77 protein-coding genes, 6 tRNA genes and 3 rRNA genes (1 of these 86 running past the window's edge) are annotated in these 95,937 nt (G+C 35.0%); 60 read left to right on the top strand and 26 right to left on the bottom strand.

Going from position 1 to position 95,937, the window contains the following annotated elements; genetic code table 11:
• Nucleotides 1-165 precede the first annotated feature (165 nt).
• The 3 genes from ompA to AC5LWZ_RS12000 all read right to left on the bottom strand — a co-directional run bounded on the left by ompA (nt 166) and on the right by AC5LWZ_RS12000 (nt 3,227).
• A complete protein-coding gene (gene ompA, locus AC5LWZ_RS12010; RefSeq protein WP_493463776.1) occupies nt 166-1,263 on the bottom strand; it encodes a porin OmpA in 1,098 nt (365 codons plus the stop codon).
• A gap of 186 nt (nt 1,264-1,449) precedes the next feature.
• Nucleotides 1,450-2,358, bottom strand: coding sequence for a recombination-associated protein RdgC (locus AC5LWZ_RS12005; protein WP_493463775.1), 909 nt, complete (start codon nt 2,356-2,358; stop codon nt 1,450-1,452).
• Nucleotides 2,359-2,477: 119 nt separating this feature from the next.
• Complete coding sequence (locus AC5LWZ_RS12000) at nt 2,478-3,227, bottom strand: MipA/OmpV family protein (protein ID WP_493463774.1); 750 nt, start codon at nt 3,225-3,227, stop codon at nt 2,478-2,480.
• Between the two features lie 167 nt (nt 3,228-3,394).
• On the opposite strand from AC5LWZ_RS12000, the gene AC5LWZ_RS11995 reads away from it, so the two are divergent.
• From AC5LWZ_RS11995 to AC5LWZ_RS11985, 3 genes are all read left to right on the top strand, one after another.
• Nucleotides 3,395-4,804, top strand: a complete 1,410-nt coding sequence (locus tag AC5LWZ_RS11995; RefSeq protein ID WP_086356644.1) for an aspartate aminotransferase family protein — start codon at nt 3,395-3,397, stop codon at nt 4,802-4,804.
• A gap of 73 nt (nt 4,805-4,877) precedes the next feature.
• The gene (locus tag AC5LWZ_RS11990) at nt 4,878-5,927 is read left to right on the top strand and encodes a GNAT family N-acetyltransferase (RefSeq protein WP_110447022.1); all 1,050 of its coding nucleotides are present in this window, start codon (nt 4,878-4,880) and stop codon (nt 5,925-5,927) included.
• On the top strand, nt 5,924-6,796 hold the full coding sequence (locus AC5LWZ_RS11985) for an arginase family protein (RefSeq protein ID WP_198221178.1): 873 nt from the start codon (nt 5,924-5,926) through the stop codon (nt 6,794-6,796). The genes AC5LWZ_RS11990 and AC5LWZ_RS11985 overlap by 4 nt, the downstream gene beginning before the upstream one ends.
• Nucleotides 6,797-6,853: 57 nt before the next feature.
• On the opposite strand, the gene AC5LWZ_RS11980 is transcribed toward AC5LWZ_RS11985, so the two are convergent.
• From AC5LWZ_RS11980 to AC5LWZ_RS11965, 4 genes are read right to left on the bottom strand one after another with little or no spacing between them, the layout of a single operon-like run.
• Nucleotides 6,854-7,252 (bottom strand): DMT family transporter, encoded by a 399-nt coding sequence (locus AC5LWZ_RS11980; RefSeq protein WP_110447024.1) that lies wholly within the window; start codon nt 7,250-7,252, stop codon nt 6,854-6,856.
• A gap of 1 nt (nt 7,253) precedes the next feature.
• On the bottom strand, nt 7,254-7,610 hold the full coding sequence (locus tag AC5LWZ_RS11975; RefSeq protein WP_034901884.1) for a DMT family transporter: 357 nt from the start codon (nt 7,608-7,610) through the stop codon (nt 7,254-7,256).
• A complete protein-coding gene (locus tag AC5LWZ_RS11970; protein ID WP_034901882.1) occupies nt 7,610-8,443 on the bottom strand; it encodes an alpha/beta hydrolase in 834 nt (277 codons plus the stop codon). Before AC5LWZ_RS11970 ends, AC5LWZ_RS11975 begins: the two co-directional genes overlap by 1 nt.
• Before the next feature lie 10 nt (nt 8,444-8,453).
• Nucleotides 8,454-9,182: an MtnX-like HAD-IB family phosphatase gene (locus tag AC5LWZ_RS11965; RefSeq protein WP_493463773.1), complete on the bottom strand. Its 729-nt coding sequence runs from the start codon at nt 9,180-9,182 to the stop codon at nt 8,454-8,456.
• A 161-nt stretch (nt 9,183-9,343) separates the two neighbouring features.
• On the opposite strand from AC5LWZ_RS11965, the gene AC5LWZ_RS11960 reads away from it, so the two are divergent.
• The 4 genes from AC5LWZ_RS11960 to purL all read left to right on the top strand — a co-directional run bounded on the left by AC5LWZ_RS11960 (nt 9,344) and on the right by purL (nt 17,571).
• A complete protein-coding gene (locus AC5LWZ_RS11960; protein ID WP_065614669.1) occupies nt 9,344-10,072 on the top strand; it encodes a winged helix-turn-helix domain-containing protein in 729 nt (242 codons plus the stop codon).
• Entirely contained in the window at nt 10,069-11,412 is a 1,344-nt protein-coding gene (locus AC5LWZ_RS11955) for an ATP-binding protein (protein WP_294892798.1), read from the top strand. The genes AC5LWZ_RS11960 and AC5LWZ_RS11955 overlap by 4 nt, the downstream gene beginning before the upstream one ends.
• Nucleotides 11,413-11,619: 207 nt before the next feature.
• Nucleotides 11,620-13,296 (top strand): glutamine--tRNA ligase, encoded by a 1,677-nt coding sequence (gene glnS, locus AC5LWZ_RS11950; protein WP_294892796.1) that lies wholly within the window; start codon nt 11,620-11,622, stop codon nt 13,294-13,296.
• A gap of 372 nt (nt 13,297-13,668) precedes the next feature.
• A complete protein-coding gene (gene purL, locus AC5LWZ_RS11945) occupies nt 13,669-17,571 on the top strand; it encodes a phosphoribosylformylglycinamidine synthase (protein ID WP_294892795.1) in 3,903 nt (1,300 codons plus the stop codon).
• Nucleotides 17,572-17,631: 60 nt separating this feature from the next.
• Here purL and AC5LWZ_RS11940 read toward each other — a convergent pair whose 3' ends face one another.
• Nucleotides 17,632-18,711 (bottom strand): 3-deoxy-7-phosphoheptulonate synthase, encoded by a 1,080-nt coding sequence (locus tag AC5LWZ_RS11940; protein ID WP_110447029.1) that lies wholly within the window; start codon nt 18,709-18,711, stop codon nt 17,632-17,634.
• Between the two features lie 258 nt (nt 18,712-18,969).
• Nucleotides 18,970-20,049: a 3-dehydroquinate synthase gene (gene aroB, locus AC5LWZ_RS11935; protein ID WP_110447030.1), complete on the bottom strand. Its 1,080-nt coding sequence runs from the start codon at nt 20,047-20,049 to the stop codon at nt 18,970-18,972.
• A 113-nt stretch (nt 20,050-20,162) separates the two neighbouring features.
• Here aroB and AC5LWZ_RS11930 point away from each other — a divergent pair, with 113 nt between their 5' ends.
• The gene (locus tag AC5LWZ_RS11930; RefSeq protein ID WP_366940001.1) at nt 20,163-21,770 is read left to right on the top strand and encodes an NAD+ synthase; all 1,608 of its coding nucleotides are present in this window, start codon (nt 20,163-20,165) and stop codon (nt 21,768-21,770) included.
• A gap of 23 nt (nt 21,771-21,793) precedes the next feature.
• Nucleotides 21,794-22,132 (top strand): nitrogen regulatory protein P-II, encoded by a 339-nt coding sequence (gene glnB, locus AC5LWZ_RS11925; RefSeq protein WP_065577823.1) that lies wholly within the window; start codon nt 21,794-21,796, stop codon nt 22,130-22,132.
• Here glnB and AC5LWZ_RS11920 read toward each other — a convergent pair.
• Nucleotides 22,125-22,766: a hypothetical protein gene (locus tag AC5LWZ_RS11920; protein WP_198201627.1), complete on the bottom strand. Its 642-nt coding sequence runs from the start codon at nt 22,764-22,766 to the stop codon at nt 22,125-22,127. The two genes, glnB and AC5LWZ_RS11920, sit on opposite strands and share 8 nt — an antisense overlap.
• 337 nt (nt 22,767-23,103) lie before the next feature.
• Here AC5LWZ_RS11920 and AC5LWZ_RS11915 point away from each other — a divergent pair, with 337 nt between their 5' ends.
• On the top strand, nt 23,104-23,721 hold the full coding sequence (locus AC5LWZ_RS11915; RefSeq protein ID WP_198201626.1) for a TfoX/Sxy family DNA transformation protein: 618 nt from the start codon (nt 23,104-23,106) through the stop codon (nt 23,719-23,721).
• A gap of 98 nt (nt 23,722-23,819) precedes the next feature.
• Here the strand turns inward: AC5LWZ_RS11915 and rhlB are convergent, their stop codons facing one another.
• Entirely contained in the window at nt 23,820-25,046 is a 1,227-nt protein-coding gene (gene rhlB, locus AC5LWZ_RS11910) for an ATP-dependent RNA helicase RhlB (RefSeq protein WP_294913184.1), read from the bottom strand.
• A 153-nt stretch (nt 25,047-25,199) separates the two neighbouring features.
• Here rhlB and trxA point away from each other — a divergent pair, with 153 nt between their 5' ends.
• The 5 genes from trxA to nrdG all read left to right on the top strand — a co-directional run bounded on the left by trxA (nt 25,200) and on the right by nrdG (nt 31,696).
• Nucleotides 25,200-25,526: a thioredoxin TrxA gene (gene trxA, locus AC5LWZ_RS11905; RefSeq protein WP_493463772.1), complete on the top strand. Its 327-nt coding sequence runs from the start codon at nt 25,200-25,202 to the stop codon at nt 25,524-25,526.
• Nucleotides 25,527-25,851: 325 nt separating this feature from the next.
• Entirely contained in the window at nt 25,852-27,114 is a 1,263-nt protein-coding gene (gene rho, locus AC5LWZ_RS11900) for a transcription termination factor Rho (RefSeq protein ID WP_065577819.1), read from the top strand.
• Nucleotides 27,115-27,287: 173 nt separating this feature from the next.
• Nucleotides 27,288-28,703, top strand: a complete 1,416-nt coding sequence (gene gnd / locus AC5LWZ_RS11895) for an NADP-dependent phosphogluconate dehydrogenase (protein WP_493463771.1) — start codon at nt 27,288-27,290, stop codon at nt 28,701-28,703.
• A gap of 375 nt (nt 28,704-29,078) precedes the next feature.
• Complete coding sequence (nrdD, locus tag AC5LWZ_RS11890; protein ID WP_493463770.1) at nt 29,079-31,214, top strand: anaerobic ribonucleoside-triphosphate reductase; 2,136 nt, start codon at nt 29,079-29,081, stop codon at nt 31,212-31,214.
• A 17-nt stretch (nt 31,215-31,231) separates the two neighbouring features.
• Nucleotides 31,232-31,696 (top strand): anaerobic ribonucleoside-triphosphate reductase-activating protein, encoded by a 465-nt coding sequence (gene nrdG, locus AC5LWZ_RS11885; protein WP_086359305.1) that lies wholly within the window; start codon nt 31,232-31,234, stop codon nt 31,694-31,696.
• 2 nt (nt 31,697-31,698) lie between these two features.
• On the opposite strand, the gene can is transcribed toward nrdG, so the two are convergent.
• The 4 genes from can to AC5LWZ_RS11865 all read right to left on the bottom strand — a co-directional run bounded on the left by can (nt 31,699) and on the right by AC5LWZ_RS11865 (nt 34,877).
• Nucleotides 31,699-32,358, bottom strand: a complete 660-nt coding sequence (gene can, locus AC5LWZ_RS11880; RefSeq protein ID WP_086321232.1) for a carbonate dehydratase — start codon at nt 32,356-32,358, stop codon at nt 31,699-31,701.
• 56 nt (nt 32,359-32,414) lie between these two features.
• Complete coding sequence (locus AC5LWZ_RS11875; protein ID WP_110447038.1) at nt 32,415-33,473, bottom strand: FAD-binding protein; 1,059 nt, start codon at nt 33,471-33,473, stop codon at nt 32,415-32,417.
• 154 nt (nt 33,474-33,627) lie between these two features.
• Nucleotides 33,628-34,662: a CobW family GTP-binding protein gene (locus AC5LWZ_RS11870; protein WP_294913188.1), complete on the bottom strand. Its 1,035-nt coding sequence runs from the start codon at nt 34,660-34,662 to the stop codon at nt 33,628-33,630.
• A 17-nt stretch (nt 34,663-34,679) separates the two neighbouring features.
• Nucleotides 34,680-34,877, bottom strand: coding sequence for a YbdD/YjiX family protein (locus AC5LWZ_RS11865; RefSeq protein WP_034883017.1), 198 nt, complete (start codon nt 34,875-34,877; stop codon nt 34,680-34,682).
• Between the two features lie 305 nt (nt 34,878-35,182).
• Here AC5LWZ_RS11865 and murA point away from each other — a divergent pair, with 305 nt between their 5' ends.
• The 14 genes from murA to AC5LWZ_RS11795 all read left to right on the top strand — a co-directional run bounded on the left by murA (nt 35,183) and on the right by AC5LWZ_RS11795 (nt 47,027).
• Nucleotides 35,183-36,436: a UDP-N-acetylglucosamine 1-carboxyvinyltransferase gene (murA, locus tag AC5LWZ_RS11860; RefSeq protein WP_198247655.1), complete on the top strand. Its 1,254-nt coding sequence runs from the start codon at nt 35,183-35,185 to the stop codon at nt 36,434-36,436.
• Nucleotides 36,437-36,489: 53 nt separating this feature from the next.
• Entirely contained in the window at nt 36,490-37,065 is a 576-nt protein-coding gene (locus tag AC5LWZ_RS11855; protein WP_110447041.1) for a DJ-1 family glyoxalase III, read from the top strand.
• Between the two features lie 11 nt (nt 37,066-37,076).
• Complete coding sequence (locus tag AC5LWZ_RS11850; RefSeq protein WP_086364378.1) at nt 37,077-37,973, top strand: cation diffusion facilitator family transporter; 897 nt, start codon at nt 37,077-37,079, stop codon at nt 37,971-37,973.
• A gap of 93 nt (nt 37,974-38,066) precedes the next feature.
• A complete protein-coding gene (gene pfkA / locus AC5LWZ_RS11845; RefSeq protein ID WP_110447042.1) occupies nt 38,067-39,029 on the top strand; it encodes a 6-phosphofructokinase in 963 nt (320 codons plus the stop codon).
• Between the two features lie 168 nt (nt 39,030-39,197).
• Nucleotides 39,198-39,449 carry a GNAT family N-acetyltransferase gene (locus AC5LWZ_RS11840; RefSeq protein WP_110447043.1) on the top strand — a complete coding sequence of 84 codons (252 nt, stop codon included), beginning with the start codon at nt 39,198-39,200 and terminating at the stop codon, nt 39,447-39,449.
• A gap of 151 nt (nt 39,450-39,600) precedes the next feature.
• Nucleotides 39,601-40,671, top strand: a complete 1,071-nt coding sequence (locus AC5LWZ_RS11835; RefSeq protein ID WP_493463769.1) for an acyltransferase family protein — start codon at nt 39,601-39,603, stop codon at nt 40,669-40,671.
• 532 nt (nt 40,672-41,203) lie between these two features.
• Nucleotides 41,204-42,741, top strand: a 16S ribosomal RNA gene (locus AC5LWZ_RS11830).
• Nucleotides 42,742-42,796: 55 nt separating this feature from the next.
• Nucleotides 42,797-42,873 (top strand) — tRNA-Ile (locus AC5LWZ_RS11825).
• A 53-nt stretch (nt 42,874-42,926) separates the two neighbouring features.
• A tRNA-Ala gene (locus tag AC5LWZ_RS11820) sits at nt 42,927-43,002 on the top strand.
• A 210-nt stretch (nt 43,003-43,212) separates the two neighbouring features.
• Nucleotides 43,213-46,110, top strand: a 23S ribosomal RNA gene (locus AC5LWZ_RS11815).
• A gap of 134 nt (nt 46,111-46,244) precedes the next feature.
• Nucleotides 46,245-46,360: ribosomal RNA gene (gene rrf / locus AC5LWZ_RS11810) — 5S ribosomal RNA — on the top strand.
• Together the 16S, 23S and 5S rRNA genes with 4 tRNA genes alongside form the textbook arrangement of a ribosomal RNA operon.
• Nucleotides 46,361-46,393: 33 nt before the next feature.
• Nucleotides 46,394-46,470 (top strand) — tRNA-Asp (locus tag AC5LWZ_RS11805).
• A gap of 8 nt (nt 46,471-46,478) precedes the next feature.
• Nucleotides 46,479-46,554: transfer RNA gene (locus tag AC5LWZ_RS11800), tRNA-Trp, on the top strand.
• A 134-nt stretch (nt 46,555-46,688) separates the two neighbouring features.
• Nucleotides 46,689-47,027, top strand: a complete 339-nt coding sequence (locus AC5LWZ_RS11795) for a MaoP family protein (protein ID WP_110447051.1) — start codon at nt 46,689-46,691, stop codon at nt 47,025-47,027.
• A gap of 4 nt (nt 47,028-47,031) precedes the next feature.
• Here the strand turns inward: AC5LWZ_RS11795 and AC5LWZ_RS11790 are convergent, their stop codons facing one another.
• The 3 genes from AC5LWZ_RS11790 to znuC all read right to left on the bottom strand — a co-directional run bounded on the left by AC5LWZ_RS11790 (nt 47,032) and on the right by znuC (nt 50,246).
• Complete coding sequence (locus AC5LWZ_RS11790) at nt 47,032-48,555, bottom strand: YifB family Mg chelatase-like AAA ATPase (protein ID WP_493463768.1); 1,524 nt, start codon at nt 48,553-48,555, stop codon at nt 47,032-47,034.
• A gap of 120 nt (nt 48,556-48,675) precedes the next feature.
• The gene (gene znuB, locus AC5LWZ_RS11785) at nt 48,676-49,476 is read right to left on the bottom strand and encodes a zinc ABC transporter permease subunit ZnuB (RefSeq protein ID WP_110447053.1); all 801 of its coding nucleotides are present in this window, start codon (nt 49,474-49,476) and stop codon (nt 48,676-48,678) included.
• Nucleotides 49,476-50,246 carry a zinc ABC transporter ATP-binding protein ZnuC gene (gene znuC / locus AC5LWZ_RS11780; RefSeq protein ID WP_110447054.1) on the bottom strand — a complete coding sequence of 257 codons (771 nt, stop codon included), beginning with the start codon at nt 50,244-50,246 and terminating at the stop codon, nt 49,476-49,478. Before znuC ends, znuB begins: the two co-directional genes overlap by 1 nt.
• Before the next feature lie 94 nt (nt 50,247-50,340).
• On the opposite strand from znuC, the gene znuA reads away from it, so the two are divergent.
• From znuA to murJ, 13 genes are all read left to right on the top strand, one after another.
• Complete coding sequence (gene znuA, locus AC5LWZ_RS11775) at nt 50,341-51,285, top strand: zinc ABC transporter substrate-binding protein ZnuA (protein WP_493463767.1); 945 nt, start codon at nt 50,341-50,343, stop codon at nt 51,283-51,285.
• Nucleotides 51,286-51,313: 28 nt separating this feature from the next.
• Complete coding sequence (mepM, locus tag AC5LWZ_RS11770) at nt 51,314-52,675, top strand: murein DD-endopeptidase MepM (protein WP_294911017.1); 1,362 nt, start codon at nt 51,314-51,316, stop codon at nt 52,673-52,675.
• 123 nt (nt 52,676-52,798) lie between these two features.
• Entirely contained in the window at nt 52,799-55,123 is a 2,325-nt protein-coding gene (mrcB, locus tag AC5LWZ_RS11765) for a bifunctional glycosyl transferase/transpeptidase (RefSeq protein WP_493463766.1), read from the top strand.
• Between the two features lie 13 nt (nt 55,124-55,136).
• Complete coding sequence (mutM, locus tag AC5LWZ_RS11760; RefSeq protein WP_294892562.1) at nt 55,137-55,946, top strand: bifunctional DNA-formamidopyrimidine glycosylase/DNA-(apurinic or apyrimidinic site) lyase; 810 nt, start codon at nt 55,137-55,139, stop codon at nt 55,944-55,946.
• 400 nt (nt 55,947-56,346) lie between these two features.
• A complete protein-coding gene (gene tolB / locus AC5LWZ_RS11755; protein ID WP_493464212.1) occupies nt 56,347-57,642 on the top strand; it encodes a Tol-Pal system beta propeller repeat protein TolB in 1,296 nt (431 codons plus the stop codon).
• A gap of 164 nt (nt 57,643-57,806) precedes the next feature.
• Nucleotides 57,807-58,280: a peptidoglycan-associated lipoprotein Pal gene (gene pal / locus AC5LWZ_RS11750; RefSeq protein WP_294892560.1), complete on the top strand. Its 474-nt coding sequence runs from the start codon at nt 57,807-57,809 to the stop codon at nt 58,278-58,280.
• Between the two features lie 68 nt (nt 58,281-58,348).
• Nucleotides 58,349-59,080, top strand: a complete 732-nt coding sequence (ybgF, locus tag AC5LWZ_RS11745) for a tol-pal system protein YbgF (RefSeq protein WP_294892559.1) — start codon at nt 58,349-58,351, stop codon at nt 59,078-59,080.
• A 135-nt stretch (nt 59,081-59,215) separates the two neighbouring features.
• Nucleotides 59,216-59,291: transfer RNA gene (locus tag AC5LWZ_RS11740), tRNA-Lys, on the top strand.
• A 334-nt stretch (nt 59,292-59,625) separates the two neighbouring features.
• Nucleotides 59,626-61,743: a TonB-dependent receptor gene (locus tag AC5LWZ_RS11735; RefSeq protein ID WP_493463765.1), complete on the top strand. Its 2,118-nt coding sequence runs from the start codon at nt 59,626-59,628 to the stop codon at nt 61,741-61,743.
• Nucleotides 61,744-62,268: 525 nt separating this feature from the next.
• Nucleotides 62,269-64,533: an aconitate hydratase gene (locus AC5LWZ_RS11730; protein WP_493463764.1), complete on the top strand. Its 2,265-nt coding sequence runs from the start codon at nt 62,269-62,271 to the stop codon at nt 64,531-64,533.
• 21 nt (nt 64,534-64,554) lie between these two features.
• Nucleotides 64,555-65,817 (top strand): NADP-dependent isocitrate dehydrogenase, encoded by a 1,263-nt coding sequence (gene icd, locus AC5LWZ_RS11725; RefSeq protein WP_493463763.1) that lies wholly within the window; start codon nt 64,555-64,557, stop codon nt 65,815-65,817.
• 19 nt (nt 65,818-65,836) lie between these two features.
• A complete protein-coding gene (locus AC5LWZ_RS11720; RefSeq protein ID WP_086362290.1) occupies nt 65,837-67,192 on the top strand; it encodes a citrate synthase in 1,356 nt (451 codons plus the stop codon).
• A 138-nt stretch (nt 67,193-67,330) separates the two neighbouring features.
• Entirely contained in the window at nt 67,331-68,869 is a 1,539-nt protein-coding gene (murJ, locus tag AC5LWZ_RS11715; protein WP_493463762.1) for a murein biosynthesis integral membrane protein MurJ, read from the top strand.
• A 1,047-nt stretch (nt 68,870-69,916) separates the two neighbouring features.
• Here the strand turns inward: murJ and dusC are convergent.
• The 6 genes from dusC to AC5LWZ_RS11685 form a co-directional block, all read right to left on the bottom strand.
• The gene (gene dusC, locus AC5LWZ_RS11710; protein ID WP_493463761.1) at nt 69,917-70,867 is read right to left on the bottom strand and encodes a tRNA dihydrouridine(16) synthase DusC; all 951 of its coding nucleotides are present in this window, start codon (nt 70,865-70,867) and stop codon (nt 69,917-69,919) included.
• Nucleotides 70,858-71,637, bottom strand: coding sequence for a molybdopterin-synthase adenylyltransferase MoeB (locus tag AC5LWZ_RS11705; RefSeq protein WP_110447067.1), 780 nt, complete (start codon nt 71,635-71,637; stop codon nt 70,858-70,860). The genes dusC and AC5LWZ_RS11705 overlap by 10 nt, the downstream gene beginning before the upstream one ends.
• A gap of 79 nt (nt 71,638-71,716) precedes the next feature.
• Nucleotides 71,717-73,036, bottom strand: coding sequence for an amidohydrolase (locus tag AC5LWZ_RS11700; protein ID WP_110447068.1), 1,320 nt, complete (start codon nt 73,034-73,036; stop codon nt 71,717-71,719).
• A gap of 21 nt (nt 73,037-73,057) precedes the next feature.
• Nucleotides 73,058-73,507, bottom strand: coding sequence for a hypothetical protein (locus AC5LWZ_RS11695; protein WP_065577773.1), 450 nt, complete (start codon nt 73,505-73,507; stop codon nt 73,058-73,060).
• Nucleotides 73,508-73,517: 10 nt separating this feature from the next.
• Nucleotides 73,518-74,294: a DUF3100 domain-containing protein gene (locus AC5LWZ_RS11690; RefSeq protein ID WP_086354316.1), complete on the bottom strand. Its 777-nt coding sequence runs from the start codon at nt 74,292-74,294 to the stop codon at nt 73,518-73,520.
• A 45-nt stretch (nt 74,295-74,339) separates the two neighbouring features.
• A complete protein-coding gene (locus AC5LWZ_RS11685; RefSeq protein ID WP_086359842.1) occupies nt 74,340-74,885 on the bottom strand; it encodes a cysteine hydrolase family protein in 546 nt (181 codons plus the stop codon).
• Nucleotides 74,886-75,170: 285 nt separating this feature from the next.
• Between AC5LWZ_RS11685 and aspS the strand changes: the two genes are divergently transcribed.
• From aspS to AC5LWZ_RS11660, 5 genes are all read left to right on the top strand, one after another.
• Nucleotides 75,171-76,928, top strand: coding sequence for an aspartate--tRNA ligase (gene aspS, locus AC5LWZ_RS11680; RefSeq protein ID WP_493463760.1), 1,758 nt, complete (start codon nt 75,171-75,173; stop codon nt 76,926-76,928).
• Between the two features lie 10 nt (nt 76,929-76,938).
• On the top strand, nt 76,939-77,406 hold the full coding sequence (gene nudB / locus AC5LWZ_RS11675) for a dihydroneopterin triphosphate diphosphatase (RefSeq protein ID WP_110447071.1): 468 nt from the start codon (nt 76,939-76,941) through the stop codon (nt 77,404-77,406).
• The gene (locus AC5LWZ_RS11670) at nt 77,403-77,819 is read left to right on the top strand and encodes a hypothetical protein (protein WP_086359542.1); all 417 of its coding nucleotides are present in this window, start codon (nt 77,403-77,405) and stop codon (nt 77,817-77,819) included. Before nudB ends, AC5LWZ_RS11670 begins: the two co-directional genes overlap by 4 nt.
• A 56-nt stretch (nt 77,820-77,875) precedes the next feature.
• Nucleotides 77,876-79,339 carry a 4-hydroxy-3-polyprenylbenzoate decarboxylase gene (gene ubiD, locus AC5LWZ_RS11665; RefSeq protein WP_493463759.1) on the top strand — a complete coding sequence of 488 codons (1,464 nt, stop codon included), beginning with the start codon at nt 77,876-77,878 and terminating at the stop codon, nt 79,337-79,339.
• Nucleotides 79,340-79,454: 115 nt separating this feature from the next.
• Entirely contained in the window at nt 79,455-80,525 is a 1,071-nt protein-coding gene (locus tag AC5LWZ_RS11660; protein ID WP_110447073.1) for an SEL1-like repeat protein, read from the top strand.
• 11 nt (nt 80,526-80,536) lie between these two features.
• Here the strand turns inward: AC5LWZ_RS11660 and ppc are convergent, their stop codons facing one another.
• Nucleotides 80,537-83,179 carry a phosphoenolpyruvate carboxylase gene (gene ppc, locus AC5LWZ_RS11655; protein WP_493463758.1) on the bottom strand — a complete coding sequence of 881 codons (2,643 nt, stop codon included), beginning with the start codon at nt 83,177-83,179 and terminating at the stop codon, nt 80,537-80,539.
• A 328-nt stretch (nt 83,180-83,507) separates the two neighbouring features.
• Between ppc and AC5LWZ_RS11650 the strand changes: the two genes are divergently transcribed.
• From AC5LWZ_RS11650 to AC5LWZ_RS11595, 12 genes are all read left to right on the top strand, one after another.
• Complete coding sequence (locus AC5LWZ_RS11650) at nt 83,508-83,999, top strand: NADH-quinone oxidoreductase subunit J family protein (protein ID WP_493463757.1); 492 nt, start codon at nt 83,508-83,510, stop codon at nt 83,997-83,999.
• Nucleotide 84,000: 1 nt separating this feature from the next.
• Entirely contained in the window at nt 84,001-84,303 is a 303-nt protein-coding gene (nuoK, locus tag AC5LWZ_RS11645) for an NADH-quinone oxidoreductase subunit NuoK (protein ID WP_065577763.1), read from the top strand.
• Complete coding sequence (locus AC5LWZ_RS11640) at nt 84,300-86,147, top strand: NADH-quinone oxidoreductase subunit 5 family protein (RefSeq protein WP_493463756.1); 1,848 nt, start codon at nt 84,300-84,302, stop codon at nt 86,145-86,147. The genes nuoK and AC5LWZ_RS11640 overlap by 4 nt, the downstream gene beginning before the upstream one ends.
• Nucleotides 86,148-86,163: 16 nt before the next feature.
• Nucleotides 86,164-87,708, top strand: coding sequence for a complex I subunit 4 family protein (locus AC5LWZ_RS11635; RefSeq protein WP_493463755.1), 1,545 nt, complete (start codon nt 86,164-86,166; stop codon nt 87,706-87,708).
• A gap of 6 nt (nt 87,709-87,714) precedes the next feature.
• Nucleotides 87,715-89,430, top strand: coding sequence for an NADH-quinone oxidoreductase subunit N (locus tag AC5LWZ_RS11630; RefSeq protein WP_493463754.1), 1,716 nt, complete (start codon nt 87,715-87,717; stop codon nt 89,428-89,430).
• Between the two features lie 181 nt (nt 89,431-89,611).
• Nucleotides 89,612-89,944, top strand: a complete 333-nt coding sequence (gene yajC / locus AC5LWZ_RS11625) for a preprotein translocase subunit YajC (protein WP_086359534.1) — start codon at nt 89,612-89,614, stop codon at nt 89,942-89,944.
• A gap of 58 nt (nt 89,945-90,002) precedes the next feature.
• Complete coding sequence (gene secD / locus AC5LWZ_RS11620; RefSeq protein ID WP_198201022.1) at nt 90,003-91,859, top strand: protein translocase subunit SecD; 1,857 nt, start codon at nt 90,003-90,005, stop codon at nt 91,857-91,859.
• 15 nt (nt 91,860-91,874) lie between these two features.
• The gene (secF, locus tag AC5LWZ_RS11615; protein WP_065650862.1) at nt 91,875-92,870 is read left to right on the top strand and encodes a protein translocase subunit SecF; all 996 of its coding nucleotides are present in this window, start codon (nt 91,875-91,877) and stop codon (nt 92,868-92,870) included.
• Nucleotides 92,871-92,993: 123 nt separating this feature from the next.
• Nucleotides 92,994-93,069 (top strand) — tRNA-Ala (locus AC5LWZ_RS11610).
• Nucleotides 93,070-93,252: 183 nt separating this feature from the next.
• Nucleotides 93,253-93,504, top strand: a complete 252-nt coding sequence (locus tag AC5LWZ_RS11605) for an integrase arm-type DNA-binding domain-containing protein (protein WP_493463753.1) — start codon at nt 93,253-93,255, stop codon at nt 93,502-93,504.
• Between the two features lie 173 nt (nt 93,505-93,677).
• Complete coding sequence (locus AC5LWZ_RS11600) at nt 93,678-93,995, top strand: phage integrase central domain-containing protein (RefSeq protein WP_493464211.1); 318 nt, start codon at nt 93,678-93,680, stop codon at nt 93,993-93,995.
• A gap of 25 nt (nt 93,996-94,020) precedes the next feature.
• On the top strand, nt 94,021-94,803 hold the full coding sequence (locus AC5LWZ_RS11595; protein ID WP_493463752.1) for a primase-like DNA-binding domain-containing protein: 783 nt from the start codon (nt 94,021-94,023) through the stop codon (nt 94,801-94,803).
• Nucleotides 94,804-94,971: 168 nt separating this feature from the next.
• Here the strand turns inward: AC5LWZ_RS11595 and AC5LWZ_RS11590 are convergent, their stop codons facing one another.
• Nucleotides 94,972-95,592 (bottom strand): NADPH-dependent F420 reductase, encoded by a 621-nt coding sequence (locus AC5LWZ_RS11590; protein ID WP_110447082.1) that lies wholly within the window; start codon nt 95,590-95,592, stop codon nt 94,972-94,974.
• A 100-nt stretch (nt 95,593-95,692) separates the two neighbouring features.
• Between AC5LWZ_RS11590 and AC5LWZ_RS11585 the strand changes: the two genes are divergently transcribed.
• On the top strand, nt 95,693-95,937 hold the 5' end (the start) of the coding sequence (locus AC5LWZ_RS11585) for a LysR family transcriptional regulator (protein ID WP_370548235.1). It continues 652 nt past the right edge of the window; the window shows 245 of its 897 coding nt (coding positions 1-245); it begins with the start codon at nt 95,693-95,695; its stop codon lies off the right edge, out of view.

Raw genomic sequence — 95,937 nt, 5'->3', positions numbered from 1 at the left:
GGCTACTCCTTTAACTAGGATACTAACAATATTTTGTTGATTATAATCTTTTTTGTGGATAATTTATAGCTTAAAAGCAAGATATAATTTATTAATTAACAAAAGGTATAAATAAAAAACCCAGCTTTAAGCTGGGTTTTAACAGATATCATTAATCAACAATTATTATTTTGTTTGATCAATTACTTGAACTTCTTGAACGTTACGAGCTTTAACTTCAATTTCAACACGACGATCTGGTGCTAAACATGCTTTTAAGTCAGCGCCACGAAGTGCATTACATTTAGTACCAGTAACTGGTTGTGATTTACCCATACCTCGTGAAGTGATAATTTCAGCTGGTACACCTTTTTGTACTAAGTAGTTTAATACAGTGTGAGCACGACGTTCTGATAGTTTTTGGTTGTAGTTATCAGAACCAATACGGTCAGTATGACCAATTACTACGATAGCACTTTCAGATGGATTAATTTTAACAAGTGTTGCTAATAAGTTATCAAGTGCTTGGCGACCTTCTGCTTTTAAGTCAGCTTTTGCATAAGCAAATAACACATCTTCATTTAACACATAACGGTTTACTTCAGTTTTGATTTCAACTGGAGCGGCAACCGCTGGTGAACCTAAACGGTAAGTGATACCTAAGCTCACAGTACCTGCATCTGGAGATGCACCGGTTTTAGTATGAATATGTTGAACATATTGATATTCTAAACGAGTTGAGAAGTTTTCGTCAAAACGATAATCAAGGCCTAAAGCATAAACAGGCGATAAATCAGTTTTTGTACCGTTACCAAGTTTGCTCTTAGTTCTAACATCACCACCATTTTTCCATTTAGCAATAGTTACCATTCCACCCGCGCGACCATAGATATCTAAATCGTCAGAGATAAATGATAATGGGTAGCTTAGTTTACCAGTTAAAGAAACGCCTTGAGCTGAAACTTTGCTATTACCAGCTTTGCTACGATCATTTAAGTCAGTTCTTTTATATTTTGCAGAACCTAACCAGTCATAACCTAATTCAAATGCTAAGTAAGGATTAGATTGGAAACCTAAGAATGCACCGCCAGCAATATTACTGCGATTAGATGTTTTGATGCTGACATCATCAAAAGCACGAACTTTTTTTGCATCTAATTTATAAAGTTCTGACCAACCTAATTTAGCACCTGTATAAAAAGTGTTGTCTTCATATGCTGCATTAGCGGCAGTAGCGGTTAAACTTGCGACTGCAATTGCTAGAGCTAGAGTAGTTTTTTTCATTTTTTGCCTCAACTTATTTGTTGTTATAGACGTTGTTTAATTTGATTTTATTGTTTAAATTTACTTCTTAAATACATATTACTAATAATTATGTTACACATAATCTAGTCTTAATTATAGCACATAAATTGCGCAAAGCTAGATAGAATAATTTTACGCTTTAAAAATTAAATAGTTTTAATTGCATTAATTAATTTTATTAATTGTAATATATAAATCATTTATAGAGTTAGATAATGTATTGGCCATAATGTAAAAATCCGCTTCGAGTCGTTTATCAAACTCATCAGAACCAATATCTTCATTTTCGTCCATTATAATAGAATCAAATTTTACTTTTTTCAATGTAAAGTCTGGGTTAATAATAAAATTGGTACCACGTTCATCAATAATTTTAAGTTTGGTTACCCATTTACCGGAATCTAAGTGAACTAACATTTCGTCACTAGTGATATCTTGTTTTTTGCAGTTAATAATTCCATTACCTTCTAGTGGATCTTTTAATTCAGCTTCATCACCTAATATAAAAGGAGGAAAATTTAACTTTTCTTTAACCCAATTGGTCATTATCTTTTCAAGTGGTTTATCGATTGATAATGGGGTTAATGCTAAAGATCCAAGCTCTTTACGTAAAATTGCTAAAATATCTTCAGCTAGTTTAAAACTACTACAATCAATAATAATTCTTCTATTTTCAGTATCGATCCATAACCAATAATGGTTATATTTACTAAATGCTCTAGGCATTAAATCGAACATCACTTCATCTTTTAATGTGGCTTTTTCATTTTTGCTGAGCTTTCGACTTAATGCTTTCTCTTGTTTGTCAATTTTATCAATTAGTGCTTGTTTAATTACTGGCGCTGGTAATATTTTAGTTTCTTTTTTAATCCGTAACAGTAAATGTCCTTGCATATCAATAATGAAATCATCTAAGTTATTATCATTATAAGGCGATACCCATCCCATCTTAGTGGTATCTAAATTACCGCACGGCGAAAATGAAGCCGATTTAAGCGCTTGTTCAATAGTTTGTTTATTAAGTAAATTGTCATTATTAAGTTGGTAAATAATTGCGTTTTTAAACCAAAGCATAGTGTTATATTTCCAAATATTTGCTTTACGGAGTTTATTTTATCATAACGATTTATAATAAAAATTTCATAGACGATGATATATTATCGCCTTAGTAATAAGATTTGATAAGAAATTCTTTAAAATTTATAAGATACACCCATATAAATAGATGTTACCGCACTCTCACCAACCATTGGGCTATCGGCTGCATCACCTGTTAGTTTATCAATATGGACTCCACCAAAGGTTGCAATATTATCTGTTAACGAATATTGAGCCGCAATTTCAAAGTAAGGCGTAAAAGAGCTATCAGCATTGAAATAACCTAAGCCTGAACGTGCAGATTCTTTGTGCGAGATTCCATAATAATAGTCATTATGTTTATGATTTGCCCAATTTATACCGATAGTTGGTGCAACAATCAAATTATTTTCAATATAAGGCACAGTATAATCAGCATTAACTAAAATACTATTACTATTATCAAGGATATCAGCGCCAATACTACTAGAAAAAATACCCCAATTGGTATTAAAGGAATATTCAATATCCGCTAGTAGGGTTGAGTGGCGACTATCGAGCTGTTTTAGTTTATGATTATCAGAATCGTGGGGTTTAAATTCATTAGCTAAATAGCGAGCGCCAAAGGATAGACTTTGGTTATCATCATTGAGGGCATAAACCCCAGCAGAAAGATCATCAATAAAAAACGAGCCATTGTCATAATCAATGTGTGGTATAGGATAGTAGTTTGAACTATAACTTTTATATGGTGAAGTTGACCAACCTAAACCGATTCCCAATGAGGTAGATTCTGCTGATACAATTTGCGTATATCCTAGAGAACACATTGATAATAGCGAAATTATACAGCTTATTCTTTTCATTTTAATACCTATTCATAGTGATATGGTTTACGAGAGCTATTGTGATTTCTTTATCTCAAGTCTGTCGTCACAAAATCTATACAGTAATTGTACATTGTTACAATCACTTTTCTCTGATAATAATGCCACATTTTGTCATATTTGAATATGGATTAGTGAGATAAATTATGAGTAAACCAACTAAAGAAATGATTAACAGTCGCCCTGACGACGCAGTATTATTAGCTGATGAAGCAAAATATTGCTCATTTGGCGATACTGTGCATTACGTTGAACCACCAAAGATTTTTGATGGCTGTGAAGGTAGCTACATGTATGATAAAGAAGGTAAAGCTTTTCTTGATTTACAAATGTGGTACTCAGCTTGTAACTTTGGTTATGCCAATGAGCGTCTAAATAACGTACTTAAAAAACAAATCGATACTTTACCTCAATGTGCGAGTCAGTATCTTCATCCAACTAAAATTGAACTAGCAAAAACTATTGCTCAAGGTATGGAAAAACGATTTGGTTACCAAGGCCGTGTGCATTTTAATGTTGGTGGTTCACAATGTATTGAAGATTCATTAAAAGTAGTTCGTAATGCGACTGGTGGTAAATCTTTAATGTTTGCTTTCCAAGGTGGCTACCATGGTCGTACTCTTGGTGCATCATCAATTACTTCAAGTTATCGTTATCGCCGTCGTTATGGTCATTTTGGTGATCGTGCTATGTTTGTTCCTTTCCCATATCCATTCCGTCGCCCTAAAGGAATGACTTCAGAAGAGTATGGTGAACATTTAGTTGCTGAATTTGCTCGTTTATTTGAAACAGAATATCACGGTGTTTGGGATCCTAAAGTAGGTCAAGCTGAATATGCTGCTTTCTATGCCGAACCTTTACAAGCAACAGGCGGTTATATTGTCCCTCCTCGTAACTACTTTAAAGGTTTGAAAAAAGTTTTAGATCAATATGGTATTTTATTAGTCGTTGATGAAATCCAAATGGGCTTTTATCGTACTGGTAAACTATGGTCAATCGAACACTTTGATGTTAAACCTGATGTAGTGGTATTTGCCAAAGCATTAACTAATGGTTTAAATCCACTAGGTGGGTTATGGGCTCGTGAAGAGTTAATTAATCCTGAAGTATTTCCTGTTGGTTCAACACATTCAACTTTTGCTTCAAATCCATTAGGTACTGCGGTTGGCTTAGAAGTATTAAAAATGACTTCAGAAACCGATTACGAAAAAATGGTGATGGAAAGTGGTGCATACTTCCTTGAAGGATTAAAAACACTTGAGAAGAAACATAAAGAAATTGGTGAGGTTGATGGCTTAGGTCTTGCACTACGTGCTGAGATTTGTACCGATGACGGTTTTACAGCTAATAAAGCATTAGTTGATAAAATGGTTGATATTGGTATGTCAGGTGATCTTGACTGGAAAGGTAATAAAATGGGCTTGGTGCTTGATATTGGTGGTTATTATAAAAATGTTATCACTTTTGCTCCTTCATTACATATTACTCGTCAAGAAATCGATCAAGGTATTGAATTACTTGACCAATTAATTACTCGAGCTAAAAAAGAACTTTAAGTCTTAAAGCAAAATAATCCCGCTAATATGTGTTAGCGGGATTCTAGTTATACCCGATCCTTTATAGAAAGTTATGCGATATATCAATCAACTAGAACCAAATGAACTAATCAATAATTTTATTTCTCATCCACCACAGGAATTTACGAGCTGGATGAGTGAAGATGGTGTACCTGCTTTTTCTGCTAAGTTTGATTTGCTCACAACTGCCGATGATGATTTTAAAAATAAAGTTCATAAATTACCTTTTTATAGCAAATGGCGACATTGGTTACAACCAAAAACATGTTTTGTCGGAACGACAGTTTCAGAATACAGTTTGTTAACTGATAAAGTGAATGCACAGCAATTAGCTGATAATGTTAAAACAGCGTATGCAAAGAAATATCCTTTTACTATTGTGAAAGATTTACCTTCCGATTCGCCTTTACTAAGTAAGCAGGATAATCAATATTCTAAACAGGTTATTGGGTCATTAAAAGATAACGGTTTTATTGAAGTTGAAGGACAAGCTTTAGCGTGGGTTCCAATCGATTTCGAATCGATAAATGACTTTTTGGCAAAATTATCATATAGCCGTCGTAAGAATTTAAGAAGAAAGCTGAAATCTCGTGAAAAATTAGAGATTAATATCTTACAAACTGGTGATGACTATTTTTTTGATGACGCCAATCTTGATTTATATTATCAGCTTTATCTTAATGTATATGAACAAAGTGAAATACATTTTGATTTATTAACCAAACCATTTTTTATCCAATTACTGCAAAGTAAAGCAGCAAATGGGCGTATTTTTACTTATCACTATAATGGCCAATTAATTGGTTATAACATCTGTTTTGTGGTGAATAATGTTCTAATTGATAAGTATATTGGTATGGTTTATCCACTGGCACGGGAGTTGAATCTCTATTTTGTTAGCTGGTTTGTTAATCTTGAATATGCATTACAACAGAAACTAAGTAGTTATGTCGCAGGTTGGACAGATCCCGAAGTTAAAGCTTCGTTAGGTGCTAGTTTTACTTTAACCAAACATCTAGTTTATATTCGAAATCCTCTGTTAAGACTAATTTTACGTAAATTAATAGGCCATTTTGAAACCGATAAGGAGAAAGTAGCATGACATTGCCGGTTATCCTTAATTTTGATCAAAGCGTAGGTGAAATTAATGACGCTAAAACGATTGATTTCACGCAGTGGCAAGATGTAATTCGCTTTGGTTGTAATGAAAAAAATTTCCAAAAATTTAAAATGCAATTACAACAATCATTACCAGAAAACTATGGCACAGTGTTGATGGGGAGCGGTGATTATCATCATATTTCGCTATTACTAATTGAGCAACTTGCTAAGCAATATTCAGCAGATAATCCAATTGAAGTGATTATTTTTGATAATCATCCAGACAATATGCGTTATCTATTTGGTGTTCACTGTGGCTCATGGGTGAGCTATGTAGCAAGTTTACCGTTCGTAAGTCATGTTCATGTGTTAGGCATAACTTCTAATGATATTGGATTATGGCATTTTTGGGAAAATAGATGGTCACCGCTATTTCATAAAAAATTGACTTATTGGAGCTTAGATGTCAATGTTTCTTGGGCGAAAAAAATTGGCTTGAATCAAGCTTTTCGTCATTTTGATTCGCCTGATGATTTGATTACCCAGTTTCTATCTGAACAATATCGTAATACTAAACCAATATATTTATCGATAGATAAAGACGTATTAAGTGAAGAGGTTATTCATACTAATTGGGATCAAGGAAAACTGCAAACTTATCACTTATTGGATACTATTTCCTCAATTAAACCACGAATTATTGGTAGTGATATCACTGGTGAATTATCAATATGGCAACCGAAAAGTTGGTTTAAACGATTGCTTAGTTCATTAGATAAACAACCAGAAATATCCTTAGAGAACTTAAATGGTTGGCAACAAGAACAATATCAACTCAATTTAACATTATTAAACGCTTTAAAAGCCTAGTATTATTAATCTATTATTCTTTTAATAAAATACAGCTAGGCTTGACTTTAGTTTTGATTAATAACTGTTATGACTGTTTTTGTTGGTTAGTTTACTTTCCGCCAATGCCAGAAACATAATTCCTGAAACAATCAATATTGTTCCAATTAACTTAAATAACGTTATTGGTTCATTAAATAACCAAACTGATGCAATCATTACCGTGACGACTTCGAAATGAGATGCCGCAAAAGCTGGTCCGACAGGCGCTTTTTTTAATAAAGTCATCCAAGTGAAGAAAGTAAAAATATAACCTGCAATTGATACATAGATCCAATGGCCAGAAAAAACCCTAATAATCCATTCAACACTCATCGCAAGAGGTTGTGCATGCTCAGCAGCCAATTTGAAGCTGCACTGGGCAATGGTATCAAACATTAATAATACGGTAAAACCAATCAAATAAAACTTAGCCATATTAAGACATTCCCACAAAAATAACACCAGCAGTTATTAATAACATACCAATAATGCGATAAAGAGTGAGTAATTCTTTGAAAAGAATTCGACCAACTAACATAATAGTAATAATATTAAATGAGGCCAGTAATACTCCTTGAGATAGTGGCACTAAAGTTAAAAAGGCTAGCCACAATAAAAATTCAGCAATGTAAGATGCTATTCCTACCCAAATCCAATGATTTTTAGCCAAATCCAACCAGTAATACCAACCATCTCGATTGGTCGGTGATATTGCAGCATATTTAAAGGCAACTTGTCCTAAAGTATCAAAACAGATATTACTAACCCAAAGAAAAATAACTAAGGATGACATTATGCTTGATTTCCTTCTACAATATGATTAAAGAATGAAGCACATTCTTTAATCACTTCTCGGCGTTGGCTATCAATGGTAATTAAATGATAACTATCATTTAATACGATTAACTGTTTTGGGCCGGAAACGTGTTTTTCAACTAATTTTGCATTTGTTTCAATATTGGCAATGTCATCATTGCCTGAATGCATAATTAAACACGGTGAGGTAACTTTAGGTAACTCCTGACGCATATGTTTAGCCAATAACTGCATTTCAGCTAAAGCTGGGAAAGGGTTACCTGCCAGTCCTGCAGAGGCGGCGTCACCACTTAACATGCTTTCAGACACAACAGCCCGAATCCGCTCATCCTTAAGGCCATAAGGTGGTTTTTCAATAAAAGATACTTTTTGAAAAATACCAAGTTTTTTGAAATAGACTAATAAAAAGAAGAATTTTTTAGCCCAAAATGGCATGCTCCAGCCATCATAAGAAAAAGTAGGTGCTAAAACACCAACACCTTTCACTTGATTGGGACGATCGGCAGCTAATTTTAACGCTAATAATGCGCCCATAGATAAACCTGCGACAAACAGATTATCAACATGTTGAGCTAAATAATCAGCACCATCTTGAACACTTTTATACCAATCTTGCCAAGTTGTTTTACATAGATCTGCTTCTGTACCACAGTGACCAGCTAACTGTATTGCATACACAGTAAATCCAGCTTTATGTAAACCATTGGCTAAAATACGCATTTCATTTGGTGTACCAGTTAAACCGTGAATTAATAGCACACCATTTTTATTACCAGGTAAAAAATAAGATAAATCTTCAATTGTACTCATTATTATTCCTTTATTTTACCGCCATGACTGGAATTAGTGTTTGTTGCATCTGTTTTAATGCTGCGGTTACATCAGCAAAACTCTCAATAGCACTGTGTTTAATATTGTTTTTTTCGCAATAATTAATCAACTTATCTTTGGCGAAAACAAGATCGACATGATGAGAAACGCAAAAATCGGACGTACCATCACCAACATACAGTATCTGAGGAAAATGTTGCTGTTGTTTAACATGATTGCATTTGCAGTTACCGCTTTGTTTAATACAATTTTTATTGGCAAATGGGAACTCCAGGCGCCAACTTCGTTGATTATTATGCATTAACTTATTGGCATAAATAGGTAAATTCTCAATACTATGGTGTTTTAACACAAACTGAATAGCATAATCTAAGCCGTCACTAACTACATGAACTGGAATATGATTTTTTTCAGTGTAATCAATAAATTCTTTAAAATTATCATCAATTTCAATTTTTGCTAATGCTTGATTGAGTTCCTCTAGGCTAGCATCCATTAATGCAATCTGTTTACTCATACATTCTTGAGAGCCGATTTTGCCACTAACCCATAACTCTTCAAGTTCATCACAACCATCTTGACCAAATTGACTAAGTAAAGTATCAGTAACATCTTTAACACTAATTGTGCCATCAAAATCACATAAAATAATAGGGTTTTGGTGGTGAGTATAAGATGGCTGAAAAAGATGATTAGTAATTGATGAAAAAGTATTCATAGTTAACGAAAAAATTGCTTAGTTATAGATATTGGCGCCAATTCTCTCATATAGCGGTCGTAAACTTTGTAGGCTCTTTGTATATCTTTTGTAACGAGGCTTCATTTACCTGTATAATAAGGTATTTTGAAGTACACATTATACGGTAAAGAGAGCCGAAAATGAGTGAACGTATATTAATCATCGAAGATGATGAAAGATTAGCCAATTTAATCCAAGTTTATTTAATCCGTCAGGGGTATATGGTTGATTGGCATAATAGTGGTGCAGGTGCCGAAGAAAAAATACAACAGATCAATCCTGATTTAGTTATTTTAGATGTCATGCTGCCAGAAAAATCTGGATTTGATATATGTCGAGATATACGTTCGTGGTTTACAAACTATATTCTGATTATGACCGCGAGTGAAGACAATATTGATGAAATTGTTGGTTTAGAGTTAGGTGCAGATGATTATCTAGCTAAACCTATAGAACCGCGGTTATTACTTGCTCGTATTCGTGCATTGTTGCGACGAAAACAGATCGAAACCGATAAAGAAAGCTATAAGGAACTAATAACTTCATTTAACAATAATACTCTGGTCTTTGATAATTTGGTTATTGATGGTGAAAATCGAAGAGTGTTATTAGATGGGCAAGATATCGATTTGACTACGGCAGAATTTGATTTACTTTGGTTATTAGCAAATAACGCCGGTAAGATTTTATCGCGAGACGATATATTTTCTCAAGTAAGAGGTATTGATTTTGATGGTAGCGATCGTTCTATTGATGCGCGCATTTCTCGATTACGGCGCAAATTACTAGATGATCCTGACAACTCATCACGGATCAAAACCGTGCGTGGAAAAGGCTATTTATTTATGCGTGAAGGGGAAAATCATTGAAACAATTATTAGCTAAACCGCTATTCTTCAATCGCCGCATCGTCTTTTACCTTGTTATTTTGCTTTCGTTACAATGTATTATTGCTTATGGTGCATTATTGGTGTTTGACTCATTACCTTCGTCTTTAACTGATATGCCCGATGATCATCTTATTTTTCGTGAATCACAACGCGGAACTGTCAACTTAATTCGTAAACACATTGATGAAAATAAGCAACGTCCATTGCAAGAAGTAGTGAATGAATTGCAGCCTTCTTTTGGTTATCCAATAAAAGTTTTACCAGAACAGACTATCTTGTCTCATTCCGTTGAAAAAGAGTTAGAAAAACTCGGTTTTGCTTATGATGGTGATGACGAGGTTGTCTATATTGATTTAAAGGATGGACATCTATTGCAACTAGGTCCGATTTTAATGCGAGATATATTAGAATCGAATACTATGTCGTTGAGTGTATTTCTTATTATTTGGGCCTTGTTTAGTGCCATTATCTTTTTTATTTTAATCTATTTTGCTTTTAGTGCCGTTTGGAAAGATTTGGTTAATATTCGCCAAACCGCAGAGCAATTGGGACAAGGAAATTTAAAAGCGCGTACTGAAAATGTAAAAGGTTGGTTATTTAAACCGTTAGCTAATGTACTTAATAACATGGGGACTCAGATAGAACATTTAGTTAGTACCAACCAAACGATTTCACATGCGATGGCTCATGAACTACGTACGCCACTTGCACGGATGCGATTTGAGTTAAGTATGCTTGAAGAGTCCAGCGATGAGCATGAAAAAGCATTACTGCAAAAAGGAATGAGCGATGATATTAATGAACTTGAAACGCTGATAAATGCCAGTTTGAATTATTTCAAAATGCAGCAGAGTAATATCGAATTAAATCTTACTAATGTATCGTTGAAAGAATGGGGCGAAAAAGTTTGTCAATCATTAGCACTATTTAAACCAAAAGGGTTTGAATTAATTTGTAATAGCCAAAATGTCGAAGCTAAAATTGATACTAATTTGGCTGAAACCATGGTCAAAAATTTACTACTCAATGCGTTTAAATATGCTGCACATAAAGCGGTGTTGAATATCACAAAACAGGATCATCGAGTGATTTTAGAGATTGATGATGATGGGACTGGTATTCCTTTTGATGCTCGTGAAAAAATTTTTATGCCTTTTGCTCGACTTGATACTAGCCGCACACGTTCAACCGGCGGATATGGGTTAGGCCTTGCTTATGTAAAATTAATGGCTGAATTTCATGACGGTAAAGCATTTGTGGTGACTAGTCCATTAGGGGGTGCTAGATTTGTGGTTTCGATAAAATCAGGTGAAGAATAATCAAGCTAGATTTAATAAAATTTAATCAAAAATTATTAAGAAAGATATAGATTTAAATAACAATATTTTTTCAGATAACTTAAAACTCTCGTTTTTAACGTTTCGAAAAAACAAAAAATTTGCTATATTCTTTGATCAAAATGATAAAAGTGAAAAATCTCATTTCTAAATTGGTCATGAGTAAACATATATAATTAGAGGTTTTTTATGAGCGGTGTATTACCGACAGAGAACGAAACTCGTCCAACTAACTTTATACGTCAAATTATTGATGCAGATCTTGCGGCAGGAAAATATAAAACAACCCATACTCGTTTTCCGCCTGAGCCTAATGGTTATCTACATATTGGTCATGCAAAATCTATCTGTTTAAATTTCGGGATTGCGCAAGATTATCAGGGTAAATGTAATTTACGCTTTGATGATACCAATCCTGCCAAAGAAGATATTGAATACGTTGAATCTATAAAAGAAGATGTTCGTTGGTTAGGATTCCAATGGGATGGTGAAATCTGTTACTCATCTGACTATTTTGACCGTTTATATGAATATGCAATTGAACTGATTAATAAAGGTCTTGCTTATGTTGATGAGTTGTCTGCTGATGAAATCCGCGAATATCGTGGAACATTAACACAAGCAGGTAAAAATAGCCCTTATCGTGATCGAAGCATTGAAGAAAACCTAGCATTATTTATCCAAATGAAGGAAGGTAAATTTGCTGAAGGTAAAGCCTGCTTAAGAGCAAAAATTGATATGGCATCACCATTTATTGTTATGCGTGATCCCGTATTATATCGTATAAAATTTGCTGAGCATCACCAAACAGGCAATAAATGGTGTATTTACCCAATGTATGATTTTACACATTGTATCTCGGATGCTATTGAAAATATAACTCATTCACTTTGTACACTTGAGTTTCAAGATAATCGTCGTTTGTACGATTGGGTTTTAGATAATATTACTATTGAAGCAAGACCACATCAGTATGAGTTTTCGAGACTAAATCTTGAATATGCTATTACTTCTAAACGAAAATTAACCCAGTTAGTTTCTGAACAAATTGTTGACGGTTGGAATGACCCTCGGATGCCTACCGTATCGGGTTTGCGTCGCCGTGGTTATACACCGGCATCAATTCGTGAATTTTGTCGTCGAATTGGTGTAACTAAACAAGAAAATACGGTTGAAATGAGTACACTTGAGTTCTGTATTCGTGAAGATCTTAATGAAAATGCGCCACGAGCAATGGCGGTACTTGATCCTGTTAAAGTTGTCATTGAAAACTTTTCGGAAACACTTGATGAAGTACTTAGCATGCCAAATCACCCTAATCGCCCAGAATTAGGTCATCGAGAAGTGACATTCACGCGTGAAATTTATATTGATCGAGCTGATTTTAGGGAAGAAGCAAATAAAAATTATAAGCGTTTAGTATTAGGTAAAGAAGTTCGTTTGCGTAATGCTTATGTGATACGAGCAGAGCGTGTTGAAAAAGATGTGGACGGTAATATTCAAACTATTTATTGTAGTTATGATCCTGCTACATTAAATAAAAATCCTGAAGATGGACGTAAAGTTAAAGGCGTTATTCACTGGGTGTCAGCTAAATTTGCAAAGCCAGCTGAAATTCGTCTTTATGATCGGCTATTTAATACTCCAAATCCAGGTAGTGCAGAGGACTTTTTATCAACTATCAATCCAAATTCATTAATTATTAAACATGGGTTTGTTGAGCCTAGTTTGCAAAAAGCTGAAGCAGAACACGCTTATCAATTTGAACGTGAAGGTTATTTTTGTCTTGATAGTAAATATGCCACTGAAGATAATTTAGTATTTAATCGAACAGTGGGATTAAGAGACAGTTGGAACGAAGCTTAATCATAATCAATACGCCAACTTTGGTTGGCGTATTGATTTAATCCACTCTACTTAATATTTTTATTGATATCATCGTCAGAAGCTTAGTTTGGCTTACTTTTGCAGTATGAATATAATCCTCAATAATAATGATTACTAACAGATTGTAATTAAAAATTTTCTTAATTTGATAATAAACATTAAAGATTTATTTTAAAAAATTGTAGTGTTTTAAATAATCATAAAAAGCCGAATTGAACATTAAAAAACCCCTTTCCTCAAAATTCTTTAATTACATTATATTATGATTTTTAAGATAGCCTCTTTGTTCAGTTTATTTTATAATGTTGTTCTATTTTTTTCCTATTTTGGCTTAAAAAGAGTACTCTTAGCATGAAAATTTTAGCTGGTTCTTCTGCTCTATCTGCATTTCGTATTAATAAAATTTTATCCTCTTGTCGTGAACAATCTATCCCTATAACAAATATTGAAGCCCAATACATTCACTTTATTGATTTAAGTGATGAATTAACTGTTCAACAACAATTAACCTTAGATAAGTTGTTACAATATGGTCCCAAAAGTGCGCAAATAAATGTCGAAGATAAAACCAGTAAAATACTCTTTTTAGTTACTCCACGCGAAGGTACTATTTCGCCATGGTCATCTAAAGCTACTGATATTGCACATAATTGTGGATTATCAAAAATCCATCGAATAGAACGAGGTATTGCTTATTATGTGCAAGCTAGTTCTCTGTTAACTGATTGTCAAAAAAATACTTTTTTAGGATTGATACATGACCGAATGATGGAGACCGTATTAAACAGTTTTGAGCAAGCAGAACAATTATTTAAGGCTGACCAACCCAAACCAGTAACAATTATTGATTTGTTAGGACAAGGTCGTCAAGCATTAGAGGAAGCTAATCTAAAATTAGGTTTGGCTTTAGCACCAGATGAAATTGACTATTTGGTTGAGAATTTTCAAAAATTAAACCGTAATCCGACTGACATTGAGCTTTATATGTTTGGTCAAGCAAACTCTGAACATTGTCGTCATAAAATATTTAATGCTGATTGGATTATTGATGGTGTTAAACAACCAAAATCATTATTTAAAATGATCAAAAATACTTTTGAACATACGCCTGATTATGTGTCATCCGCTTATAAGGATAATGCCGCTGTTATGGATGGTTCGAAAGTTGGACGATTCTTTGCTGATTATGATAGTCGAAGTTATGATTATCATCAGGAATATGCTGATATTTTAATGAAGGTGGAAACCCATAATCACCCAACGGCAATATCACCTTGGCCAGGTGCGGCAACCGGTAGTGGCGGTGAAATTCGAGATGAAGGAGCGACAGGAAAAGGAGCTAAACCAAAAGCAGGATTAGTTGGTTTTTCTGTTTCGAACTTACGAATTCCAAATTTTGAACAGCCTTGGGAACAAGATTTTGGTAAACCCGATCGAATTGTTAGTGCGTTTGACATTATGATGGATGGGCCCTTAGGTGGTGCAGCATTTAATAATGAATTTGGTCGTCCAGCTTTACTTGGTTATTTTCGTACTTATGAAGAGAAAGTAAACAGTTATAACGGCGATGAAGTCAGAGGATACCACAAACCGATTATGTTAGCTGGTGGTATGGGCAATATTCGTCGTGAACATATTCAAAAAGGTGAATTTCCTATCGGCTCTAAATTAATTGTATTAGGTGGGCCTGCCATGAATATTGGTTTAGGTGGTGGTGCTGCCTCATCTATGACATCAGGACAATCAGATGCAGATCTTGATTTTGCTTCAGTTCAACGTGATAACCCAGAAATGGAGCGTCGTTGCCAAGAAGTAATAGATCGTTGTTGGCAACTTGGTGATAAAAACCCAATTTTATTTATTCATGATGTTGGTGCTGGTGGTTTGTCCAATGCGATGCCTGAACTAGTTAGTGATGGTGGTTGTGGCGGTCAATTTGAATTGCGCAAAATATTAAGTGACGAACCAGGTATGTCACCGTTAGAAATTTGGTGTAATGAATCACAAGAGCGCTATGTACTGGCTATTCATCCAGAAAGCTTAGAATTGTTTGATGAACTTTGTAAGCGTGAACGTACACCTTATGCAGTAATTGGTGAAGCTACAATTAATAAAGCAGTCGTGTTACATGATGAACATTTTAATAATAATCCAATAGATTTACCGTTAGATGTGCTATTGGGTAAAACGCCAAAAATGTTACGAGATGTTAAAACTAGCCAAGCACAAGGTGATCATTTTTCAACATCCGATATCAATTTATATGATGCGGTAAAACGAGTATTACATTTGCCAGTTGTGGCGGAAAAAACTTTCTTAATTACCATTGGTGATCGTTCGGTAACAGGTATGGTTGCTCGTGATCAGATGGTAGGACCTTGGCAAGTGCCGGTTGCCGATTGCGCAGTGACAACAGCAAGTTTAGACAGTTATTACGGTGAAGCCATGTCAATGGGAGAACGAGCTCCTGTTGCCCTGCTTAATTTTGCGGCATCAGCTAGATTAGCGGTTGGTGAAGCAATTACCAATATTGCTGCGACAAATATTGGCGACATAAAACGTATTAAGCTTTCCGCTAACTGGATGGCTGCAGCTGGTCATCCTGGTGAAGATGCTGGTCTTTATCAAGCCGTTAAAGCCATTGGTGAAGAGTTATGTCCTGCTTTAGGATTAGCCATTCCGGTTGGTAAAGACTCCATGTCAATGAAAACAACATGGCAACAAGATGGTGAACAAAAAACGGTAACTTCACCGTTATCATTGGTGATTTCCGCATTTGCTCGAGTTGAAGATGTGCGTAAAACAGTTACCCCACAACTTTGTACAAATGAGGATAATCTATTACTATTTATTGATTTATCTCGAGGTCATCAAGCATTAGGCGCAACAGCATTAGCACAAGTTTATCGTCATCTAGGACAAAGAACAGCTGATGTTCATGATGCTAAAGAATTAGCCGCTTTTTATCAGGCTATCCAAAGTTTAGTTGCGCAAAATACCTTACTTGCTTACCACGACCGTTCTGATGGTGGTTTATTGATAACCTTAGCAGAAATGGCATTTGCAGGACATTGTGGTATAGATATTGATATTAATTCACTTGGTAGCGATGTTATTGCCTCACTATTTAATGAAGAACTCGGCGCAGTTATTCAAATTCGTAATAGTGATTTAGAAAAAGTCATGACATGCTTTAAGCAGTTTGGTTTATCTCAAGCGATTCATACATTAGGAATAGCTAAAACAGGACAGCAATTTATTATTCGTAATAATAGCGCTGTGGTGTATAGCGAATCGCGATTGACATTAAGAACATGGTGGGCAGAAACCACTTGGCAGATGCAACGCTTACGTGATAACCCACAATGTGCAGATCAAGAACACCAAGCTAAGCAAAATGATGAAGATCCAGGTTTAAGTGTTCATCTTACTTTTGATATTGCGCAAGATATTGCTGCACCTTACATAGTCAAAGGCGTGAAGCCTAAGGTTGCAGTTTTACGTGAACAAGGTGTCAATTCACATGTTGAAATGGCAGCAGCATTTGCTCGAGCAGGTTTTGAGTCAATTGATGTTCATATGACGGATTTATTATCAGGTCAAGTGACTTTGAATCAATTTAATACTTTAGTTGCTTGTGGCGGTTTTTCTTATGGCGATGTATTAGGGGCCGGTGAAGGTTGGGCTAAGTCTATTTTATTTAATGAACAGGTTCGTCATGAGTTTGAGCAATTCTTCCAGCGCAATGATACTTTATCGTTAGGTGTTTGTAATGGCTGCCAGATGATGTCGAATTTAAAAGAACTGATACCTGGTGCTGAGTTATGGCCTCGTTTTGTTCGTAATGTATCGGAACGTTTTGAGGCTCGATTTAGTCTAGTTCAAATTCAGTCTAGCCCTTCATTACTTTTTACTGATATGGCTGGATCGCATATGCCGATTGCTGTTTCACATGGTGAAGGTCAAGTTGAAACCTATGATTTAGCGCATTTAACTAATTTAGAAAATTCAGGTTTGGTTGCCGCACGTTATATTAACCACTTTGGTCAAGTGACAGAAGTGTATCCTGCTAATCCAAATGGATCGCCAAACGGTATTACTGCGGTAACATCTAATGATGGGCGTGCAACAATCATGATGCCACATCCTGAACGAGTATTTAGAACCGTAACCAACTCATGGCATCCTGATAATTGGGGAGAAGATAGCCCGTGGATGCGAATTTTCCGTAATGCACGTAAACAACTCGGTTAAAAAAAATTCGCCGACCATTGGTCGGCGAATTTACTTACTGTTATAGAAAATAGGCTAAATTTAGATAGTCTGCTTTTGTCGACTAAGTAGTGGTTTAGCTAAATCACTATCCATTCTTCGCAATAATTGCTCAGTCGTTTCAAAGTTAATACAAGCATCAGTAACGGATACTCCATATTTGAAATTTTCTTTTGGTTGTTCAGATGATTGATTACCTTCAAATAAATTACTCTCTATCATTACTCCAATAATTGAGTTATTGCCTTGCTTAATTTGCTCAATAATCGAGTCTGCAACGATAGGTTGATTGCGGTAATCTTTGTTGGAATTAGCATGACTACAATCTATCATTAAGTTAGGGACTAATTTAGCCTTATCCATTTGCTGTTCACATAAAGCAACATTTTCAGCATCATAATTAGGTGTTTTTCCGCCTCTTAGAATCACGTGACCGTGCGGATTACCTAAAGTTTGTAATACTGTAACTTGCCCTTTTTGATTAATACCAACAAATCGATGCGCCATTGAAGCTGATTTCATTGCATTAATTGCTACGTCTAAACTTCCATCTGTACCATTTTTGAAACCAACAGGCATTGATAGTCCAGAAGCCATTTCTCGATGGGTTTGTGATTCAGTTGTTCTCGCTCCAATAGCTGACCAGCTAATTAAATCACCAATGTATTGCGGTGTGTTTGGATCTAATGCTTCTGTTGCAATTGGTAATCCAATCTTAGTGATATCAAGTAACAATTTACGTGCTTTTTTTAAGCCATGTTCAATATCAAACGAGCTATCCATATGCGGGTCATTAATCATACCTTTCCAACCAACAGTAGTTCTTGGTTTTTCAAAATAAACTCGCATAACAATAAATAAGTTATCTTTCACTTCATCAGAAAGTTTTTTTAGTTTATGTGCATATTCAATAGCTGCATCAGGATCATGAATAGAACAAGGACCACAAACTATAAGTAATCGGTGATCTCGACGTTCTAAAATATCAACAATGGTTTGTCGGGATGAAGCAATTTGATTTTCTAATTCAGATGATAATGGATAAAGTTTTTTTATTTCTTCTGGTGTGATTAACATATGCTCATCTCTGATTCGAACATTATTTAGTGTGTCTTTTAACATTTGGTTTTCCTTGTTAAAATCATTCATATTTTTATATGTAAAATATTAATTACATAAACAGGCAATATGTAAACACAAAATTACGGAATAGTAAATAAAAAATTAACATATTGTTAGATTAATTGATGGCATGTAAATTAATGTTTACAAGAATTCATGATTAAACTTGCATGAATGTAAATAAATATATACGGATGCGGTGAGAGAATTGTATGCATCCGTATATTGAATATGGCAGGTTATGTAAAAAAGAAGAATTTAAATAGATGAGATTGCTTCTAATATCAATTGTTTATCTACAACATCAATGACTTCAACTGCACCTATTTTAGTTGGTAAGACCAATCTAATTTGTCCTGACAGAACTTTTTTATCTCGTAGCATATGTGGAATATAGGATTCAATTGTCATTTGTTCCGGTCTTTTAACTGGTAGTTTAGCTTTAATTAATAAATTTTTTATTCGTTGAATATCTTTATCTGTTAACTTACCAAGTAATTTAGCTGTTTGTGCCGCCATTAACATACCAACACTAACTGCTTCACCATGTAACCAATTACCATAGCCGAGTTCCGCTTCAATAGCGTGACCATAAGTATGACCAAGATTCAAAATAGCGCGCATGTCTTGTTCTGTTTCATCGGCAGCAACGACTTGTGCTTTTAGTTTACAGCAGTGATAAATACAATAACTCAAGGCATCTACATCTAAATTAAGTAGATCATCGATATGTGTTTCTAACCAATTAAAAAACTCAGAATCCATAATGATGCCATATTTAATTACTTCGGCCAAACCGGCTGAAAGCTCTCGTGGTGGCAGAGTTTTAAGACAATTAATATCAATGACAACAGCTTGTGGTTGATAAAATGCACCAATCATATTTTTACCAAGAGGATGATTAATAGCTGTTTTTCCTCCAACGGATGAATCTACTTGTGATAATAATGTTGTTGGTACTTGTATAAATTTAATTCCTCGTTGATAAGCTGAAGCAGCAAAACCAGCGACATCACCAATAACACCTCCACCTAACGCTATAAGGATGCTATTTCGAGTATGATTGTTGGCAAGTAGAGCGGTTAGAATTTGATTCCATGTTTCCATGGTTTTATATTGTTCACCATCAGGGACTATAACAAAATCTGTTTTTATCCCATGAGCTTCAAACATATCTATCAAATGCTGTAGATAAAGCGGAGCAATTGTGTCATTTGTGGCAATAAGTACTCGCTGGCCGCTGTGTAGTTTGAAATGTTCGAATTGACTAAGTAAGTTTTCGCCAATAGTAATAGGGTAACTGCGATTTTCTAATGCTACATTTAGGATCTTTTGCATAATTATTTCCCAACAAGTTTATGCCAATTTAATATTGCATGTTAACGATAAAAAAGTGGCAGCGCAACTTAGAATCATTTAAACTTACTGCCAATTTTTATCTGTAATGTTGAATTTATATGTCCTTATCTTTCGTATTAGCACAAAAAAATTGGCGTGTAGGTGATATTGAAGGTAATACTCAGCAAATCATTGAATTGATGCAACGCCATTCATCTCATGATCTTATTATTTTCTCTGAACTTGCAATTTGTGGTTATCCTCCAGAAGATCTAATTTATCGTGATGACTTTAAAAATCGTTGCCAACAAGCGCTATCGGCCATCAAACAAGCTAGTCGACAATGTGGAGTAATTGTTGGTCATCCTCATTGGCAAAATGGTTTGGTTTATAACTCATTGTCACTATTTTTCGATGGACAACAATTAGCGTGTTATCACAAACAGCAATTACCTAATTATGATGTATTTGATGAAAAACGCTATTTTGCTGCTGGTGAGCAAACTTGTGTGGTTGATTTTAAAGGTAAAAAAGTTGGCTTATTAATCTGTGAAGATCTTTGGCAATGTGAACCGATTGATCGAATTGCAGCAAACAGTGCCGACTTGGTTATTTCGATTAATGCTTCACCGTATGCTTATGAAAAACCGCAGTATCGTCAAGAACTTATTAAACAACATGCAGTAAGAACCGGATTACCAATTGTGTATGTGAATCAAATTGGTGGTCAAGATGAGCTTGTTTTTGATGGTAGTTCATTTGTCTGTAACGAGAAGGGTGATATCGTCCATCGATTAAATTCGTTTGAAGAGCAAATTTCTATTTTTCTGCTCAATGATAATTATAAACCAATACCTAGCCTTAAAGACGATCCATTAGCGGCTGTTTATGATGCGTTAGTACTTGCAACGCGTGATTATATTACTAAAAATGGTTTCCAAGGTGCGGTATTAGGGTTATCAGGTGGTATTGATTCAGCGTTAACTTTAGCTATTGCGGTTGATGCGTTGGGTAAAGATAAAGTACAGGCTGTTATGATGCCATTTCGTTATACGGCTGATATTAGTATCGCTGATGCAAAGGAAGAGGCGGAAATATTGGGGGTTGAATTTGATATTATTTCAATTGAACCGATGTTTGATGCCTTTATGACCTCTTTAACACCGATGTTTTTAGGTACAGCAAAAGATACTACCGAAGAAAACTTACAAGCACGTTGTCGGGGTGTTATTTTAATGGCTTTGTCAAATAAACGTCGTAGGCTAGTATTAACAACAGGTAATAAAAGTGAAATGTCTGTCGGATATGCAACACTTTATGGTGATATGGCTGGTGGTTTTGATGTACTTAAAGATGTACCTAAAACTATGGTATTTGCATTGTCTAAATATCGAAATAGTCGCTCTTATGTTATTCCAGAACGTGTGATTACTCGCCCGCCATCAGCTGAGCTTGCTCCAGATCAAAAAGATGAAGATAGCTTACCACCTTATGATATTTTAGATGGAATATTAAAGGGTTATGTTGAACAGGATTTTTCGATTGAACAACTAGTTGCACAAGGTTATGATGAAGAGACAATAAGACGTGTTATTAGATTAGTTGATATTAATGAATATAAAAGACGACAATCAGCAGTAGGTCCAAAAATTACTGCTCGTAACTTTGGTAAAGGCAGACGCTATCCAATTACTTCTGCTTTTGGATTTAAGAATTGGTAATCTCGAATTAAGGGTAAAGAGATATGAAAAAAATTGAGGCAATCATCAAACCTTTTAAATTAGATGATATTCGAGAAGCACTCGCTGATCAAGGTATTACAGGTATGACAGTGACTGAAGTGAAAGGTTTTGGCCGTCAAAAAGGACATACTGAACTTTATCGTGGTGCAGAATATATGGTTGATTTTTTACCTAAAGTAAAAATAGAACTTGTTGTACCTGATGATATTTTAGAAACCTGTATTGAAACTATCATGAAAACAGCGCAAACAGGTAAAATTGGTGATGGTAAAATATTCGTTTATAACGTAGAACAGGTGATTCGTATTCGTACTGGCGAGATGGATGAATCGGCTATTTAATAACTTTATTTGCATAAATATCAGGGCGTTCTTGCTTAAGTAGATTATTAGTAACAACGCCTTGAATTGAACAAATCAAAAGATGCATATTCTCACCTTTTTCAATTAATAATAATTTTTCAGTTGTATTTGGTGCGGGAATTGTTTTTACACCAACAACAGAGCCGGTATTTTTATGCCAAACTTGAATATCATCATTAATACTTCGAATTTTTGGATTAGCGATATAGAGTAGGTTATCTTCCATATTTTTCCATTCTAAAAAATCTAAGCTATCGCGGATTTGGTTGATATCATTTTCAATAATGAAACCCCAAAAATAATATTTCCCCATTTTTTTTAAATCCATAGCACTATCATAGTAACCAATAAGCTTAAGATTTTTATATGCGATAGGGCTTTGAAAATAGATGAAGTTTTTTGTCGGATCACTACGGTTTTCAACCGGAATATAGGCTTGGTTCTGATTAAAAGTTTCAACGTTAGTGTGATTTTTTAGCTCATCTTTGTAATCATATACATGTTTAAAAAAATCAGGATTACAAGATGTTAATGCTTCTATCAGAGCTAATTTGTCGGCTGATGCGGTTGATGCAAGAAACAAAAACAGTAATATAAAAACGTTTTTAAACATGTTGATTCATCTTGACAAAAATATCTACCATTAAATTAACTATTATTGATTGTATAATTATTACAACATAATAACAATGTAAAAACAGCTTTTCTTTTTTAAAGAAATATTAAGAGATGCTGCAAATTTAAACGATTAAAAAAGTCATAATTTTTTAGAACAAAAAAATATAATTAATCAAGTATAAATATTATTAATGTTCATTTATGGAAGGCAGATCCCATATTTATCAATTTATATCAAATAATCATTTAAATATCAAAGAAATTGCTATAGTTTAACATAAAAACACTCCCACTAAAATTACTTAAACGAGTAAGTTAAAAAGGAACTTATTATGCGTAGAAAATTAGCGGAAAAAATAAAACAAGAGTTTTCTGGTTTTAAAGACGTTTCGATAAGATCGTTTTTTGGCGGATTTAGTCTTAATAGTGAGTCAACTATGTTTGGGTGGGTTGATCAAAAAAATTTTTATTTAAGAGCTCATCCTAATTATCGATCTCTTTTTATTGATCTAGGGATGAAGCCTCTTAATTTAGTTTTTGATGGTTCAAATAAATTACTTGATTATTATAAAGTTGGTGACGATCTGTTGACAGATCGTAAGAAGTTACATGATATTGTGAAAATAGTTATTGAGTATGCTAAACAAGATCAAAACGAAAAATTAGCAAAAACACAAAATCGTTTAAAAGCATTACCGAATATGACGGTATCCTTAGAAAAACTAATGATAAGTGTTGATATTACTGATATTCAGAGCTTTAAAAGAATAGGTTATTTGGAAACTTATTACCGAATTAAGCATAAGAATCCGAAACTTTCACTTAATATTTTATTTGGGTTATATGGCGCATTATCTGGCCAACATATGGCATTATTATCTCAAGAATTAAAAAAAGAAATAAAATTAGCTTATCAGGAGTTTTTGCAAACTAAGCAACATATTGATTAGTTGTCTGTTTATCTTATAAGTTCAATACCATCATTAAAGTTATTAACTTAATGATGGTAATGAGTTAACTCTTATTTAAGCAGATAGCAGCTACCTTGTTATGATGGCTTTCTACGAGTTGTTCTTTTGAAAGGTCTTGGTGTCGGTAGATCTGTAAGTAATGCTTGAGGATCATATTGACTAACCGGAATAGCGTGATCAATTGCTTTTTCAATAGCTGGTAGGTTTTGAGAGTAACGCTCACAAGCTAATGAAATTGAATAACCTTCAGCTCCAGCACGGCCAGTACGACCAATTCGATGTCGATAATCATCACAATCATCAGGCAGATCATAATTAAAAACGTGAGTTACATTTGGAATATGTAAACCTCGTGCAGCAACATCCGTTGCAACTAATATATCAAGATCACCTTGAGTGAATTTATCAAGAATAGATAAACGTTTTTTTTGTGCTATATCACCCGTCAATAAGCCGACACGATGACCGTCAGCCACTAAATGGCGCCAAATTTTCTCACAAGCAACTTTAGTATTTGCAAATACAATACAGCGATCTGGCCATTCTTCTTCAATTAACGTTTGTAGTAAAGCTAATTTATCCTCATTTGATGGGAAAAATAGTTCTTCTTTAATTCTATGACCAATTTTTTGTTCAGGTTCAACTTCAATATATTGTGGTTCATTCATATATTCAAAAGCAAGCTCACGAACATTATGAGTTAAAGTTGCAGAAAATAACATAGTGAGGCGTTTTTTAGGTGATGTCATATGTTTAAATATCCAACGAATATCACGGATAAAACCTAAATCAAACATACGATCTGCTTCATCAAGAACGGCAACCTGAATTGCCTCTAAGTTAATATAATCTTGTTTTGCATAATCAATTAGTCGACCAGTGGTAGCAATTAATATATCAACACCAGCAGACAACATTTTTAATTGTTTATCATAACCATCACCTCCATAAGCTAAACCTAATTTGAGGCCAGTTTGTTCTGAAAGCGTTTGTGCATCATGATAAATTTGTACCACTAATTCACGTGTTGGTGCAATAATGATAGCTCGTGGCTGATTCGGCTTATGATCGGCTAATGGATCATTATTCAATAAATGATTAAATGTTGAAGCCAAAAACGCAATCGTTTTACCCGTACCAGTTTGTCCTTGTCCTGCAATGTCAATTCCTTTTGAGGTTAATGGTAATGTTTGTTCTTGAATTGGGGTACAGTAAACGAAACCTTTTTTCTCCAATGCTTTTATAACTAATGGATGCAGGGGAAATTGATTGAAAGTTGTTTTTGTAAGATATGATTGAATCATTATTGTTTAAAGTATAATTATCAGAATTCGGCAATTGTAACATACTAAATATAACAACTTAACTAATAATTATATCCTATTATAATAATTACTAGCAGTAGATATGAAAATATCCTAATATAATTTCAGATAAATTCCTTAGGAGATAATTAAATGAGTCATAGCATTATTTCACTTTCTGAAGCTACATTTGATAATACAATTAACGAATCAACAAAACCTGTATTAGTTGATTTTTGGGCTGAATGGTGTGGACCTTGTAAAATGGTTGCCCCTATTTTAGAGGAAATCGCTCAAGAGTATGGTGATAAAATTATTATTGCTAAATTAAACGTAGAACAAAATCCAAATATAGCGCCAAAATTTGGTATTCGTGGTATTCCAACATTATTAATTTTTAAAAATGGTGAAGTAGTAGCTACTCAAGTGGGTGCATTATCAAAAGCACAACTTAAAGCATTTATCGATCCACAACTTTAATTTGTTCAATAAATATAAATAATAAGCGTTTATAATGGCGCTTATTATTTTTATTTCCATAAAATATAATTAAAAATATAGACAGCCTTATAATTTTAGTGTAAATTGCTAAAATTCTTACAGAAACCCCTTTCAGCAATTCATTGTTTTTCTTGATAAAGTGGTGAAATTCAATATCCAATCGCGTAATTATCATCAAAAGCTAAGTAATAATTAATTTTATACATTGCTAGAAAGAGAAATTTTTAGAAGTAAATGAAAGAAATATACAACAAAAGCAGTAATTGCAAACATATCAATTTTATCCTCAAGAATTTTTAAAAATATGAATTTAACTGAATTAAAAAACACATCTGTTGCCGAGCTTGTAGCGCTTGGTGAGAAAAAAATGGGGCTTGAAAATCTTGCTCGTCTTAGAAAACAAGATATTATCTTTGCAATCTTAAAACAGCATGCTAAAAGTGGTGAAGATATTTTTGGCGACGGTGTTCTAGAGATTTTGCAAGATGGTTTTGGCTTTTTGCGTTCTGCTGATAGTTCTTATTTAGCAGGGCCTGATGATATATATGTTTCACCAAGTCAAATTAGGCGCTTTAATTTAAGAACTGGCGATACTATAGCCGGTAAAATTAGACCGCCAAAAGAAGGCGAGCGTTATTTTGCTTTATTAAAAGTAAATGAAGTTAACCACGATAAACCTGAAGATGCTCGCAATAAGATCCTTTTTGAAAACTTAACTCCTCTACATCCAAATTCTCGCTTACGTATGGAACGTGGCAATGGCTCAACCGAAGATATTACTGCAAGAGTACTTGATTTAGCCTCTCCAATCGGTAAAGGTCAACGTGGTTTGATTGTTGCGCCACCTAAAGCGGGTAAAACCATGTTACTACAAAACATTGCTCAAAGTTTAGCGGTTAATCACCCTGAGTGTGAATTAGTCGTATTGATGATCGATGAGCGACCAGAAGAAGTGACTGAAATGCAACGCCTAGTTAAAGGTGAGGTCGTGGCTTCAACGTTTGATGAACCAGCGGCAAGACATGTTCAAGTTGCCGAAATGGTAATAGAACGTGCAAAACGTTTGGTTGAGCACAAAAAAGATGTCATTATTTTATTAGACTCAATTACTCGTTTAGCGCGTGCATACAATACTGTTATTCCATCATCAGGCAAAGTATTAACTGGTGGTGTTGATGCTAATGCCTTACATCGTCCTAAGCGCTTTTTCGGTGCTGCACGTAATGTGGAAGAAGGTGGTAGTTTAACCATTATAGCGACGGCTCTAATTGATACAGGTTCTAAAATGGATGAAGTTATTTACGAAGAATTTAAAGGTACTGGTAATATGGAAGTACATTTATCGCGTAAAATTGCTGAACGCCGTGTATTTCCTGCTATTGACTTTAATCGCTCAGGTACTCGTAAAGAAGATTTAATGACTTCTCCAGACGAATTACAAAAAATGTGGATTTTACGTAAAATTCTCAATCCAATGGGCGAAATTGACGCAATGGAGTTCTTAATCGATAAACTTGCCATGACTAAAACCAATGATGAGTTTTTTGAAATGATGAAACGCTCATAATTTGCTTTGTTTAAAGTAATTTCATTAAAGTTATGAAAAAAAGCCGTATTAAGTATTGATACGGCTTTTTTTATGGCAGAATGTAATCTAATTATGACTAAATAATTGTGTTAACGTAGTAATATCAAACCTTATAAGGTTATAAAGATTAAATCAAGTAAAGGAGCCAAATTATGTCTAAACAACAAATCGGTGTCATCGGAATGGCCGTTATGGGGCGAAACCTAGCACTGAATATTGAAAGTCGTGGATTTTCAGTATCAATCTACAATCGCTCTAGAGACAAAACAGAAGAGGTTATAGCAGAACATTCTGATAAACGATTGGTTCCTTATTATAGTATTGAAGATTTTGTTAATTCTTTAGAAAAACCTCGCCGTATCTTAATTATGGTGCAAGCAGGTAAAGGCACCGATGCTGTCATTGATGAACTCAGACCCTTGTTAGATAAAGGTGATATTATTATTGATGGTGGTAATGCTTATTTTGAGGATACAATTCGTCGTAATAAAATGTTATCTGATGAAGGCTTTAATTTTATCGGAACAGGTGTTTCAGGTGGTGAAGAAGGCGCACTAAAAGGGCCATCAATTATGCCTGGCGGTCAAAAAGAAGCTTATGAACTTGTTGCACCAATTTTAGAAAAAATTGCAGCAAAAGCAAATGGGGAACCTTGTGTAGCTTATATAGGTCCTGATGGAGCCGGACATTATGTTAAAATGGCTCACAACGGTATTGAATATGGTGATATGCAACTAATCGCTGAAAGCTATAGTGTGTTAAAACATGTAGGTGGATTAACTAATGATGAACTTTCTGACGTTTTTTCTGATTGGAATAAAGGCGAGTTAGATAGTTATTTAACCGAAATTACCGCAGATATCTTTAAATATAAAGATGAAAATGGCGATTATTTGGTTGATAAGATTCTGGATGCGGCAGGCAATAAAGGTACTGGCAAATGGACAAGCCAAAGCGCATTAGATTTAGGTGAACCATTATCTTTAATTACTGAATCAGTATTTGCACGTTATATTTCAGCGATTAAAGATCAACGTGTTGCAGCATCAAAAGTACTAAAAGGGCCTAGTAAAGAGGAATTTAGAGGGGATAAGCAAGCGTTAATTGAAAAAGTTCGTAAAGCGCTTTATATGGGAAAAATTATCTCTTACGCACAAGGGTTTGCTCAATTAAAGGCTGCATCAGAACATTATAACTGGCAACTAAATTATGGCGAAATTGCTAAGATTTTTAGAGCAGGTTGTATTATTCGCGCACAATTTTTACAAAAAATTACTGATGCTTATAGTGAAAATAATAATATTGATAACTTACTTTTAGCGCCATATTTTTCTAAAACCGTTGAAGCCTATCAACAATCATTGCGTGATGTAATCTGTTTAGCTGTTTCGCAAGGTATTGCTGTTCCTACACTGTCAGCTGCAATCGCATATTATGACAGTTATCGTTCAGCAGTATTGCCCGCTAATTTGATTCAAGCCCAACGAGATTATTTTGGTGCGCACACTTATAAACGAATCGATAAAGAGGGTGTGTTCCATACTGATTGGTTAAATATTGAATCTTAATTTTGATAAATATCTATACTTTTTCTTATATAAGAGTGCAAAATTAATTTGCACTCTAACAAAATTTATTCACCTTTTATATCCTATTTATCCAAATTTTTTTAATGCTATTCACCGGAAGACTTGTGATTATTGGCGTTTGCTTTGTCAAGTAAATTATTTTTTTAAAAAACTAGAAAAACACAATATATGGCGTATAATTCAAACATATTTACTACATATAGTGTTTTCTAAAGCGATGTGAAAATCCGAGTTTATATCCAAAAGCCTCATATTTTAATAAAAAATCAATAGTTTTGAATAAGTACATTAACTATTAAGGTCGATAAAAACTCATGCTAAGCGCTAACTATTAATGAATATTGAGGAGTATATATGCCCGTAGTAATCAAACGTGATGGTTGTCAGACTGCATTTAATGAGACTCGTATTAAGGATGCTATTATAAGAGCAGCTGTTGCGGCTAATGTTAATGATCCAGATTATTGTGCAGCGGTGGCTCGCGTAGTGACTAATCAAATGATGGATCGTGAAAGTGTGGATATTAATGAAATTCAAAATGTTGTTGAAAATCAACTAATGTCAGGCCCTTATAAAAAATTAGCGAGAACCTATATTGAATATCGACATGATCGTGATCGTGCTCGTGAAGAGCGTAGCCGTTTAAATCAAGATATTCGTGGGCTAATAGAACAAAGTAATGTCGCTATTTTGAATGAAAATGCGAATAAAGATAGTAAAGTTATTCCCACTCAACGTGATTTATTAGCAGGTATTGTTGCTCGACATTATGCGAAACAATATTTATTACCAAAGGATATTTCGCGCGCGCATGATTGTGGTGAAATACATTATCATGACCTTGATTATGCCCCATTTTTCCCAATGTTTAACTGTATGCTAATTGATTTAGATGGCATGTTAACTAATGGTTTTAAAATGGGTAATGCTGAAATTGAACCGCCAAAATCTATTGCAACAGCAACAGCAGTAACAGCTCAAATTATTGCGCAAGTTGCTAGTCATATTTATGGTGGCACCACCATTAATCGTATTGATGAAATTTTAGCAAAATTTGTCACTATTAGTTATCAAAAACATAAGCAAGTTGCTGAAGAATGGAATATCCCAAATCCAGAGGCTTATGCAGAAAGTCGTACCCAAAAAGAGTGTTATGATGCATTTCAATCTCTAGAATATGAAGTAAATACTTTACATACTGCTAATGGACAAACTCCATTTGTTACATTTGGGTTTGGTTTAGGAACAAGTTGGGAATCACGGTTAATTCAAGAATCAATTTTAAAAGTGCGTATAAAAGGGTTAGGTAAAAATCATAAAACTGCGGTATTCCCTAAATTAGTGTTTGCCATTAAAGATGGTATTAATCACAAACAAGGTGATGCTAATTATGATATTAAACAGTTAGCGTTAGAGTGTGCAAGTAAACGTATGTATCCAGATATTTTAAACTACGATAAAGTTGTTGAAGTAACTGGATCATTTAAAACGCCAATGGGATGTCGTAGCTTTTTAGGTGTTTATGAAGAAGATGGTCAACAAATTCATGATGGACGGAATAATTTAGGTGTCATTAGCCTTAACTTACCTCGTATTGCCATTGAAGCTAAAGGTGATGAAACTCGTTTCTGGGAAATTTTAGACAAACGTTTAACACTTTGTAAAAAGGCATTGATGACTCGTATTGCTCGTCTCGATGGTGTCAAAGCTCGTGTTGCTCCTATTTTATATATGGAAGGTGCTTGTGGTGTTCGCTTAAAAGAAGATGACAATGTTTCTGAAATCTTTAAAAATAGCCGTGCATCAATTTCTTTAGGTTATATTGGTCTGCATGAAACTTTAAATGCACTTTATGGTAACCAAACTCATCCATTCGATAGTGAAACCTTACGTAATAAAGGTGTAGCAATCGTTGAACATTTAGCTAAAGCGGTTGAGCAATGGAAAAAAGAGACTGGTTATGGATTTAGTTTATATAGTACACCGAGTGAAAACTTATGCGATCGATTCTGTCGTTTAGATACTTCTGAATTTGGTATTATTCCTGGAGTAACAGATAAAGGTTACTATACTAACAGTTTCCACCTTGATGTTGAGAAAAAAGTAAATCCATATGAAAAAATCGAATTTGAAAAACCTTATCCAGCAGTAGCAAGCGGTGGTTTTATTTGTTATGGCGAATATCCTAACATGATTAATAATGTTAAAGCATTAGAAGATGTTTGGGACTACAGCTATACGCGTGTACCTTATTATGGTACCAATACGCCAATTGACGAATGTTATGAATGTGGTTATACCGGTGAATTTTCATGTACTAGCAAAGGTTTTGTTTGTCCTAGCTGTGGTAATCATGATTCAGCTAAAGTTTCTGTTACTCGTCGTGTTTGTGGATATTTAGGCAGTCCCGATGCTCGTCCATTTAATGCAGGTAAACAAGAAGAAGTCAAACGCCGAGTTAAACATTTAGATAATGGGCAAATAGGCTAATAAATTATTTTATCATTATGAATTATCATCGTTATTATCCTGTTGATGTGGTTAATGGTGAAGGGACTCGTTGTGCACTTTTTGTTGCAGGCTGTATACATCAATGTCCTGGCTGTTATAACAAAAGCACATGGGGAATAAACTCTGGTAAGCCATTTACACAATCACTTGAAGATCAAATTATTAAAGATTTACAAGATACTGAAATAAAACGCCAAGGATTATCGCTTTCTGGTGGTGATCCTTTGCACCCACAAAATGTCCCTGCCATTTTAAAACTGGTCAAACGAGTAAAAAATGAGTGTGATAATAAAGATATTTGGTTATGGACAGGCTATAAGCTTGATGAATTAACCGATGCTCAACAAGCTGTAGTTCCCTATATAGATGTTTTGATTGATGGAAAATTTGTGCAAGAACTGGCTGATCCCAAACTATTATGGCGAGGCAGCAGTAATCAAATTATCCATCGATTTAAGTAAAATTATTGTGATTTATGCAAATTTAACAGATAAGAAATTGCTTCTCGATAATTGATTTCAAGGTTTTCACTACTTGATGATGTAATATGTAAGTCAGTAATCTTGCCATTATCAATCCCATAAACCCAACCATGTAAATTAACTTTTTTGCCTCTTTGCCATGCGGATTGAATAACGGTTGAATGTCCTAGATTATAAACTTGTTCAATAACATTAAGCTCACATAAAATATCTAAACGAATATCGGCAGGAAACTCACCGATTAAAGAACTATAACGGAACCATAAGTCGCGAATATGTAGTAACCAATTGTTAATTAGACCTAGATCGGGGTTTTCGACTGCAGCTTTAATTCCACCACAACCTAAGTGTCCACAAATGATAATATCTTCTATCTCAAGTACATCAACGGCATATTGCACGACAGATAAACAGTTAAGATCGGTATGGATAACCAAATTACCAACATTACGGTGAACAAATAATTCTCCGGGTTTTAATTTAATCAATTTTTCAGCGGGCACTCGACTATCAGAACAGCCAATCCATAAAAATTTTGGGTTCTGAGCAACGGCAAGCTGTTTAAAAAAATCAGGATCTTCTTGTTCTATTTTTTCTGACCATTCGTGATTAAAGCGAATAAGATCGCTAACATCAAACATAATGTCTATTCCTTGTTATATTTCATTGTTAGAAACATTTGCTAATTTTGTATTAACTAAATTGTTTTTATATGCTGAATTTTACTTTTCATTATTAACTTTCGCCATATTGGCGTAGTAAGAATTTTTGCTTTAATAATTTTGCTATATAGTTTAAAGCGTAAAGGCATTGTTTTTTGATAATAATGTTTATTAGGTTTTGCTACGCCACTATTTAATATTTTGCTAAGAATTTCAGCGCTATCAAGTGCATAACTGATACCTTCTAGCGAGCTAGCACTAATAAAACCAGCTGCTTCACCAATTAAAAATATATTTTCATTACCAGTATAAAAATCTCGGAATCTATTTGGGTAAACAACAAGACACTTTTCGGTTTTTAAAGGTTCGCCAAAAATAAAACCTTGTTGAGCTAATTTTTCTTTTAATAACTCGAAATGTTGATTGGCTGTCTTTTTAGGGAAGGCTCCACCAAAAATGAAATGTTTATTTTTGGAAATGCTCCACGCATAACAATTTGTGGTTTTATTATCAAAAATACAAGAATAAAAAGGAATTTTATGGTTGTCTGTAAACCATTGTTGGATAGCAACATATTGTCTAATAGAATGATTAGGATAGCGCATACGTCGAACAACTGAATTTGCGCCATCAGCTCCAACTACATATCTAGCGGTAATCTTATGTTCAATTTTATTTTCATCAATATAAGTGACTTGATATCCATCAATGACTCTTCTGATTTCTTTGCATAGCGTATCATGTAACACATTGACACTATTTGGTATAAGCGACTTTAACCATAGGTCGAATTTATGTCGATCAAAACTGACATAACTGCGTTGATAATTACGGATAAGTTTCGTTTGCAGATCGATGGTTTTTACGCTGAAAATTTGCGGATCAGTTAATATATCCAATGGTAAATTTAGCTTTTGTCTTACAAACGCTTTTTGTGCATCATTAGCCAATAAGCCACCACATGGTTTTTGAAAACCTTCATCACCAGCTTGATGTTTTTTATCTAATGCAATGATCTTAAAAGATGGGCTAAGTAACCGAGCGAGCGTGCTACCGGCAGGTCCAAGTCCAATGATGGCAATATCGTAATCCATATTCTTGTGTTATCTGTTTTATTTGGTTGAAAGCTGACCATTTTACCATATTCGATAAAAAGGCGGTTAATAGTAAAATCGAAGATTTAGTCGATTTTACTAAAAAATTTTGAGGAAAGGGGTTTTTTAGTCGATTTTAATTAATTGTGATCAGTTAATTTGCTACCGTCTGTAAAAATTCCTTATTTAATTCATCAAATGGTAAAGTTCGACTAATCACAACTAAGCGAGATATTTTTTCGGAAGCTTGTTGCCATGGAGAACCGTAATCAAAACCGACAATTTTATGGACTCCTTGAACAATGAGCCTTTGGTTATTGTCTTTAATTGCAAGTATCCCTTTATAGCGCAGCATATCATTACCGTATTTATCAACTAGATTTTCCATAAATGAGCCAATCTTTTTAAGATCAAGTTCTCCAGCTTCAAAAAGATAGGAACAGATATCATCATTCCAGGATGAGGTTTGATATGGAATTATTTTAAAATTAGTTTCTAACTGTTTGGACGGATTAACAATAAAAAAACCTTTATTAAGAACTAATTCCTCATCTAAATCAAAAGCATGGATATCTAACCATTGTGATTTTGCAATTTTACCATTAATCGCTTGATAGATAGTTGCTTTACTATTAATTTTCTGAATGCGATTTAGAATTTCAATTTGTTGTTGTTCGGTGATGCAGTCGGTTTTAGATAAAATAATACGATCGGCAAAACCAATTTGAGAAACAGCAACTCGATGTTCATTTAAATGTTGCAAAATATGTTGAGAATCAACAATCGTAATAATTGCATCAAGTCTAATTGTTTCTCTAATTAGCTCATCAATAAAAAAAGTTTGAATAATAGGTGCCGGGTCGGCAAGCCCTGTGGTTTCGATAATAAGTCTATCAAATTGCAATTTTCCAGCTTGTCTTTCTGCGTGCAATTGATGGAGAGCTTTGGTCAGTTCACCTTGTACAGTGCAACAAATGCAACCATTGGTCATTTCAACAATTTGAATATCCTGATTCGGTGTAAGTAAGTTGCTATCAAGATTTACTGGACCAAATTCATTTTCAATAATCATTATTTTTTCATTGTGATTATTTTCAAGCAGGTAATTGATGAGTGTTGTTTTTCCTGAACCGAGAAATCCAGTTAATAAGGTGACTGGTAATAAGGAAGTACTAATATCTTGTGTCATAAACTATTCCTTTCTATTTAACAACACTTAAAGCCACCTTTGCCGCTATAACGAGCATCTTGTCGTTCTTTAAAAAACTCTTCATAAGTCATAGGAGTTTGTTCTGGATGAGTTAGTTTCATATGTTGTACATACGTATCGTAATCGGGAATTCCAACCATTAGTTTGGCGGCTTGACCTAAATATTTTCCAGCTTTAGCGATTGAGTCAAACATATTTATCTCTTTTTATTAAATAAAGCAGTTAAGATTATTTTATTTTTTAATTAATTGATCTTTTCAAAAATATCAATCTCACTATAAATGCCGATGTGAAGTGAGTCAATCTCCGATTAACAATAATTTTAATCTAATTTATTAAATAAAATTTAGGATAAATAAAAGAGATATATCAAATAATTGAAATCGTGTTGAGTTGCTTTAGTAAAGATAAATTAGTGATTATATTTTGGTAAAATTCATTTATCTATTGATAAATAACTTCTATAATAACGGCCATTTAAAATGAATAAGAGTTAACAATGGAAAAGTTTCACGTTACTGGCCCTACTTCTTTAAATGGGGAAGTTGTCATTTCTGGCGCTAAAAATGCTGCGCTACCTATTTTATTTGCTGCAATTTTGGCTGAAAAGCCAGTTGAGTTGCAAAATGTTCCCAAATTAAAAGATATCGATACAACACTCGAATTGCTTGCGCAATTAGGCGTGAAATACCAACGTAACGGTTCTATTCATCTTGATGCTGGCGAAATTGACAATTATTGTGCACCTTATGAACTTGTCAAAACCATGCGTGCATCAATTTGGGCTTTAGGTCCACTGGTTGCTCGATTTGGACAAGGGCAAGTTTCATTACCGGGTGGATGTGCTATAGGTGCAAGACCTGTAGATTTGCATATTACTGGTTTACAACAGTTAGGTGCGACAATCACTTTAGATGAAGGATATGTTAAAGCAACAGTTAATGGTCGTTTAAAAGGTGCTCACATTGTTATGGATAAGGTGAGTGTTGGGGCGACAGTAACAATTATGTGTGCAGCAACCTTAGCTGAAGGTAAAACTATAATAGAAAATGCAGCTTGTGAGCCTGAAATTGTTGATACCGCAAAATTCTTAAATATGCTGGGCGCTAAAATTACCGGTGTTGGTACTATGCGTATTGAAATTGAAGGTGTTACTAGTCTTGGTGGTGGCGTACACGAGGTTGTTTCTGATCGTATTGAAACAGGAACATTTTTGGTTGCAGCTGCTATTTCAAGAGGTAAAATAACTTGTCGTAAAACTGATCCAAATTTATTAGATGCTGTGCTATCAAAATTGAAGGAGGCTGGTGCTAATATTGAAACAGGTGAAGATTGGATTTGTTTAGATATGCAAGGCAAACGAGCAAAAGCTGTAAATATTCATACTGCACCACATCCGGGGTTCCCAACGGATATGCAAGCCCAGTTTTCATTATTAAATATGGTGGCAGAAGGAACTGGAATTATCAAAGAAACGATTTTTGAAAATCGCTTTATGCATGTGCCAGAGCTTATTCGTATGGGGGCACATGGTGAAATCGAAGGTAATACGTTAATTACTCATGGTGTTGAAAAACTTAGTGGTACTCAAGTTATGGCGACTGATTTGCGAGCTTCAGCAAGTTTAGTTTTAGCTGGATGTATCGCTGAAGGTTCGACCGTTGTTGATCGTATTTACCATATTGATCGTGGATATGATAATATTGAAGAGAAGCTTAGAAAATTGGGCGCTAATATCGAACGAGTAAAATAGTTTTAATTTTTGACGCTGTTTAAACACAGCTATTAGATAAAAAGGAGTGTAACATGACAAAGCAAGCATTAGTATTTTTATCAAATGGCTGTGAGGAAACCGAAGCAGTCACAACTATTGACCTATTAACTCGAGCCGGAATAAATGTCACTTACGCTAGCATCACCGAAGATAGACAAATTGAATGTTCTCGTGGAGTAACTATCTTAGCCCAAAAGGTATTTTCAGAAGTTAATAATCTTGATTTTGATGTGATTATTTTACCTGGTGGATTAAAAGGAGCGGAAAACTTTCGCGACTCCCAACAATTAATTGAAAAATTAAAACAAGCACATCAAGCTGGCAATATAATTGCTGCTATTTGTGCATCTCCGGCAATGGTTCTGCAACATCATAATTTATTTCCAGATGCATATATGACCGGTTATCCAGAAACGAGAGATGCTTTTAAACATTGGAAATCGGATAGAGTTTATTTTGATGCACAAAATAGAGTCATTACCAGTCAAGGTCCTGCAACGTCTATTGATTTTGCATTGAAAATTATTGAAATTCTATTAGATAAAAAGGCTGCAGCTCAAGTTGCTGCACAGCTAGTTCTACCACAAGGAATCGCATCCTACCAATAAATAGGTAACAAATGTCAAAATCACATTTGTACGAAAAGTTAATTAAAAGGGCTACATTAAGTGCCGTTTTAATTTCTGTTTTCCTAATTATTATAAAATTACTTACGTGCTGGTTTACTGGCTCGATGAGTTTATTTGCCTCTCTTTTAGATTCGAGTATTGATTTATTGGCATCTGGACTTAACTTTTTCTTAGTTCGTTATGCATTAAAACCGGCTGATGATGATCATACTTTTGGTCACGGAAAAGCCGAATCGTTGGCTGCATTAGCACAAAGCACCTTTATTATTGGTTCTGCAACTATTTTATTACTTTCAAGTATTAAATCTATTATTCATCCAGAAGCAATAGCTTCACCTTTATTAGGTATTGCTGTCTCTGTGATTTCAGTTATTGTGACAGGGGTATTAGTTTTATACCAAAAACATGTAATAAAACAGACTAAAAGCAAAGCAATTGAAGCTGATATGTTGCACTATTCTTCTGATATGTTTATGAATATTGCGGTTATTGTGGCTCTCTTTTTAAGTTGGTATGGTATTACTTATGCTGATGCCTGTTTTGCCTTTTTTATTGCGCTATATATTTTTTATAATGCTTATCAAATAGCTTATAGTGCAATTCAAGACTTATTAGATAAAGCCTTACCAGAAAGTGATAACCAAAAAATTAGTGAAATTGTTACTTCATACTCAAATGTACATGGTTTTCATGATCTGAAAACTCGACAAGCTGGGCCATTAAAATTTATACAATTGCATCTTGAATTAGACGATGATATGCCTTTAATCAAAGCGCATGCTGTCGCTGATGCAGTTGAAAAACATATTGCTCAAGAATTTGCGCCTGCAACAGTGATTATTCATCAAGATCCTGTTTCTGTTGTCCCCTTAGAAATGAATAAGTAGATAAACTAATCAAAATAGCCTCTAAACTTTTATTGTTAGTTAATTATTATGACCTTATAATAGCCGAAGGTTTATATATTGGAGTTATTTTGTATGATAAAAAAAATAGGTATTTTAACCAGTGGTGGTGATGCGCCAGGGATGAATGCAGCTATTCGAGGTGTTGTGAGAACCGCATTAACTGAAGGATTAGATGTTTTTGGCATTTATGATGGTTATTTAGGTCTGTGTGAAGATCGAATCGTTCAGTTAGATCGTTCTAGCGTTTCCGATATTATCACTCGTGGCGGTACATTCTTAGGATCAGCTAGATTTCCTGAATTTAAAGACCAAGAAGTTAGAAAAAAAGCGATCGCTAATTTAAAGAAACATCAAATCGATGCATTAGTTGTAATTGGCGGTGATGGTTCTTATATGGGGGCCATGCGTTTAACTGAAGAAGGTTTTCCATGTATTGGTTTACCTGGCACCATTGATAACGATATTCGTGGAACTGACTATACTATTGGTTATTTTACTGCTTTAGGCACCGCTGTAGAATCTATCGATAGATTAAGAGATACTTGTTCTTCACATCATAGAATTTCTGTGATTGAAATCATGGGCCGTGATTGCGGAGATTTGACACTAAATGCGGCAGTTGCTGGTGGTTGTGAGTTTATGATTATCCCTGAGGTTTCTTATACTAAAGAAGACTTAATTGAAGAGATAAAATTAGGTTTTGCTAAAGGTAAAAAACATGCGATAGTTACTGTGACTGAAAATATGTGTGATGTAAACCAATTGGCAAAGGATATTGAAGCTGCTGTTCATCATGAAACTCGAGCAACGATTTTGGGACATGTACAACGTGGTGGTTCACCAGTACCTTATGACCGAATTTTAGGTTCGCGCATGGGGGCTTATGCTGTTGAATTACTTATTAATGGTCATGCTGGACGTTGTGTAGGCATCCAAAATGGTAAATTAGTGCATCATGATATTATCGATGCGATTAATAATATGAAAAGACCATTTGATATGGATCTTTATAATACTGCAAAACGTTTATTCTAAAAATTGCTCTATTAATAATCAAATAAGATGTGGATAATTGATAAGATTAAGGTTTTAAATAGATATATCAATTATCCACCCTATTGATCTTATAAAGATTTTTTATTAATAAATTTCTATAATTTTCTAGTCATGGTTCATTAATTTCGATAAAAATTTGAGGTTTTTATGACATTACAATATAAGCAAGAAGATGACCGTTTTTATGTTTGTAATGATAATAATCAAGAAATAGCTGAAATGACATTTACTCGAATTGGTGATGATAAGGCAACGATTAATCATACATATACTGATCCTGCTTATCGAGGGCATGGTATTGCAGACAAGTTACTTGAACTTGTCGTTAAAAAATTACAGCAAGAAAAGCGTGAAATTATACCTTTATGTTCGTTTGCTAAAAATAAATTAAATAATTAATTAAAATCAGTTTTATATATAGATCTTTTGTAATTCTCTCCAGCTTTTGTCAAGAAATATTTTATTGTTTTTCTATAATAATCCTAGTTTTTATTAGCAGATTTTATGCTAATGTATGCTAAATTTTCTTCGTTAAATTTAGTGTGTTAAAATGGCAACAGTCAAACCTCAAAAAATCCACTCTATCCATGTATTACGTGGCGTAGCTATCATTATGATCGTCTTTAGCCATTGCTTAGGTGTTTTTAAAAATAGTAATTTAATCGCTAATAGTTATTTATTTTCTTTTTTGAATTTATTTGCTTTTAACTTCACCACTTTTTTTGTTTTAATTGCGGGTTTTTTATTTCAACATTTAACATACAAATATAAGGTAAAGGAATATTATTTATCTAAATTCAAAACAGTTGTATGTCCATATATATCAGTATCAATATTCTGTTTTTTATACTTTCACTATCAGTCTTTATCTAGCTTACCTTTTTTTTCATCTACTGAACCGAGTGCGCTTGGTTCTATTGTCAAGATGATGTTGACTGGCACGCAACTGTTACCATTGTGGTTTATGCCGATGATTATCATGATTTTTGCAATCAGTCCTTTACTATATTCCTGGTCTCAAAAAAGTTTGATTGTTATTGGTCTGATATCAATGTTTTGGGTAGTTATGTTCACTAAACCTGATTATACCCAGCCGTTATTAAATTTGTTGCATTATGGACCGGTTTATTTAACGGGTATGATGATAAAACAGAATTATGAAAAAATTATGCAATTAATTAAAGATAATCTATTGCTAGTAATTTTCTTTTTTGGTTTATGTTTTTGTATTCCATTTGCTTATCGTTATGTTGACTATTTAGGTGTTGAAAAACTTTATTATGATACATTACAAAAAATTATTTTATTTATTTTAGCGCTTTATTTTTTAGATGGTTTAAACCATAAGAATGAACATGGAAGAACATATAAGTTTTTTTCATATATGGCCAATATAAGTTTTCCAATTTACTTTATTCATGAAATTATCGTGTTACTTTTGGAACAACAAGTATTTAATTCACCAATAGCAGATGTAATTAGAACTGATGACGGACAATTAGCTTCACTTGGTGCAATTAGCTTTTTAATATCTACATTAACGATAAGTATCATTATAGCTAATCTGATAAAATGGGTATTTAAAGATAAAGCAAAATATTTAATTGGCGGTAATCGTTAAAATAAAATTGCTATTGAAAGAGAAAAAATAGTTTTTTTATTTTTTGGATGTTGAAAAATGTGACTTATAGCAAAGTTTTGTTTTTTATTATGTTTATAATAATTGCTGGGGAAATATTATAAATATACCAATATGAGTATTGAACAAATAAAAAACAAACGGAATCGTGATTGCAATTTTTCACTTGCCAAAAAAAAAGAAGTGCCTATAATGCGCATCCACTGACACGGCGTCAGCGACAAGCAGACAAAGGTCGTGTTAGTGAGCAAGGTCAAAAATTTTAAAAAAAGATCTTGACGAATGAAAAGGTGTAGCGTAGTATACGCAGCCCTTGAGACAGCAAACTGAAACAAGAAATTGTGAAGTAAATTAAAAAGCTGTCAGCTCTTTAAAAAGAAGAAACAGACAATCTGTGTGGGCACTTGCGAGACGAAAAATTAAAAGTCTACGGACTAAAAAAATTAAGTCTTGATAAGTGACACTGAAGATTCATTTGAATAATGTCAGAGACAGTTATTGAGCATCAAACTTTAAATTGAAGAGTTTGATCATGGCTCAGATTGAACGCTGGCGGCAGGCTTAACACATGCAAGTCGAACGGTAACATGAGTGCTTGCACTTGATGACGAGTGGCGGACGGGTGAGTAAGGTATGGGGATCTGCCGAATGGAGGGGGACAACAGTTGGAAACGACTGCTAATACCGCATAAAGTTGAGAGACCAAAGCATGGGACCTTCGGGCCATGCGCCATTTGATGAACCCATATGGGATTAGCTAGTTGGTAGGGTAAAGGCTTACCAAGGCGACGATCTCTAGCTGGTCTGAGAGGATGACCAGCCACACTGGAACTGAGACACGGTCCAGACTCCTACGGGAGGCAGCAGTGGGGAATATTGCACAATGGGGGAAACCCTGATGCAGCCATGCCGCGTGTATGAAGAAGGCCTTCGGGTTGTAAAGTACTTTCGGTAATGAGGAAGGTGGTGTATCTAATAGGTGCATCAATTGACGTTAATTACAGAAGAAGCACCGGCTAACTCCGTGCCAGCAGCCGCGGTAATACGGAGGGTGCGAGCGTTAATCGGAATGACTGGGCGTAAAGGGCATGTAGGCGGATAATTAAGTTAGGTGTGAAAGCCCTGGGCTCAACCTAGGAATTGCACTTAAAACTGGTTAACTAGAGTATTGTAGAGGAAGGTAGAATTCCACGTGTAGCGGTGAAATGCGTAGAGATGTGGAGGAATACCGGTGGCGAAGGCGGCCTTCTGGACAGATACTGACGCTGAGATGCGAAAGCGTGGGGAGCAAACAGGATTAGATACCCTGGTAGTCCACGCTGTAAACGATGTCGATTTGGAGTTTGTTGCCCTGAGTGATGGGCTCCGAAGCTAACGCGATAAATCGACCGCCTGGGGAGTACGGCCGCAAGGTTAAAACTCAAATGAATTGACGGGGGCCCGCACAAGCGGTGGAGCATGTGGTTTAATTCGATGCAACGCGAAGAACCTTACCTGGTCTTGACATCCACAGAATCTTGCAGAGATGCGAGAGTGCCTTCGGGAACTGTGAGACAGGTGCTGCATGGCTGTCGTCAGCTCGTGTTGTGAAATGTTGGGTTAAGTCCCGCAACGAGCGCAACCCTTATCCTTTGTTGCCAGCGATTCGGTCGGGAACTCAAAGGAGACTGCCGTTGATAAAGCGGAGGAAGGTGGGGACGACGTCAAGTCATCATGGCCCTTACGACCAGGGCTACACACGTGCTACAATGGCGTATACAAAGGGAGGCGACCTCGCGAGAGCAAGCGGACCTCATAAAGTACGTCTAAGTCCGGATTGGAGTCTGCAACTCGACTCCATGAAGTCGGAATCGCTAGTAATCGTGAATCAGAATGTCACGGTGAATACGTTCCCGGGCCTTGTACACACCGCCCGTCACACCATGGGAGTGGGTTGCACCAGAAGTAGATAGCTTAACCGCAAGGGGGGCGTTTACCACGGTGTGGTCCATGACTGGGGTGAAGTCGTAACAAGGTAACCGTAGGGGAACCTGCGGTTGGATCACCTCCTTACGAAGTGCTCGTAAGTGTTCACACAGATTGTTTGTTTAGAAAGAGTCACTTTATTGGGTCTGTAGCTCAGGTGGTTAGAGCGCACCCCTGATAAGGGTGAGGTCGGTGGTTCAAGTCCACTCAGACCCACCAATTCGACTGCTTAAGCTGATGGTTAGCTTGATTGGTTGATGAAGTGAGACAATGGGGCTATAGCTCAGCTGGGAGAGCGCCTGCCTTGCACGCAGGAGGCCAGCGGTTCGATCCCGCTTAGCTCCACCATTAAAGAAATCTCTTTTATCTATAAAAAAATTATGTTTGTATTTATTTGATATTCGAATGAATAGAAAGATAAAGCTCTTTAACAATTAGGAACAAGCTGAAAGAAACGAGTTCTCGTTTTTATGGCAAGCTGATATATGAAAATATATTGGATTGAGATAAGAAAGAGAAAAAAAGCGTAATTTAAACCAAGACAACTGTGAGTTGTAAGGTTAAGAAATTAAGCGTACACGGTGGATGCCTAGGCAATCAGAGGCGATGAAGGACGTGTTAATCTGCGAAAAGCGACGGTGAGCCGATAAAAGGCGCTATAGCCGTTGATGTCCGAATGGGGAAACCCAGTGTAGGTGACTACACTATCATCTGATGAATCCATAGTCAGATGAGGCGAACCGGGAGAACTGAAACATCTAAGTACCCCGAGGAAAAGAAATCAACCGAGATTCCCTAAGTAGCGGCGAGCGAAAGGGGAGGAGCCCAAGCGGGTAGCATAATGTATTAGTGGAAGCGTCTGGAAAGTCGCACGATAGAGGGTGAAAGTCCCGTACACGAAGATGCATTGTGTGGAAGCTTATAGAGTAGGGCGGGACACGTGATATCCTGTCTGAAGATGGGGGGACCATCCTCCAAGGCTAAATACTCCTGATTGACCGATAGTGAACCAGTACCGTGAGGGAAAGGCGAAAAGAACCCCGGGAGGGGAGTGAAATAGACCCTGAAACCGTGTACGTACAATCAGTGGGAGCTTTACCATTAGGTAATAGTGACTGCGTACCTTTTGTATAATGGGTCAGCGACTTATATTCTGTAGCAAGGTTAACCGAATAGGGGAGCCGAAGGGAAACCGAGTATTAACTGTGCGTTAAGTTGCAGGGTATAGACCCGAAACCCGGTGATCTAGCCATGGGCAGGTTGAAGGTTGGTTAACACTAACTGGAGGACCGAACCGACTAATGTTGAAAAATTAGCGGATGACCTGTGGCTGGGGGTGAAAGGCCAATCAAACCGGGAGATAGCTGGTTCTCCCCGAAAGCTATTTAGGTAGCGCCTCATGAGTAACTGTTGGGGGTAGAGCACTGTTTCGGCTAGGGGGCCATCCCGGCTTACCAACCCGATGCAAACTCCGAATACTGACAAGTTTAATCATGGGAGACACACGGCGGGTGCTAACGTTCGTCGTGAAGAGGGAAACAACCCAGACCGCCAGCTAAGGTCCCAAAGTCATAGTTAAGTGGGAAACGAAGTGGGAAGGCTTAGACAGCTAGGATGTTGGCTTAGAAGCAGCCATCATTTAAAGAAAGCGTAATAGCTCACTAGTCGAGTCGGCCTGCGCGGAAGATGTAACGGGGCTAAAACTATGCACCGAAGCTGCGGCAGCGTATTTAGATACGTTGGGTAGGGGAGCGTTCTGTAAGCCGTAGAAGGTGTATTGTGAGGTATGCTGGAGGTATCAGAAGTGCGAATGCTGACATAAGTAACGATAAAGCGGGTGAAAAGCCCGCTCGCCGGAAGACCAAGGGTTCCTGTCCAACGTTAATCGGGGCAGGGTGAGTCGACCCCTAAGGAGAGGCCGAAGGGCGTATCTGATGGGAAACGGGTTAATATTCCCGTACTGGCTATAACTGCGATGGGGGGACGAAGAAGGCTAGGTTTACCACCTATTGGATGGTGGGTTAAGCGTGTAGGGGTGTGATTAGGCAAATCCGGTCACTGATACTCTGAGGCGTGATGACGAGGCACTAAGGTGCTGAAGTAATTGATGCCCTGCTTCCAGGAAAATCTTCTAAGCTTCAGGTTATAGTCAATCGTACCCGAAACCGACACAGGTGGTCAGGTAGAGAATACTAAGGCGCTTGAGAGAACTCGGGTGAAGGAACTAGGCAAAATGGTGCCGTAACTTCGGGAGAAGGCACGCTGATGGTAATTGAAGTCCCATGCGGATGGAGGTGAAATCAGTCGAAGATACCAGCTGGCTGCAACTGTTTAATAAAAACACAGCACTGTGCAAACACGAAAGTGGACGTATACGGTGTGACGCCTGCCCGGTGCTGGAAGGTTAATTGATGGGGTTATGCGTAAGCAGAAGCTCTTGATCGAAGCCCCAGTAAACGGCGGCCGTAACTATAACGGTCCTAAGGTAGCGAAATTCCTTGTCGGGTAAGTTCCGACCTGCACGAATGGCGTAATGATGGCCAGGCTGTCTCCACCCGAGACTCAGTGAAATTGAAATTGCCGTGAAGATGCGGTGTACCCGTGGCAAGACGGAAAGACCCCGTGAACCTTTACTATAGCTTGACAGTGAACATTGAGCCTTAATGTGTAGGATAGGTGGGAGACTAAGAAGTGTGTACGCCAGTATGCATGGAGTCGACCTTGAAATACCACCCTTTAATGTTTGATGTTCTAACCTATACTTCTGAATCGAGGTAAGGGACACTGTCTGGTGGGTAGTTTGACTGGGGCGGTCTCCTCCCAAAGAGTAACGGAGGAGCACGAAGGTTAGCTAATCCTGGTCGGACATCAGGAGGTTAGTGCAATGGCAAAAGCTAGCTTGACTGCGAGAGTGACGGCTCGAGCAGGTACGAAAGTAGGTCATAGTGATCCGGTGGTTCTGAATGGAAGGGCCATCGCTCAACGGATAAAAGGTACTCCGGGGATAACAGGCTGATACCGCCCAAGAGTTCATATCGACGGCGGTGTTTGGCACCTCGATGTCGGCTCATCACATCCTGGGGCTGAAGTAGGTCCCAAGGGTACGGCTGTTCGCCGTTTAAAGTGGTACGCGAGCTGGGTTTAGAACGTCGTGAGACAGTTCGGTCCCTATCTGCCATGGGCGTAGGAAAATTGAGAGGGTTTGCTTCTAGTACGAGAGGACCGAAGTGAACGCACCGCTGGTGTTCGGGTTGTGATGCCAATTGCATTGCCCGGTAGCTACGTGCGGAATAGATAAGTGCTGAAAGCATCTAAGTACGAAACTAGCCTCGAGATGAGTTTTCCCTGATGAGAATCAGTAAGGTCCGTTTGAGACTAAGACGTAGATAGGTCAGGTGTGTAAGTGTAGTGATACATTGAGCTAACTGATACTAATGAACCGAGAGTCTTAACCTTACAACTCGGAGTTGTTTTGGATACGCGAAGGTAGAGATAGATTATGAGATAATCAAACAGTTTGTTCCGGATTGAGGGATTGTTGTGGATATGAGATAATGCACAGCAATAGAGATAAGAGAAGACAGAATATGTCTGGCGGTAATAGCGCGGTGGTCCCACCTGACCCCATGCCGAACTCAGAAGTGAAACGCCGTAGTGCCGATGGTAGTGTGGGTATTACCCATGTGAGAGTAGGGTGCCGCCAGACTTTTAAATTTTATATATACATACCAAATACGGTGGAGCGGTAGTTCAGTTGGTTAGAATACCTGCCTGTCACGCAGGGGGTCGCGGGTTCGAGCCCCGTCCGTTCCGCCACCTTTTCTAGGGGCGTAGTTCAATTGGTAGAGCACCGGTCTCCAAAACCGGGTGTTGGGAGTTCGAGACTCTCCGCCCCTGCCATAAATAAAGATGTTTTGCTCTAAATTTAATCACTTATTCAAATTTCTTTACATAAATAAAAAAATTTTGTTTACAGATTTACTTTGTCAATTATAATTCCCGCCCAACAATATTTATAATCTAGAGGATATAACATGGCTGAGAGTTTTGTAAGTCAACAACGTTTTTTTGATAATAAGAATTATCCAAGAGGTTTTTCTCGTCATGGTGATTTTACTATTAAAGAAGCTCAGATCTTAGAAAAATATGGTTGTGCTTTTAGAGATCTTGATACAGAAGTTAAAAAGCCAGCTACTCCAGAAGAAAAATCTTTTGTTGCGGTTTGTAAAGGGAAAAAAGAGCCATCTACTGATTATGAAAAAGCGTGGATAAAATACCTTTCTAAAATTAATAAACCAAAACGTTTTCATACATTATCAGGAGGAAAACCTCAAGTTGATGTAAGTGATGATTTTGTTGATAGTGATGATTAATGTTTTAGCCAATATTTTTATGCAGCTGAATTAATAATCTATCCATAGAACGATAACTCAGAGCTTCTGAAATGTGTTTTCGTTCTATGTTTTTTGAACAGTCTAAGTCAGCAATAGTACGTGATACTTTTAATATCCGATGCCACGCTCTAGCAGAGAGACCTAACTTGATTAAAGCCTGCTCCAAATAATTATTGTCTTCATCACTTAGTAGGCAATGTGTTTGAATCTCTTTTGGTGATAATTGACTATTTAATTTGTTATTTCTTAGCATTTGAATCTTTCTTGTATCAATCACTCTTTTCTTTACTTTTTCTGTTGTTTCTGCTGCAGTATCCTTTTGGCTTAATGTACCCCTTGGTAGTAATGGTACTTCAATAGAAATATCAAACCGATCTAAAAATGGCCCAGATAGCCTATTTAAATAACGTATTATTTGCTGTGGTGTTGTTCTGTTATGAGTGCCTTGATAATGACCTGTGGGACTTGGATTCATTGCAGCTATGAGTTGAAACCTAGCTGGAAATTTTATTTTTGCATTAGCTCTTGATATAACGATTTCTCCTGACTCAATAGGTTCTCTTAAGGCATCTAAAACTTTACGGTTAAACTCAGGTAATTCATCTAAAAATAAAACTCCATTATGTGCTAATGAAATTTCGCCAGGTCTGGGAATTGAGCCACCTCCTACTAGCGCCGCAATCGATGCACTGTGATGTGGTGATCTAAATGGTCTTGTTCGCCAATTCTGTATTGAACCATTTGAGTTAACAAGACTTGCAATAGCAGCACTTTCAAGAGCCTCATCATCTGATAATTGTGGTAATAATGATGTTAATCGTGTTGCTAACATGGTTTTACCTGTTCCTGGTGGTCCTATTAATAATAGATTATGTCCACCGGCTGCAGCAATTTCTAACGCTCTTTTAGCATGTTCCTGACCAATTATATCTTGTAGACTAGCGAGTTGATCATTTTCTTCTTGATACTGTCTATATTCGACTGCATGTAAGTTAATTTCATTATATAAATATTGACACAATTCCAGTAAATTATGTGTAATTAATGTATGATTTTGATGTATTAACGATATTTCAGATTGATTTTCAGCTGAAATAATTAAAGTACGATTATTTTTTTTCGATGATATAGCTGCAGGAATCGCCCCTTTCACAGCCTTAATTTCACCGGAAAGGGCTAATTCACCTAAAAATTCATATTTAGCAAGTTGATCCATTGGTATCTGTTCTGTTGCAGCAAGAATAGCAATAGCTATAGGTAAATCAAAACGACTCCCTTCTTTGGGTAGATCGGCAGGGGATAAATTAACGGTTATTTTCTTTGAAGGAAATGTAAAACCACTATTGATTATAGCACTTCTAACACGGTCTTTAGATTCTTTTACTGTTGCTTCTGGTAAACCAACAAGCACGAAGCCCGGTAAACCATTACTAATATGTACTTCAACGTTAATTTGAGGTGCTTGTATACCAATAGAGGCTCTAGTAAAAATAATAGCGAGAGACATAATATTATCATCAATAACATGGAAATTCTTGTTAGCTTATTATTAATTAAAAATTGTTATAAATAATAGATAGAAAAATACGTAGCTTCTCGCAATAAATTTTATATTTTTGCAAACATTTTAATTTTTCTTACTTAAAAATAATTTAGAAATAAATAGTGATATAAAAAATAAGCAAGTATTGCTTAATACAACAGAAGGACCTGTAGGAGTATCATAAACTAATGAAAATAGTATTCCACCAATGATTGAGCACATGCCAATTAATATCGCAATAATTGCCATTGATTCAGGATTTTTAGCATAGTATTTTGCAGTAGCTGCTGGGATGATTAACAGTGCTGTAATTATTAAAGCGCCAACAAATTTCATAGCAATACCTATCGTTAATGCTAGTAGTATGGTTAGAATAAATTTTGTTATTGGTACATTAATTCCATGACTAAATGCTAATTCTTCACTAACCGTAATAAATAAAAAATGATTCCACCGCCACACAAGCAATAGTCCAATTATTACTACACAGATGATTATTTGGTAAACATCAAACATCGTTATAGATAAAAGATCACCAAATAGATAGCCCATTAAATCAATGCGTATATTATTCATTAAACTTATTACAACTAAACCTAATGAAAGAGCGCTATGAGCTAAAATACCCAGTAAAGTATCAACAGGAAGTTGCTTTTGAGATTCTAACCATAATAATCCAATAGCTAATATCAATGTTACTAAAATAATGGCATAAAATAGATTGATATTTAAAAGAAAACCAAAAGCTACCCCTAATAATGCGGCGTGAGATAATGTATCACCAAAATAGGACATTCTTCGCCAAACAACAAATGTACCTAAAGGTCCTGTCAAACAGGTTAAACTTAATCCTGCCAGTAAAGAGGGTAACAGTAACTCGATCATTATTTTTTTCCTCGTTGGTCAGGTAATATAATTTTTTGATTATGTTGATGCTGGCAAAAATCATGGTCATGATTGTGATGATGTTTATATAAAGCAATTTGTGATGCGCCATGTTGTCCGAAAAGCGAAATAAACTCAGGATCATTTGAAACACTTGCTGGTGTTCCTGAACAACAAATATGGTGGTTTAAACAAATTACCTCATCAGTTTTTGCCATGACTAGATGTAGATCATGTGAAACCATTAATACACCACAGTTAAACTCGTGTTTTGCATCAATAATTAAATCATATAACAGTACCTGTCCATTAACATCAACGCCTTGTGTTGGTTCATCAAGAATGAGTAACTTTGGGCGTTTGGCTAATGCTTGTGCTAAAAGAACTCGCTGCAGTTCACCACCTGATAGTTGATGCATGGATCGATCTATCAAATATTCAGCCTTAACTAATGATAATGTTTTATGAATATCTATTTGACTTAATTGTTTATTTAACCGCATAAAACGTTTTACAGTAATCGGTAAAGTTGGATTTAAATTTATGGATTGAGGAACATAGCCGATAGTTAAATCACTTGTACGTTTAATGCTACCTGTAGTTGGTTTAATTAAACCTAAGATAACTTTGACAAGCGTTGATTTACCAGCACCGTTTGGCCCTAAAACTGTAATAATTTGATTTAAATTAACCGTTAATGAAATATCATATAATATTTTCTGGTTATTTATTTCAACAGAAATATTATCAAGTGACATTAATTGCGTCATGATATTATTAGTCCTTGCTGGTCAATGTGTTATGTTATATTATAACAATTATTCTGGTTTATTCCATCATATTTTATAAATATTGGATGATAATGTGACAACTTTAACTAACACTACTATAAAGTCTATCCGTTTTTTTTTATTAGTTTTTTTATCTATTTGGGCGCTAATAGTTAATGCTAATGCAACAATAATTTCTTCAGTAAGGCCTATTGGATTTATTACCGAAGCAATATCATCAGGTGTAATAGATACCGATATATTATTACCTGATGGCGCTTCACCACACACTTATTCATTAAAACCTTCTGATTTAATTAAAATCAAGAATGCAGACTTAATAATTTGGGTTGGCGAGAATATGGAAACTTTTATGCCAACTGTCTTAAAAAATATCGATCAACAGAAACAAATAGAATTAATGGATATCGCTGAAATTGAAACTTTACTTCGTACAAGCCATCAAGAAGATAAACATCATGGTAATGATATGCACATTGATAGTGATCACCATCATGGTGAATATGATGAACATATTTGGCTTTCCCCTAAAATTGCTAAAATTATTGCTAAATCAATTCATGCTAAACTGATCGACTTATACCCCAATAAAGCAGTAATACTTGATGCAAATCTAGACGAGTTCATTACAAATTTATCAGAAACGGAACAAAATATTGCAAAAAAACTAATTAACGTCCAAAATAGAGGCTATTTTGTGTTTCATGATGCTTATGGTTATTTTGAATCGCATTTCGGATTAAAGAATCTAGGAAGTTTTACCATAAATCCAGCAGTACAGCCTGGCGTTCAAACAGTTTATGCAATTCAAAAAGAATTAGCTGAACATCAAGCGGTCTGTGTTTTTAGAGAGCCACAGTTTAGCCCTGCAATAATTAAAAAGATAGTGAATGGTACGGATGTTCGAATTGGTGAGTTAAATCCATTAGGGACAGGTATCCCTATAACAAAAGATTCATATTCACACTTTTTATTTGCATTGACACAAGAACTGTTGGATTGTTTAGATAAAAAATAATTTAGATAATAGATAGTTAAGGTTAATTTTGGTACAGCAGATTAAATCCCCTGATAATGAAAAAAATAAGTTGAAGATTCCTTATTTTTCAATATTAGGCGTCCTTGTTGTTGTGATTTTAGTAACTATATTGTGGCGTCCTTTAAATCTAGATCGTACAGTATATGTTCCGTTAAATTCACAAGCGCAAACCACAGTGACAGATACGTCAACATCATCAGTTGTTATTGGTGATGGTCGAATAGATATGGTTGGTGATAAATCAAAATCGGAAAATATTACCGAATCATCCGATGTTCCAGAAGATGCTATTGCTAAAGATGAATTAGATGATATCTCTGAAGAAAAAAATAATACTGTACAATATACCATTGCACGAGGAGATACATTACACGATATTTTATTTCGTTATAATGTTAATAAAAATGACATTTTACAGTTAACAAGTAAATTTAAACAGCTGGCCAATTTAAGAATTGGCCAGCAAGTAAGTTGGACAACTGATGACAACCATAATTTATTAACTTTCAATTGGACAATATCAAGCAATAACGTTCGTATTTTTGAAAAGTCAGGTAATAAATTTATAGAAAGTTCTGAAACTATAGAAGGTACATCCGAAGATGTTGTCATTACAGGTGATCTTAAAACGAGTTTTGTTGCTGATGCACGTAAAGCGGGTTTGACAAGCAATGAAATAGGCATTATTACTCGCGCCTTGCAATGGCGATTGGATTTTCGTCGTTTAAAAGTCGGAGATAAATTTGCTGTATATTTGTCACGTGAAATGCATGGTAAAAGATTATCTAATAGCAAGCTTCTTGGTGTTCGGATTAAAAATGGAACTAAAGATTATTACGCTATTTTGGCTGATGATGGTAAATACTATGATATTAATGCAAGTAGTTTGTCTCAAAGTTTTTTCCGTTATCCTTTGGCTAAACAAGCTCGTGTATCATCAGGATTTAATCCACGCCGGGTAAATCCAGTTACAGGGATAGTTACAGCACATAATGGTGTTGATTTCGCTGTATCTCGAGGAACACCTGTTTTATCGGTTGGTAATGGTGAAGTTGTTATTGCAAAATATAGCGGTTCTGCCGGTAACTATGTTGCTATTCGACATGGTAGGCAATATATGACAGCTTATATGCATCTGGATAAAATTTTAGTAAAACCAGGACAACAAGTTAAACAAGGCGATAAAATTGGTTTGTCAGGTAATACAGGGCGTTCGACAGGACCTCATTTACATTTTGAATTACATATCAATAACAAACCAGTTAATCCATTAACTGCTAGTTTGCCAATTAATGAAGGTTTAACAGGTAAATCTAAGAAAGCATTTATTGAAAAAGTTAAAAATATTAAACCTAAACTTAGTTTTTAACTGATTTTTGTCTTCAAATCCATTATTTAAACTAAAAATTCTTATGTGAAAGAAGGCCAATGCATCAGAAAAAAGTTGTGCTATCATAAGACAATTTTATTTAACATAAATATCAGGTGCAGTTTGAAAAAAACAACGAAAAAGACATCTACTAAAAAAACTTCGAAGAAAAATAACAAATCATGGTGGCGCCGTGTCTGGTGGTTGCTATTTAAGTTATTTCTTATATTTGTTGCAGTAACTATTGTTTATGGAATTTATTTAGATCAACAAATTAAAGAGCGCATCGATGGTAATGTCTGGGAATTACCGGCTGCTGTGTACGGGCAAATTGTTGATCTTGAACCTGATAGTGATTATAGCCTGAGTGATGTAGTTACGCTGTTAAAAGGTGCACAATATCGTCAGCAAGATAGTAAAGCAACTCGTCCTGGTGAATTTGTTGTTCAAAACGATGCTGTTGAAATTTATCGACGACCATTTACTTTCCCTGATGGTGAAGAGCAAGCTTTTCGAGTCAGAATTACTTTTTATGATAACAGCATTGATCGTATATCTAATTTAGATACTGGTCGTGACTTTGGCTTACTTAAAATAGATCCTAAATTAATAACTATGATGCATTCACCTAACGGTGAACAACGACTTTTTGTCCCGTTAAAAGAATTTTCTGATTCGTTAATAAAAACCTTAATTGCAACTGAAGATAAACGTTTTTATGACCATCATGGTGTAAGTTTATATTCAATTGGACGGGCTATTTTTGTCAATTTGACCACTGGCCGAACCGAAGGTGGTAGCACATTAACACAACAAACAGTTAAAAACCTATTTTTGACTAATGAAAGAAGCTTAAGCCGTAAAATACGTGAAGCATATATGGCTATAATTTTAGATGCTCGTTATAGTAAAGAACGTATTTTAGAACTTTACCTAAATGAGGTCTATTTAGGGCAAGCTGGTAGTGAAGAGATCCATGGCTTTCCATTAGCGAGTCTTTATTACTTTGGACGCCCAGTTAATGAATTGACATTAGATCAACAAGCTGTATTAGTGGGGATGGTAAAAGGTGCTTCATACTATAATCCTTGGACTCAACCAGAACAAGTGATTGAACGCCGTAATGTTGTTTTAAAGCTTGCTGAACAACAAGGAATTATTGATGAGGAGTTATTCAACTTGCTCAGTCAACGTCCTCTTTCTGTTTTACCAAAAGGAGGGGTAATATCTCCACAACCAGCATTTATGCAAGTTGTGCGTAGCGAGCTGAGAAAACAGTTAGGTGATAAAGCGGATCACCTTTCCGGTATGAAAATTTTCACCACCTTTGATCCGGTTGCTCAAGCTGCAGCTGAACAATCTGTAACCAATGAAATTGAAAATTTACGCAAATCAACGAATAAAGATTTACAAACGGCAATGGTCATTGTCAGCCGTGAAACAGGTGAAATTCGTGCTATTATTGGTAGTGCTGAACCTCGTTATCCTGGTTATAACCGCGCGTGGTTAACAAGACGAGCAATTGGTTCACTTGCAAAACCATCAACTTATTTAACCGCATTAGGCCAACCGGGGCGTTATCAGCTTAATAGTTGGCTTGATGACAGTCCATTATCAATAAAGTTGGATAATGGTAGTTATTGGCAACCAAAGAATTTTGACCGCAAGTTTCGCGATAAAGTAATGTTAATTGATGCGTTAGCCCTTTCTCTTAATGTTCCTACCGTTAATTTAGGGATGGGATTAGGTTTAGATGCAACCAAGAATACTTTACAAGCATTGGGTGTACCTCAAGATCGTATTCCGAATTTACCATCAAGATTATTGGGTGCTCTAGAGTTAACGCCTTTAGAAACCGCACAGATGTTCCAAACTATTACTAATAATGGTCAACGGGCACCATTAACAATTTTAAGATATGTTTTATCCGACAAGGGTGAACTTGTTTATCAAAATTATCCACAACAAATTCAAGCGGTTTCTCAACAATCAGCTTATTTGACGACTTATGCGATGCAACAAGTAGTTGAATCGGGAACATCGCGTTCACTAAAAGCTAAATATGGATCATTTAATTTAGCAGCGAAAACAGGAACCAGTAATGATTCCCGCGATAGCTGGTTTACTGGAATTGATGGTAAAAATGTTGCGGTAGTTTGGATCGGTCTCGATGATCATTCTCCAATGAAATTAACCGGTGCAACGGGTGCCTTAAAAATATATAGTGAATACTTACAAAATAATCCACCAAAAAGGTTACAACTTCCCGTACCGCAAAATATATTTATGGTACCTATTGATAGTAATGGTCAATGGCAGTGTAATGGCGGTGGTGTACGTAGTTTGCCTGCATGGACAATCAATCCTCAAAGTTTATGTTCGGGTAGTCCTCAAGCTACATCTAATCAACAAGCGCCAAGTTGGGTGACAGATTTGTTAAATAATTAAATGAGGTTATTATATGCCTGAATTACCTGAAGTTGAGACAAGTCGACGAGGTATTTTACCTTATTTAAAAGGCCAAACTATTGAGCAGATTATTGTCCGAAATCCAAAGCTTCGTTGGCCCATAGATGAAACAATTAACAATACTCAAGGGCAAGTGATAGTAGATGTTAAAAGGCGTGCCAAATATCTGTTATTACAATTGACTCATGATTGGATTGTCATTCATTTGGGAATGTCTGGTAGTTTACGGATATTAGAGACAAATCAACCACCAGCTAAACATGATCATGTCGATTTAGTATTAGTGAATGGAGTGAGATTAAGATATACAGATCCAAGACGTTTTGGAGCATGGCTATGGACTCACTCTATTGAAGAATTAACTCAATTGAAGCAATTGGGACCAGAACCACTAACGGATGATTTTTCAGCTAATTATTTATTTGAAAAAGCTAACAATCGAAAAATACCAATCAAAAGTTGGATTATGGATAATCATATTGTTGTCGGTGTTGGTAATATTTATGCTTCAGAATCATTGTTTTTGGCAAAAATTAATCCAAGTCGAAAAGTTAGTAGTTTAACATTAGTCGAATGTGAACGATTAGTCACAGCAATCAAGCAGGTACTTACGAAATCTATAGAACAAGGTGGGACGACACTTAAAGATTTTGTTCAATCTGATGGTAAACCGGGGTATTTTGTTCAGAACCTCCAAGTATATGGCCGAGAAGGTGAGCAATGCTTAATTTGCCAATCTAATATTAAGTCTAATAGGATAGGACAACGTAACACTTTTTATTGTGAAAACTGCCAAAAATAATTGATAAAAATTACTTATATTTTTCTTCCCTAATAATTTTTTACTTATTGAATAGTAATATAAATTCAACTCTTTTCAGTTACAAATTATATAAAAATACTTATTAACCACTTTTAACTTAGTTTATTTCGAAATAGTATAGATAATAAACAATTTATTTATGGATTTAAAAAGAATATAATAGTATAAATTAAAAAAATCTTTTTTACTCAAAAGGCTATGGACTTGTTACACAATATCGGCTATCTTTCTCGCTGTAAAATTAACTATTTTTTAAAGCATAGTATCTGTTATAAATTAACTGTAACAGTTTAATTTTAAAATACTTTTACTTTTCTTTATATGGGGTTAAGTCTATTTTAACCTAGTGTATTTCGCTTTGATTAAGGAATTTAAGATGATCAAATTTGCTTCTCGCTTTTTGATAGCTTGTTTTGTTTTATTATCAACAATGATGGCTACAGCTGAAGTTAGAATTGTAATTACTGATGGTGTCAGTTCAGCCAAGCCAATCGCTATCGTACCATTTAAATGGACTGGTAGCGGAGAACCTCCCCAATTTGTAGATAATATTGTTGCATCCGATTTACGTAATAGTGGTAAATTTAATCCTATTGATGTGGCAGCAATGCCACAAAAGCCAACTACTGCATCGGAAATTAATCCTGGTGTTTGGAGTAATATGGGCATTTCTGCTGTTGTAGTGGGATCAATTCAACCAGATGTATCAGGAAAATATCTTATAACTTATCAACTAGTTGATACAGTCGATCACCCAGGTTCAGTATTAGCAGAGAATCAATTTTCTATAGAACAACGTTGGTTACGTTATGCCTCTCATACAGCAAGTGATGAAATCTTTGAAGCATTAACCGGGATTAAAGGTGCATTTAGAACACGTATTGCTTATGTGGTAAAAAACAACAAAGGACCTTATACCCATGAATTGCGTGTATCAGATTACGATGGTTATGATCAAATTACTGTGCATCGTTCTAAAGAGCCACTAATGTCACCAACTTGGTCTCCTGATGGTAAAAAATTAGCTTACGTAACTTTTGAAAGTGGTCGTTCTGCCTTAGTCTTAAAGACGTTAGATAGTGGTGCAGTTCAAACTATTGCTTCATTTCCACAACATAACGGCGCACCAGCATTTTCGCCTGATGGTAGTAAATTAGCTTTTGCTTTGTCAAAAGGCGGGAGTTTAAATTTATATATGATGAATTTAAGTTCTAAAAAAATTACCCAAATTACATCAGGACGTAATAATGATACAGAACCTTCTTGGATGCCAGATAATCAAACCATAGTTTATACCTCTGATCAGTCTGGACGTCCGCAACTTTATTCAATAAATATTAGTAGTGGAGCATCGCAACGGGTAACTTGGGATAATACCCAAAATCAAAATGCTCGCGTATCTCCAGATGGCAAGTTTATTGCTGTTATTTCTACTAATAATGGTGAGCAACATATTACTCGATATGATGTAGAAACTAATACATATCAACGATTAACCGATACTTTTCTAGATGAAACACCGAGTATTGCTCCAAATGGTACTATGATTATCTACAGTTCTTCACAAGGTTTAGGTACAATTCTGAATCTTGTTTCTACTGATGGTAATTTTAAAGCAAGGTTACCAGCGACAGATGGGCAAGTGAAATTCCCTTCGTGGTCACCTTATTTATAAGAACGACTAAATTTTGGGCAATAATAACATTATTAAAATTGTGTAAATGTGAAGGTCGTTATAATATATACCTCTAATCTTTCTAGTTAGTAACAAGTGTTACTGTTAAGTCGGTTAGATGTATAAAAATAAGTAAATTTATTTAAAAAAAAGGAGTTAATACAATGCAATTTTCTAAATTTCTTAAAGTAGCTGCGGTTGCTTTACCATTAGTCGCTGTGACAGCATGTTCATCAAACAGCAGCAGCACTGCAGGTGGTAACGGCACTTTATCAAAAGAAGCTTTAGAGCAACTTCAAAAACTACAACAAATTAACACTGTTTATTTTGATTATGATAAATACAATGTTAAAGCAGAATATGAAACATTATTAAATGCACATGCTGTATTTATTCGTTCAACTAACTTAAATGTTATTATTGAAGGTCATGCCGATGAGCGTGGTACACCAGAATATAATATCGCTTTAGGTGAACGTCGTGCGTCAGCAGTTAAATCTTACCTACAAGGTAATGGTGTTTCTGGTGAACAACTATCAATCGTTTCTTATGGTAAAGAAAAACCAGCAGTATTAGGTCACAACGAAGCAGCTTATGCTAAAAACCGTCGTGCAGTAGTTACTTACGCTGGATACTAATCCCATCTAATGACGGCTGAATCATCAGCCGTTTTTTATTTCCAATGTTCACGTTGAGTTTATATAATATGTATAAAAAAATAATCACATTGTCCTTATTTCTTTTGTTTGCTGGTTATGGTTGTGCTGCTGGTAGTTCTGATGTTGATAGAACAATACAAGCTCAAGGGCAGTTAATCATTCAGAATCAACAAAAAATTAGTGATCTACAATCTGATTTAGATACACTTCGTGGCCAATTAGAAGAAACAAGATACCAACTTAATCAAACTATTGAACGTCAAAAAATGATTTTGCAAGAAATAGCTAATGGTACAGGTTTCTCAGCAAATAATTCCAATACAGGCTCACAACAAAGTAGTTCTGATTCGGCTGTAAGTTCTGAGCAATCGTCTTCAAACCTATCTGGATGGACGACATCAGGAGATGATAAAGCTGATTATAATTTTGTTATGCAATTTATAAATGATGACAAGCAAACAGATAATGCTATTGTTGCCTTTCAAAGTTTCTTAAAAGCTTATCCAAAGACCAACTATCGTGCGAATGTTAACTATTGGCTTGGTCAACTTTGTTATAAGAAAGGCCAAAAAGATGATGCTTCATTCTATTATGCAACAGTAGTGAAAGATTTCCCTGCGTCACCAAAAGCTGCAGATAGTCTTTATAAAGTAGGTGTTATCTTACTTGATAAAGGTGATAAAAAGAATGCTAAAGCTGTTTTTCAACAAGTAATAAATAAATACGCTAAAGACAAAAATGCGGTTGAGCAAGCAAATAAAAAGCTAGCATCGTTGTAACAAAGTGTATAAATAACCAGCTATCGAATAAAAATAGCAATAAAAGGGTTGCGTGCTTTTACAATTATAAGTATTATAGCAACCCGAAATTGCTTGAAACATAAAGTAATTTCACAGAAGTTATCTTATCAAAATGGGTTGTTAGCTCAGTCGGTAGAGCAGCGGACTTTTAATCCGTTTGTCGAGCGTTCGAATCGCTCACGACCCACCACTTCTTCTCCATCACTAGAAAAGCAACTCAAGTAAAATCAATAGATGAAGCGATGAGAACGCTGGCGTTCGGCAAATTTGTGTGAATTATTTCCATTATCGTTTATTCAATTTTTATCATTTCTAAAACTTGCTTTAACTAGTAAATTGAACCCTAACTAAAATTAATTAAATTTTCTAATAATATAAAACAATTTCAATAATATATGAGTTGATAACCATTTTTAATTGGTTAAAAAATATAAAATAATTTGTAAAGGTAAATAATAATCATTATCATTATTTGTTGTTATTTTGAAATTAATTAGATAACACAGCAAATAATAGGAAAAATAATGAAATTAGTTAATCAATTAGTCTTACCTTGTATATTGGGCTCATCAGCTTTTATAGTTAACGCCCAAGAAAAAGTTAATGATGATAATGAAATTGAAACTATGAAAGTTGTCGCAACTATTAAGGATAATAATGATCAGCGCATAAAAAAATCATCAACAGCAACTAAAACATCCTTTGATATTAAGGATATACCACAAACGATCAATTCGGTTAATCTTGAACAAGAGAAAATTTATGGACAAAACGACCTAAGTGTTATTGTCAATAAATTGCCTGGTGTAGATGCAACCTATGATATGCGGGATGAAGGCATAAAAATTAGAGGCTTTTCCGCAAGTTCTGGTGATATTTACCGAGATGGTGTTCGTGCAAGCGGACAGGTTAGGCAAAGTACCTCTAATATTGAGCGAATTGAAGTATTAAAAGGGCCTGCCTCGGTACTCTACGGTCGAGGCTCTGGTGGCGGAATAATAAATATGATCAGTAAACAAGCCAACTTTGATTCACCAACGACATTAAGTATTCGTGGTGGATCTTGGGATAAATATGGTGGAATGGTAGATATTAACCATGTTTTACATGATAAGCTTGCGGTACGAATGACCATTGATCATCAATCGGATAAAAGTTTTCGTAAAGGTATTAAACAACGAGATACAATGATTTCTCCAAGTTTATTGTATGATAATTTGGAAGGATTTAATTGGTTAGTACAATATACTAATGATAAATTATGGCGTAAACCAGATCGGGCTCCAGCTTATTATGATTTACCTAAAGGTGTTTCGATTAAAACCGCTTATGCGCATCCAGATGACTATGTCAAAGATAATTTTAATTCATTACGTTCGGTAATGGGATATCAATTCAATCATAATTGGTCTATCAAATTAACGAATATGTATCGTAAAGCTGATCAAAATTTTGATCATCTTTATGCGGGTACTTATTGTGATCTGAATGGAAAAACTAGTAGAAATACCTCTTGTAACTACCAAGGTAAATTGAAATTCCGTCGAGCATGGCAAGAAACCTCAAACAAAACTTATAGTAATACGCTTGATTTAGCGGGTAAATTTGATACAGCAAGTATTGGTCATGATATGTTAATCGGAATTGAATATAATATTGAAAAACGACAACCTCGATTAGCTTTAACTAGTGAATATCCAGAAGTGATTGATCCGTTTCATCCTCACTGGAACTCTAAAAAGCCTCGTTACAATAAATTAAGTACTAAGACAAATCATAAAGCTACATCTAAAGGATTATATTGGCAAGATCTCATTAGTTTTACTGAACAATGGAAATTACTGGCAGGATTACGTTATGATAAGTATGAATTTGCTTCTGATAATAAATTAAATCATCAAAGTCGTTCTTATGATGGTCACTCTTTAAGTCCACGGATAGGATTAATTTGGCAACCAATAGCGTCACAAAGTTTTTATGCTTCTTATAGTAAAAATTTTGCACCTTATGGTGGTCGAGGTTTGATTACCATTGCTACTGATTCTAAGACGGTTTATGATGACAAACCTCAATATTCACGCCAGTATGAAATCGGGATTAAGAGTGATTGGTTTAATGATAAGCTATCTTCTCAAATCGCCCTCTATGACCTTGAACTGTATAATGTTCGTTATCAACCAGATGCCGTCAATGACCCTTATAATTGGCAGGTTAGAGGTAGTGATCGAAGCCAAGGTATAGAATTAAGTGCAATAGGACAATTGAGTAAAAATTGGTATCTCAATAGTGGCATTGGTTATCAACAGGCCAAAGTTAATAAAGATAAAAAAATACCAGATAATAAAGGTAAGTATTTATCTAACACAGCCAAACATAGTGGTCATATTGGTGTTCGTTATTTACCTTACGAAAATTGGTTTACCGAAGTAGAATTTAATTATAAAGGCTCGATGTATAACGATGATAAAAATCTGGTTAAACGTGCTGGTTATGGAACATGGAATGCGGCAGTTGGTTATCAAACACGATCTGTTGATGTAACCTTAGCGGTAACTAATTTATTGGGTAAAGAGTATTGGCGATCAAGTAGTATGCCGGGCACGCCTCGAGCTTTCTTATTAACTGCTAGTTATAAATTATAATTGTTGATAAATATTTGTCAGAGCTAAATTAGGTTAATAAATTAAAAAGGGAATAGTATTCCCTTTTTTAATTATTCTTATCTTCTAACGACTGATTAAATAATTCTGACCAACTAATTTGAATAATGAGATTAATGTTAAAAAACTTAAAATAAAATTTAGATGTAACAAAAAATTATTTATTAATATCAAAAAAACATCCTCCTTTTGCCATTTTATAGCTTAAAAAACCCCTCTCCTCAAAATTTTCACATTATTTTTACTTATACAATTTGCTAATTTTGAATTTTCTTTAATGTGCATAATATTTAATATTCCGCTAGTATAGAATTTGTACTAGTTAACAAGTCTAAACTAATTACTGCTAATAATATTTATAGTAGCAATTACGTTAGGATTGCATAAAATAAAAACAATGCTATATTATATGAATAATTAATCAAAAAAATAGAATAAATATTCAATTATTGTGCTTGTGAATAGAGCTTTAAAGGATATTATAATATCAGCAATGGGAGCTTCATTATGGTTTTCGATATTGATTTAATAAAAGGTATTTATCAGAGTTATCCACAAAAAATTGATGTTATCCGCCAGAAAATTGGAAAACCATTAACATTGACGGAAAAAATTCTCTATGCTCATCTTGCCGAAGATGAAGAACTGAAAGCTTATAAAAGGGGGGAGGATTACGTAAATTTTTCACCTGATCGGGTTGCAATGCAAGATGCAACTGCGCAAATGGCTTTATTACAACTGATGAATTCTGGACGTAAACGAGTTGCTGTTCCATCAACAGTTCACTGTGATCACCTGATACAAGCCTATAAAAATGCTCATGATGACCTGATTATTGCTGAAAGTAATAACCATGAAGTTTATCAGTTTTTACGTGATGTATCGAACAAATATGGTATTGGATTTTGGAAACCTGATGCCGGAATTATTCATCAAGTGGTACTTGAAAATTATGCCTTTCCGGGTGGAATGATGATTGGTACTGATTCACACACACCAAATGCTGGTGGTTTATCGATGATTGCTATTGGTGTTGGTGGGGCTGACGCGGTTGATGTTATGGCTGGTATGCCATGGGAATTGAAAATGCCGAAAATCATCGGTGTAAAATTAATTGGGAAATTATCCGGTTGGGCCTCTCCCAAAGATGTCATATTAAAACTGGCAGGAATATTAACCGTCAAAGGTGGCACTAATTCAATCATTGAATATTTTGGAGAGGGTACTGAGTCGTTGTCTGCTACTGGTAAAGCTACGATTTGTAATATGGGGGCTGAAGTAGGAGCGACCACTTCAATATTTCCTTATAGCCAAAAATCAGCTGATTATCTAACCATGACCGGTCGTCAAGAGGTAGTTGATTTAGCAAATACATTAATCTCTTGTTTTAATCCTGATGCAGCTGTTTTAGATGCTCCAGAAAGCTATTATGATCAAGTTATCGAAATTGATTTGTCGACGTTAGAGCCTTATGTAAATGGTCCATTTACACCTGACTTAGCTTATCCAATTTCACAGCTAGCAAACGCAGTTCAACAACATGATTATCCTGATAATATGGAGGTAGGTCTTATTGGTTCATGTACTAACTCTTCATATGAAGACATGATGCGAGCTGCTTCTGTAATCGATAGTGCCAATAAATTAGGCTTAAAAGTAAATGCAAAACTAATTATTAATCCTGGTTCAGAACAAGTTAAATATACTTCTAAACGTGATGGTATTTTGCAGTGTTTTGAACAAGCAGGAGCAGCTATTATGGCTAATGCCTGTGGTCCTTGTATAGGCCAATGGCGTCGTGATGATGTTGCCGATGAGCACAAAAATTCGATAGTTACTTCGTTTAATCGTAATTTTGCTAAACGAAATGATGGTAGTCCAAACACTTATGCATTTGTGTGTTCGCCCGAAATTGTTGTTGCATTATCGATTGCGGGTAAATTAAGTTTTAATCCAATAACTGATGAATTAGTTAATGATAAAGGTGAAAAAGTTAAGCTGCCGGAACCTATCGGTGATGAGTTACCAAAACGAGGATTTGCTGTCGATGATGCCGGATATATTAAGCCAATTGCTGATGGTAGTTTGGTTGAAGTAAATATTGATCCGCATTCTGAACGTTTACAACAGCTTGTACCTTTTTCCCCATGGGATGGTAAAGATATTCTTTCCCAACCACTGCTGATTAAAGCAACAGGTAAATGTACCACGGACCATATTTCAATGGCTGGTAAGTGGTTAAAATTCCGCGGCCATCTAGATAATATTTCGAATAATATGTTAATTGGTGCCGTTAATGCCTTCAATCAAAAAACTAATAGCGTATTAGACACTCAATCTGGTAATTATATTGAAGTACCTGCTTTAGCCCGTAAATTAAAAGCGCAAGGAATGGGATCGATAGTTGTAGCCGAAGAGAATTATGGTGAAGGGTCATCTCGTGAGCATGCTGCAATGGAGCCTCGTTTTTTGAACGTCAAAGCAATTGTCGTTAAATCTTTCGCTCGTATCCATGAAACGAATCTGAAAAAACAAGGTATGTTAGCGCTAACTTTTGTTAATAAGGATGATTACGACAAAATTCAAGAAGATGACCAAATCAGCATTACTGGACTTAGTGATTTTGCTCCAGGTAAAAATCTAACATTAACCCTTCATCATCATGATGGTAGCATAGAATCGTTTGCTGTTGCACATACTTACAATCACGCACAAATTGAGTGGTTTAAAGCGGGTAGTGCATTAAATAAGCTAAAAGAAGAATTTAAGTAACAGATAAGAGGAAAAGACAATATGAATCAGCAAGTTTCAATTGAAAATGGACAATTAGTCGTCCCAAATCATCCAACTATTCCTTTTATTGAAGGTGATGGTGTTGGCAAAGAGATTTGGCAGGCTGCTCAAACAATTTTTGATAAAGCTATTGAAAAAGCTTATCAAGGTAAGCGTAGTATTCAATGGCAAGAAGTACTTGCTGGCGAAAAGTCATACAACCTAAATGGTACATGGCTTCCAGAAGATACCATGAATGCTTTTAAACATTATCTCGTTGGTATTAAAGGGCCATTAATGACACCTGTTGGTGGTGGGATCCGTTCACTTAATGTTGCGTTACGTCAAGAATTAGATCTTTATGTCTGTTTACGTCCTGTGCGCTGGTTTAAAGGAGTAGAATCACCATTAAAGCATCCTGAAAAGGTCAGTATGACGATTTTCCGTGAAAATACCGAGGATATTTATGCCGGGATTGAATGGCAACAAGGTACAGCTGAAGCTGAAAAGTTTTATCATTTTTTATCTGAACAAATGCACGTGAGCAAAGTACGCTTTCCTAATACCTCGGCTTTTGGTGTTAAACCTGTTTCAATTGAAGGATCGGAACGTTTAATTCGATCTGCCATTAACTATGCACTACAACATAAATTACCGTCGGTTACTTTAGTTCATAAAGGTAATATTATGAAATTTACTGAAGGTGGATTTAAGCAATGGGGCTATGAACTTGCGGAAAGAGAATTTTCTGACGCTGTGTTCACCATGAATCAATATGGCAAAATTCAAAAAGCCGAGGGTAATGCTGCAGCTGAACAAGCATTACAAACTGCTAAATCAGCCGGTAGATTAATTATAAAAGATGTTATTTGTGATGCATTCTTACAAAATACCTTATTAAAACCAGAAGATTATTCGGTTGTTGCAACATTAAACCTTAATGGTGATTATGTTTCCGATCAGCTGGCTGCGATGGTTGGAGGAATTGGTATTGCACCAGGCGCTAATATTAACTATTTAACCGGACATGCTATCTTTGAGGCAACTCACGGAACTGCCCCTGATATAGCTGGTAAAAATCAAGCTAATCCGTCATCACTTTTATTATCTGGCGTGATGATGTTTGAATATTTAGGATGGCATGAAGTTGGGCAACGAATTACTAATGCCATGGAAAGCTTATTTCAATCAGGCAAAGCAACTGCTGATTTAGCACGTTTTATGCACAATGGGCAATCCCTATCAACAACCCAATTTACTCAAGCAGTAATTGATAAATTATAGTTCAAAAGGGAGGTGATTAATGAAAGAAAAGTTTTTGGTTTATAAATTATCGGAAACGATTAAAAACACGAGCAAAATTGAATCACAACTATTTGAACAATTTAATGTAAAACGCGGATTACGTAATGCCGATCATACTGGGGTTTTAGTAGGATTAACTAAAATTGGCGATGTACTAGGTTATGAACGCTTAGATGATGGTTCATTGAAACCCATTGCGGGTAAATTATTGTATCGTGGTATCGATATTGAAGAATTAGTACATAATGCACAGAAAGAACAACGTACAGGTTTCGAAGAGACTATTTATTTACTCTTATCTGGTTCTTTGCCCGATAAAGAAGAATTACGTGATTTCTCACGTTTACTTTGTGAATCAATGGCATTAGAAAAGCAAACCAAGATTGCAATTATGGAGCTTGAAGGGCACGATGTAATGAACATTTTGGCTAGAACTGTTCTAGAAATGTATACTTATGATTCACTGCCAGATGATACTTCTCGTGATAATTTAATGCGTCAATCCATAGATCTGATTGCTAAATTTCCAGCTATTATTGCATATGCTTATAATATGTTAAGTCATAGCGCTAAAGGTAAATCCTTACATATTCGCCATCCTCATGAGGATTTTTCAATTGCGGAAAATTTTCTTTATATGATGAAAGGGTCAGGAGGATATACAGAGTTAGATGTACGAGTACTTGATTTAGCGATGATTATTCATGCTGAGCATGGTGGTGGTAATAACTCGACATTTACCGTTCGGGTAACAAGTTCAACTGGTACAGATACCTACTCATCAATTGCCGCTGGGATTGGTTCATTGAAAGGGCCATTACATGGCGGAGCAAATTTACAAGTCGGAAAAATGCTTAAACATCTTGCTGATGAGATTAAAAATTGGACTGATGTAAATGAAATTGATGCTTATTTACAACGTATTTTAAATAAAGAGGTCTTTGATCAAAAAGGGCTAATTTATGGTATTGGTCATGCTGTTTATACGGTGTCAGATCCACGGGCAATGTTACTAAAAGAGATGGCATATAAATTAGCTCAAGAAAAAGGCCGTGAAAAAGAGTATAACTTCTTAAATTTATTAGAAGAACGAGCTATTCATGCGGTGGTGAATCGTAAAAATGCCAGAACCAAAAAACAAGTTTGTGCCAATGTCGATTTTTACTCAGGGTTTGTTTACGACATGATTGGTTTACCTAAAGAAGTTTATACCCCTCTATTTGCTATGTCGCGAATTGTTGGTTGGTGTGCTCATCGCATTGAAGAACTCAATTTTGATGATCGTCGAATTATACGTCCAGCCTATAAAAACATTGGCCAACTTATGTCATTTACTCCTCTAAAAGATCGTTAGTTTATTTACCGTCAGTATTCTCTGACGGTAGCGCCCAAAAATATTGCTTATTAAAAAATCGTGGTGATTTAGAACAATAGTTTGTAGACTATACCTAATTAATCGTTTTTAGCTATGTACTTTGTACATAAATTATATATGAATCTTTTAAAATCTTTAGCTACAGTCAGCTCAATGACAATGGTTTCACGAGTTTTAGGCTTTGTTCGTGATGCGATTATTGCCCGTTTTTTTGGTGCGGGGATGGCAACTGATGCCTTTTTTGTTGCCTTCAAATTACCAAATTTGCTTCGCCGTATTTTTGCCGAAGGTGCATTTTCACAGGCGTTTGTACCGATTTTAGCTGAATATAAAAATCAACAAGGGATTGAAGCATCACGTACTTTTGTGGCTTATGTTGCTGGGCTATTAACGCTAGTATTAGCTATTGTTACCTTAATTGGTGTTATAACTGCACCTTTTATAATAATGTTAACTGCACCTGGATTTATGCAAGATTCAACTGAAAAGTTTGAGCTTGCTACTGTGATGTTGAGAATAACATTTCCCTATATCTTTTTTATTTCACTCGCATCATTAGTTGGAGCTATACTTAATACTTGGAATCGTTTTTCTGTTCCTGCTTTTGTGCCAACTTTACTTAATTTAAGTATGATAGTTTGTACATTATTTTTAACACCTTATTTTAATCCTCCGGTACTTGCACTTGCTGTTTCGGTAGTTATTGGTGGTGTTTTACAACTGCTTTATCAGCTACCATATTTAAAAAAGATTGGTATGTTAGTTTTACCTCGGATTAGCTTCAAAGATAGTGGTGTTTGGCGAGTGTTAAAACAGATGGGCCCTGCTATTTTAGGTGTTTCGGTTGGTCAAATATCGTTAATCATTAATACAATTTTTGCATCATTCTTAATTTCGGGTTCTGTTTCTTGGATGTATTATGCTGACCGACTTATGGAGTTTCCTGCCGGTGTGCTCGGTGTGGCACTAGGTACTATTTTATTGCCATCTTTAGCGAAAAGTTTTGCTAAAGGTGATCAACAGCAATATTCTGAATTATTAGATTGGGGCCTTCGTCTCTGTTTTTTATTAGCCTTACCGAGTACTGTGGCATTAGGTGTAATTTCTAAGCCACTAATTTCAACACTCTTCGAGTATGGACAATTTACTTTGAATGATACGTTAATGACTCAACGTGCTTTAATTGCATATTCAATTGGTTTACTTGGGCTGATTTTAATTAAAGTATTAGCGCCTGCGTTTTATTCCAGACAAGATATTAAAACACCCGTTAAAATAGCCATTGTCACTTTGATACTAACTCAGTTAATGAATTTGGTATTTATTGGGCCATTACAACATGCAGGACTTTCATTATCAATTGGCCTTGCTGCTTGTTTTAATGCCGGTTTATTATTTTGGCAATTACGTAAAAAGAATCTTTATCAACCTCAACCTGGCTGGTATCGATTTTTAATCAAGGTAATTATTGCTGTTGTATTGATGTCTTTGACTTTATGGTTTGGTGCTCAGTTATTACCTGATTGGTCTACTGGCTCAATGTTAACCAGAATTGGTCGTCTATTGTTGTTGGTTATAGTTGGTATTGGCATCTATTTCGGATCACTGGCTTTAATGGGGTTTAAAATAAAGCATTTTATTAAACGAATTGAATAAATTATTTTTACCTGCTAATTAAAACCAGTTATTCAAAAAGAGTTGAATGACGAGTTATTATCAATAAATAAAAACATTGATAATTAGGAAATTAAATAGAAATGGAAAACGGGTCCTTCTTCCAACTGTCGCTAATAGGCAGTTTAGTCTATTTTTTAATAAGCATATTATTGACTATATTGGTTTTATTTTTACAAACAGATATTTTATTGCCACAAGGTCTATTCTGGCATCTTTTTTTGAATTCATCATTCTTTTTGCGAATTCTTTTAGATGTTTGTTTGGTTGAAATTCTATGGACGTTTGGTATTTTAACGTTATTTCTGTATTCAGCTCATATTAATATAGTTAATAGAATTAATGTCATTTCATTAATCATTTTAATGTCGATTTATTCAGTTATAGCTTATTTTATTTCGATAAATACTAACATTCACTTGCAAACTCTATCGCCGTTCGGGCAAATATTTCTTAGCATAACTTTTGCTATTATCCGATATTTACTTGAAGCTTTGCTGTTATATTATTTAATTGAATTCTCAAAAGGTTATTTTGTTAAAAGTCAAAACAAGTTTCGTTTAACTGAAAAGAATCTCTCACAAATTCATTATATTGTTTTTTCTACTTTTAGCTGTTTTATATTATTGAAAGGTTATATTTTGGAAAGTAACGCTTTTACAGCTTTATTTTCTGGTACATTACATAATTATTTAGCTACTATTTATTTGTTTGCTGTATTGCTAGGTCTTATCATAAGTAAGCGGAATTTTAAGATTTTCTCTGATAAAATTCGATATGGAAAACTTGTTAAAAGCATATCAATATCAAGTATTTTTATTTTATCGGTGATTTTTATTGTCTTTAGCCTTATTGATAATAATCCATCAAAATATTATGTTGATTCATTTAGTGCTATTTTTAATAGTATTCATAAATTGTTTTTGTTGTTATTACTTAGTTCATTAATTTGTATAATTCTTAATATCACTACTCAATATCATTTTAATAAGACACGAATTAGAGACAATAAAATCGATTAGATTACCTCTAATTAGCTAAGTGGTTGTTCAGGAATTCGCAGATATCATTTTGTGATTTTAGTTGCCTGATTTCAGGTAATAATATTGATGCTTGTGGGTAATATTGCCTTAAATAAGCTAACCACTGCTTTATCCTAGCCGAATGATAAAGTGGTTTAACATCTTCGATTGATGTCATTGCATAACGAAGTAGTAATTGCATTACTTGATGCCAATTTAATGGTGAATGATTAAAACGAATTGTATTGGCTAAATTAGGAATATTAAGTATTCCTCGACCTAGCATAATGTCATTTGTATGACTTTGTGTTATGCAATTTTTAGCATCTTCAGCAGAAAATATTTCACCATTAGCAATAACAGGAATGGTTAATTTTTGCTTAATTTTACCAATGGTTAGCCAATCAATTTTCTCGGCTTTATATCCATCAATTTTTGTTCGTCCATGAATAACAATTTCATTAGCACCAGCTTGTTCAATTGCTTCAGCTATTTCGTAACAGTGAGATTTATCATCCCAACCTAATCGAATTTTAACTGATAAAGTTGGGATAGAGCCAATTGCTGTCCTAACCTGCGTTACAATCTTCAAGATTTGCTCGGGATATTGTAATAAATAAGCACCGCCATGGCTGCCAACAACAGTTTTAGCTGGACAACCAAAATTGATATCTATGCCATAAGAACCTAGTTCAAGCGCTCTAATGGCATTTTCTGCCATCCATTCAGGAGATTGTCCTAATAGTTGAACTCGGACTGGAGTTCCTGATAAGGTTTTTCCTTCATTATAAAGTTCTGGACATAGCCGATAAAAAGTTCGGTTTGATAATTTATGCTGGGTTACTCTTACAAATTCAGTTACACAATAATCAAATTGATTGATTTCGGTTAATATTTGCCGCACATGATAATCAAGAACCCCTTCCATTGGTGCTAAAATGATGCGATTTATTTGCATTTTAAATCCTGTTTAGCATGTTGGTTTCCACACACAATACAATTAGTTTGTTTAGTAAATATGACTTGGTTAAATTCCATTGTCATACTATCAATCATTAGAACTCGACCAATTAAAGGTTTTCCATAATTTGTAAGTACTTTGATTGCCTCTAGAGCTTGCATTGAACCGAACATACCAACTAATGGAGCCATTACGCCCGCTTCAATACACGTCAGCTGGTTTTGCCCAAATAATTGACTTAAGCATTGATAGCATGGTTGATTCTCTTGATAATTGAATACAGTGAGTAAACCTTCCATGCGGATTGCTGCACCAGAAATTAATGGTTTCTTTTCGATAAAACAACAGCGATTAATTTGTTCACGGCTAGTTAAATTATCTGTGCAATCAATAACGATATCATGTTGTTTGATTAGGGAAATTAGCTCATTATCACTCAGTTTCTGATTAATTGTTTCAATAATCATATCGGCATTAATATTACATAATGCTTGTTTTGCGACTTCAACCTTATACTGATTTATTGATTGTTGAGTATATAAAATTTGCCTATTTAAATTCGACGCTGATATTGTGTCAAAATCAATCAATGTTAGTTTACCGATGCCTGATGCTGCTAAATAGACGGCAGCAGCACAACCTAACCCGCCTAATCCTATAATTAATGCTGTACTATTTTTTAAAATTTGCTGCTTGTCGATATCGAATCCATGCAAAGTGATTTGTCGGTCGTAGCGTAGCAATTCTTGATCAGAAAGCGTTAACATATGAAGTGATAGTTATTGTTGATAATGATTTGTATAGTATAACAAAAACTTGGCACATGATTGTGCCAAGTTTTTAACTTTATTTATCAAAACCAGATAGGAATGTTAAATATTCTTCTTTTGTCATAAGTGGCTTGTAGTTTGCCATTAGTGTTTGAGCTGATTCAGCATCATCATAAAGTAAATCAATAATGGTACAGGCCATCATTTGTGCAGGGCGGATATAAGCCATATCTTCATCAAATACGGTGTAATCTTTACCATGTAATACGCCTCTAACCGAACCAATCCAAGGGTGACTTACTGGCATAATATGCGATAGATCACCTGTGTCGGTACTTCCTGTCATATGAGGTGCAATTGAAACATTTTCTTCACCAATTAAATTTTCAGCATTTTGTTTTAGAAAATCATTGAGTGTTGGATTATTATTTAACGGCAGATAACCTGGAAGATCTTTAATTTCACAAGTAGCACCAACAGCCATTGCTCCTGCCTTTAGTGCTTGATTAATTCTTTCATTAGCATCAATCATGGCTGGTACATTACCTGCTCGCACATAACTTTCCATTCTTACATCGCTTGGTACAACATTTACTAAATCACCACCTTGGGTAATAATTGGATGAAAACGAATATAATCTTTTTCTTGAAATGTTTCACGGATAGCATGTACACCCATCATTCCCATCATAGCTGCATTTAATGCATTTACACCAGCATGAGGAGCTGCGGCAGCATGGGATGCTTCACCTTTATATTTTATTAGTTTACCAATAAAGCCATTGCTTGTAGTTGAGATCTCAATAAAACCATCTTGGCGTTCAGCAGGTACACTGGTTAAATGTATTTGTAATGCCATATCAACATCATCAAAATCACCACGTGAAATTAATTCTGGTTTACCACCAATATATTTAATCTTACCTTCTTCTATTAATCGATTTCGATAAGTAATTTCAACATATTCTTCTGCAGGAACGGCAAATGGTACTACATCACCAGCTAAAAATTCCATTGCACCTGAGTCAATTAATCCCATGGTAACCGCCATCATGTTGGCTATTTGGGCATTATGTCCACAGCAGTGAGCTGCACCTGATGTTTCATCAGCAGCTGGGTGGTCGGCACAGATGATAGCATCTAGCTCACCAATAACCGCTATACTATATTTGCTACCTTTACCGCCTTTAAGACGACCTTTTACCCCGGTTAAGGCTAATTTATTTTTAAAAGGAACACCCAATTTTTCAAAAGCATCTTCTACTTTTTTAGCGGTTTTATGTTCTTTGTAACCAAGCTCTGGTTCTGACCAAATTGCTTCGGCAATTGACTTGATATCTGCTTTTCGATTTGCAATTGCATCGCAAACTTTTTTCTTTAGTTCTTCTTTTGTCATAAATAAAATCCTTATCTAAATTTAGATAACGCCTTCCCAGTGTAGTGTGACTTGAGCAATTATAGCGGCAAAAATAAATGTACCAGAAAAAACAGCTAAAGATACGGGAATAATGCGCCAAGATATATTTTTAAATAGTGCAAGATCTTTACCGATAGCCAATCCTGCATAAGCAAGTATAGGAGTACAAACAGCAAGTAATGACACTTGATCAGTAATTGCAACAATTTCTTGATGGTATGGGAATATTGGTGCTGACATGATAGCTGCAACCACAGATACCCATAAAATTACCGGTAATTTATTAAATCCAGGTAACTTACTGATTAACAGTCCTACAATAGAGATAATAACTAGCATCGCTACTGCTTCAAGCGATGAAATCAAATCAATTTTATATCCCACGGTGTTACCAGCTGCCATAATAATGGCGACTAAAATAAATACAAAAATCGTCTCAAAAATCTTCATTATGACATCCTTATTTCTTGCGTCGGAAACGGTCTAAAGTGTTATACATAAAAGAAGCGAAAGGCAAAGAAAATAGTGTGTAAATATACATGCCCACCATTCCCGACATTAAATTCGCTGTGGTAGCATAAGCATTAATGTTTTCTGATAAGTCAGGGTATAAATCACTTATTGGTGCAAGTGAGGCTGCCATCATACTTCCACTACCTACGCCAGCTCCCATTGCTAACGCATATGGGTGTAAAATGTTCAATTGTGCTATTAAGCTGGCAAGAATACTCATCCAAATCGCACCATAAAGCGTACCGCAGACATACATAGCCATGACACCTCGACCTTCGGGTGAATCTAAACCATATTTATCTGCAACTATGGCGATATTAGGTTCGCGAGCTACCGAATAAGTAGCCCCAACGGCTTCTCGTTTCATACCTAATATCATTGCTAATGGTAGGCCCAGTAAAATGGTTCCGGCAAAATGACCTAATTCTTGAAAAATTAGGGCTAGCTTGGCATCTTCTAAAATCATATCAATTTTCGGGCCTACAGCTACGCCAAGTTTTGCCACAAGTAGAATTAATGTAACCATCATCACAAGACTTGCATTTTGCATATTTTTGTTGGTTAATATTTTTAGTTTTGGGAAGCTAATGATGCCACCAAAAATCATTGCATATAGCATTGGATAAACTGCAATAATCCATATAGTTTGTCTGCCGATAAGCTCACAAATAATTACTACTAAAAAGGCAATTAAATGCAATTTATAGTCTCGTAAAACTTCCATTCTTGCTCCTTCTTCATTTTTTTATCTATTTTTACACTGCACTTCTTATACTACGGTTGCTCCTAAGGTATTTTGAAAATGCTTTAAAGCCCATTGATGGCCAATGGGATCAAAGCTTGCAACAGCATTTTGATGAATAACTAATTTATAACCTAAGTTATAGGCATCTACAGCCGTATGTAAAATACAAATATCAGTACAAACGCCAATCAGATGGATTTCAGTGATATGTCTTTCGCGTAAACGGAGGTCAAGATCCGTACCACAAAATGCTGAGTAGTGACGTTTATTGATCCAGTAGATATTGTCTGAATATTGATGTTGTTGGTAAAGTTGCTGTAATTTACCAAATAATTGTTGGCCAACAGTCCCAACAAGATTGTGAGGGGGAAATAGCGAATTTTCCGGATGGTATTTATCTAAGGGATTATGAGCATCAATAGCAAAAACGATAAACTCATTATTTTTAATAAATGATTGAGTTATATTTATCATTTCTGATTCAATTTGTTGACCCACAGCGCCAGTTGTTAATGCTCCATCATCAGCAATGAAATCATTGGTATAATCAATTGAAATTAAAGCTTTCATATCCAATAAACAATATTTAAATAATCCTAAAGCTTATTAATAAATATCAGATATGACAAGTTATTAAATTAATCATTTTTCAAATTTATTTATAAAAGATGTATTTTGATTAATTATCTTATTGAATTTAAATAAATTTACAAATGATTATATAAATTAAAATTATTATCATAAACTGAGTATAAATAAATTAAATAAGGATTATTTTTATAGATGGTCTTTATCCCCCGATAAATTGCTCTATAATAATTATCATTTTTGACAATTGTACACAGGATATATTTAATGAGAACAATTTATTGCGGACAATTAAACGCAAGTTATATTAATCAAGAAGTCACACTATGTGGATGGGTCAATAAACGCCGAGATTTAGGTGGAATGATTTTTATTGATATGCGTGATCGTGAAGGAATTGTGCAAGTTTTTTTTGATCCTGATTACCCACAAGCACACGAATTAGCTGGCGAATTACGTAATGAATTTTGTATTCAAATTAAAGGGAAAGTAAGAGCAAGACCTGACGGTCAAGTTAATAAAGATATGGCAACGGGTGAAGTTGAAATTTTGGCCACAGAGCTGATTATTTTTAATCGTAGTGATATCTTACCTCTTGATTTTAATCAAAATAACAGTGAAGAGCAGCGTTTAAAATATCGTTATATTGATTTGCGTCGCCCGGAAATGTCTACCATTTTCAAAACTCGAGCCCAAATTACCGCATTTGTTCGCTCTTTCATGAATGAACATGGCTTTTTAGATATCGAAACACCAATGTTAACCAAAGCAACACCTGAAGGGGCTCGAGATTATCTTGTACCTAGTCGTGTTCATAATGGTGAGTTTTATGCACTACCACAATCGCCACAGCTATTTAAACAGCTGCTAATGATGTCAGGCTTTGATCGCTATTATCAAATAGTTAAATGTTTTCGTGATGAAGATCTTCGCGCTGATCGTCAGCCAGAATTTACCCAAATTGATGTTGAAACCTCTTTTATGAGTGCTGAGCAAGTACGTGAAATAATGGAGAAAATGATTCGTGAACTTTGGTTACATGTGAAAAATGTCGATTTAGGTAGTTTTCCAATATTAACTTTTGCTGAAGCAATGCGACGATTTGGTAGTGATAAACCAGATTTACGTAATCCACTGGAAATTATTGATGTAGCTGATTTAGTAAAAGATATCGATTTTAAAGTATTTTCAACGCCAGCGAATGATCCAAAAGGCCGCGTTGCACTGCTTTGCGTACCAAATGGTGCACAATTAACGCGCAAACAATTAGATGATTATACGCAATTTATTTCGGTATATGGCGCTAAAGGTATGGCTTGGATCAAAGTTAATGAACGTAACAAAGGTTTAGCTGGTGTACAAAGCCCAGTAGCTAAATTCTTTAATGAATCTCAAATGGAAGCTTTATTGAATCGTGCTGATGCTAAAGATGGTGATATTTTACTATTTGGTGCAGATAGTTATAAAGTTGTTAGTGATGCATTAGGGGCTTTACGTTTGAAAGTCGGTAAAGATTTAAGTATAACTGATGAGAATAAATGGGCAGTACTTTGGGTTGTTGATTTCCCTATGTTTGAAGAAACAGACGAAGGCTTAAGTGCTATGCATCATCCATTCACGTCACCGAAGGATTTCACTCCAGAGCAATTAATCAGTAACCCTGAAAATGCGGTAGCTAATGCATACGATATGGTTATTAATGGTTATGAAGTCGGTGGTGGTTCTGTGCGTATTCATCGAAGTGAAATGCAACAAGCCGTATTCTCAATTTTAGGTATTAATGAAGATGATCAACGTGAAAAATTTGGCTTCTTACTTGATGCGCTAAAATATGGTACGCCACCGCATGCAGGTTTAGCCTTTGGTTTAGATAGATTAACTATGCTATTAACTGGAACAGATAATATCCGTGATGTTATTGCTTTTCCAAAAACAACTGCAGCAACATGTTTGTTAACTGATGCACCTAGTCCAGCTAATCCAGCAGCGTTAAAGGAACTTGGTATCGAAGTGAGCCAAAAGTAACGGTATTTATATGCAAAAGTATAAGAACCCTGAGTCAGTTTTAGTTGTTATTTATTGTAAAAGCACTCAGCGTGTTCTTATGTTGCAACGTAAAGATGATCCTAATTTTTGGCAATCAGTTACAGGTAGTTTGGAAGAAAATGAATTGCCAAGGGAGGCGGCAATTCGTGAAGTTTTTGAAGAGACCGGTATAGATATTAATGGAAAAAATCTTAAATTAATTGATGCAAAACATGTGGTTGAATTTGAAATTTTCCCTCAGTTCAGATATCGGTATGCACCAGAAATAAAGATAAATAAAGAGCATTGGTTTTATTTACCTCTTTGTGATGAGATAACGCCAGTGCTTACAGAACATTTATCTTATCAATGGTTAACTATAAATAGTGCAGCCAATCTTACTGTATCACCAAATAATTGTGAGGCTATTGGTAAAATTGGTTCAATTGAGAAAATTAATTTAAGAGACCAAAAATGAAATTTAACCAATATATCTTTTTGTTGTTTAGTTTATTCTTTCTAATGTCAAACAGTTATGCTGAGATAAATATAAAAAAATGTAAAGCAAATCAAGGTGACTACATTATTTTTGATGAGTATGATTCTCAAATTGCCGAAAAAATTATCGATTATAAATTACATAATCAACCTGAGAAACGAGAAAATAGCATTATTAAAATTTTTGCCAATGAAAATAGTGATGATCGTAATTACTGGTTAGCTTCGATTCAAACAGATAATAAAGCTGAGGATTATCTATTTTATCAAGTAGATCAAAATAAATTTACTGAAGTTGATCAGCAACAGTTTCAAATTTTATTACCTAAAATTGTTGAGTGTAATCAGATCAAAGAAGTTCCTATATATAGTGAAAACTTCGATGCAGATTAGTTAATATTTATCAGCTTGTATTTGATTAATGTAATTTAGAGTTGAAAGGAGTAATAATGGCATTATCTAATTTTCGAAATTTTTTAGATTACCTTGAGCAGCAAGGCGAACTGAAACGAATTAGTTATCCAGTTAATCCTTATCTTGAAATGACAGAAATCGCTGATCGTGTATTACGTTCACAAGGCCCGGCATTATTATTCGAAAATCCAATTGGTTATAAAATTCCAGTATTGTGTAATCTTTTCGGTACGGCTAAACGAGTCGCTATGGCGATGGGACGTGAAGATACCACGCAATTGCGAGAAATTGGCGAATTACTCGCTTTTTTACGAGAGCCTGAACCACCGAAAGGTATTCGACAGTTTTTTAATGTTTTGCCTAAATATAAACAAGTTCTCAATATGCCGGTAAAGCATCGGTCTTCAGCACCTTGTCAGGAATTAATTTTTAAAGATGATGAGGTCGATTTAACTCAATTACCTATTATGCATTGCTGGCCAGGAGATGTTGCTCCACTTGTAACTTGGGGGTTAACAGTAACCAAAGGGCCTCATAAAGAGCGTCAAAATATTGGCGTTTATCGCTTACAATTATTAGGTAAAAATAAATTAATCATGCGTTGGTTATCGCATCGAGGTGGCGCGCTTGATTTTGCTGAATGGCAAAAATCTCATCCAAATGAAAATTTTCCAGTTAGTATCGCAATAGGCGCAGATCCGGCAACTATATTAAGTGCCGTTACGCCGGTACCAGATACATTATCAGAATACGCTTTTGCAGGATTGTTACGAAATAGTCGAACTGAAGTTGTGAAGTCATTATCAAATGAATTAGAAGTGCCAGCGACAGCTGAAATTATTCTCGAAGGTTATATCAATCCCAAAGAACTAGCTGCTGAAGGCCCTTACGGTGATCATACTGGTTATTATAATGAAGTTGAAAAATTTGCCGTGTTTACGGTGACTCATTTAACTCGACGCAAAGATGCAATTTATCATTCCACTTATACCGGTAGGCCTCCAGATGAACCAGCTGTAATGGGATTAGCATTAAATGAAGTGTTTATTCCAATATTGCAAAAGCAATTTCCTGAAATTGTTGATTTTTATCTTCCACCAGAGGGATGTTCTTACCGTATTGCTATTGTCACAATTAAAAAACAATACCCAGGACATGCCAAAAGAGTCATGATGGGCGTTTGGTCTTATTTAAGACAATTTATGTATACAAAATTTATTATTATTTGTGATGATGATATTAACGCAAGGGATTGGAAAGATGTTATGTGGGCGATCTCAACAAGAATGGATCCACACCGAGATACTACTTTTGTTGATAATACTCCAATTGATTATCTAGACTTCGCTTCACCAGTGTCTGGTTTGGGATCTAAAATGGGATTGGATGCTACAAATAAGTGGCAGGGCGAAACAAATCGAGAATGGGGTAGCATTATTACGAAAGATGAAAAGGTGGTAGCCCATGTTGATGAAATTTGGCACGAACTTGGTTTGTAATATATTTAACTAATTAATGGGGAAAGTAATGGATAACGTTTATTGCAAAACAAAACTATTCCCTTTTAGGGCAATTATGTATAATTATTGCCAATATTATGGCATTTAGACAATTATGAAAAAACTTCAAATTATATTGGCTTTGATGTTATTTATCTCTTGTGGAGTAATGGCAATTGAAGCTAAAACACAGCCTGATACGGAATTAAAAGTGAGCGATCCTAGTTCACTAATACCTTCTTTATTACTTGCTGCTGAAAAGGGTGATATGCAATCACAATATACTCTCGGTACCATTTATAAACAAGGATTAGGTGTTGAAGTTAATGATTTAAGAGCCTTTTTTTGGTTTAATAAAGCTGCTGAACAGGGATCAGCTAGGGCACAAAACAATTTAGCCTATATGTATCAAAATGGATTAGGAACCAAAGTAAATTTATCTGAAGCATTTAAATTTTTTAAATTGGCTGCAGATCAGAATTACGCTTTAGCTAAATATAATTTAGCGTTAATGTATAAAAATGGAGAGGGAGTTGCTAAAGATATTTCTGCTGCGATTAATTATTTTACTCAAGCCGGTGATCAAGGTATTTATGATGCCTATTTAAATTTGGGTATTATGTACTTTTTTGGTGATGATGTAGAAAAAGATCGAATGATTGCTGCTGATTGGTTTAGTCAAGCTGCAAAAGATAATAATGCTGAAGCACAATATTATTTAGGATTAATGTCTCAAAATGGTGATGGTTTAACTCAGGATTATGTTGCAGCACTTTATTTTTATACGCAAGCCGCAGAACGAGGCCATGTATTGGCAATGTATAATTTAGGTATTATGTATGCAACAGGCTCGGGGACAAGACCAGATAATACTCAAGCAGCTTATTGGTTTACTAAAGCAGCCGAGGGTGGTAATGCTGATGCCCAATATAATATTGCTGTTATGTATGATGTTGGTGGTGGGGTCCCTAAAGACGAGAAAAAAGCTATAGATTGGTATAATAAAGCCGCCAATCAAGGAAGTGTTGATGCTCAATATAATTTAGCTATTAAATACCTTGAAGGTCAGGATGTTAAACAAAATATCAAGTTAGCTATCTATTGGTTCACCAAAGCTAGCGAGCAAGGTGATGAAGATGCTAAAGCATATTTGGAACAACTTTCTCAAAATAAAAAGGGCGAATAAGCCCTTTTTTATTATCCTGAATTTCGCATTCCAGCTGCAATACCTGAAATAGTTATCATTAATCCTTGTTCAACGATACTATTTTCATCATTATTTTTACGAGAACGACTCAATAATTCGGCTTGCAATAAGTTAAGAGGTTCAATATAAGTATTACGCAATGCGACTGATTCGGCAATCCATGGCAAGTCTGCCATTAAGCTAATATCATCTGTGATCGTTAGTACAGTATTGATATCTTCAGTTAATAAATTTCTTAATTCATCACCTAATGGCCATAATGTAGAAGAAACTAGACGTTGTTCATAATATTCATGAATATTTGGTGCTGCTTTGGCATAAACCATTTCTAGCATTCCTAAACGAGCATTAAAAAATGGCCAATTATGATACATATCTTGCAATTGCTCTTTTTTGCCTTCACTGATAACAACTCTAAGTGCACTACCTGCACCAAGCCATGATGGCACCATTAAACGGTTTTGTGTCCAAGCAAAAATCCATGGTATTGCTCGTAGGCTCTCAATCCCCCCACCTGTTCGACGTTTTTGTGGACGAGAACCTAATGGTAATCTACCTAGTTCAGCTTCTGGTGTAACGGCTCTAAAATAATCGACAAATTCAGCTTTTTCTCGAACATAGCTTCGATAGCATTGGCAAGAATAATCTGACATTTCATCCATAATATCTCGCCAGACTTGCTTAGGCTCTGGAGGTGGAAGTAAATTTGCTTGTAAAATCGCTGAGGCATAAAGCATTAAACTACTAAGTGCAACCTCAGGTAAACCAAGCTTAAATCTAATCATCTCACCTTGTTCGGTAACACGTAAACCACCTTTAAGTGATCCTGGTGGTTGTGAAAGTAAAGCCGCATGAGCTGGTGCACCACCACGTCCAATTGAACCACCACGACCATGGAATAATACTAAGTTGATATTATATTTTTCAAATAAATTGACTAGTTCTTCTTGTGACCGATATTGTGCCCATGACGCAGCAAGCGATCCTGCATCTTTCGCTGAATCTGAATAGCCAATCATTACCATCTGTTTGCCATTGATCTTTTCACGATACCAAGGAATATCTAAAAGTTTTTGCATAACAGATTTAGCATTATTTAAATCTTCTAAGGTTTCAAATAAAGGCGCAACAGGAATATTTTTTTGGCAATCAACACTTTTTAGAAGTAAATAAACAGCCAAAATATCAGAAGGTGCTTTGGCCATTGAAATTACATAAGAAGCAATTGATTCCTCACCAGCTTTTTTGATAACTCGGCAGGTATCTAATACTTCTTGAACCATTTCATCAGGTTGCCAATTATAAGGAAGTAATGGTCGATTAGATTGTAATTCAGCTAATAAAAATTCCTGTTTTTCTTCTTCTGTCCATGAGGCGTAACTACCTAAATTAAGTTCTTTAGTTAAGGCGTCTAATGCTTCTGTGTGTACAGAACTATCTTGGCGAATATCTAATCGAACTAATTGCAACCCAAAGCTTTTAATACGTCTTAATGTATCTAATAATGGCCCATGGGCAATAGTTGACATGCCATTCTCTATTAAAGATTCATAACAGATATAAAGTGGTGTCCATAATTGTTCATTTTTAGTCAACAGATCGGCTGGTGCTAAAACTTGCTCATTGTTTAATAGAGAAACGATATAACTATGAGTTTTAACTAAACGAGACCGTAGTTGTTTCATTACTGCTCGGTAAGGCTCTGATGCTGTTTTATTTTGTTCGTTTAATAAATCAATAACCGATTGACTACATTCTGTCATGGATAATTCACGAACTAAAATCTGAATATCAGCTAAAAATAATTCGATTGCTTTTAATCTGGCTTGTAACATGACCTTTTCAGTCACCTTTGCTGTCACATTTGGGTTGCCATCTCGATCTCCGCCCATCCATGAGGTAAATTTAACGGGTACATGTTCAACGGATAGTTCTTCATTAAAGGAATCAACTAGCTGGTCATTGAACTCACGTAAAAATAAAGGAACACCTTCCCATAAACTATCTTCAATAACCGAAAATCCCCACTTAGCTTCATCAAGAGGAGTAGGACGTTTTTTACGAATTTCATCGGTATACCATGCTTGGCAAACGAGCTGTTTTAAACGACGCATAATCCGTTCTTTTTCATAATCGGCTAAATCATTATGGTCAAGTTGTGATAAGCAACTATTAATTGCGGTATAAGTATTAATCATTGTGCGGCGGTTGATTTCCGTTGGATGAGCAGTAAGTACTAACTCAATAGATAAATTATCAATCGCTTGTGAAATAGTCTGAGGGGAAAAATTTAAGTTTTTAAGTGATTTGAATAATTCAGTCATTTTTTTAGGACTGCTTGATGCTTCGCCATGAGGCGAAATACCATAATACTCTGCAGCAGTGTTAACTAAATTTAAAAATTGGTTAAATGCACGTGCAACATGAAGTAGATCTTGATCATTAAGATTCTCTATTAACTTAAGTAATTCGTTATGCGCTTGTTTATTTCCTTGTTGCGCCGATTTGGATAACTGACGGATTTTTTCGACTAAATCGAAAGTTTCATTACCTGTTGCGCGTTTAATTGCATCGCCCAATAAGGTGCCTAACATGTTGACGTTGCTTCGCATTGATGAGTATTGATTATTCATTCTATTCTCTACTTGTTTATATTTTGCCTAAGTACCTTTAAGCTGCACGATTAAAATGACAATTTAAAGAAAACGGTATAAATATAGGTTAATCGCTCAGGATATATACTTTATAACAATGTTGTATTGAATTTAAATAATAAAATTTTATGGATTTTATTATTTCTATTGTTTTTATTATATTTGCTAAATGAATATTCTTACTATCATGAAAAGTTAAAATTCTATTTAGAAAGACTTTTTTGTATTAACACTAGGTTAGTAAACTGTATATTGTTGTCAATTAAGTATATACTAATGACATTATGAATAGGTATTGGATGAATTAATGATCGTTGTTTTTTATATCGCATCGATAATTGCTGTTGTTGCAAGTATAAAAGTGATTTTTTGTCGGCGAGTAGAAAAAGCAATTTTATATCTGGCTATATCCCTTTTTGCATCAGCATTAATATTTATTCTACTTGAAACATATATTTCGGCTGTTTTATATATTCTCTTGTTTATTAGCGGAGGTGTCATCCTGTTTAGGGCTGTTTCTTTAATGCTGGAAATTCGTCGTGACAATGTTGAAAATGGTAAACATGGTATTAGCCCCAAAATTTGGCTAGGGCCATTAGTTTTAGCATTTATTTTATTAGTTGTTCTTATTTATGGCGTAGTAAGTACTGACTATACGCAGTTCACTGAATCGCATGAATTGATGCACCAAATGTCAATCTATGCTTATGTATTAATGGCTGAGTTAGCTGCGTTTTTACTGTTAGGCGCTGCAGTTATATCTTATCATTTTATGCATCGAATGCTGTCGGAGAAATAATGTGATACCACTTATGTATGGTTTGATTTTTGCCTCAATCTTATTTGTAATAGGACTTTTAGGGGTAATGATTAGACGTAATCTCTATTTCTTATTGTTAAGTCTTGTCATCATGAATAATGGGGCCATCGCTGCACTTTTTGTCGCAAGTAGTTATTGGCAGCAATCCGATGGAGAGGTGCTTGCTATATTAGCGGTAACCGCTGTATTAGCTCAAATATCGGTCGGGCTTGCTTTATTGGTAAAATTAATTTATCGACGTAAAAACTTTAATATTGACTCATTGAGTGAAATGAAAGGATGAATTTACTTTATTTAACTATCATTGTTCCATTGCTATCTTTCTTGATATTAGTCTGTTTTGGGCGACAAATACAATCCATTAATGTTATGTTAATCGGGATTTGTACGATGTTTCTTGTTGGATTAATAACAATATTTTCTTGTATTGATTTTACTACCAATACAGTTCCAGATATGACATTGGTTTATACAAGAAATTTATGGACTTGGTTTTCAGTTGGTGATTTTGATGTTCCTATATCTTTAACGCTAGATGGCTTATCACTGACATTCTTGGTATTAATATCATTCTTTGGTTTGTTGATCTATTTTTTTGCTGCCTGTTATTTAAAATCGAGGAAAGATATTTACACTTTTTATGCATATAGCAATTTACTGATAGCAAGTGTGTTAACGGTTGTTCTTGTTGATAATTTGTTTGTGATGTTACTTGGTTGGGAAGGGGTAAGTATAAGTACTTACTTACTTATTGGTATCTACTACAAACAAACTCGCAATAGTTATGCAGCAGTTAAAGCATTTGTTATGATGCATTTAACTGATATTTTTCTAATCATAGGTATATTTTTACTTTATCAGACTTTAGAAACATTAAAAATCAGTGATATTTTAATAAAAGCACATAATGACTTAGCAGTTGATTCAGACATTATTTTTTGGATTACGTTGATGTTATTCCTTGGCGCTATGAGTAAATCAGCGCTTTTCCCAATGCATTCATGGTTCAAAGAAACAACACTAGCACCGATGCCTGCTGTCGCGTTATTGCAATCATCTACTGTTATATTCGCTGGTGTTTATCTAGTCCTAAGGCTAAGTAATCTGTTTATGATGTCAAGTGATACGCTTTATATAATGCTTTTATTCGCTTCTTTAACTGTTATTTTTGCTAGTAGTATTGCTTTGGTTCAAAATGATATAAAACAGATTATAACTTATATCAATTTAGCGCAAATAAGTTATCTATTTTATGCATTTTCGACGCAGAGCTGGAATTTATCATTAAGTTGTTTGATTAATTATACTGTAACTAGCACTTTACTCATTCTTGCTTCTGCAATTTTAATCAAACAGTGCCAAGGTGAACGGGACATCAATAAACTTGGTGGCTTGTTAAAGTCTAATAGAGTCTTATATGCAATTTTCTTAGTCATCATGTTATCACTTAGTGCCTTACCGTGGGTCTCCGCATCTTTTTATATTAAAGGCGATATTATCTGGGGTTTAATGGCTCAAGATAGCTTAATGGCCGGTACTATTGGCTTATTAGGAATTTTATTGTCGAGTTTATGCATTTGGCGTTTGATATTTTTAGTTTTTCATCATTCAATTAAAATTGAAAAAATAATAAGAATCAGAAAAATAAATTATTATCCGATTTTTATTTTATTGATATTTACTACGGCACTGTTTATCTACTTACCATTACCGATACAAGGGATAATCCCACTAGCCAATTTAGATACACAAGGTCAAATCCCATTTAGAATATTATTGTGTGCAGTAACCCTATTAAGTTTTGTCATTGCATATATTCTTTATGCTCATCCGAATGCTGAAGTTCATGAAATTCTTAATACTCCGATGATCAAATCGTTAGGAAAATTATGTAAAAGTGATTGGCGATTCGACTATTTGTTAAATAATTTTTTTGTAAAACCGTATATTTATTTAGCAAACTTATTGAAAAAGGATCCACTAGCCTTATGGGATGATTGGATTATGTGGGGTATAAAGAAAATAAATGCCTATATTGTCAGTTTAGAAAATGGACAAATAAGATGGTATATGGTTTCAATGGTAATAGGTAGCATTATTATATTAATGTTATTGATTTTTATTTGATAAAGGTGTGAACTTAATGTTGTTATGGCTTGTTTTCTTACCTGTAATTGGTGGATTTATTGGTTGGTTTTGTCATGTATTTTTACAAAGAATCGTGACTTCAACCGATATACAGTTGCGTTGGCAACGTTTACCAATGATGATTGCTCTTACAACCATATTAATCACATTTATTTTGGTAATTGTTTTATGGGCAGATGCAAATAGTGCTTTAGAACAAAGTCCAAACTGGATTGAAGAAGTTAATATTGATTGGATACCTTTACTTGGCATTCATTTTCATCTGGTATTAGATGGTTTATCTTTGATTATTATTAGTTCAACACTCTTTATTGTATTGTTAGTTATTGTTTATTCTAGTAAAGAAAATCTTAATAATGTCGGATTGTTTTATTTATGTGTATTATTTATGACATCAGCGATTATGATGTTATTCGTAATTACTGATCTGTTTTTAATGTTTTTCTTCTGGGAAGCGGTAGCTATTCCAATTTATTTTTTAATTTCATTGTGGGGCAGACGCGATTTAAATTCTCAATTACGTTTTAATGGGGCTAGTAAATTTTTAATTTACACTCAGATAAGTAGCCTACTAATGCTAATATCGATTGTGTCGTTGGCTTTGATCAACTGGAATCTAACGGCAAAATGGACTTTTGATTATCAAATTTTAACTAAGACGCCGATTTCAAGTAATACCGAATTTTTATTAATGCTAGGGTTTTTAGCCGCTTTTATTATACGTATTCCTTTAATTCCTTTTCATAATTGGTTTATTGATGCACATATCGAATCTTCAACAAGTGGTTCGATGATGATCAGTGGTTTATTAGTTAATACGGCGGCATTTGGTTTATTACGTTTTGTAATACCTCTTTTCCCTAATGCTTCGTTAGCGATTATGCCGTTTATTTTAGTATTAGCTATATGCACGCTATTTTACACCGCGTTACTTGCTTTTAATCAAACCGATATTAAGAAACTGATTGCTTATATCCATATTGCTTTAATGGGGTTTGTGACGGCGATTATCTTTAGCGGCTCAGTTATTGCTTTCCAAGGTGTTGTTATTCAAATGATAGCGATTAATTTAGCTATTGTTGGCATGTTTATAATAAGTGGTTTATTAGCAGAATGCTATTTAACTCGAAATATTAACCAATTTATTGGCTTAAAAGAGCAAGTAAAGTATTTGTCTTCTTTTACTCTGTTTTTTATGTTAGCTGTGTTAGGTATTCCCGGAACAGCTAACTTCATAGGTAATTATATGATGTTATTAGGTAGTTATAATTCATATCCTTATTACACTATTTTATTAACAATTGGATTATTGTTATTGTCGATATCGTTAATTATTCGCATGCAACCTATTTTTTATGGTGAAGTTGATAAAATTACGGTTACAAAACACTTGCTGAGTAAAAAAGATATTTTTCTATTGTCTAGTGTTCTTATTGTATTAATTTTTATTGGATTATATCCAAAAATGGTTTTAGATATGTCTTATTCTATTGTTAACCAAACACTGCAATATATAATTACCGAACGAGTGGGAGAGTAATAACTTATGATAGCTTTATTGCCAATATTTATATTGAGCTTTGCCATAATAATTTTGCTCATCGCACTATTTATTTTTAAAATAGATACTAAAAAATGTGCTACTTTAACCATATCGGGATTAATTTTTGCACTAATCGGCTCAGCATTTTTGGGGTATAAAATTTCGTTTAATACCGAAGCAATATCAGATATTAGTAGTGATAATATGCAAATATCGGTTTCTTCGCCACCAGAGAATACCGAAACAACATCTGCAACAGAACAAACAGTCGCTATTGATACCGTACCTACGGAGCAAGAAACTACCGCCTCAACAAGTGAAGAAGTTACCGAATCTGTTGCGGAAAATAATGATATGGTTGGACCATTCCCTCAGGTTGATGATACTCAGCAGTATGATACCAATAACGAATGGCAAGCACGTCATGTTACTGCATTATTTACTTGTGATGGTTATGGATTACTTTATACCTGCTTAATTTTAATTATTTCAATTGTGGTTTCATCATTAGCTTATCGATGGTTTGTACAAGAAAAAATCAACCATGGATTATTCTATCTAATTTTACTGTTTATGGCGTTAGGCGGAATAACTTTAGTTTATGCTAGCCACTTAATGTCATTCTTTCTTGGCATTGAGTTGCTTTCAATTCCATTTATAGGTTTAATCGGCTATCAATATATCCAAACTCATGCGCTTGAAGCTGCGATTAAATATATGATTTTGTCCGCCATTGCTAGTTCATTTTTGTTAATGGGAATTGCTTTCTATTATGCAACTACTGGTGAGCTCACATTTAGTGGTTTAAGTTATCAATTATCAACTATGACTTATCCAAGTACTTTATTATTAATTGGTATTTGTTTAATGTTAGTTGGTATTGGTTTTAAACTTTCGCTGGTACCTTTTCAACTTTGGTTACCCGACGTTTATCAAGGGGCTCCGACTGTTGTTTCATTACTACTATCAACTGTAGGTAAAGTTGCTGTGTTTTGTGCTATTGCCAGACTATTTTTATTAGCGCCAATAGTGAATAATGAAACAATCCGTATTATTTTGGTTATTATGGCCTTTTGTTCAATTCTATGGGGAAATTTATCGGCATTAATGCAAAGTAGCTTAAAAAGGTTACTGGCTTATTCATCAATTGCTCATTTTGGTTATCTTTTGCTGGCATTAATTGCCGTGCAGTATCAAGTGCTCGCTTTAGAAACAATAGGTGTTTATTTAATTGGCTACATTTTTGCCAACATCTGTGTTTTAAGTGTGATCAGCTTAGAATCCCATTCCAATGAGTTACAGGATCATGAAAAGGAAATTGATCTTTCAGGATTATTTTGGCGTCGACCTATTTTAGCCTTAGCAATGGGAGTCGGTTTATTATCTCTAGCAGGAGCACCACTTACTGCGGGTTTTGTGGGACGTTTTCTTTTAGTTCTATTAGGGGTTACGGCTGAATTATGGTGGTTAATTGCTGCAGTAGTGATTGGTAGTACCATAGGATTATATTTCTACTCAAGACTTATTCTCAATCTTTATATCAGGCCTATCAATCGTGATGATTTCTCAAGTAATAATTCTATTATTAAATTGAAGTGGCGAGATATAAAAGTGAGTGAATTGTTTATTGTTATCGCAGCATTTTTAACCATGGTATGTGGTGTTTATCCTAAATGGTTATTTAACCTGGTAAGTATGGCACAATATTTAACGACTTAATTTTTTGCTGGTTCATTGTTGGTGGGTACTGTATTTATTTAGTTAATTGAATAAAATAGTTAATAATAACGATATTTGTTGTTGACTTAAAAGATATTGGCAAGAAATAGTTAATAATCGATTTATTTATTGTGTTATAATTCTGCACTTTAATATTTTTATATACATTAAGAGGACCAATATGGACTTTTTTATTTCTAATGCATACGCAGCTGATGGTGCTAGTGCTGAAGCAAATCCTTATTTTTTACCTATCATGTTAGTCGTGTTTGGACTATTTTTCTATTTTATGATTATGCGTCCACAACAAAAACGTGCTAAAGCACATCGCGAGTTAATGGCTTCTATTTCAAAAGGTGATGAAGTATTAACTAATGGTGGACTTATTGGTCGAGTATCAAAAGTTAATGAAAATGGTTATATTGTGTTAGAGTTAAATGATACAACTGAAGTTGTTATCAAACGTGACTTTATCACATCAGTATTACCAAAAGGAACAATGAAATCATTATAATAGATTTTCCTATTATAATTCATTGTATTAATTATCTAATCCCACAAGAGAATATGTCGTGCTAAATCGCTATCCTTTGTGGAAGTACATTATGTTGGTCGTCGTGATTTGCGTCGGCCTACTTTATGCTCTTCCAAATATTTATGGTGAAGATCCCGCTATACAAATTTCAGGTTCAAATAGTGCCGAAATTAATGTTGCTACGCAAGATAAAGTCAAACAACTTTTGGTGAAAAATCAAATTGAACCTAAATCACTGGTTTATGAAAATAAATCTATTTTAATTCGTTTAAGTGATAATGATACTCAGCTGAAAGCTAAGGAATTGATATCACAAGAATTAGGTGATGATTATACTGTTGCACTAAATCTAGCGCCTGCAACACCATCATGGTTAACGATGATTGGTGCCGAACCCATGAAATTAGGGCTCGATTTGCGTGGCGGTGTGCATTTCTTAATGGAAGTCGATATGACTACTGCGTTAAGTAAATTGACAGAACAATCGATTGAAAATTTAAAAGCAGAGTTCAATAAAAATAATCTAAATTACAAAGCATTAAATAAAAGTAGTAATCAACAAATCTTAATGCAATTCGATAATACAGAAGATCGAAACAAAGCCATTACTAAAATTAATGGATTGCTAGATTATGAATTAACTTCGCAAAGTGAAAATAGCATCGTTATTAGTGTTAGCCAACAGCGCCTACAACAAGCTAAAAGTGATGCTGTACAACAAAATACCACCATTTTGCGTAATCGTGTTAATCAATTAGGTGTTGCTGAACCAATTGTTCAACGTCAAGGATCTGATCGTATTGTTGTTGAGTTACCTGGTATTCAAGATACTGCATTAGCTAAACGAATTTTAGGTGCAACTGCAACCCTCGAGTTTAGACAAGTAAATGAAGATGGTTCAACTAATTTAGAAGCTATTTTAAAAGGTGAAATGCGTGTTCCATATGGTTCTGAAATAAAATATATGGAAAATGGTCGTCCGGTCTTACTTTATAAACGTGTGGTATTAACGGGTGATCATATTACCGATTCTTCATTTAGAGTAAATGAATATAGCCAACCTGAAGTTTCTATTAACTTAGATAGTGCTGGTGGCAAAACCATGCTTGATTTCACGCAGAAACATCTGAAAAAAGCAATGGCAACATTATTTGTTGAATATAAAGATACTGGAAAACGTGATGAAAATGATAAACCTATTCTTGAAAAACAAGAGAGAGTTATCAATGTAGCAACGATCCAAGGTATTTTTAGTGACCGATTCCAAGTAACTGGGATTAGTAGTGTTGATGAAGCTAGAAATTTATCACTACTATTAAGAGCAGGGGCCTTGATTGCGCCGATCCAAATAATCGAAGAACGTACCGTTGGGCCATCAATGGGGCAAGAAAATATCACTCAAGGTTTAGAATCTTGTGTATGGGGATTATTAATTTCGGTAATCTTTATGTTAGTGGTATATCGTCTATTTGGTGTATTTGCTAGTCTTGCATTAGTTGCAAACTTAATTTTAATTGTTGGTGCAATGTCTTTATTACCTGGAGCAACATTAAGTATGCCAGGGATTGCAGGTATCGTACTAACTGTAGGTATGGCGGTCGATGCGAATGTCTTAATTAATGAGCGTATAAAAGAAGAGCTCAGTAATGGTCGAGGTGTCCAACATGCAATTAACGAAGGTTATGCTGGTGCTTGGAGTAGTATTTTTGACGCCAATATTACTACATTGATAACTGCGATTATTCTTTATGCAGTAGGTACAGGTTCTATCAAAGGCTTTGCCATTACATTAGGTATCGGTATTGTAACATCGATGTTTACCTCGATCGTAGGGACTCGAGCTCTGGCCAATCTTATTTATGGTGGTCGTCGCGTCAATAAGTTATCAATTTAGAGGTTTATTGTGACTATTAATAAAAAAGAAAATCATGATGTTAGAGAATTAAATCATGGACGAAGAGTACTCGACTTTTTAAAATTTGGCTTTATTGCTTTTGTTATCTCAATGTTATTGGTTGTTGCTTCATTTGTGGTAGTTCTTGTTAAAGGCTTTAATCTTGGACAGGATTTTACCGGTGGTACCACAGTTGAACTGACAGTAACTAAAGCTGTAAATCTTGATGATTTACGTAATAGTTTACGTGATGCAGGTTATCATGAGCCAGTTGTTCAGTATTATGGTAGCAGTAAAGATATTATTATCCGATTAGCCACCGCCAATCAAAATGAGGGTAGTGCATCATCTGCAATTGATAATGCATTAGGTACTAAAATCTCTAATTTAGTACATAAAGATATTGATAGTAATGCTGAAATTAAGCGAGTTGAATTCGTTGGTCCTACGGTTGGTTCTGAATTAGCTCAAGATGGTATTTTGGCGATCTGCGCCGCATTAATTTGTATCTTAATTTATATTGCATTTCGATTTGAATGGCGATTTGGTACAGGTGCTGTAGTAGCATTAGCGCATGACGTAGTTATTACTGCTGGCTATTTATCTCTCTTTGATCGTGAGTTAGATTTAACCATTATTGCAGCAATGTTATCTATCATTGGTTATTCACTTAATGATACTATCGTTGTATTCGACCGAATTCGTGAGAATTTTAGAAAAATACGACGTGCGTCGCCATATGATGTTATCAACATTTCATTAACTCAAACATTACATCGAACCTTAATGACATCTGGTACAACATTAGCCGTTGTTATTATCTTATATATCTTCGGTGGTTCAATGTTAAAAGGTTTTTCTGAAACATTAGGGGTTGGTATTGTGTTAGGTACAATTTCATCAATTTATGTAGCAGCATATATGTCACTTAAATTAGGTGTGAAACGTGAACACTTTATGCCTCCAAAAGTTGAAGCAGAAGGCGCGGATCAAAACGCAATTTTACGTTAATCATTTAAGCTCTGTCAGTCTATGACAGAGCTTTATTAGCTTGTTTTTTGAGCAAATAATATTAAATTATTTGACACCATTTAACTAGTTGCATATTATTAGCCACAGTTTTTTATCCCTTTAGGGGCCATAGCTCAGCTGGGAGAGCGCAACGCTGGCAGCGTTGAGGTCAGGGGTTCGATCCCCCTTGGCTCCACCAATTCAATAATCAGTAACATTCTTTTAAACCCTACAAAGTACACCAAATCCAGTAATAACAAGCCTTAATGTCTATTTCATTGCCCATTAAGTATCAGTAAAGTACATTTACAACCATAATTTTTAGGTATACGCTTAGGTATACAGATGCAATATACCTATATATCGTATACCTTAAATAATTATGGGAAGGAAAACACATCCATTAACAGACACCCAAATAAAAACCGCCAAACAAAGAGATAAAGATTACTCTTTATTTGATGGCGGTGGTATGTATCTCTTAGTTAAATCGAATAATTCTAAAATCTGGCGTTTTAAGTATACTCGTCCGTATACCAAAAAGGGCGCATTAATTAGCTTCGGTAGTTATCCTGAGGTTTCACTACAGCAAACACGAAAACAACGAGATGAAGCGCGAGAATTAATAAAGTAAGGTGTAGATCCTCAAGAGCACAAAGCAGAACAAGAACAACGCAAGCATGACGAAATTACTAGCACCTTTAAAAAGGTAGCCGCTGATTGGTTTAAAGTTAAAAGTGGTAAAGGAGTAACTGAAAGCACCTTAAAAGAACGTGGGAATCGTTAGAGTTACATTTATTTCCTTATATTGGTGATAAATCAATCTTTAAATTAAAAGCAAAAGAATTTATTAAGGCCATGGAGCCACTAAGAGCTAATGGTAAATTAGAAACAATTAAAAGACTTTGCCAACGTATCAATGAGATTATGTTTTATGCGGTGAATATAGGCTTGATTGATGCTAACCCAGCAGCCAAGATAAAAGATGCTTTTGAAAGCCCTATAAAAGGGCAGATGCCAACAATAAACGCGCAAGAGCTTCCCCAATTTATGCAATCCCTTGCTATGGCCCGAATCGAATTACAAACGCGTTGCTTGATTGAATGGCAATTATTAACGCGGTAAAAGTGTTTTTGCTGAAATTGCGACGATGTTATCAGGTAAAAACAATACTGTAATAGGCACTATGGACGCATTAGAAAAGGCAAGGGACAGAGCCTTAATCGTGGGTTACTCATTAGTCATATTACCCGACCAACCACGTTACATGGGCAGTGGCGCAGGATTAAAAGCGATTACTGGCGGTGATGAAGTCGCAATTGACCCTAAACATAAGCAACCCTATCCCTGCAAGATTCCAGCAGTAGTGTTAGTAATTAACAACGAAGCCATGCGATTTAATGAGCGCAACGGGGGCATATCAAGGCGAAGAGTAATATTTCACTTTGGCGAGGTTATACCAGAAAAAGAGCGAGATTTAAACCTGGTTAGCAAAATAGAGCAAGAGCTACCCTCAATTGTTAGACTGCTACTTAATGAGTTCGCTAACCCTAATGACGCTAAAGAACGATTACATAAACAGCAACAATCAGAAGAAGCAACGACTATTAAAAGAGAATCGGACCATTTAGTCGATTTCTGTAGCTATTTTGACGCGTTAAACAACCCTACCGGTATGTTAATAGGAAATCTTGGAATTACGCCATTTAATCCAAGAAAGTATCTTTACCATGCTTATATCGAATACATCCGTAACACAGGGCTGAATAATCCCCTATCCCTTACCCAGTTCGGCACATCTTTAAGTTATGCAATGAACGAGAACGGCAAGCAATACATGAAGAAGCGCTATACAGCAGGAAATAAAACTAATTTAGAACTTAATTTAAACGTCAGCAAAGACTGGTTACCTAAAGCGGAAGAGCCTATCTAAAGCTAATTATTTATTAATGTTTAAACCGCCTTGATTGGCGGTTTTTTTGTATAGTACGAATATAGAGTTAAAATATAGACCGTACATGGCGACTATTTAGAAATATAAATTTTAATATCATTTTGTTTATTATGAATTAAATAACAAAATTGACTATTATTTTCGTATTTATGCTTTGACCCAAATCGGGGCTACAGTTGGTCCTTGCCCAAGGAAAAAGGCAAAATGAATATTCATTGCACCAATAGGTTCAATAAAACGACTATTACACAAAGAACCAGCGTCAATCGGTTCAAATCCAATTGAATTAGCAATGTTTGATACAACGGTTTTCGCGTTATCATCATCAGAAGCAATAAAAACTTGCAAAGTTTGTTTTGTTCGTGCTGATGTAGGTAATAATTGAGCAAAGATAGTATTAAATGCTTTTACGATTTTCGCCTTTGGTGCCAATGCTTGAATTTCTTCTGCGCCTGATGTGACATGACCAATCAGTAACTCTTTAAAGTCTTCCGTAACTGGGTTAGTTATATCAATTAATATTTTATCGGTTAAATCACCACAAGAGAGTAATACCTCTTTTACGGCTTGATAAGGTAGTGCTAAAATCACCATTTCGGCTGATTTTACCGCAGTTTCAATACAACCGCTTTCAGCGCCTATATTTTTTGCGAGAGTCTGAGCTTTTGCTGAGTTTCTGCTTGCAATTACAATATCATGATTTGTTGTGGCAAGTACATTTGCAAGTCCTGTCCCCATATTTCCTGTTCCAATAATAGCAATTTTCATTTTTATCTCCTGTTTATGAATGAATTGATAAAACTATACAATAGAAATAAAAAGTGATAAATTTCAGTTATATTTCATATTTAAAAACAAATTGTTTCTAATGGATAGATTAACTTCTATGTCTGTTTTTGTGAAAGCCGTTGAATTAGGCTCATTTTCGGCTACAGCGAACGTATTTAATATGTCACCACAATTAGTCGGTAAACATGTCCGAATGCTTGAAGAACACCTAAATGTTCGTTTGTTAAATAGAACAACTCGTCACCAGAGCTTAACCGAAGTAGGACGTGCATTTTATGAACGTGCCAAAAATATTCTTGCCGAAGTTGAAGAGTCAGAAGCGAT

Source organism: Gilliamella sp. LMG 34362, from assembly GCF_984569125.1.
The sequence above is the reverse complement of the archived record's forward strand: the minus strand, read 5'-3'. Positions and strand labels throughout refer to the sequence as shown.

What these genes read in the sequence shown, in the direction of transcription:
- ompA (WP_493463776.1), bottom strand. Translation starts at nt 1,263, where the DNA reads ATGAAAAAAACTACTCTAGCTCTAGCAATTGCAGTCGCAAGTTTAACC.
- AC5LWZ_RS12005 (WP_493463775.1), bottom strand. Translation starts at nt 2,358, where the DNA reads ATGCTTTGGTTTAAAAACGCAATTATTTACCAACTTAATAATGACAAT.
- AC5LWZ_RS12000 (WP_493463774.1), bottom strand. Translation starts at nt 3,227, where the DNA reads ATGAAAAGAATAAGCTGTATAATTTCGCTATTATCAATGTGTTCTCTA.
- AC5LWZ_RS11995 (WP_086356644.1), top strand. Translation starts at nt 3,395, where the DNA reads ATGAGTAAACCAACTAAAGAAATGATTAACAGTCGCCCTGACGACGCA.
- AC5LWZ_RS11990 (WP_110447022.1), top strand. Translation starts at nt 4,878, where the DNA reads ATGCGATATATCAATCAACTAGAACCAAATGAACTAATCAATAATTTT.
- AC5LWZ_RS11985 (WP_198221178.1), top strand. Translation starts at nt 5,924, where the DNA reads ATGACATTGCCGGTTATCCTTAATTTTGATCAAAGCGTAGGTGAAATT.
- AC5LWZ_RS11980 (WP_110447024.1), bottom strand. Translation starts at nt 7,252, where the DNA reads ATGGCTAAGTTTTATTTGATTGGTTTTACCGTATTATTAATGTTTGAT.
- AC5LWZ_RS11975 (WP_034901884.1), bottom strand. Translation starts at nt 7,610, where the DNA reads ATGTCATCCTTAGTTATTTTTCTTTGGGTTAGTAATATCTGTTTTGAT.
- AC5LWZ_RS11970 (WP_034901882.1), bottom strand. Translation starts at nt 8,443, where the DNA reads ATGAGTACAATTGAAGATTTATCTTATTTTTTACCTGGTAATAAAAAT.
- AC5LWZ_RS11965 (WP_493463773.1), bottom strand. Translation starts at nt 9,182, where the DNA reads ATGAATACTTTTTCATCAATTACTAATCATCTTTTTCAGCCATCTTAT.
- AC5LWZ_RS11960 (WP_065614669.1), top strand. Translation starts at nt 9,344, where the DNA reads ATGAGTGAACGTATATTAATCATCGAAGATGATGAAAGATTAGCCAAT.
- glnS (WP_294892796.1), top strand. Translation starts at nt 11,620, where the DNA reads ATGAGCGGTGTATTACCGACAGAGAACGAAACTCGTCCAACTAACTTT.
- purL (WP_294892795.1), top strand. Translation starts at nt 13,669, where the DNA reads ATGAAAATTTTAGCTGGTTCTTCTGCTCTATCTGCATTTCGTATTAAT.
- AC5LWZ_RS11940 (WP_110447029.1), bottom strand. Translation starts at nt 18,711, where the DNA reads ATGTTAAAAGACACACTAAATAATGTTCGAATCAGAGATGAGCATATG.
- aroB (WP_110447030.1), bottom strand. Translation starts at nt 20,049, where the DNA reads ATGCAAAAGATCCTAAATGTAGCATTAGAAAATCGCAGTTACCCTATT.
- glnB (WP_065577823.1), top strand. Translation starts at nt 21,794, where the DNA reads ATGAAAAAAATTGAGGCAATCATCAAACCTTTTAAATTAGATGATATT.
- AC5LWZ_RS11920 (WP_198201627.1), bottom strand. Translation starts at nt 22,766, where the DNA reads ATGTTTAAAAACGTTTTTATATTACTGTTTTTGTTTCTTGCATCAACC.
- AC5LWZ_RS11915 (WP_198201626.1), top strand. Translation starts at nt 23,104, where the DNA reads ATGCGTAGAAAATTAGCGGAAAAAATAAAACAAGAGTTTTCTGGTTTT.
- rhlB (WP_294913184.1), bottom strand. Translation starts at nt 25,046, where the DNA reads ATGATTCAATCATATCTTACAAAAACAACTTTCAATCAATTTCCCCTG.
- trxA (WP_493463772.1), top strand. Translation starts at nt 25,200, where the DNA reads ATGAGTCATAGCATTATTTCACTTTCTGAAGCTACATTTGATAATACA.
- rho (WP_065577819.1), top strand. Translation starts at nt 25,852, where the DNA reads ATGAATTTAACTGAATTAAAAAACACATCTGTTGCCGAGCTTGTAGCG.
- gnd (WP_493463771.1), top strand. Translation starts at nt 27,288, where the DNA reads ATGTCTAAACAACAAATCGGTGTCATCGGAATGGCCGTTATGGGGCGA.
- nrdD (WP_493463770.1), top strand. Translation starts at nt 29,079, where the DNA reads ATGCCCGTAGTAATCAAACGTGATGGTTGTCAGACTGCATTTAATGAG.
- nrdG (WP_086359305.1), top strand. Translation starts at nt 31,232, where the DNA reads ATGAATTATCATCGTTATTATCCTGTTGATGTGGTTAATGGTGAAGGG.
- can (WP_086321232.1), bottom strand. Translation starts at nt 32,358, where the DNA reads ATGTTTGATGTTAGCGATCTTATTCGCTTTAATCACGAATGGTCAGAA.
- AC5LWZ_RS11875 (WP_110447038.1), bottom strand. Translation starts at nt 33,473, where the DNA reads ATGGATTACGATATTGCCATCATTGGACTTGGACCTGCCGGTAGCACG.
- AC5LWZ_RS11870 (WP_294913188.1), bottom strand. Translation starts at nt 34,662, where the DNA reads ATGACACAAGATATTAGTACTTCCTTATTACCAGTCACCTTATTAACT.
- AC5LWZ_RS11865 (WP_034883017.1), bottom strand. Translation starts at nt 34,877, where the DNA reads ATGTTTGACTCAATCGCTAAAGCTGGAAAATATTTAGGTCAAGCCGCC.
- murA (WP_198247655.1), top strand. Translation starts at nt 35,183, where the DNA reads ATGGAAAAGTTTCACGTTACTGGCCCTACTTCTTTAAATGGGGAAGTT.
- AC5LWZ_RS11855 (WP_110447041.1), top strand. Translation starts at nt 36,490, where the DNA reads ATGACAAAGCAAGCATTAGTATTTTTATCAAATGGCTGTGAGGAAACC.
- AC5LWZ_RS11850 (WP_086364378.1), top strand. Translation starts at nt 37,077, where the DNA reads ATGTCAAAATCACATTTGTACGAAAAGTTAATTAAAAGGGCTACATTA.
- pfkA (WP_110447042.1), top strand. Translation starts at nt 38,067, where the DNA reads ATGATAAAAAAAATAGGTATTTTAACCAGTGGTGGTGATGCGCCAGGG.
- AC5LWZ_RS11840 (WP_110447043.1), top strand. Translation starts at nt 39,198, where the DNA reads ATGACATTACAATATAAGCAAGAAGATGACCGTTTTTATGTTTGTAAT.
- AC5LWZ_RS11835 (WP_493463769.1), top strand. Translation starts at nt 39,601, where the DNA reads ATGGCAACAGTCAAACCTCAAAAAATCCACTCTATCCATGTATTACGT.
- AC5LWZ_RS11795 (WP_110447051.1), top strand. Translation starts at nt 46,689, where the DNA reads ATGGCTGAGAGTTTTGTAAGTCAACAACGTTTTTTTGATAATAAGAAT.
- AC5LWZ_RS11790 (WP_493463768.1), bottom strand. Translation starts at nt 48,555, where the DNA reads ATGTCTCTCGCTATTATTTTTACTAGAGCCTCTATTGGTATACAAGCA.
- znuB (WP_110447053.1), bottom strand. Translation starts at nt 49,476, where the DNA reads ATGATCGAGTTACTGTTACCCTCTTTACTGGCAGGATTAAGTTTAACC.
- znuC (WP_110447054.1), bottom strand. Translation starts at nt 50,246, where the DNA reads ATGACGCAATTAATGTCACTTGATAATATTTCTGTTGAAATAAATAAC.
- mutM (WP_294892562.1), top strand. Translation starts at nt 55,137, where the DNA reads ATGCCTGAATTACCTGAAGTTGAGACAAGTCGACGAGGTATTTTACCT.
- pal (WP_294892560.1), top strand. Translation starts at nt 57,807, where the DNA reads ATGCAATTTTCTAAATTTCTTAAAGTAGCTGCGGTTGCTTTACCATTA.
- ybgF (WP_294892559.1), top strand. Translation starts at nt 58,349, where the DNA reads ATGTATAAAAAAATAATCACATTGTCCTTATTTCTTTTGTTTGCTGGT.
- AC5LWZ_RS11735 (WP_493463765.1), top strand. Translation starts at nt 59,626, where the DNA reads ATGAAATTAGTTAATCAATTAGTCTTACCTTGTATATTGGGCTCATCA.
- AC5LWZ_RS11730 (WP_493463764.1), top strand. Translation starts at nt 62,269, where the DNA reads ATGGTTTTCGATATTGATTTAATAAAAGGTATTTATCAGAGTTATCCA.
- icd (WP_493463763.1), top strand. Translation starts at nt 64,555, where the DNA reads ATGAATCAGCAAGTTTCAATTGAAAATGGACAATTAGTCGTCCCAAAT.
- AC5LWZ_RS11720 (WP_086362290.1), top strand. Translation starts at nt 65,837, where the DNA reads ATGAAAGAAAAGTTTTTGGTTTATAAATTATCGGAAACGATTAAAAAC.
- murJ (WP_493463762.1), top strand. Translation starts at nt 67,331, where the DNA reads ATGAATCTTTTAAAATCTTTAGCTACAGTCAGCTCAATGACAATGGTT.
- dusC (WP_493463761.1), bottom strand. Translation starts at nt 70,867, where the DNA reads ATGCAAATAAATCGCATCATTTTAGCACCAATGGAAGGGGTTCTTGAT.
- AC5LWZ_RS11705 (WP_110447067.1), bottom strand. Translation starts at nt 71,637, where the DNA reads ATGTTAACGCTTTCTGATCAAGAATTGCTACGCTACGACCGACAAATC.
- AC5LWZ_RS11700 (WP_110447068.1), bottom strand. Translation starts at nt 73,036, where the DNA reads ATGACAAAAGAAGAACTAAAGAAAAAAGTTTGCGATGCAATTGCAAAT.
- AC5LWZ_RS11695 (WP_065577773.1), bottom strand. Translation starts at nt 73,507, where the DNA reads ATGAAGATTTTTGAGACGATTTTTGTATTTATTTTAGTCGCCATTATT.
- AC5LWZ_RS11690 (WP_086354316.1), bottom strand. Translation starts at nt 74,294, where the DNA reads ATGGAAGTTTTACGAGACTATAAATTGCATTTAATTGCCTTTTTAGTA.
- AC5LWZ_RS11685 (WP_086359842.1), bottom strand. Translation starts at nt 74,885, where the DNA reads ATGAAAGCTTTAATTTCAATTGATTATACCAATGATTTCATTGCTGAT.
- aspS (WP_493463760.1), top strand. Translation starts at nt 75,171, where the DNA reads ATGAGAACAATTTATTGCGGACAATTAAACGCAAGTTATATTAATCAA.
- nudB (WP_110447071.1), top strand. Translation starts at nt 76,939, where the DNA reads ATGCAAAAGTATAAGAACCCTGAGTCAGTTTTAGTTGTTATTTATTGT.
- AC5LWZ_RS11670 (WP_086359542.1), top strand. Translation starts at nt 77,403, where the DNA reads ATGAAATTTAACCAATATATCTTTTTGTTGTTTAGTTTATTCTTTCTA.
- ubiD (WP_493463759.1), top strand. Translation starts at nt 77,876, where the DNA reads ATGGCATTATCTAATTTTCGAAATTTTTTAGATTACCTTGAGCAGCAA.
- AC5LWZ_RS11660 (WP_110447073.1), top strand. Translation starts at nt 79,455, where the DNA reads ATGAAAAAACTTCAAATTATATTGGCTTTGATGTTATTTATCTCTTGT.
- ppc (WP_493463758.1), bottom strand. Translation starts at nt 83,179, where the DNA reads ATGAATAATCAATACTCATCAATGCGAAGCAACGTCAACATGTTAGGC.
- AC5LWZ_RS11650 (WP_493463757.1), top strand. Translation starts at nt 83,508, where the DNA reads ATGATCGTTGTTTTTTATATCGCATCGATAATTGCTGTTGTTGCAAGT.
- AC5LWZ_RS11640 (WP_493463756.1), top strand. Translation starts at nt 84,300, where the DNA reads ATGAATTTACTTTATTTAACTATCATTGTTCCATTGCTATCTTTCTTG.
- AC5LWZ_RS11635 (WP_493463755.1), top strand. Translation starts at nt 86,164, where the DNA reads ATGTTGTTATGGCTTGTTTTCTTACCTGTAATTGGTGGATTTATTGGT.
- AC5LWZ_RS11630 (WP_493463754.1), top strand. Translation starts at nt 87,715, where the DNA reads ATGATAGCTTTATTGCCAATATTTATATTGAGCTTTGCCATAATAATT.
- yajC (WP_086359534.1), top strand. Translation starts at nt 89,612, where the DNA reads ATGGACTTTTTTATTTCTAATGCATACGCAGCTGATGGTGCTAGTGCT.
- AC5LWZ_RS11605 (WP_493463753.1), top strand. Translation starts at nt 93,253, where the DNA reads ATGGGAAGGAAAACACATCCATTAACAGACACCCAAATAAAAACCGCC.
- AC5LWZ_RS11595 (WP_493463752.1), top strand. Translation starts at nt 94,021, where the DNA reads ATGTTATCAGGTAAAAACAATACTGTAATAGGCACTATGGACGCATTA.
- AC5LWZ_RS11590 (WP_110447082.1), bottom strand. Translation starts at nt 95,592, where the DNA reads ATGAAAATTGCTATTATTGGAACAGGAAATATGGGGACAGGACTTGCA.